The sequence below is a fragment of the Pseudomonas sp. WT-JTC genome (genome assembly GCF_056711565.1).
Genome location: NZ_CM160042.1, coordinates 6,367,500 through 6,480,670, shown reverse-complemented (window position 1 = coordinate 6,480,670; position 113,171 = coordinate 6,367,500). Strand labels below are relative to the sequence as shown.

105 protein-coding genes, 1 other RNA gene and 1 pseudogene (2 of these 107 cut by a window edge) are annotated in these 113,171 nt (G+C 60.6%); 56 read left to right on the top strand and 51 right to left on the bottom strand.

Features of this window, described 5'->3' with window-relative positions:
* Positions 1-840, top strand: partial view of an acetyl-CoA hydrolase/transferase C-terminal domain-containing protein gene (locus tag AC06G5_RS29525; RefSeq protein WP_413703815.1) — the 3' end only. It extends 1,083 nt beyond the left edge of the window; 840 of the gene's 1,923 nt are visible here — the last part of the coding sequence; its start codon lies off the left edge, out of view; it ends in the stop codon at positions 838-840.
* A gap of 130 nt (positions 841-970) precedes the next feature.
* Here AC06G5_RS29525 and AC06G5_RS29520 read toward each other — a convergent pair whose 3' ends face one another.
* Together AC06G5_RS29520 and rep are read right to left on the bottom strand one after the other, a co-directional pair.
* Complete coding sequence (locus AC06G5_RS29520) at positions 971-1,543, bottom strand: xanthine phosphoribosyltransferase (RefSeq protein WP_413427676.1); 573 nt, start codon at positions 1,541-1,543, stop codon at positions 971-973.
* A 70-nt stretch (positions 1,544-1,613) separates the two neighbouring features.
* Positions 1,614-3,623: a DNA helicase Rep gene (gene rep, locus AC06G5_RS29515; RefSeq protein ID WP_413427675.1), complete on the bottom strand. Its 2,010-nt coding sequence runs from the start codon at positions 3,621-3,623 to the stop codon at positions 1,614-1,616.
* Between the two features lie 264 nt (positions 3,624-3,887).
* On the opposite strand from rep, the gene AC06G5_RS29510 reads away from it, so the two are divergent.
* Positions 3,888-5,561: a putative bifunctional diguanylate cyclase/phosphodiesterase gene (locus AC06G5_RS29510; RefSeq protein WP_413427674.1), complete on the top strand. Its 1,674-nt coding sequence runs from the start codon at positions 3,888-3,890 to the stop codon at positions 5,559-5,561.
* Positions 5,562-5,683: 122 nt separating this feature from the next.
* On the opposite strand, the gene AC06G5_RS29505 is transcribed toward AC06G5_RS29510, so the two are convergent.
* Entirely contained in the window at positions 5,684-7,081 is a 1,398-nt protein-coding gene (locus tag AC06G5_RS29505) for a NorM family multidrug efflux MATE transporter (protein WP_413427673.1), read from the bottom strand.
* A 158-nt stretch (positions 7,082-7,239) separates the two neighbouring features.
* Here AC06G5_RS29505 and AC06G5_RS29500 point away from each other — a divergent pair, with 158 nt between their 5' ends.
* Positions 7,240-8,160 carry a LysR substrate-binding domain-containing protein gene (locus tag AC06G5_RS29500; RefSeq protein WP_413427672.1) on the top strand — a complete coding sequence of 307 codons (921 nt, stop codon included), beginning with the start codon at positions 7,240-7,242 and terminating at the stop codon, positions 8,158-8,160.
* 32 nt (positions 8,161-8,192) lie between these two features.
* Here AC06G5_RS29500 and AC06G5_RS29495 read toward each other — a convergent pair whose 3' ends face one another.
* Genes AC06G5_RS29495 through AC06G5_RS29445 form a run of 11 tightly spaced genes read right to left on the bottom strand, consistent with a single transcriptional unit; the run spans position 8,193 to position 24,624 of the window.
* A complete protein-coding gene (locus tag AC06G5_RS29495) occupies positions 8,193-9,656 on the bottom strand; it encodes a vWA domain-containing protein (protein WP_480458699.1) in 1,464 nt (487 codons plus the stop codon).
* A 56-nt stretch (positions 9,657-9,712) separates the two neighbouring features.
* Positions 9,713-10,219, bottom strand: coding sequence for a hypothetical protein (locus AC06G5_RS29490; RefSeq protein WP_096513978.1), 507 nt, complete (start codon positions 10,217-10,219; stop codon positions 9,713-9,715).
* A 4-nt stretch (positions 10,220-10,223) separates the two neighbouring features.
* A complete protein-coding gene (locus AC06G5_RS29485) occupies positions 10,224-10,961 on the bottom strand; it encodes a hypothetical protein (RefSeq protein ID WP_413427669.1) in 738 nt (245 codons plus the stop codon).
* 34 nt (positions 10,962-10,995) lie between these two features.
* Positions 10,996-12,540, bottom strand: coding sequence for an SUMF1/EgtB/PvdO family nonheme iron enzyme (locus AC06G5_RS29480; protein ID WP_413427668.1), 1,545 nt, complete (start codon positions 12,538-12,540; stop codon positions 10,996-10,998).
* Positions 12,530-13,753 carry an ABC transporter permease gene (locus AC06G5_RS29475; protein WP_413427667.1) on the bottom strand — a complete coding sequence of 408 codons (1,224 nt, stop codon included), beginning with the start codon at positions 13,751-13,753 and terminating at the stop codon, positions 12,530-12,532. Before AC06G5_RS29475 ends, AC06G5_RS29480 begins: the two co-directional genes overlap by 11 nt.
* Positions 13,737-14,438, bottom strand: a complete 702-nt coding sequence (locus AC06G5_RS29470; protein ID WP_413427666.1) for an ABC transporter ATP-binding protein — start codon at positions 14,436-14,438, stop codon at positions 13,737-13,739. Before AC06G5_RS29470 ends, AC06G5_RS29475 begins: the two co-directional genes overlap by 17 nt.
* Before the next feature lie 10 nt (positions 14,439-14,448).
* Positions 14,449-16,440 carry a vWA domain-containing protein gene (locus tag AC06G5_RS29465; protein ID WP_413427665.1) on the bottom strand — a complete coding sequence of 664 codons (1,992 nt, stop codon included), beginning with the start codon at positions 16,438-16,440 and terminating at the stop codon, positions 14,449-14,451.
* Entirely contained in the window at positions 16,440-17,462 is a 1,023-nt protein-coding gene (locus AC06G5_RS29460; protein WP_413427664.1) for a hypothetical protein, read from the bottom strand. The genes AC06G5_RS29465 and AC06G5_RS29460 overlap by 1 nt, the downstream gene beginning before the upstream one ends.
* Before the next feature lie 3 nt (positions 17,463-17,465).
* Positions 17,466-20,177, bottom strand: coding sequence for a putative virulence factor (locus AC06G5_RS29455; protein ID WP_413427663.1), 2,712 nt, complete (start codon positions 20,175-20,177; stop codon positions 17,466-17,468).
* Complete coding sequence (locus AC06G5_RS29450; RefSeq protein ID WP_413427662.1) at positions 20,174-23,239, bottom strand: virulence factor SrfB; 3,066 nt, start codon at positions 23,237-23,239, stop codon at positions 20,174-20,176. The genes AC06G5_RS29455 and AC06G5_RS29450 overlap by 4 nt, the downstream gene beginning before the upstream one ends.
* Before the next feature lie 17 nt (positions 23,240-23,256).
* The gene (locus tag AC06G5_RS29445; protein ID WP_413703818.1) at positions 23,257-24,624 is read right to left on the bottom strand and encodes an SrfA family protein; all 1,368 of its coding nucleotides are present in this window, start codon (positions 24,622-24,624) and stop codon (positions 23,257-23,259) included.
* Between the two features lie 266 nt (positions 24,625-24,890).
* On the opposite strand from AC06G5_RS29445, the gene AC06G5_RS29440 reads away from it, so the two are divergent.
* Positions 24,891-26,102 carry an aldose 1-epimerase family protein gene (locus tag AC06G5_RS29440; protein ID WP_413427660.1) on the top strand — a complete coding sequence of 404 codons (1,212 nt, stop codon included), beginning with the start codon at positions 24,891-24,893 and terminating at the stop codon, positions 26,100-26,102.
* Positions 26,103-26,108: 6 nt separating this feature from the next.
* Here AC06G5_RS29440 and AC06G5_RS29435 read toward each other — a convergent pair whose 3' ends face one another.
* Complete coding sequence (locus tag AC06G5_RS29435; RefSeq protein ID WP_413427659.1) at positions 26,109-27,602, bottom strand: YifB family Mg chelatase-like AAA ATPase; 1,494 nt, start codon at positions 27,600-27,602, stop codon at positions 26,109-26,111.
* A gap of 378 nt (positions 27,603-27,980) precedes the next feature.
* On the opposite strand from AC06G5_RS29435, the gene AC06G5_RS29430 reads away from it, so the two are divergent.
* Together AC06G5_RS29430 and AC06G5_RS29425 are read left to right on the top strand one after the other, a co-directional pair.
* Positions 27,981-28,259 carry a type II toxin-antitoxin system RelE/ParE family toxin gene (locus AC06G5_RS29430; protein WP_480458694.1) on the top strand — a complete coding sequence of 93 codons (279 nt, stop codon included), beginning with the start codon at positions 27,981-27,983 and terminating at the stop codon, positions 28,257-28,259.
* An 8-nt stretch (positions 28,260-28,267) separates the two neighbouring features.
* On the top strand, positions 28,268-28,573 hold the full coding sequence (locus AC06G5_RS29425) for a HigA family addiction module antitoxin (RefSeq protein ID WP_102669368.1): 306 nt from the start codon (positions 28,268-28,270) through the stop codon (positions 28,571-28,573).
* Positions 28,574-28,628: 55 nt separating this feature from the next.
* Here AC06G5_RS29425 and AC06G5_RS29420 read toward each other — a convergent pair whose 3' ends face one another.
* Complete coding sequence (locus AC06G5_RS29420; protein WP_480458692.1) at positions 28,629-29,150, bottom strand: BRO-N domain-containing protein; 522 nt, start codon at positions 29,148-29,150, stop codon at positions 28,629-28,631.
* A 418-nt stretch (positions 29,151-29,568) separates the two neighbouring features.
* Positions 29,569-29,829, bottom strand: a complete 261-nt coding sequence (locus AC06G5_RS29415) for an accessory factor UbiK family protein (protein WP_102669366.1) — start codon at positions 29,827-29,829, stop codon at positions 29,569-29,571.
* Between the two features lie 419 nt (positions 29,830-30,248).
* Between AC06G5_RS29415 and glnK the strand changes: the two genes are divergently transcribed.
* The 4 genes from glnK (at position 30,249) to sutA (ending at position 33,025) form a co-directional block, all read left to right on the top strand.
* Positions 30,249-30,587 carry a P-II family nitrogen regulator gene (gene glnK / locus AC06G5_RS29410; protein WP_002555808.1) on the top strand — a complete coding sequence of 113 codons (339 nt, stop codon included), beginning with the start codon at positions 30,249-30,251 and terminating at the stop codon, positions 30,585-30,587.
* Between the two features lie 35 nt (positions 30,588-30,622).
* The gene (locus AC06G5_RS29405; RefSeq protein WP_085716232.1) at positions 30,623-31,960 is read left to right on the top strand and encodes an ammonium transporter; all 1,338 of its coding nucleotides are present in this window, start codon (positions 30,623-30,625) and stop codon (positions 31,958-31,960) included.
* A 214-nt stretch (positions 31,961-32,174) separates the two neighbouring features.
* Positions 32,175-32,600: a secondary thiamine-phosphate synthase enzyme YjbQ gene (locus AC06G5_RS29400; protein WP_008015517.1), complete on the top strand. Its 426-nt coding sequence runs from the start codon at positions 32,175-32,177 to the stop codon at positions 32,598-32,600.
* Between the two features lie 101 nt (positions 32,601-32,701).
* Positions 32,702-33,025: a transcriptional regulator SutA gene (gene sutA / locus AC06G5_RS29395; protein WP_007980816.1), complete on the top strand. Its 324-nt coding sequence runs from the start codon at positions 32,702-32,704 to the stop codon at positions 33,023-33,025.
* A 199-nt stretch (positions 33,026-33,224) separates the two neighbouring features.
* Here the strand turns inward: sutA and AC06G5_RS29390 are convergent, their stop codons facing one another.
* Genes AC06G5_RS29390 through lptM form a run of 6 tightly spaced genes read right to left on the bottom strand, consistent with a single transcriptional unit; the run spans position 33,225 to position 37,835 of the window.
* Positions 33,225-33,929 (bottom strand): HAD family hydrolase, encoded by a 705-nt coding sequence (locus tag AC06G5_RS29390; RefSeq protein WP_413703821.1) that lies wholly within the window; start codon positions 33,927-33,929, stop codon positions 33,225-33,227.
* Positions 33,926-34,825 (bottom strand): tyrosine recombinase XerC, encoded by a 900-nt coding sequence (gene xerC, locus AC06G5_RS29385; RefSeq protein WP_480458690.1) that lies wholly within the window; start codon positions 34,823-34,825, stop codon positions 33,926-33,928. The genes AC06G5_RS29390 and xerC overlap by 4 nt, the downstream gene beginning before the upstream one ends.
* 2 nt (positions 34,826-34,827) lie before the next feature.
* Positions 34,828-35,553, bottom strand: a complete 726-nt coding sequence (locus tag AC06G5_RS29380; protein ID WP_085716236.1) for a DUF484 family protein — start codon at positions 35,551-35,553, stop codon at positions 34,828-34,830.
* A gap of 13 nt (positions 35,554-35,566) precedes the next feature.
* Positions 35,567-36,397 carry a diaminopimelate epimerase gene (dapF, locus tag AC06G5_RS29375; protein WP_008015513.1) on the bottom strand — a complete coding sequence of 277 codons (831 nt, stop codon included), beginning with the start codon at positions 36,395-36,397 and terminating at the stop codon, positions 35,567-35,569.
* A 4-nt stretch (positions 36,398-36,401) separates the two neighbouring features.
* The gene (lysA, locus tag AC06G5_RS29370; protein ID WP_413427682.1) at positions 36,402-37,649 is read right to left on the bottom strand and encodes a diaminopimelate decarboxylase; all 1,248 of its coding nucleotides are present in this window, start codon (positions 37,647-37,649) and stop codon (positions 36,402-36,404) included.
* Between the two features lie 9 nt (positions 37,650-37,658).
* Complete coding sequence (gene lptM / locus AC06G5_RS29365) at positions 37,659-37,835, bottom strand: LPS translocon maturation chaperone LptM (RefSeq protein ID WP_007980804.1); 177 nt, start codon at positions 37,833-37,835, stop codon at positions 37,659-37,661.
* Between the two features lie 296 nt (positions 37,836-38,131).
* Between lptM and cyaY the strand changes: the two genes are divergently transcribed.
* From cyaY to rnk, 3 genes are all read left to right on the top strand, one after another.
* Positions 38,132-38,464: an iron donor protein CyaY gene (gene cyaY, locus AC06G5_RS29360; RefSeq protein WP_413427683.1), complete on the top strand. Its 333-nt coding sequence runs from the start codon at positions 38,132-38,134 to the stop codon at positions 38,462-38,464.
* Between the two features lie 4 nt (positions 38,465-38,468).
* Complete coding sequence (locus tag AC06G5_RS29355) at positions 38,469-38,693, top strand: DUF1289 domain-containing protein (protein ID WP_413427684.1); 225 nt, start codon at positions 38,469-38,471, stop codon at positions 38,691-38,693.
* A gap of 127 nt (positions 38,694-38,820) precedes the next feature.
* A complete protein-coding gene (rnk, locus tag AC06G5_RS29350) occupies positions 38,821-39,231 on the top strand; it encodes a nucleoside diphosphate kinase regulator (protein WP_274073692.1) in 411 nt (136 codons plus the stop codon).
* Positions 39,232-39,238: 7 nt separating this feature from the next.
* Here rnk and AC06G5_RS29345 read toward each other — a convergent pair whose 3' ends face one another.
* The 3 genes from AC06G5_RS29345 to AC06G5_RS29335 all read right to left on the bottom strand — a co-directional run bounded on the left by AC06G5_RS29345 (position 39,239) and on the right by AC06G5_RS29335 (position 43,029).
* A complete protein-coding gene (locus AC06G5_RS29345) occupies positions 39,239-42,082 on the bottom strand; it encodes a class I adenylate cyclase (RefSeq protein ID WP_413703822.1) in 2,844 nt (947 codons plus the stop codon).
* Between the two features lie 193 nt (positions 42,083-42,275).
* Positions 42,276-42,521: a TIGR02647 family protein gene (locus tag AC06G5_RS29340; RefSeq protein ID WP_057398707.1), complete on the bottom strand. Its 246-nt coding sequence runs from the start codon at positions 42,519-42,521 to the stop codon at positions 42,276-42,278.
* A 211-nt stretch (positions 42,522-42,732) separates the two neighbouring features.
* Complete coding sequence (locus AC06G5_RS29335) at positions 42,733-43,029, bottom strand: hypothetical protein (protein WP_008015502.1); 297 nt, start codon at positions 43,027-43,029, stop codon at positions 42,733-42,735.
* Between the two features lie 124 nt (positions 43,030-43,153).
* On the opposite strand from AC06G5_RS29335, the gene AC06G5_RS29330 reads away from it, so the two are divergent.
* On the top strand, positions 43,154-43,813 hold the full coding sequence (locus AC06G5_RS29330; protein ID WP_413703823.1) for a glutathione S-transferase family protein: 660 nt from the start codon (positions 43,154-43,156) through the stop codon (positions 43,811-43,813).
* Between the two features lie 115 nt (positions 43,814-43,928).
* Here AC06G5_RS29330 and argH read toward each other — a convergent pair whose 3' ends face one another.
* On the bottom strand, positions 43,929-45,323 hold the full coding sequence (gene argH, locus AC06G5_RS29325) for an argininosuccinate lyase (RefSeq protein WP_413427687.1): 1,395 nt from the start codon (positions 45,321-45,323) through the stop codon (positions 43,929-43,931).
* A 529-nt stretch (positions 45,324-45,852) separates the two neighbouring features.
* On the opposite strand from argH, the gene AC06G5_RS29320 reads away from it, so the two are divergent.
* The 7 genes from AC06G5_RS29320 (at position 45,853) to rsd (ending at position 52,305) form a co-directional block, all read left to right on the top strand.
* Complete coding sequence (locus AC06G5_RS29320) at positions 45,853-46,599, top strand: LytR/AlgR family response regulator transcription factor (protein WP_008015500.1); 747 nt, start codon at positions 45,853-45,855, stop codon at positions 46,597-46,599.
* A gap of 138 nt (positions 46,600-46,737) precedes the next feature.
* A complete protein-coding gene (hemC, locus tag AC06G5_RS29315; RefSeq protein ID WP_413427688.1) occupies positions 46,738-47,679 on the top strand; it encodes a hydroxymethylbilane synthase in 942 nt (313 codons plus the stop codon).
* The gene (locus AC06G5_RS29310) at positions 47,676-48,443 is read left to right on the top strand and encodes a uroporphyrinogen-III synthase (RefSeq protein WP_413427689.1); all 768 of its coding nucleotides are present in this window, start codon (positions 47,676-47,678) and stop codon (positions 48,441-48,443) included. The genes hemC and AC06G5_RS29310 overlap by 4 nt, the downstream gene beginning before the upstream one ends.
* A 16-nt stretch (positions 48,444-48,459) precedes the next feature.
* Positions 48,460-49,620 (top strand): uroporphyrinogen-III C-methyltransferase, encoded by a 1,161-nt coding sequence (locus AC06G5_RS29305; RefSeq protein WP_413427690.1) that lies wholly within the window; start codon positions 48,460-48,462, stop codon positions 49,618-49,620.
* Positions 49,617-50,855 carry a heme biosynthesis protein HemY gene (locus AC06G5_RS29300; protein WP_413427691.1) on the top strand — a complete coding sequence of 413 codons (1,239 nt, stop codon included), beginning with the start codon at positions 49,617-49,619 and terminating at the stop codon, positions 50,853-50,855. The genes AC06G5_RS29305 and AC06G5_RS29300 overlap by 4 nt, the downstream gene beginning before the upstream one ends.
* Positions 50,856-51,117: 262 nt before the next feature.
* Positions 51,118-51,669, top strand: coding sequence for a disulfide bond formation protein B (locus AC06G5_RS29295; RefSeq protein ID WP_413427692.1), 552 nt, complete (start codon positions 51,118-51,120; stop codon positions 51,667-51,669).
* Positions 51,670-51,846: 177 nt separating this feature from the next.
* Positions 51,847-52,305 carry a sigma D regulator gene (rsd, locus tag AC06G5_RS29290; RefSeq protein ID WP_413427693.1) on the top strand — a complete coding sequence of 153 codons (459 nt, stop codon included), beginning with the start codon at positions 51,847-51,849 and terminating at the stop codon, positions 52,303-52,305.
* A 59-nt stretch (positions 52,306-52,364) separates the two neighbouring features.
* Here the strand turns inward: rsd and AC06G5_RS29285 are convergent, their stop codons facing one another.
* Positions 52,365-53,030 (bottom strand): FKBP-type peptidyl-prolyl cis-trans isomerase, encoded by a 666-nt coding sequence (locus AC06G5_RS29285; protein ID WP_480458685.1) that lies wholly within the window; start codon positions 53,028-53,030, stop codon positions 52,365-52,367.
* A 192-nt stretch (positions 53,031-53,222) separates the two neighbouring features.
* Here AC06G5_RS29285 and AC06G5_RS29280 point away from each other — a divergent pair, with 192 nt between their 5' ends.
* Entirely contained in the window at positions 53,223-54,362 is a 1,140-nt protein-coding gene (locus AC06G5_RS29280) for an AlgP family protein (RefSeq protein WP_480458684.1), read from the top strand.
* Here AC06G5_RS29280 and AC06G5_RS29275 read toward each other — a convergent pair.
* Positions 54,359-54,823: a TIGR02444 family protein gene (locus AC06G5_RS29275; protein ID WP_413703825.1), complete on the bottom strand. Its 465-nt coding sequence runs from the start codon at positions 54,821-54,823 to the stop codon at positions 54,359-54,361. The genes AC06G5_RS29280 and AC06G5_RS29275 overlap by 4 nt on opposite strands.
* A 50-nt stretch (positions 54,824-54,873) precedes the next feature.
* Between AC06G5_RS29275 and AC06G5_RS29270 the strand changes: the two genes are divergently transcribed.
* From AC06G5_RS29270 to AC06G5_RS29250, 5 genes are all read left to right on the top strand, one after another.
* On the top strand, positions 54,874-56,784 hold the full coding sequence (locus AC06G5_RS29270) for an ATP-binding cassette domain-containing protein (RefSeq protein WP_413426457.1): 1,911 nt from the start codon (positions 54,874-54,876) through the stop codon (positions 56,782-56,784).
* Complete coding sequence (locus tag AC06G5_RS29265) at positions 56,784-57,365, top strand: mechanosensitive ion channel domain-containing protein (RefSeq protein WP_413426459.1); 582 nt, start codon at positions 56,784-56,786, stop codon at positions 57,363-57,365. The genes AC06G5_RS29270 and AC06G5_RS29265 overlap by 1 nt, the downstream gene beginning before the upstream one ends.
* A gap of 238 nt (positions 57,366-57,603) precedes the next feature.
* Positions 57,604-58,236, top strand: a complete 633-nt coding sequence (locus tag AC06G5_RS29260) for a LysE family transporter (RefSeq protein ID WP_413426461.1) — start codon at positions 57,604-57,606, stop codon at positions 58,234-58,236.
* A gap of 162 nt (positions 58,237-58,398) precedes the next feature.
* A complete protein-coding gene (locus tag AC06G5_RS29255) occupies positions 58,399-60,297 on the top strand; it encodes an FTR1 family protein (protein WP_413426463.1) in 1,899 nt (632 codons plus the stop codon).
* 107 nt (positions 60,298-60,404) lie between these two features.
* The gene (locus AC06G5_RS29250) at positions 60,405-60,860 is read left to right on the top strand and encodes a YaiI/YqxD family protein (RefSeq protein ID WP_413426465.1); all 456 of its coding nucleotides are present in this window, start codon (positions 60,405-60,407) and stop codon (positions 60,858-60,860) included.
* Between the two features lie 100 nt (positions 60,861-60,960).
* On the opposite strand, the gene elbB is transcribed toward AC06G5_RS29250, so the two are convergent.
* Positions 60,961-61,629, bottom strand: coding sequence for an isoprenoid biosynthesis glyoxalase ElbB (gene elbB, locus AC06G5_RS29245; protein ID WP_413426467.1), 669 nt, complete (start codon positions 61,627-61,629; stop codon positions 60,961-60,963).
* A 115-nt stretch (positions 61,630-61,744) separates the two neighbouring features.
* Between elbB and AC06G5_RS29240 the strand changes: the two genes are divergently transcribed.
* Positions 61,745-62,980: a sterol desaturase family protein gene (locus tag AC06G5_RS29240; protein WP_413426469.1), complete on the top strand. Its 1,236-nt coding sequence runs from the start codon at positions 61,745-61,747 to the stop codon at positions 62,978-62,980.
* Here AC06G5_RS29240 and AC06G5_RS29235 read toward each other — a convergent pair.
* Positions 62,961-63,593, bottom strand: coding sequence for a DedA family protein (locus tag AC06G5_RS29235; RefSeq protein WP_413426471.1), 633 nt, complete (start codon positions 63,591-63,593; stop codon positions 62,961-62,963). The genes AC06G5_RS29240 and AC06G5_RS29235 overlap by 20 nt on opposite strands.
* 207 nt (positions 63,594-63,800) lie before the next feature.
* On the opposite strand from AC06G5_RS29235, the gene hemB reads away from it, so the two are divergent.
* Positions 63,801-64,814 carry a porphobilinogen synthase gene (hemB, locus tag AC06G5_RS29230; RefSeq protein ID WP_007982864.1) on the top strand — a complete coding sequence of 338 codons (1,014 nt, stop codon included), beginning with the start codon at positions 63,801-63,803 and terminating at the stop codon, positions 64,812-64,814.
* An 18-nt stretch (positions 64,815-64,832) separates the two neighbouring features.
* On the top strand, positions 64,833-67,055 hold the full coding sequence (ppk1, locus tag AC06G5_RS29225; protein WP_413426475.1) for a polyphosphate kinase 1: 2,223 nt from the start codon (positions 64,833-64,835) through the stop codon (positions 67,053-67,055).
* Between the two features lie 178 nt (positions 67,056-67,233).
* Here the strand turns inward: ppk1 and ppx are convergent, their stop codons facing one another.
* From ppx to AC06G5_RS29200, 5 genes are all read right to left on the bottom strand, one after another.
* On the bottom strand, positions 67,234-68,736 hold the full coding sequence (ppx, locus tag AC06G5_RS29220; RefSeq protein ID WP_413426477.1) for an exopolyphosphatase: 1,503 nt from the start codon (positions 68,734-68,736) through the stop codon (positions 67,234-67,236).
* Between the two features lie 232 nt (positions 68,737-68,968).
* Positions 68,969-69,706 carry an amino acid ABC transporter ATP-binding protein gene (locus AC06G5_RS29215; protein WP_480458679.1) on the bottom strand — a complete coding sequence of 246 codons (738 nt, stop codon included), beginning with the start codon at positions 69,704-69,706 and terminating at the stop codon, positions 68,969-68,971.
* Positions 69,693-70,343, bottom strand: a complete 651-nt coding sequence (locus tag AC06G5_RS29210) for an amino acid ABC transporter permease (protein WP_413703828.1) — start codon at positions 70,341-70,343, stop codon at positions 69,693-69,695. Before AC06G5_RS29210 ends, AC06G5_RS29215 begins: the two co-directional genes overlap by 14 nt.
* Positions 70,340-71,008, bottom strand: coding sequence for an amino acid ABC transporter permease (locus AC06G5_RS29205; RefSeq protein WP_480458675.1), 669 nt, complete (start codon positions 71,006-71,008; stop codon positions 70,340-70,342). Before AC06G5_RS29205 ends, AC06G5_RS29210 begins: the two co-directional genes overlap by 4 nt.
* Before the next feature lie 22 nt (positions 71,009-71,030).
* Positions 71,031-71,816: a transporter substrate-binding domain-containing protein gene (locus tag AC06G5_RS29200; RefSeq protein WP_413426483.1), complete on the bottom strand. Its 786-nt coding sequence runs from the start codon at positions 71,814-71,816 to the stop codon at positions 71,031-71,033.
* A gap of 256 nt (positions 71,817-72,072) precedes the next feature.
* On the opposite strand from AC06G5_RS29200, the gene AC06G5_RS29195 reads away from it, so the two are divergent.
* From AC06G5_RS29195 to AC06G5_RS29170, 6 genes are all read left to right on the top strand, one after another.
* Positions 72,073-72,780 carry a FadR/GntR family transcriptional regulator gene (locus tag AC06G5_RS29195; protein WP_480458674.1) on the top strand — a complete coding sequence of 236 codons (708 nt, stop codon included), beginning with the start codon at positions 72,073-72,075 and terminating at the stop codon, positions 72,778-72,780.
* A 121-nt stretch (positions 72,781-72,901) separates the two neighbouring features.
* Entirely contained in the window at positions 72,902-73,231 is a 330-nt protein-coding gene (gene trxA / locus AC06G5_RS29190) for a thioredoxin TrxA (RefSeq protein ID WP_003206727.1), read from the top strand.
* A 248-nt stretch (positions 73,232-73,479) separates the two neighbouring features.
* On the top strand, positions 73,480-74,739 hold the full coding sequence (rho, locus tag AC06G5_RS29185) for a transcription termination factor Rho (RefSeq protein ID WP_003206716.1): 1,260 nt from the start codon (positions 73,480-73,482) through the stop codon (positions 74,737-74,739).
* Between the two features lie 141 nt (positions 74,740-74,880).
* A complete protein-coding gene (ubiD, locus tag AC06G5_RS29180; protein ID WP_008015451.1) occupies positions 74,881-76,347 on the top strand; it encodes a 4-hydroxy-3-polyprenylbenzoate decarboxylase in 1,467 nt (488 codons plus the stop codon).
* Positions 76,347-77,315, top strand: coding sequence for a CDP-6-deoxy-delta-3,4-glucoseen reductase (locus AC06G5_RS29175; RefSeq protein WP_413426488.1), 969 nt, complete (start codon positions 76,347-76,349; stop codon positions 77,313-77,315). Before ubiD ends, AC06G5_RS29175 begins: the two co-directional genes overlap by 1 nt.
* 311 nt (positions 77,316-77,626) lie before the next feature.
* Positions 77,627-78,295: a gamma-glutamylcyclotransferase gene (locus AC06G5_RS29170; protein ID WP_057398738.1), complete on the top strand. Its 669-nt coding sequence runs from the start codon at positions 77,627-77,629 to the stop codon at positions 78,293-78,295.
* Here the strand turns inward: AC06G5_RS29170 and glpT are convergent.
* Entirely contained in the window at positions 78,271-79,620 is a 1,350-nt protein-coding gene (gene glpT, locus AC06G5_RS29165; RefSeq protein ID WP_413426490.1) for a glycerol-3-phosphate transporter, read from the bottom strand. The genes AC06G5_RS29170 and glpT overlap by 25 nt on opposite strands.
* Before the next feature lie 326 nt (positions 79,621-79,946).
* Here glpT and AC06G5_RS29160 point away from each other — a divergent pair, with 326 nt between their 5' ends.
* Positions 79,947-80,561, top strand: coding sequence for an energy transducer TonB (locus tag AC06G5_RS29160; RefSeq protein WP_413426492.1), 615 nt, complete (start codon positions 79,947-79,949; stop codon positions 80,559-80,561).
* Between the two features lie 45 nt (positions 80,562-80,606).
* Here the strand turns inward: AC06G5_RS29160 and AC06G5_RS29155 are convergent, their stop codons facing one another.
* Complete coding sequence (locus AC06G5_RS29155; protein ID WP_413426494.1) at positions 80,607-81,584, bottom strand: NADPH:quinone oxidoreductase family protein; 978 nt, start codon at positions 81,582-81,584, stop codon at positions 80,607-80,609.
* 150 nt (positions 81,585-81,734) lie between these two features.
* On the opposite strand from AC06G5_RS29155, the gene AC06G5_RS29150 reads away from it, so the two are divergent.
* Entirely contained in the window at positions 81,735-82,142 is a 408-nt protein-coding gene (locus AC06G5_RS29150) for a flagellar basal body-associated protein FliL (protein WP_413426496.1), read from the top strand.
* 143 nt (positions 82,143-82,285) lie between these two features.
* On the opposite strand, the gene AC06G5_RS29145 is transcribed toward AC06G5_RS29150, so the two are convergent.
* On the bottom strand, positions 82,286-82,738 hold the full coding sequence (locus AC06G5_RS29145) for an EVE domain-containing protein (protein WP_413703829.1): 453 nt from the start codon (positions 82,736-82,738) through the stop codon (positions 82,286-82,288).
* Between the two features lie 195 nt (positions 82,739-82,933).
* On the opposite strand from AC06G5_RS29145, the gene AC06G5_RS29140 reads away from it, so the two are divergent.
* The gene (locus AC06G5_RS29140; protein WP_196373703.1) at positions 82,934-83,089 is read left to right on the top strand and encodes a hypothetical protein; all 156 of its coding nucleotides are present in this window, start codon (positions 82,934-82,936) and stop codon (positions 83,087-83,089) included.
* Between the two features lie 35 nt (positions 83,090-83,124).
* On the opposite strand, the gene AC06G5_RS29135 is transcribed toward AC06G5_RS29140, so the two are convergent.
* The 4 genes from AC06G5_RS29135 to AC06G5_RS29120 form a co-directional block, all read right to left on the bottom strand.
* Positions 83,125-83,730 (bottom strand): 5-formyltetrahydrofolate cyclo-ligase, encoded by a 606-nt coding sequence (locus AC06G5_RS29135; RefSeq protein ID WP_008015434.1) that lies wholly within the window; start codon positions 83,728-83,730, stop codon positions 83,125-83,127.
* 86 nt (positions 83,731-83,816) lie between these two features.
* Positions 83,817-83,995: non-coding RNA, 6S RNA (gene ssrS / locus AC06G5_RS29130), on the bottom strand.
* A 30-nt stretch (positions 83,996-84,025) separates the two neighbouring features.
* A complete protein-coding gene (locus AC06G5_RS29125; protein ID WP_015097304.1) occupies positions 84,026-84,343 on the bottom strand; it encodes a cell division protein ZapA in 318 nt (105 codons plus the stop codon).
* Positions 84,340-84,549: a TIGR02449 family protein gene (locus AC06G5_RS29120; RefSeq protein WP_007982902.1), complete on the bottom strand. Its 210-nt coding sequence runs from the start codon at positions 84,547-84,549 to the stop codon at positions 84,340-84,342. The genes AC06G5_RS29125 and AC06G5_RS29120 overlap by 4 nt, the downstream gene beginning before the upstream one ends.
* 194 nt (positions 84,550-84,743) lie before the next feature.
* Here AC06G5_RS29120 and AC06G5_RS29115 point away from each other — a divergent pair, with 194 nt between their 5' ends.
* From AC06G5_RS29115 to gcvH, 9 genes and pseudogenes are all read left to right on the top strand, one after another.
* Positions 84,744-85,298, top strand: coding sequence for a YecA/YgfB family protein (locus tag AC06G5_RS29115; RefSeq protein ID WP_111282885.1), 555 nt, complete (start codon positions 84,744-84,746; stop codon positions 85,296-85,298).
* Positions 85,299-85,325: 27 nt separating this feature from the next.
* Positions 85,326-86,660 (top strand): Xaa-Pro aminopeptidase, encoded by a 1,335-nt coding sequence (pepP, locus tag AC06G5_RS29110; RefSeq protein WP_480458669.1) that lies wholly within the window; start codon positions 85,326-85,328, stop codon positions 86,658-86,660.
* The gene (gene ubiH / locus AC06G5_RS29105; RefSeq protein WP_413703830.1) at positions 86,657-87,844 is read left to right on the top strand and encodes a 2-octaprenyl-6-methoxyphenyl hydroxylase; all 1,188 of its coding nucleotides are present in this window, start codon (positions 86,657-86,659) and stop codon (positions 87,842-87,844) included. Before pepP ends, ubiH begins: the two co-directional genes overlap by 4 nt.
* 38 nt (positions 87,845-87,882) lie before the next feature.
* Positions 87,883-87,993 (top strand): annotated as a pseudogene (locus AC06G5_RS29100) (tetrameric acyl-CoA thioesterase); the annotation flags it as partial.
* Between the two features lie 9 nt (positions 87,994-88,002).
* Positions 88,003-89,220 carry a 2-octaprenyl-3-methyl-6-methoxy-1,4-benzoquinol hydroxylase gene (locus tag AC06G5_RS29095; RefSeq protein WP_413705517.1) on the top strand — a complete coding sequence of 406 codons (1,218 nt, stop codon included), beginning with the start codon at positions 88,003-88,005 and terminating at the stop codon, positions 89,218-89,220.
* Between the two features lie 220 nt (positions 89,221-89,440).
* Positions 89,441-90,445: an extracellular solute-binding protein gene (locus tag AC06G5_RS29090; RefSeq protein ID WP_413426506.1), complete on the top strand. Its 1,005-nt coding sequence runs from the start codon at positions 89,441-89,443 to the stop codon at positions 90,443-90,445.
* Positions 90,446-90,648: 203 nt separating this feature from the next.
* The gene (locus tag AC06G5_RS29085; protein ID WP_413426508.1) at positions 90,649-92,265 is read left to right on the top strand and encodes an ABC transporter permease; all 1,617 of its coding nucleotides are present in this window, start codon (positions 90,649-90,651) and stop codon (positions 92,263-92,265) included.
* A 156-nt stretch (positions 92,266-92,421) separates the two neighbouring features.
* Complete coding sequence (gcvT, locus tag AC06G5_RS29080; protein ID WP_413426510.1) at positions 92,422-93,504, top strand: glycine cleavage system aminomethyltransferase GcvT; 1,083 nt, start codon at positions 92,422-92,424, stop codon at positions 93,502-93,504.
* Positions 93,505-93,553: 49 nt separating this feature from the next.
* Positions 93,554-93,937 (top strand): glycine cleavage system protein GcvH, encoded by a 384-nt coding sequence (gene gcvH, locus AC06G5_RS29075; protein ID WP_413426512.1) that lies wholly within the window; start codon positions 93,554-93,556, stop codon positions 93,935-93,937.
* A 46-nt stretch (positions 93,938-93,983) separates the two neighbouring features.
* Here the strand turns inward: gcvH and AC06G5_RS29070 are convergent, their stop codons facing one another.
* Positions 93,984-95,123, bottom strand: coding sequence for a DegT/DnrJ/EryC1/StrS family aminotransferase (locus AC06G5_RS29070; protein WP_413426514.1), 1,140 nt, complete (start codon positions 95,121-95,123; stop codon positions 93,984-93,986).
* A 154-nt stretch (positions 95,124-95,277) separates the two neighbouring features.
* Between AC06G5_RS29070 and gcvP the strand changes: the two genes are divergently transcribed.
* Entirely contained in the window at positions 95,278-98,151 is a 2,874-nt protein-coding gene (gene gcvP, locus AC06G5_RS29065; protein ID WP_413703831.1) for an aminomethyl-transferring glycine dehydrogenase, read from the top strand.
* A 205-nt stretch (positions 98,152-98,356) separates the two neighbouring features.
* On the opposite strand, the gene AC06G5_RS29060 is transcribed toward gcvP, so the two are convergent.
* The 5 genes from AC06G5_RS29060 to AC06G5_RS29040 form a co-directional block, all read right to left on the bottom strand.
* Positions 98,357-98,674 (bottom strand): DUF2388 domain-containing protein, encoded by a 318-nt coding sequence (locus tag AC06G5_RS29060; protein WP_085716288.1) that lies wholly within the window; start codon positions 98,672-98,674, stop codon positions 98,357-98,359.
* Between the two features lie 68 nt (positions 98,675-98,742).
* On the bottom strand, positions 98,743-99,192 hold the full coding sequence (locus AC06G5_RS29055) for an NfeD family protein (protein ID WP_111282872.1): 450 nt from the start codon (positions 99,190-99,192) through the stop codon (positions 98,743-98,745).
* 8 nt (positions 99,193-99,200) lie between these two features.
* Positions 99,201-100,121: an SPFH domain-containing protein gene (locus tag AC06G5_RS29050; RefSeq protein WP_413426519.1), complete on the bottom strand. Its 921-nt coding sequence runs from the start codon at positions 100,119-100,121 to the stop codon at positions 99,201-99,203.
* A gap of 83 nt (positions 100,122-100,204) precedes the next feature.
* Entirely contained in the window at positions 100,205-101,989 is a 1,785-nt protein-coding gene (gene tfpB, locus AC06G5_RS29045) for a type IV pilus assembly ATPase TfpB (RefSeq protein WP_480458666.1), read from the bottom strand.
* 90 nt (positions 101,990-102,079) lie between these two features.
* Positions 102,080-102,418 (bottom strand): hypothetical protein, encoded by a 339-nt coding sequence (locus tag AC06G5_RS29040; RefSeq protein WP_413426523.1) that lies wholly within the window; start codon positions 102,416-102,418, stop codon positions 102,080-102,082.
* Between the two features lie 126 nt (positions 102,419-102,544).
* Between AC06G5_RS29040 and AC06G5_RS29035 the strand changes: the two genes are divergently transcribed.
* A complete protein-coding gene (locus tag AC06G5_RS29035; RefSeq protein WP_413426525.1) occupies positions 102,545-103,015 on the top strand; it encodes an Lrp/AsnC family transcriptional regulator in 471 nt (156 codons plus the stop codon).
* A 50-nt stretch (positions 103,016-103,065) separates the two neighbouring features.
* On the opposite strand, the gene AC06G5_RS29030 is transcribed toward AC06G5_RS29035, so the two are convergent.
* Positions 103,066-104,433: a CYTH domain-containing protein gene (locus AC06G5_RS29030; protein WP_413421931.1), complete on the bottom strand. Its 1,368-nt coding sequence runs from the start codon at positions 104,431-104,433 to the stop codon at positions 103,066-103,068.
* A 157-nt stretch (positions 104,434-104,590) separates the two neighbouring features.
* Between AC06G5_RS29030 and argE the strand changes: the two genes are divergently transcribed.
* A complete protein-coding gene (gene argE / locus AC06G5_RS29025) occupies positions 104,591-105,739 on the top strand; it encodes an acetylornithine deacetylase (RefSeq protein ID WP_413421929.1) in 1,149 nt (382 codons plus the stop codon).
* A 245-nt stretch (positions 105,740-105,984) separates the two neighbouring features.
* Complete coding sequence (gene argA / locus AC06G5_RS29020; protein WP_413421927.1) at positions 105,985-107,283, top strand: amino-acid N-acetyltransferase; 1,299 nt, start codon at positions 105,985-105,987, stop codon at positions 107,281-107,283.
* Between the two features lie 128 nt (positions 107,284-107,411).
* On the opposite strand, the gene tauA is transcribed toward argA, so the two are convergent.
* Positions 107,412-108,401: a taurine ABC transporter substrate-binding protein gene (gene tauA, locus AC06G5_RS29015; RefSeq protein ID WP_413421925.1), complete on the bottom strand. Its 990-nt coding sequence runs from the start codon at positions 108,399-108,401 to the stop codon at positions 107,412-107,414.
* 364 nt (positions 108,402-108,765) lie between these two features.
* On the opposite strand from tauA, the gene AC06G5_RS29010 reads away from it, so the two are divergent.
* The 4 genes from AC06G5_RS29010 to ssuE form a co-directional block, all read left to right on the top strand.
* Positions 108,766-110,106, top strand: coding sequence for an OprD family outer membrane porin (locus AC06G5_RS29010; RefSeq protein ID WP_413421923.1), 1,341 nt, complete (start codon positions 108,766-108,768; stop codon positions 110,104-110,106).
* Between the two features lie 410 nt (positions 110,107-110,516).
* Positions 110,517-111,860, top strand: a complete 1,344-nt coding sequence (locus tag AC06G5_RS29005; RefSeq protein WP_413421921.1) for an OprD family porin — start codon at positions 110,517-110,519, stop codon at positions 111,858-111,860.
* Between the two features lie 291 nt (positions 111,861-112,151).
* Entirely contained in the window at positions 112,152-112,790 is a 639-nt protein-coding gene (locus AC06G5_RS29000; protein WP_480458662.1) for a peroxiredoxin, read from the top strand.
* Positions 112,791-113,124: 334 nt separating this feature from the next.
* Positions 113,125-113,171, top strand: the start of a protein-coding gene (gene ssuE, locus AC06G5_RS28995) for an NADPH-dependent FMN reductase (protein WP_480458660.1). The gene runs 547 nt beyond the window's last position; only the first 47 of its 594 coding nucleotides appear in the window; the start codon lies at positions 113,125-113,127; its stop codon lies beyond the right edge, outside the window.

Genomic DNA, 113,171 nt, shown 5'->3' with positions numbered 1-113,171 from the left:
CCGCGCACCTACTACGAACGCTTGCGCGAATTGCCGCAAAGCAAGCGGCTCGAATTCAACATGACCCGCATCAGCTACATCAACGAGCTCTACGGCCAGGAAGAACTCAAGCGTTTGCAGCGCCTGGATGCGCGGTTCATCAACACCGCGTTCACCGTGACCTTGCTCGGTGCCGCGGTGGCGGACCAGCTCGAAGATGGACGTGTGCTCAGCGGCGTAGGCGGGCAATACAACTTCGTGGTTCAGGGCCATGCACTGCAAGGCGCGCGCTCGGTGTTGCTGCTGCGCAGCTGGCGTGAGTCTGGCGGCGACGTCAGTTCGAACATCGTCTGGGAGTACGGGCACTGCACGATCCCGCGACACTTGCGCGACATCGTGGTCACCGAATACGGCATCGCCGATCTTCGCGGCAAAACCGATGCGGCAGTGATCGAAGCGCTGCTCAACATCAGCGACTCGCGTTTTCAGCCGGGATTGATCGAGCAGGCGCAGAAAATCGGCAAATTGCCCAAGGACTTCCGTCTCGATCCGCGCTTTGCCGATAATAGTCCGTGGCGTTTGCAGGAGATTCAGGCGCGGCATCCGCAGCTGTTTCCGGAGTATCCGCTGGGTTGCGACTTCACCGGGGTCGAACGCGATCTATTGCGGGCACTGAACTGGCTCAAGAGCAAGTTCAAGCTGAGTGAGGTGCTGGAATTGGGCAAGGCAGCGCTGGATGCGCCGCAGGCTTCGGAGTTTCCAGAGCATATGGAGCGGATGCAGCTGACCGATCCGCAAGGCCTGAAAGAAGACCTGTTTCAGCGGTTACTGCTCACTGGCCTGAAAGCCACCGCGCAATAACAGCCAATACAAAACAAATGTGGGAGCGGGCTTGCTCGCGAAAGCGGTGTGTCAGTCAAAGTTGATGTCGACTGACACACCGCTTTCGCGAGCAAGCCCGCTCCCACACTGGTTTATGCGGTGTGGCGGATCAGTCGATAAAGGTCACGACACCACCGGCCAGCGACTTCACGCGAGCCAGCGACTCAACGCGATAACCCTGCGCATCCAGCTCCGCACGACCGCCCTGGAACGACTTCTCGATCACGATGCCCAGGCCCGCCACGGTGGCGCCGGCCTGTTTGATGATCGAAATCAGTGCCTGGGACGCCTTACCGTTGGCCAGGAAGTCATCGATGATCAGCACGCGGTCGCTGCTGGTCAGGTGGCGCGGGGAGATGGCCACGGTGCTTTCGGTCTGCTTGGTGAACGAGTACACGGTCGCCGACAGCAGGTTTTCGGTCAGGGTCAGGGACTGATGCTTGCGGGCGAAAATCACCGGCACGCCGAGGTTCAAGCCGGTCATGATCGCCGGGGCGATGCCCGAGGCTTCGATGGTGACGATCTTGGTGATGCCCGAATCCTTGAACAGCGTGGCGAATTCGTCGCCGATCAGCTTCATCAGGGCCGGGTCGATCTGGTGGTTCAGAAAGGCGTCGACCTTCAGGACCTGATCGGAAAGCACGATGCCTTGTTCGCGAATTTTCTGGTGCAGTGCTTCCATGAAGCTTTCCTCTACTGGCACGGTATGCGCCTAGCTTGTCTAAAAGTGTTCGATTAAAAAGTGGTCAATTCTAGCGCTTTAACATCGCGCGTATATCCGCCAATGCGTTGTTGCCGCGCACGGCTTTGACTTCGGTCGGTGTGTCGTCGTTGCCTTCCCAGGCCAGATCGTCCGGCGGCAACTCATCGAGGAAGCGGCTCGGTGCGCAATCGATGATCTCGCCGTACTGCTTGCGCTTGGCGGCGAAGGTGAAGGCCAGGGTCTGGCGCGCGCGGGTAATGCCCACGTAGGCCAGGCGACGTTCCTCCTCGATGGTGTCGGCTTCGATGCTGGAACGGTGCGGGAGGATTTCCTCTTCCATGCCCATGATGAACACGTAGGGGAATTCCAGGCCCTTGGATGCATGCAAGGTCATCATCTGCACGCCTTCGGCGCCGTCTTCCTCTTCCTGCTGACGTTCCAGCATGTCGCGCAGGACGAGTTTGCCGATGGCGTCCTCGACGGTCATTTCGCCGTCTTCGTCTTTTTCCAGGGTGTTCTTCAGCGCTTCGATCAGGAACCAGACGTTACCCATGCGGTAGTCGGCGGCTTTGTCACTGGAACTGTTGGTGCGCAGCCAGTTCTCGTAGTCGATGTCCATGACCATGCTGCGCAGGGCCGAGATCGGGTCTTCGCCGGCGCACTGCTCGCGCACCCTGTCCATGAAGCGCTTGAAGCGCGACAGGCGATCGGTGAAGCGTGAGTCCAGATGCTCGCCCAGGCCGATCTCGTCGGTGGCGGCGTACATCGAGATCTTGCGCTCGGTGGCGTAGTTGCCCAGCTTCTCCAGCGTGGTCGAACCGATCTCGCGGCGCGGCACGTTGATCACCCGCAGGAAGGCGTTATCGTCGTCCGGGTTCACGATCAGGCGGAAGTAGGCCATCAGGTCTTTGACTTCCTGACGTCCGAAAAAGCTGTTGCCGCCGGACAGGCGATACGGCACCTGGTGATGCTGCAACTTCAGCTCGATCAGCTTGGCCTGGTAGTTGCCGCGATAGAGGATCGCGAAATCGCTGTAAGGCCGGTCGGTGCGCAAGTGCAGGCTGAGGATTTCCATGGCCACGCGCTCGGCTTCGGCATCTTCGTTACGGCAGCGGATCACGCGGATCTCGTCGCCGTGGCCCATTTCACTCCACAGCTGCTTTTCGAATTCGTGGGGGTTGTTCGAGATCAGCACGTTGGCGCAACGCAGGATGCGGCTGGTGGAGCGGTAGTTCTGCTCCAGCATCACCACTTTCAGGGACGGATAGTCGTCCTTGAGCAACATCAGGTTTTCCGGGCGGGCACCGCGCCAGGCGTAGATCGACTGGTCGTCGTCGCCTACCACGGTGAACTGGTTGCGTTTGCCGATGAGCATTTTCACCAGCAGGTACTGGCTGGCGTTGGTGTCCTGGTATTCGTCGACCAGCAGGTAACGCACCTTGTTCTGCCACTTTTCCAGGATGTCGGTGTGCTCTTCGAACAGCTTCACCGGCAGCAGGATCAGGTCGTCGAAGTCCACTGCGTTGAACGCCTTGAGCGTGCGTTGATAGTGGGTGTAGACGATGGCGGCGGTCTGTTCCTTGGGGTTGCGCGCGTTTTCCAGGGCCAGGGCCGGCAGGATCAGGTCGTTTTTCCAGGCGCCGATCATGTTCTTGATCTCGTCGACGCCGTCGTCGCCCGAGTATTCCTTCTGCATGATGTCGGTCATCAGGGCCTTGACGTCGGTCTCGTCGAAAATCGAGAAGCCCGGTTTGTAGCCCAGCCGCACGTGCTCCTTGCGGATGATGTTCAGGCCCAGGTTGTGGAACGTGCAGACCGTCAGCCCGCGACCTTCACCGGCGCGCAACAGGGTGCCGACCCGTTCCTTCATCTCGCGGGCGGCCTTGTTGGTAAAGGTCATGGCGACGATGTACTGGGCGCGGATACCGCAGTTCTGGATCAGGTGCGCGATTTTGCGCGTGATCACGCTGGTCTTGCCGGAGCCAGCGCCGGCGAGCACCAAAAGAGGGCCGCCGACGTAGCTCACGGCTTCTTGCTGCCGGGGATTGAGTCGGGACATAGGTAAATTCAGGAGTCAGTCACAAAATGGGCCGGCATTTTAACAGGCTCAGCGAATTGTGCTGCTCTGTCCGACTTGTGACGTACCACGCTATCTGTAATTGCCGGTTTTGTTACTTTCACGCAGGATGCGCAACGAATTTGCGGCTAATGTTCGTAATTCCAGATACAAAGGGCTCGTTTGGATAACTCATGTCGTTGTCATTGGTTATCGGAACGGCATAATGCCCGTCGCCTACATCTTTGCAGAGTCTAGGGAGCTAGCTTGTCTACGCCTGTCGAACCCTTGCGTTTGCTGCTACTGGCCGAAGAGCCAGCGTGGGCAGCGTTGTTGCGCGAGTGTCTGGTTCCTATGGGGAGCTCGGCCGTGCTCATCAGCGCGCCGAGTTGGGAGTCGGTCAGCAGCCTGTTCGATGACAACCGCAGCGCGGTGTTATTGACCATCCCGCAACTTCAACCGGCGCCGGGCCGTTGCAGCCTGCCGACGGTGTTGCTGCTCGACCATGAGCCGCTGATTCCGCCCGACGGTGTGAGCGACTGGCTGGTGCGCGATCTGCTCGATCCCGGCATGTTGCGCCGCTGCCTGCGCCATGTGCGCGAACGTGGCGTGCTGGAAAACACCCTGCAACGCCTGGCCGAGCAAGATCCGCTGACTGGCATCGCCAATCGCCAGGGCTTCCAGACGCTGCTGACAGCGCGGCTGGCCGAAAGTGACGGTCGTGGCCTGGCCCTCGGTCATCTCGACCTCGACAACTTCCGTTACGCCAACGACGCCCTCGGCCATCAGGCCGGTGACCGCCTGATCCTGCAAGTGGTGTCGCGGCTCAAGAGCCAGCTCGAGGCTGGCGATCAACTGGCACGCCTGGGCAGCGATGAATTCGCCCTGCTGATCGACACCCGTCGCGCTCCCCAGCGTGCCGAGTGGATGGCCGAGCGCATCAGCGAAGCGCTGGCCGAACCTTATTGGATCGACGGTGAAAGCCTGTTGATCGGTTCCAGTCTGGGTATCGCCCACGCTCGTGCCCAGGCCGGTGCGGACCCGCTGATGTGGCATGCACATATCGCCATGCAGCAGGCCAAAAGCACCCAGGGCTGCACCTTTCACATTTTCAACGAACGCATCAACCGCAATGCCCGCAGCATCGCCGACCTCGAAACCGAGCTGCGCCGGGCGCTGCGCCGCGATGAGCTGGAATTGCATTACCAGCCACGGCTGAACCTTGAGGACGGGCAAATCGTCGGCCTCGAAGCCCTGGTGCGCTGGCGTCATGCCGAACGCGGCTTGTTGCCGCCGAGCGAGTTCGTGCCACTGGCTGAGCAAAGCGGTCTGATCGTGCCGCTGGGGTACTGGGTGATTTCCCGGGCCTTGCGCGACATGCAGGCGCTGCTTGAGCTGGGTTTGCCGCCGTTGCACATGGCGATCAACCTGTCGTTCCGGCAGTTCCAGGACAGTCAGTTGCTGTCGACCCTGAGTCGCCTGATTGCCGAGCGCGGCGTCGAGGCGCAGTGGCTGGAGTTCGAACTGACCGAAACCGCCGTGATGCGCCGCAGCGATCTGGTCAAGCAGACCATGGACGCCCTCGGGCGTCTCGGTGTGCGCTTCTCCCTCGACGACTTCGGTACCGGGTTTTCATCCTTCGTGCACCTCAACAGCCTGCCGATCACCTTGCTGAAGATCGACAAGAGCTTTGTCGGTGGCATGGAGCAGCGGGAGGAAAACCGCAAACTGGTCCACGCGATGATCAATCTGGCGCACAACCTCAACCTTGAAGTGGTCGCCGAAGGTGTGGAGTCGCTGGAGCAACTGGAGCTGTTGCGCGGGTTTGCCTGTGATCAGGTGCAGGGGTATCTGATCAGCAAGCCTTTGCCGCTGGCCGAGCTGGTGGACTATTTGACGTTTGGCTCCAGTCAGCAGCCGGTGCTGGACATCGTGAGCTGAGGTTGCCACGCAACCCTGTAGGAGCGAGCTTATTCGCGATAAACCTGAGAACGCCGCGGGGCACCTGCCAACCAGCGTTATCGTTGACGACCATCGCGAGCGAGCTCGCTCCTACAGGGGGCTCAGTCAGGCTGAGCGACTTCGAAGCGCTGCTCTGACCCCGGCTCGCGCTTGATCATCCGCTTCATCTTCCACTCAAACCCCAGTGTCAGGCTCACCGCCGCACACGCCAGGCCCAGCGCCAGGCCCCACCAGACGCCCGTTGGCCCCCAATGCAAGTGGAACGCCATCCACCACGCGGCCGGAGCGCCAATCAACCAATAGCATCCCAGGCCGACGAGGAACGTGGTCTTGGCATCCTTGAGCCCGCGAATGCAGCCCATGGCAATGGTTTGCACGCCGTCGAACAACTCGAACCAGGCCGCCACCGCCAGCAGGCTCACGGCGAGGTTGATGACATCGGCAAACGCCGGGTCGTTGTGGTCGAGGAACAGGCCGACCAACTGGTTTGGCAACAGCCAGAAGACCATGGCGAAACACAGCATCGCCGCCGCCCCGAAGGCAATGCCAACCCGCCCGGCCAGCCGCGCATCCAGCAGTTGTCCGGCGCCGTAGTGCTGGCCGATGCGCATGGTGATGGCATAAGAAATACCCGCCGGGACCATGAACGCCACCGAAACGATTTGCAGGGCAATCTGGTGTGCACCCAGCTGCGTGCTGCCCATGGTGCCCATGCACAGCGCGGCGAAGGCAAACAGCCCGACCTCCACCGCGTAGGTGCCACCAATCGGCAGGCCCAGACGCCACAGTTCCTTCAGGTACTGCCGGTTCAGCCGTGACAGACCCTGGCGCAACGGATACGCCTTATATGCCGGATGCCGGCGAATGTGCCACGCCAGCGCAAGCGCCATGAGGTTGGCGACAATCGCCGTGACCAGCCCGATGCCCATCAGTCCCGGTTTCGGCAGGCCGAACATCCCGGTAATCAGTGCATAGTTGAGCAGGAAGTTGGCCACGGTTCCGCCCAGGCTGATGACCATCACTGGCGTCGCACGGCCGATGGCGCTGGTGAACCCGCGCAGGGCCATGAAGCTCAGGTAGCCGGGCAGGGCGAACGGCAGGAAGATCAAGAACTGCCCGGCCATCTGCACGTTGCTTTCGGTCTGGCCGAACAGCAGCAGCACCGGTTTGAGGTTCCACAGCAGCAGCCCGGCGACCAACGCCATCAGCCATGCCAGCCACAACCCTGCCTGCGTCAGCCGGGTGGCCCCGACAATATCGCCGGCACCCTGACGGATCGCCACCAGTGTGCCGACTGCCGCGATCACGCCGATGCAGAAAATCGACACGAACGAATAGGTCGCCGCGCCGAGCCCGCCACCGGCCAGCGCCTCGGGACTCAGACGCGCCATCATCAGGGTGTCGGTGAGGACCATCAGCATGTGTGCCAACTGCGAGGCAATCAGCGGCCCCGCCAGCCGCAGGATGGCCCGGAGTTCAGTACGTGCTGGATGCTGCATGGTCATCACGCTCGATTATCAAAGGAAACAGGAAAGGGTTGATTCTCGGCGCTCTGCGAGGTTTGCACAAAGGGATAAAAAGGATGGGTAGCATGAGTCAGACTCATGCTTGGGAGTTTCTGGTACGGTAGCCGGATTACGCTATAGGAGCTTTCCTCATGTCTCGTCGTCTTCCTCCCTTATATGCCTTGCGCGCATTTGAAGCGGCGGCGCGGCACAGCTCGTTCACCCGCGCCGCCGAAGAACTGTCGATTACCCAAAGTGCGGTCAGCCGGCACATTCGCACGCTCGAAGAGCATTTTGCCTGTCGGTTGTTTCACCGCAGCGGGCGCAACTTGCAACTCACTGAGTCGGCGCGGTTGATCCTGCCGGGCATTCGTGACGGTTTCACCGCCCTGGAGCGCGCCTGCAATACCTTGCGCGCCGAAGACGACATCCTGCGCATGAAAGCCCCGTCGACCTTGACCATGCGCTGGTTGCTGGCGCGGCTCAGCCGTTTTCGGCACCTTCAACCGGGCAATGAAGTGCAGCTGACCAGCGCCTGGATGGACATCGACTCGGTGGACTTCAATCAGGAACCGTTCGATTGCGCCGTGATCCTCAGCAACGGGCATTTCCCGCCGGACTGGGAGGCTACTTTGTTATTTCCAGAGGAACTGATTCCGGTGGGCGCGCCGAATCTTCTGAACGATCAGCCTTGGGACGTCGCACGCCTGGCCAGCACCGAACTGCTACACCCAACGCCCGACCGTCGCGACTGGCGCAGTTGGCTGGAGCGCATGGGCCTGACCGATCAAGTCTCACTCAAGGGCGGCCAGGTGTTCGACACGCTGGAGCTGGGAATGATCGCCGCCGCCCGAGGCTATGGCGTGTCCATGGGCGATTTGTTGATGGTGGCTGAGGATGTTGCGCAGGGACGTCTGAGTTTGCCGTGGCCGACGGCGGTCGCCAGCGGTGAGAATTATTACCTGGTCTGGCCGAAAACCCGCCCCGGAGGTGAGCGTTTGCGCCGCCTCAGCGTTTTTCTCTTGGGCGAGGTTCGGGCCATGGAGTTACCGGCGGTCGAGCACTTGAGCTGAATCATCGCGGGCAAGCCGGATCAGTCCCCAAGCTAGTCGCACTTGGCATTGCTGGATACTTCCTTGCTCGCCTGTTTCAACAGGTTACCCAACTCAGCCGCATTGGTGCTGTTGTAAACCCGACCTCCGGTGTTTTCAGCAATACAGCGTGACGGGCCGCCAGCACCGATTTTCACCACGTTGACCCGCAGGCGCGGTTGTTCCCTGGCGATTTGACGGGATACCGCGCAAACGTCCTGCCCGCAACCGTCTTCACCGTCGACGAACATCACGATAACCGCATCGTTATTGCGCCCGTCGACCGTGCTCGCCGCGTGGGCCAGGCTGTCGGCCAGCGGTGTGCCGTCATCGGGAACCAGGCCTCGAATCCCGTTGATCAGCCGCGGGCGGTCGCCGAACTTGAACAGACCCTGGTCCGGTGTTCTTTCGCAGCCGGCGAAGGTGATCAGGCGTGTGTCGATCTTCGGGTCCAGCCCGTTGATCATGCCGGCCAGCGAGTCCTTGGCGATGTCCATGCGGCTGGGTTTGGCGGTAAGCCGCATGGTGCGGTTCGGGTCCAGGAGCTTGTTGATGTCAGGACCGTAGAACCAGTCCTCGTCGGCTTTCACTGACTTGATGTTCAAATCCATGGAGCCCGAAGTGTCGAGCACCACCACGAACTGCGGAACCTCTGACTTCGGCGCTGTTTTGCGACATGCGAAGTTGTCCAGCGTCGGGGCTGGTGGCGGGGCAGCCACTACCGGTTTTGGTGGTGGAACCGGTTTGGGTGGCGGAGTCGGCTTGGGTTCAGGTGCCGGTGCCGGTTTTGGTGGCGGGACCGGCTTGGGCTCCGGTACCGGTTCTGGCGTGGGCTCTGGAGCCGGAACAGGTTTCGGTTCCGGCTCCACGACAGGCGCGGGGACAGGCTCAACCGGTTTCTCAACCGGCGTCACTACCGGTGCCACAGGCGCTACAGGCGGAACCACGACAACCGGCTCACGGTGCAGGAACCACCAGAGCCAGAGCGCCAGAAGCAGCAACAGCAGCGCGAGCAAGGCCGCCGCGATCCACCAGCCACGACGCGACGGCGGTAGGACGGGCACGACCGGCGGCATGATCGGTTTGGGCGGACGCTGGTTCCAGCGCACCACCAAAGGCTCACCGTTGAGGCTGTAGAGTTTGTCCAGCTCAGGCGTGCCGAGCAGGCTGCGCAGGTCATCCGCTTCCGTCGGTTGACCGCGTTTTTGCAGTTCATCCGCCAGCTGTCCGAGGGACGTCTGACGCACCTCATAGGTTTGCAGCAAACGTCGTTGCGCGTCCTCGTTGAGTTCGGCATAGGGCGTGGGTTGGCCGCCCAGTTCGGTCCACCATTCCAGTACGTCGCCGCTGCCCATCCGCGGGATGGCAAACAGGCTGGCGACGGTCGGCGGAAAGTGTTTCTGGATGAGGGCGACTTTGGCTTGCAGCGCACTCATCCCCTCCGATGTGGCTTGCGCATCCCTGATGACCCGCTGCATGACGACGATTCCTGAAAAAGTGCAGGCATCCATCGGGATGCTTGCAGGGTGAAAAGTTACTCTTCGTAGCCGAGGCTGAATTGCAGCTGGTTGACCTTCTTCTGCAACGTTTTCAGCTCTTGCTGCTTGGCCGCCAGCGTCGCGGGCGTTGATTTGGTCGTTGGCGCCGCTTGCGAAGCCTTGAGCTGCTTCTCGAGGTCGGCAATCTGCTTCTGCACCTGGGCTTCATTGCCACGCCGGGCCTTGAGCGAGGTCAGCAGTTGCGCCAGCGACTGATTCAACGCCGCCTGGGCTTTCTGCTGGCTGGCCAGATCGGTCTTGGTGCTGAGCTGCTGGGCCTGAATGTTCTCGTACACCTGGCGGAACATTGCGTTTTGTTGCCGGGACTCGCTCAGTGCCAGTTCCTTCTGCTTGACCTGATCGCTGTAACCACCGGAGTAGTCGCAGTTCATCTTGGTCAGCATGCTGCTGTCGCGATTGGTCGCATCGCATTCGCCGGGCTGGCTCGCGCAACCGCTCAGGGCCAGGACGGCAGTGATGAGCATCAGTTGTCTTGGCGTCATAGGCTTAACCCAGGGTGATTGCGGAGCGTTGGCTGTACAGAGCGTCGACTTCCTTCTGCAGGCTGACGACTTTCTGGTTCATTCTTTGAATGTTCATCTCCACTTGCCTGATCTCGGCGCTGGAGCCTTGTGAACGCTCGGCGTCTGCCACTTTGCTGTACTCGGTGACTTTGGTACGCATGTTGGCCAGGTCTTTACGCAGGCGCGCGATGTCCGAATCGATCCCGGCGATTTGCGCCTGGGCCCTGCTCTTGTCGACTTTCTTGTTGGCAATGTCCTTTTTGATCTGGGCAATTTGCGCATGGTCATCATTGATCACTTGCTGAGCGGTCGCAGTCCGGGCGATCACGTTCTGCGTGTCTTGCTGGACGTCGCTGTTCATCTTCGCCAGGCGGGTGGAGGTGTCGGCGTATTCGGCGCGACGTTGATCCAGGTAATAGTTCGCGCCCATGGCCACGCCACACGCGGTAATACCGGCGGCGATGACGCACACGGTTTTGTTGTTGCTGTTGGACAGCGCGCAAGCGAGGATGCCGACACCGGCGCCGACGGCGCAGGCCTGGTATCCGGACTTGCTGAAGAACTCTGCGTCATTGCCCTGGGTCAGGCGCGGGTCGGCACCGCCGCCTTCGCCGTCGTCCAGCATGGAGCTGCCGGTGTTGGCGCAACCGGTCATTAGCAGGCTGCCGGCGACTACGAAAGCGATCTGTAGCTTGAAGCGAGTCCAAAGGCTGCGCGACATGGTGAAACTCCTACGTAACGGTGTTGACGCATTGTTATTGAGTGACGGTTTTGCAGCTGGTCAGCCAGGCTTCAGTGTCGATTTTCTGCTTTTGCAGGAACGCCTTCTGATTGGCCCAGTGGGTGCGCAAGTAAGGTTTGAGGTCTTGCAGCTGTTTGTTGCGGGTGATGATTTCTTCCATCACCGGGACTTGCGTTTCAAGCAGTGGCTGGCCGTACAAGGTAGCCGATTCCACCAGGCTGCTGGCGTAGTAACGGCTGAGTTTGTGCAGGCGATCCTTTTGCTCCTCGAGCTTGCCTTTACGCATGTCGCAACTGGCGTCTTTGTCCGCGCCTTCGCAATTGAGCTTGTAGTTCTTTTGCAGGAAGTCCACGTACTGGCCGTCGTCGAGCATCTTGGTGCACAGGAACGCACCCAGGTTGAGGCTGGCGCGGATCGCCTGATCGCGGGTTTCTTCCTGCTGCTGATTGCTGGCGCGCAGCTGGTTCTCCAGGGCCTGGAGCTTTTCCTTGAGCGCTTTGTCTTCGACGCCCGAGGCGAGGCTGTTCAGCGATTGTACGGTGCCTTTGTCGGCGGATTCGGTTTCCTTGCTGCCGGTGCCGAGTTTCTTCCAGCTGCTTTCGATGCTGGCGACCCGTTCGCGAGAGGTGAGGGTCGGGGAGACCAGCACCAGTCGCAGGCCGGTGGTCTTGTTTTTCACCTGGCCTTCGGCATTGTAATACGGCTCTTCCTTACGCAATGCAGTACGCAGGTCGGCCTGCGCGGTCAGGTAGTTTCCGCCACGGACGACGTAGCCACCGGCCTGACCGTGTTGGCGGTCGAGTTTGTTCAGGCGAAACGGCTCGAACATCATTTCGTCGACGTTACCGAGCATGTCATGCAGGCCCAGCGGGTTGGGCTTTTGCAGACCGGTCAATTGCACTTTGCCGTTGGACGATTGCGCCCCGGCGAACCACTCGTAGGCGTTGATGCCTTCTGGCATCGGGTAGTGCGTGTCGCGGAATTCAGCGGCACCGACTTCCAGCCCGCCGCGGGCGGCGAACTCCCATTCGACTTCGGTTGGCAGGCGCAGGAAACCCTGGGCGCCGTCTTCCTTGGGCAGCTTGCCGGCGGCGTTTTTGCGCAGCCACAGGTTGTATTTGTCGGCGGCCTCAATGGCTTGCACCCAGCTCACTGCCGTTTGCGGCAAGCGCATCTTGGTGGCGGCGGCGGGGCAGGTTGCTTCGGTCAGCGCGGCGTATTGCAGTTGACTCATCTCGTACTTGGCCATCAGGTAGTAGCGGGACTTGTCGTTCTTGGCCCCGGTAAAACTGCCGGCGATAAAGGTCGGGCGGGTCTGCTCGACATAGCCGTATTCCGCGCCGTCCTGACCGATGCTGATCGGGTAGTCATCCAAGGGACCTGCGACCGGAATGAACACCTTGCGAAACACCATCGAGCCTTCGCAGGGCATCGGCAGCACGACGTCGCCAGCCTCGGGCATTGGGTTGTAATACTTCTCTTCCCAGCCCGCCGCCGAGGCATCGAGCAAGTAGCCGAGGCTCAGGGGTAACAGCAAGCCAAAACGTTTATAGCTCACGCAGACTCTCCGCAGGTTGGATGTTGATGGCTCGCAGGGCGCCGATCATAGCCACCAATGCAGCGACCAGGAAGGTCAGGAGCAGGGCGGCAACGCCGTGCCAGACAGTGATGTGGCAAACGAAGGTACCGGTGGTCTGGCTGCTGCCGAGCAGGTAGTCGAACAAATGACTGCCCACGGCATAAAACCCCAGCCCGCCCACGTAGCCGGCCAGACTCAGCACCAGCGCTTGCAGGACTACGAAACCGCCGACAGCCCTGCGTTTGAAACCCAGCAGGCGCAGGACCGCCAGGCTTTTGCGTTTACGATCGATGTTGGCCAGGAACGCGCCGACCATCGACGCTACGCAGCCGATCAGCGCCGCCATGGCGATCACACCGAAGATCAGCCCCAGCACATGGTTGATGGCCTTGACGTTGTCGATGTCGGCCAGTCGGCTCGACGTTTCGATGTGTTGTTCGTTGAGCCAGTGTTCCAGCGGCGCGACCTGATCGATGTCGCGCGCATACACGCGGGCGCGGGCATACAGCGGTTGTAGATTACCCTGAGGCTTGCCGGTGGTAACGCCGAACTCACTGACCTGATAACCGTCGCGAAAGCGCTCCAGATCCAGCAGCAGCGGCGGGGCGACAAACCCGGCAGCGCGACCGAAGCGGGCGCCGTCGAGCACGGCCAGTACCGTCAGCGCCATCTCGCCGCGTTCATTGACACCTTCCAGGCGGCGCAAGGCCCGCAGTTGCACGCTGTCGCCGGCCTTGGCCTGCAAGCGTTGCGCTGCGCTGGCGCTGAGGATCACTTGATTGCCGACGGGGTTGAGTGACGCCAGGTTCAGTTGTGGGTCGCCCGGCTCGGTGGCGATGATTTCCGCACCTTCGACAAACCGTTGCATGCCGATCAGCAGGTCAGCCTGGGTATTGAGCGAGCGAGTCTGGCCGAGGGCAAAACCGGTCTCGGGGCGCAGGCGCAAACGCTCGATCCAGGCCGTGTCGTAGTTGCCGTTGCTGAGCATCTTCACTTCAAGGTTGCGCGGGTCGCGTAGCAGTTCGTCCTGCAGTTGGCTGACCACCCCGTGTTTGAGCCCGAACAGCAACAACAACGGCGCGATCACCGCCACCAGGGAGGCGGCGATGCACAGCGAGACCTTGCGGTCGTGCCAGAGGTCTTGCAGTGCCAGTGAGCCCAGCAGGTGCAAGCGATCAGTCCATCGGTTCAAACAGAGTCTCTCCCTGATGGCTGATAGCGCCGAGTCGCGGCAAGCCGAAATTTTTCAGCAAGGTCCAGTCATGGGATACAACGAGTGCACTCAGGCCCATGCCCGACACCAGGCTCAGGAGCAACTCGAACAAACGCCGGGCGCTGTGAGGGTCGAGCGCGGCGGTCGGCTCGTCGGCCAACAGCAGCAGCGGTTCATGGGCAATTGCCCGAACGCAGGCAACGCGCTGGCGTTCGCCGATCGACAAGGCCTGAGGTTGTTTATCCAGCAACCCTTGCAGGCGCAACACGTCAACGGCGTGGTCGATGTGATCGCTTTTTGCGGGCATCCCGAGCAAACGGCGCGGCAGGCTGATGTTGTCCCGCACGCTCAGGAACGGCAGCAAACCGCCGCTCTGCAAAATGAATCCCAAATGCCGTGAACGCACCGCTGCAAGAGCAGGCTGGTCGTCAGTGGCCAGCAGTTGGGCGATATCCTGAGCGTGCGTCGGGCCCAGCCGGAAGCGCTCGAGTTCCACCGGCGCGAGCAACAGGCCGATGGCTTCGAGCAACGTGCTTTTGCCACTGCCGCTCTCGCCGGTGATGGCGAGGATTTCCCCGGCACCGATCCGCAAGTGCGGCAGTCGCACGTGATGGGCCTGTGCGCCTTCACCACGGCGCACCAGCAGGTTCTTGATATCGAGCATGGGCGTCTCGTTAAGGCATCATTTCCAGAGGCACGGGGTAGACGTTGTCCCGCGCATCGCTGTCTTTGGCTAAAGCTACCCAACGGTCGACATCGGCGTTGTAACGCTGGTAATGCCGCAGTTTGGTGTTCAGCGTGCGGATGAATTTCTCTTGTGCCAGACCATCCCAGCTCTTCCAGGTCTCTTCATCCAGGTTCAGCACTTCACTCTGATAAGGCAGGTCTTCGAGGTATTCACCGAGGACGCCCATGTCCGCCAGTTTGGCGTTGCTGTTCTGTTTGAGCTGATTGGGATCGGCGCCCATGGTCGCCGCCACCGAACGCAGGCGATCGAACATTTCCGTCGGCGAAATCAGGCCTTCGTTGGCGGCATCGAGAATCTGCTTCATCACGTCGCTCAAGTCGCTGAGCTGTGACTTGGTCAACAGCACCCGCACGTCGGTGGTCGGGATGTTCTGCTTGATCAGGTCGCGGTCGGTGATCCATGCCTTGAACACTGGCGGGGCTTTGCTGTTGGTCTTCTCGCCGAGATAGGCGAGTTGCATGGCGTGGCCGATCAGCGCTGCGTCTTCGAGCATTTTTTTCTCGGCCGGGTCCTGCTTGGCGTTCGCCGCACTGCCGATGGCGTCTTCGCCCATGTAGGCGGCTTTGACTTGTGTAGTGATCGCCCCGGCCAGTGCGTCGACCTTGCGCCCGAATTCCTGCACATCGCCAGCGTTCACCGGGTAATACAGCGAGGTGTTGGTGCCCGGGTAGGTCGACAGGTTCTGGTACTGCGCCTCGGCCTTGGCGTGGTCCTTGGCTCCGGCCGGGGTTTTCAGGTGCAGGGTGTAAATCGCCACGCCCGGGTTGGCGGCTTCGATACGCACCTGTGTAGCGCTCAAGCCGGTCTTCGACAGCTTGTCTTCGCCTTCGATGGCGCCCGCATCGGTGATCAGCACCACATAGCGTGCGCCGAACTGGCTCCAGTCGACTTTGTCGATGCTCTCCATGACGCCGGCAAACGAGTCTTCATCGAAGCTGCTGCTCGACACGGTGGCCTGCTTGAGGTCTTTGATCCTGGCGAAAAAGTCGGCGCTGTCTTTCACCTGCGTCGGGTCGGCGTACATCTTGGTGGTGTATTCCAGCCCCGGCACCGCCTGGGTGTTTGAGCGGAAAGCCACCAGGCCGAACTTGACCTGTTTGCCGAGATTCTGCGCTTCGATCTTCTGGTAAACCTTGCGGATCGCTTCGCGGGTGCGGTCGATGTAGGGGTCCATCGAGATCGTCGAGTCGATGACAAATACCACGGCCGCGCTGAATTCCTTCAGCTGGTTGGCCTTTTTCTCTTCGGCTTCCTTGCTGCCGGCAGCGCTGTTTGCAGCACCGCCCTTGGCGTTCTTGTCATCCGGCTTGCTGACGGAGGCGACGTTGAGCAGGCGCGTGCGGAAACCGCTTTCGGTCATGACTTCTTCGCCACTGAGCACCGGCAGCAGGTAGAACTGCTTTTGCAGGTCGACGAAGTATTCAGGTTCTTCAGCCAGTACGCCCGGTGCTTGCTGGCCCTTTTTCAGCGTGGCCCGCAGCGGCGCGACTTTGCTGACCGGGTCCGGTGCATCAAGAATGCCTTCGACGGTGGCGCGGTCCTTGAAGAACAGCAGCCGGTCGCGGTTGGCCGGATTGGTGAAGGCCAGCGTCAGCTGCATCTTCCAGTCGGTGGTGCAGCTGGCAGGCAGCCAGCCAATGGTTTTGCCGTAGCTGTCGGGGCCGACTTTCAGCCACTCGGCGTTGTTCGCTTGGGCGCGCTCGTACACATAAAAGCGGCTGAAGACCGGTTGTGCGTCGCCTGCCGCACCGCCCGCCGTCGGGCTGACTTTGCAGCCCGGCGTGGTCAGCACGCGTTGGAACAGGGTCTTTTTACCGGCCTGGATCAGCGGTTTGTCATCGGCCTGGGACAGCGGGCTGATGCACAGCGCCAGTAATGCGGCACCGCTCAGCAGGAATCGACTCAGGGGCGAACGCATCACTTCTGCAACTCCTCGAAGCGCTGCTTGGCTTCGGCGTTGTTCGGGTCCTGGGTGAGGATGGTTTCATACCAGTAGGCGGCGGTGGCGTTGTCCGCGGCCGGGAAACACTCACTGGCCTTCAGGTATTTAGGGTCGTATTCGCGGGCATAGGCGTTGGCGATCAGCGCGTCACCGGCCTGGGCACGGTTGGCGTACAAGCGCTGGGCGACGCCGCAGTGCTTGCCGGCCTTGGCCTGGTTGATGATCTCCAGCAACCTGGCACTGTCGGGTGCCGCCTTGATGCAGGTCTGGACGAAGGTCAACTCGGGCAGGCTGTTCATGCTGTCGAGGGTGCAGGCTTGAGCGTCGGCGCTGGCGGGTACGGCGGCAGTGGCTGCAACCGCAGGGGCCGGGGGACGTTTGTAGAACCAGAACCCTGCGCCCGCCGCCAGCAGCAACACCACAATCAACAGGCCGATCAGGCCTTTGTTGCTTTTCTTCACCGGTGCGGGAGGCGGCGCGTAGGCGGGCTCGGTGAGCACTGACTCCAACTCCACTTCTGGCTCGGCGGTGGACAGGGTCAGTTCAGGCAGCTCCGGGATCTCAGGGCTCTCCGGTGCCGGTGCGCTCGGCGCCGTCAGTTCGGCACCGCCGTAAGTCGAGCGTGTCTGGCCGCCGGCCGTGGACGGCAGCAAGCCGACGCCTGGCCGAACCACGCCTTTGTCGGCGTGGCCTTGGCTCTGTTCGCGCAGTTCGATCTGGAATTGCGAGTTGGCGCCGCCTTCCAGCAGCGGGTCGACCACGCGCGGGCCGACCTGCGTTTCCAAAGCTTCGCCGTTGGCCGTGAGGTTGAAACGCGAGACCTTGAACCAGAATGGATTGTTGCTCCAGACCTTGTGGTCCTGAAGGTAAAAACCGTCCTGGTTGCGCTGAATGGAAAACTCCAGCTGTTCCTCGCCACCCTGCCATTTCTTCACGGTGAGGCGGGCCTGGCCAGGCACATTGGGCTCTAACGCGAGCAGGTCGACACGAATTGGCATTGCTTATCTCGCTGCGAAGGCTGTGAGCACTTGGCCCAGCCGTTCGTTCTGTTCAGGGGTTATTTCACGTCCGGCACCATGGCCGGCATTGTCCTGCGTGATGTAGGCCAGGCCCGAAAGCCAGTCGCCTAGATACCGTTGCGCCTGATTGGACGGTTGCGCCGGCAGTACGGGCACTTGTCCGGGGCCAATGTCGGTGTAGAACGAAAACAAAGGCGCCTTGGCACCGGCGCGGCTGTTCGGACGCTCGCTCACCGGCTTCTGGAGGTAGCCGAACCAGGACACGAAATCGCGCAGCACGCGCTGCACTTCCAGTACCTGGCGTTCGACCAGTTGATCGCGCCGCGCGCCACTTTGTGCACGCTTGAGGACGGCGCGGCTCAGTTGCCCCGGCAAGTCCTGGCGATAGCCGGCGGTGATCAGTTCATCGACCACCGCTTCCAGCAAGGCCTTTTCCAGCCCCAGCAGGTTGAGCAGGCTTTGCCGGGTGGTCAGTTCACGCAGGTGCGCGATCCAGGCCTTGAAGGCCGCTTTGGCAAAACGGTGCTCGTTGCTTTGCAGTTCCGGCGCCGGGGTGGCGGTTTTGCTGCTGACCGGCACGTCTTGGCTCAGGTCGTCACTGAAGTCGAAATCGAAACCGGCGTCGTTGCCGTACAAGCTCTGGCTCGGTGTCGGGGTGGCCGGTTCGTCGTTCACGGCCGGCTCGTCATCGGTTTCGTACACGCCGCTGAGGTACAGGTCGCGCACCTCTTCGCTCGGCATGTCGAGTTGATCGATCAATTCGCCAAGCACCGCCGGGCGACGGCCCAGGCCCGTCAGAATCATTTGCGCCTTGGCTTTCTTGGCGGCTGCGGCGCCGTCGTCGTCAGCGTGGTACCAGGTGCTCAGGCCGTGAGTGGTCAGGCCTTCGAGGCATTCGCTCAATTGCTCGCGGATACGCTGCAATTTGAATTCGATATTGGCCACGCCTTTGAAACTGCCGCTGAAGTGGCTGATGCCACCGTCATCGTTGCGCAGCATTTCTGTCCAGGCGTTGACCGGGTTCTTGATGTGTTTGCACACCAGAGCGTTGCTGGCGAAGCTGGTGCCCAGCGCACTGACACGTTCCTGATAGATGGCATTGAGGCCGGTTTCCGCACCGGTCGCGTCTTGCCCGATGAATGCCGCGTCCATACGCGGTTTGCGCACCAGGTAGGTGTTCTGGAACGGTGTGCCAGCCCAGTCGTTCATCCAGCTCAGGCTGCCGAAGCGCTCCAGCATGGTCAGCTTGACCATGCCGTTCCAGCTCTCGTCGTACTGATCAGGCGTCAGGCTCAGGGAGTTGGTGATGCGCAGGTCGAGCATGGTCAGCGCCCAGATCAGGCCGGTATCGCGCTTGCTGCGAGCGGCCGAGTCGGCGCCCTGGGTTTTTTCGATCCAGCGGGTCAGCACCGGGCCCACGTCGTTGACGTCGCTCTGCTTGGTCGAACTGGTGCAGACCACCAGTGCGTTCATTTCCTGGTTGTCGGTGTAGCGTTCGAACAGGTAGGCGACCTTGCCGCGCAGGATCAGCTGGGAAACGGAGTTGTCCTTGGCGGTCGATTGCGGGTCGTTGGAATCGGCGATCTCGTGCAGTTTCTGGCGCCCGCGATAACCGGGGAAATCCAGCAGGTCGACCTGATTGACGATGTCATCCACTGGCGCTTCGATCAGGCGGAAGGTCATTTCGGCAGTCAGTGCCGCCAGTTGCGCGACCGCGATCGCCTGACTGTTTTGCAGGCGATCGCCAACCAGCGGTCGAACATCGATCGGCAAGTCCAGCGGGCTGCCGAAGCGTTCGAGGATGTCGACGTTCATGATGCTGTCGCGCTGGCTGTAGGTGTCGTTGTCGAAACTCACCAAGGCCTTCAACGGTGCGAACACGGTCTCGGGCAGACCCAGCTTGTGCAGCGCGCCGGCCAGTTGCTGGTACACGCGCGTCAACTCGCTTTGCTCACCCCAGAGGATCGAAAACAGCTCGGCCCGTTCCTGGAAATTCAGGCGTGGCGCCAGTTGCAATGCTTTGGGCCAGTACAGGTGCTCAAGCTTCTTCACCGAGTTGCGGAAGTTGTCGCGCAGGTAATCCCACAGCGACACCAGATCGTCGGCGTTGACGCCCGTTTGCAGCGGGCCGGTTTCGCGGCCTTCGAACGGTTTGAGCACGCGCTGGATGCGTTCTTCATCGATCTCGTAGGAAATCCGCTCAAGGTCGAAATCCTTGAACCAGGCGTTGGCGAGAATCTTCGCCAGTTCGATTTCCTTGAACAGCGTGAGTTCTACCGGGAAGTCATTGTCCTGACTTACCGTCGCCCGACGGCTGAAGCGAGTTACCAGGCCGGTGGCTTCCTTGCCGCCACCCACCGGGTTGATGTGCTTGATGAAGTCCAGGCGATGGCTGCCGAACTCGGTTTCCAGCTTGCCGTTCTGACCGGCGGCGAGGGCCGAAATCAGGTAGGACTTGCCGGCCTGGGACAAGCCGAAAAAGCCAATGGTCATCGGCGTGCAGGCCACGCGACCGAGGCTTTGGGCCAGGTTGCGGGCGCGGTGCAGGCGGATGTTCAGGTTGTCGGCTTCGCTGTCCAGGCGCGGCGCATTGCCACGCGTCTGGCCAATCCAGTCCAGCGCCTGACCGGCGCCTTCATAAACAGCGGCCCAATTGGCAGAGAGCTGAGTTTGATCGGGGGTCAGGTCATTCATTTGCGTTTCACACTTCCACTGTCGAGCCAGTACTTGGTCTCGCTCAGGCCGGCGTCGAGCATGGTGTTGAGTTCCAGCTCGAGGTCGCTGCGCGGGTTGAAGTTGACGTTGTTACTGTTGGATTCGATATCGCGAACCGAGAGGCGGTCGCTGACCAGATCTTGCTTGCGCGTGTATTTGTCCGCCGGTTTGACCTCGAACCGCACCTTGAGCAGCGGCGCGCTGCCGTCTTCACCGATTGCCCGGGAAAACTTCTCCCGACCCGCCTTGGTGAACCGCAAGGTATACAACGGCGAAGCGGCCCAGCGGTCAGCGGCCAACTGGCGGAAACCGAGGCGCAGATCGCCGCGCATTTCCAGCTGTGGCGTGTCCGCGGCGTCGCCAACGCCAATTTCCGGCAGCTTGATTTTGTAGTCTTCGGACTGGATGTCGCGGTACAGCACGTCGGCATCCTTGATCACGTTGTTCAGGTCGATGACGCCGATGTGCTTGACCGTCGAATACGGCTTGAGCGCCGATGCCCGGAAGTAGAAATTCGGCACGCTGTGGTTGGCGCACAACAGGCAGAGCATGGCGCCGACCGAGGCGGTGCTTTTCGGGTCGTCGATCCGGCCGTTCCTGTGAAACGGATACCAGCCGCCGGTGCGGTAGTTTTGCAGCGCCAGAATACGCCCCGGTGGCAGTGGCAACACCTTGCGAATGAACGCCTGGATGCCGGGAAGGCGCGAAGGGCGGCCGGTCAGCAGCAAGACATCACACGGGTAATGCGCGACCACTTCACACAGCGCACCAAGGATCTTGGTGATGTTGATCTGGTCGTTGAGGAACGCGGCATGCAGCTTTTGCAGGTCGAAGCTGATCGGCGCGGCATACAGGTCGAAACCGCTCTGAGCGCCGACATCGCGACGCACGGCGACATTGACGTAGTCGAGCACGGTCTGGCTGATTGCGTTGTCACCGAGCAGTTGGCGGTAGCTTTGCGGGATGACTTCTTGCGGAACCTGCGGATCGTAATGCTCGTACGCCTTGAGTAGCGCCAGGCCCAGCGGGGCGAACACCTGGAGGTTCAATTGCTGACGCAGGATCATGTCCTGGGCACTGACCGATTCATCGCCACACAGCCGTGACATCAGTGAGTTCGGGGCTTTCACGCCGGCGTTCTGCAAGGCTTTTTCGAAACTCGGCAGGATGAAGTCCTGAATCACGTCCAGCAGGATGTCGTCGCCGGCCACCTTGAAACCATCGCGAAAACGCTGTTCGGGCACGATGTGCACGTTGCTGCCGCTGCCGGTATTGCCCGCGCGGTCGAGGCGATAGTCGGTGATCACCAGGTCGGTGGTGCCACCGCCAATGTCGATGGTCGCGAGGGTGATGCGTTGGCGGTCGGCTTTGTCCGGCCGGGCGATGGTGTCAAAAAACTCTTCCGGGTGACCGGCGAAGTTCTCGTTGACCTCGGTGTACAGGTACACCAACTGGCCGCAGGACGCTTCGTCCCATTCCACACGGATACTCGGGATCGGCGTGCGCGGGCTGACGGCCTGTTCCTGATGTGGATCTTCCTCGCCGGCATGCCAGCCGAGGCTTTTCCACACCAGGCCGATGGCTTGCAGCATGCGTTCGTTGAGGATGCTGCGCTCGGCCTGCGGCATGCCCGGCGGCACGGTCAGGGTAATGCTGTTGAGCTGGCGCGGCACGCGGGTGTGACCCTGGCGGGAGCGCTGGGCCGGGCTGTTGATTTGCGACAGCGCCTGGGCCAGCACTTCGGCGAGCATGAAGGTCATTAGCGAGCTGCGTGAATAACGCGGCATGAACACCGGCAGACGATCGTCTTCTTCGAGGCTGTATAGCGCCTCGCCGGTTTCGTTGATCAGGTGCGAGAACGGCGCGGCGGTGGCATACGGCTCGTTATCAGTCTTGATGTACGAGCAGTTGAAACGCCAGCCGTGGCCATAGGCGTTTTCGTCCCACAGATAGCGTTTCGGGCTGGACAGGCCAGTGGAGCCTTCGGTGCCGCGACGACGACTGGCCAGACGACTGGCCTCATTGCCGACGCGGGCAATCGTCGCCCACTGGAACGCATCGTGACGACCGCTCTTGACCGAGCAGTGGTCCTTGCCGAAGTACGCCTGGGAGAACTCCACGCGGCTTTCAAACGGCAGGTTATAGGTGTGTTCGGGGGTGATCAGGTCGCGCAGTTCCAGCACGTAGTTCTGCTTCAGCCCGGAGCCGGCCTGACCGTGGTTTTCGATCAGGATGCCGCAAGTGCGCGAGTTGCCGACGTCCAGCACCAGGTCCACCGGAATCGGTTTGACCAGGCCATTGCTGTCGTTGGCGACCACTTTCAGCTCGGGAATTTCAACTTTCGCCCGGGCTTTCGACTGCTGGGCGGCTGACGGTTTGCTCAACAGGCTGAGCAAGTTGAGGTAGTGCGCCAGGTGATGGTTGGCGCGGATGTCGATGTCCAGCTCTGCGCGCGAACGGTGGGCATTGCCCTCATTGAACACTTCCAGCAACCACTCGTTGACCCACGGCTGCGCCAGAAACCAGCGGGTTTCGCTAGCCTTGGTCGCCAGTTTGAAAGACACGCCGGAGCTGATGTCTTCTTCGTTTGGCGCCAGATATGCAGTGCCGTCACGCTTGGGCATCACACGGCTGTCGAACGCCATCGTCAGGCGGTGGGTGTTACCGTCGATGTCGGGAGTCGCCAGTTTCACCAGGCGCATGCGCGACCAGTTGGTCGGACCCTCGTCGAAGCGATGCGGCGGCATGAAGCGGAAAAACGGGGTCGGCAGCCAGATGCCGTCGAGCAAATCGAGGCTGCTTTTCATGTCGACGCTGAACGCAGGTTTGGCTTTTTCGACCTTTTCCGGTTCGGGCTCGTAGAAAAAGAAGTCTTTCTCTTCGTTGTACGCCAAGCGGCAGATCAGCCCGCTGATCATCGGTGCGAACTCGCCCGCCGGCTCCTTGCGGGGATCCAGGCGCAGGGCGAAATCCATGAACTGGATGCCGGTGTCGCTGACCAGCGTGACGGTGTCTTCGAATTGAGTGACTTCAGGCAACATGTCGGGTTATTCCGTTTTTATTCGGCCACTTGCCGCATGGACATGGGGAATTGTTCTTTTCCGTAACCGCCGGTGCAGTCCGCGACGGTGGTCGCCCCTTTGCGGCAGTTGACCTTGGGCATGTCGTAAGTGCTGCCATCGCCGCAAACGGCCTGGCCCTGGCTGTCGATGGCCAGGCTGCCACCCTTCATAGTAGCGCTCACCGGCCCGCTACATTTCGAGCCGTCGGCCTGGTGCACGGTGACTTGGCCCTTACCGTCCTTGAGCTGGTATTCCAGACGCAGCGGCTTGCCGGTCCGGCGGTCCTGTATCCCGGCGCCTGCGCTGTACTGACCATCGAGAAACCTGGCGGCACCGTCGGCGGCGTCTGGCGGGATGCTCAGGGGAGGGCCGGGTTTTGTGGCGGCGGATTTTTCTGCTTCGGGCGATGTGACATCCGGCGGCGCGGTTTTGTTTTCGGGGGGCGTGGTTTTGTTTTCGGCTGCCGGGTCTTTGGCCGGGTCTTTGGTCAAGTCGGCGGGTGCTGCGTCAGCCTCGTTGCCTTCGACTGCCGGCGCCTCCACGTCATGGGTTCCGGTCACGGCGGTACCGGTGCCGGTTGCAGTGCTGGAGCCTACAACGGTGCCTGTCACCGGGACGCCATTCAGCGTCGTGACATTGCCGGTCACTGGCGGCTCTTCCAGCTGTTTTTCCACCGGCACGAGGCCCTCGGGCAGCAGGTCTACCGCCACCAATGGAATCGGGACGCAACCGCGCAGGCCAAGCAACAGCCACAAAAGCAGCAGCAGGAGCGGCAGCAGCAACAGCCACCACCAGCGACGCCACCACGGACGAGCCACCACGGGCACGGCGGGCGCAACAACAGGCGCTTCGACCACGGGTGGCAGCGGCGCAACCTGATAGAGGCAGTGCAGGGGATCGCGATTGAGGTCGGTACCTGCGTGCTCGAAACCCCAAAAGGTCAGCACCGGTTTGCCTTGCACCAGGTACACGAAGTTTTCGTCAGGGATATGAATGACGCGCTTGAGCAACTTACCGAACACGGCTTTGTCGCCTTGCTGCTGTTCGCCGGAATCAGTACCCAGGAAACGCTGGCTCAATTCTTCGAGCGCGGTCTTCAGGGCTTCAAGCTGGCGGCGGGCAGGGGCGCGTTCTTCTTCGGTCGCGCTGCTCCACGGAATCACATCGCCGTCGAGGGCGCTGTACCAATCGATCTGGTTGCCGAGTTCATCGCTCTGAGGGATGGCCAGATGATCGACCAAATCGGGGTTCTTGCGGCGAATGGCTTCGCGCAATTGCAGGGCTGCCCGGTAGACCGGTTGACCTGTTTCGCCGAGTGCAGTGAATGACCCGCTCTTACCGCTGCGTAATAGTGCCCCGCGCATTCAAACTCCATACGATCCGTTGCGCAAAAATGACAGACAAATGTGTCTGTACTTGCTCCTGCATTTAGCGGGCGACCTTAATATCATCATGATATCACCGCCAAACTGCCGGAGGTTCAAACCTTATGAGACTAACGTAAGCATGCGGAGGTTGCATAAGGTCAATTTTAATTGGCTTGGGAAGGCTGGGGCGTAAGCTTTTTAAGCTTGCTGAATCGTTTCATCAGCGCTATAAAAAATGCACAACTCCAAGAAAGGCTTCCCCCATGACCTCGCTCAAACTCCTCGTTGTCCTTGGCGCGCTGTCCGCCTCCCACGCCATGGCCTGGGATTACGTCCTGCTCGACAGCGACAAAGCCGCGCAAAACTGGCAGATCACCAGCCAGCAACTCGGCATAAAAACCGACCAACCCTTCAGCGTCACCCTGCGCACCTTGCACGGCGGTCGGCAGGAGGGCGTCAGCATCGTCGACATCGATAACGGCACGATGAAACTCTCGGTAGTGCCGACTCGCGGCATGAACGTCTTGCAGGCCTCGGTCGGCAATGTGCGCATGGGCTGGGATTCGCCGGTCAAGGAAGTGGTCAATCCGTCCTTCATCGAACTCAATGGCCGCGGTGGTCTGGGCTGGCTGGAAGGTTTCAATGAGCTGGTCACCCGCTGCGGCTACGAATGGGTCGGCCACCCGGGCGTCGACAACGGTGAACTGCTGACTCTGCATGGCCGCGCCGCCAACATCCCCGCCAGCAAAGTCACCCTGCACATCGATGAAAAACCACCGTACGCCATCACCCTGCGCGGCGAACTGAAAGAGCAGGCGTTCAAGAAGGTCGACTTCTCCGTTGCGACCGAACTGGTCACCGAACCCGGCAGCGTAGTGTTCGCCCTCAACGACACCCTGACCAACAACGGCGACTATCCGAAGGAATACCAGGCGCTGTATCACAGTAACTTCAGCACCCCGTTCCTGGAGCAGGGCGCCCGTTTCGCCGCGCCGGTGAAACAGGTGTCGCCGTTCAACGACAAGGCCAAGGGCGATCTGCCCGACTGGCAAACCTACCGCGCACCGACCAAGGACTACGACGAGACGGTTTACAACGTGGTGCCGTATGCCGATGCCAAGGGCGATACATTGACCGTTCTGCATAACAAGGCCGGCAGCCTGGGTGTCTCGGTCGGCTTCAACACTCAGACACTGCCCGTGTTCTCCCTGTGGAAAAACACCGATACCCGAGGCCAGGGCTATGTCACGGGGCTGGAACCGGGAACAAGTTTTTCCTACAACCGCCGTTATCAGCGGCCACTGAGCCTGGTACCGACAATTGGGCCGAAGGAACACAAGCAGTTCCGCATCAGCTACAGCTTGTTGGCGGATAAGGCGGCTGTGGATAAGGCCTTGAAGCAGGTGAGCGAGATTCAGGGTGGGCGGGAGACTGAGGTGCGGCAGACGCCGTTGGTTGACCTCACCAAGGGGTGACGCTGACTAGAGTGTTGTCGGCCGATATTGCAGTGCCTCGGCCAAATGTTCGCGTCTGATCCCGTCGGCTTGTTCAAGGTCCGCCAGCGTGCGTGCGACCTTGAGCAGTCGATGGGCTGCTCGCAACGACAGAGTTAAACGCTCGCAGGCGGATTCCAGCCAGTTTTCATCGGCTGTGGATAACTTACAGTGCCGGCGTAGGCCTGGCAGGTCGAGGAAGGCATTCGCGCAACCTTGGCGTTTGTGTTGCCGCTCTCTTGCATCGGCAACCAGCTCGGCGGCGGTGGCTGTATCGTCGCCGGGCTTTAACGCAGGATTCAGCGCCGTGGCTTCGCGTGCAACCGTCAGGTGCAGATCGATGCGGTCCAGCAGCGGCCCCGACAGCTTGTTGCGATAGCGTTGAACCATGTCTGGCGTACAGGAGCAGCGGCCGCTCGGTTCGCCGAGATATCCACAGGGGCAAGGATTCATCGCTGCGACCAGTTGAAAGCGCGCCGGGAAGCGTACGCGGTCCTTGGCGCGGGAAATCACGATGTGGCCGGATTCCAGTGGCTCTCTCAACACCTCCAATACCTTGCGATCAAATTCCGGGAGCTCATCGAGGAACAGTACACCGTGGTGGGCGAGGGTGATTTCGCCCGGTTGTGGTTTCGAGCCGCCACCCACCAGTGCCGGGCCGGAGGCAGAGTGATGTGGCTGGCGAAACGGCCGCTGCGGCCAGTGGCTCAACGGCGAACAACTGACGACCGACTGAATCGCCGCCACTTCCAGCGCTTCGTTTTCGGCCAGCGGCGGCAGCAATCCCGGCAAGCGGCTCGCCAACAGGGTTTTCCCCGTTCCCGGCGGCCCGCTGAACAACAGGTTGTGAGCGCCAGCGGCAGCGATCAGCAGCGCACGCTTGGCCGCGAGTTGCCCCTGCACTTCATTCAAGTCGGGGTAGGGTTTACTGGCGTAGAGCAGGCCATTGGAGACATAAGGCTCAATCGGCGTATGCCCATTGAAATGCGCGACGGCCTCAAGCAGATGGTCCACGGCAATCACTTTCAGTCCAGAGGCAAGGCACGCTTCCTCGGCGTTCGCTCGCGGCACCATCAACCAGCGCCCGGCCTTGCGCGCCGCCAGCGCCGCTGGCAAAACCCCTCGAACCGCCCGCACGGCACCTGATAGCGCCAACTCCCCAAGGCATTCCGCATCATCGAGCGTCAACGTCGGCACCTGCACACTGGCTGAGAGAATTCCCAGGGCAATCGCCAGATCGAACCGCCCGCCATCCTTGGGTAAATCCGCCGGCGCCAGATTCAACGTGATCCGCCGCGCCGGAAATTGCAGCCCCGAATTGATGATCGCACTGCGCACCCGATCCTTGCTTTCCTTCACCGCCGCTTCAGGCAGCCCGACCATGGTCAGCGATGGCAAACCATTGGCCAGGTGGACCTCGACGGTAACAGCAGGCGCATCCACGCCAATCTGGGCGCGGCTGTGGACGATGGAGAGGGACATGGTCGTTCCTTGAGATGACGGGGGCCGCTTCCTGCGGGTTTTTGAAGGGTAGTCGGGGGAGGAGAATCTGGTGGGGTGGGTGAGGGGGCAAACTTTCGCTGGATGTTGCGGGTATGAAACAGGGAAGTTGTGAGGCGCCAAAAAAACACTATTCAGGCGTTTTTTGCAGGATTGGTTCCGGTTCTTCAGGCTTTTAATACAATGAGAATTGCCGCTTGTTTTTGTAGGACGGGACTGGATTTCGAAGGCTTTCTGAAGGGCGCAGGTAGTCCGATTCCTAAAGCTTTGAAAGGGAGGCCAATACTCAGAATGGTGCGTTTGCATTTGTGAACTCAGCTAATACACTCAAGTTTAATGCATAACGTTAAGCTTTAAATTATGATCGTTAGCTTTAAGTGTTCTGAAACCGAGTACCTGTTTCGCAACGGTAAGACCCGTATGTGGTCAGCCATTCTGGGTGTTGTGGAACGAAAGCTGACGATGCTGGATGGGGCTGCCGTATTGATGGACCTTCGATCACCACCGGGCATTCGACTGGAGGCGCTGGAAGGTAATCGAAAAGGTCAGCACAGCATTCGCATCAACGCTCAATGGCGAATTTGCTTTGCTTGGGGTCTTAACGGACCAGAGAATGTCGAAATCGTCGATTATCACTGAGGTGAGTAATGACTAAGAATGGTATGCGCCCGGTACATCCTGGCGAGATCCTCAAAGAGGAGTACCTGGAACCTCTGAGCCTGACGGCCACCGCTCTGGCCAGAGCGTTGAACGTGTCGACACCTACGGTGAACGATATTGTGCTCCAGCGTCGGGGGGTCAGTGCTGATATGGCGCTAAGGCTATCCATCTGTCTGGATACGACCCCGGAGTTTTGGCTGAATCTGCAATCGACTTATGATTTGCGCAAAGCTGAAATAGAACGAGGCGCAGCGATCCGGGATCAGGTTGAGCGGCTTGCGCACTGCGCCTGATTGTTTCTTCAGATTGATTGAACCCCACGCCAAGCACGTGGGTTTTTTTTGCTCTTCAGAATGTCTGGAGCATCCTTGAAGCTCTTTTCCACCAAGGCTGATTTACCGCATTTTGTGGCTGCTCGCCGCTTGGCAACAGCTGCGGCACATCCTGCAACCGTATCCACGGCTGATTATTCCAGTGCAACAAACTCAACGACATTTCCGGCCAGTTGAGCAGGCTCAGTTGTGGACGTTCGGTTGTGCTGGGGTGGTGGGCGTCTCGCAGGGCGGGGACGACTTCGTGGGTGAGCCATTCACGCAAGGCTCGGTATTCGGGGCAGTAGTGGTAGACCAGTAATGCGTAGACGCCGGATTCGCTGATCAGCAGGGTGTTTTCGATGTTGCCGTGGATGAGGGTTTTGGCGATTTGGTATTGGTCGGGATCGAGTTTTCGGAGTTGGCGGTCGTTGAGGTAGATGCGTAGTAGGCGGCCCAAGTCCCGGGCGCAGAACCAGGGTTGGTTTTGCAGGAGCAGGGCGTGGAGGTGGAGTTTGTGGCGGGTGAAGACGTGGGGGATTAGATAGTTTTCGTCCATGCGCAGTTCTCGGGATCAAATGAAGAAAACTGCCTCTGATCGTCGCCAAACAAAAAGGGTGGCAGCTATACGCGGGTTGGCGAACCGGTGCATCCCGAAACCGGCAGACCCGAAGGTCTCCCGCGCACAGCCGCCATAACTCGAGATTGGGATAATTCCCTCGTTCGAATGTGGTCGCGGTGTGTCGGGATTTTCCAGGTCGCCAAACCCAGTGCTGAACATTCAGCTGGGGATGAGCTTAGAGATTGGATACTCGACGACACAATCGGACGGCGGTGTGATTTTTGTAGGACGTTGCCGGGATTTTTGCGGGGCTTGGGATCTAAAGATCGCAGCCTGCGGCAGCTCCTACAAGTGAAGCTGAAGGTCGTGCCGACCTTCATTCGCGGGCAAGCCCGCTCCCACAGGGGCCGTGGTGTTATTCGGCTGGTGGGTTCAGTTTCGCTTCCAGCTCGGCGACTTTCGCTTCGAGGCTTTCGAGGCGGGCGCGGGTGCGTGCGAGTACGACCATCTGACTGTCGAATTCTTCGCGACTCACCAGGTCCAGTTTGCTGAAGGCGCTTTGCAGCAACATCTTGAACTGGCTTTCGATTTCAGCTTTCGGCAGAGGCGTGTCACCGCTGAAGAGGCGGGAGGCGGTGCCGGTCAGGGCGTCGAGGAAGTCTTTTGGCGCGAGCATGGTCAATGTCCTGGAAACAATGACGGGCAGTGTATCACGCAGTGTCTATAGTCATTTGCGCGGGCAAGGGGTGCACGCTTTTCGCGCATTGGGACAGACGGCGTTGCACCGTTGTTGTGCGTAACGTGCCGGGTGTTGTCGCGAAGTATCCACCATCCGCCGGTAATGGCTTGAAAACAGTCAGTTTTGTGGAGATGGCAAGCTTTCTGCTTAGATGCTGGTGACCCATGCACTGATGCAGTCGCTGTGACGAATGCAGTGCGCCAAACGGAACGCGGGGAGTGTTTCGCGAGGAGCGGTTAGCTGGCGTCGGACGGGCAGGTAAGGCCGACGATGCGTTACAAAGCCAGGCACTGCGCTTAGACTTGAGACGGGTTTGTTTTCCTGGGGCAAGTCCACCAATTCGGGAGAGAGTTTTCATGAAGCTAGTCACTGCCATCATCAAGCCGTTCAAGCTGGACGACGTACGCGAGTCGCTGTCCGAGATCGGCGTGCAGGGCATTACCGTCACTGAAGTCAAAGGCTTTGGTCGGCAGAAGGGTCACACCGAGCTGTATCGCGGCGCGGAATACGTGGTCGATTTCCTGCCCAAGGTGAAGATCGACGTCGCCATCGACGACAAGGATCTGGACCGGGTAATCGAGGCCATCACCAAGGCTGCCAACACCGGCAAGATCGGTGACGGCAAGATCTTCGTGGTCAATCTGGAACAGGCGATTCGCATCCGTACCGGCGAAACCGATACCGACGCAATTTAAGCCGCCACAAACCCAACGCCCCAGGAGAAAACAATATGACTCTGCGTAAATTCGCAGGGCTAGGAGCCCTGTTGTCCATCGTAATGCCCAGCCTTGCTTTGGCGGCAGACGAAGTGGCGGCCCCGGTCCTCAACTCCGGCGACACCGCCTGGATGATGACCTCTACAGCCCTGGTGCTGTTCATGACCATTCCCGGCCTTGCGCTGTTCTACGGCGGCATGGTTCGGTCGAAAAACATTCTTTCCGTGATGATGCAGTGCTTCGCCATTACCGGTCTGATCAGTGTCCTGTGGGTCATTTATGGCTACAGCATTGCGTTCGACACGACGGGCATGGAGCAGGGCGTCGTCAACTTCAACTCGTTCATCGGCGGCATGGGCAAGGCATTCCTCGCCGGCATCACGCCAGCCAGCCTGACCGGGCCTGCGGCGCTGTTTCCTGAGGCGGTGTTCGTCACCTTCCAGATGACTTTCGCCATCATCACCCCGGCGTTGATCGTCGGCGCCTTCGCCGAGCGGATGAAGTTCTCCGCAATGCTGGTGTTCATGGGCGTGTGGTTCACCCTGGTTTACGCGCCGATTGCGCACATGGTCTGGTCCGGTAACGGCGGCCTGTTGTGGGACTGGGGCGTTCTGGACTTCGCCGGCGGCACCGTGGTGCACATCAACGCCGGTGTGGCCGGTCTGGTTGCCTGCCTGGTGCTGGGCAAGCGCAAAGGCTTCCCGACTACGCCGATGGCGCCGCACAACCTCGGTTACACCTTGATGGGCGCGGCCATGCTGTGGGTCGGCTGGTTCGGTTTCAACGCCGGCTCCGCCGCTGCGGCCAACGGCACCGCCGGTATGGCCATGCTGGTGACGCAAATCGCTACCGCCGCTGCGGCACTGGGCTGGATGTTTGCCGAGTGGATCACCCACGGCAAACCTAGCGCACTGGGTATCGCTTCGGGCGTGGTTGCCGGTCTGGTGGCAATCACCCCGGCTGCCGGCACCGTTGGCCCGATGGGCGCGCTGGTAATCGGTCTGGCGGCAGGCGTGGTGTGCTTCTTCTGCGCCACCACCCTGAAGCGCAAGCTCGGCTATGACGACTCCCTGGACGCCTTCGGCGTGCACGGTATCGGCGGTATCCTCGGCGCAATCCTGACCGGTGTGTTCGCCGCACCGTCCCTGGGTGGCTTCGGCACCGTGACCGATATCGCCGCTCAAGTGTGGATTCAGTGCAAAGGCGTGGGCTTCACGGTGATCTACACCGCGATCGCCACATTCATCATCCTCAAGGTGCTGGATGCGGTCATGGGCCTGCGCATCAACGAAGAAGAAGAAGCGGTCGGCATCGATCTGGCGCTTCACAACGAACGCGGCTACAACTTGTAAGTACGCGTGTAAAAAACTTGCCCGGCTTGCCGGGCATTTTTTTGTCTGAAATTTGTCATTGAAGAGCGCGCTGAAAGGTTTTTTCCTACAGGTTTTGCGATGTTTGCGTCGGGTGTTTTTGTGCAGCCGAAGTCTTACAGGAATGAAGGAATATTAGGGCCTTTGTTTTTTCCCAGAGCGCGCTAGAATGCGCCCCGAACGTGCGGAGAACTGTATGTGGCAACAGACTCTGATTACCTTGCGGGCGAGGCCCCGGGGCTTTCATCTGGTAACGGACGAGTTACTCGCCGGCCTGCCTGAACTCAAGGCGTGTCGGGTCGGTCTGTTGCATTTGTGGCTGCAGCATACCTCGGCGTCGTTGACCATCAACGAGAACGCCGATCCGGCGGTACGTCGCGACTTCGAACGGTTTTTCAATCGTCTGATCCCACAAGGAACAGACGGCTATGAGCACAACGACGAAGGCCTGGACGACCTCCCGGCGCACTTCAAGGCCAGTGTACTTGGCTGTCAGCTCAGTTTGCCGATTTCGGCAGGCCGGCTGGCGTTGGGGACCTGGCAAGGCGTTTACCTGGGCGAGCACCGTGATCATGGCGGTGCCCGTAAAGTCCTCGCCACCGTGCACGGTGAAGAGGCATAACCGCTGGTCAGCGGCGGCTATTGATTTTTTTCCGGCAGCCTTCGACAGAGGGCAAAGCTGGGCTATAACTAATCTGCTTTTCGCAAGTCATGAGGTAGAACATGAGCGACGATGATCTGGAAAACGACGACCTCGAAGTAGGCGACGACGACGAAACCGAAGAAGGTCTGGAAGCAGCGGCGGAAGACGTCGCTGAAGACGACGGTGGTGATGCGCCGGTTCCGACCGCCAAAGGCAAGGCCAAGGCAGCGGTATCGGTCGATGAGCTGCCGAGTGTCGAAGCCAAGAACAAGGAACGCGACGCCCTGGCCAAGGCCATGGAAGAGTTCCTGGCCCGTGGTGGCAAGGTGCAGGAAGTGGAGGCCAATGTGGTCGCAGATCCTCCCAAGAAGCCTGACAACAAGTATGGCAGCCGGCCTATCTGAGCCTGCTACCCGCTTGCTGAAAAAGCCCGCCGTCGCTGCGGGCTTTTTCATGCCTGAAACAAAACTCTTGAGTTCGACACAACCCCATGTGGGAGCGGGCTTGCTCGCGAAGGGGTCGTATCAGTCAGCATGGATGTCGATTGGCGCACCGCTTTCGCGAGCAAGCCCGCTCCCACAGGGTATGTGCAGGATCTCAGGATCAGCGTTGGGTGTTCCACCGCGCCAACAACGCTGGCAACTCGGTCAGGCTGCGAATCTCGGCATCCGGCAGGCGTTCGGCTTCCCAGGTCTTGCCCGAGGGGTTGAACCAGATCGCACGCAATCCCGCTTGCTGCGCCCCGGCAATGTCATCACCTGGATGATCGCCGATGTGCACCGCGGTTTCAGCGGTTGCACCACCGCGTTGCAAGGCCTCATGAAACAGTCGCGCATCGGGTTTGGCGATGCCGATGTCTTCGGCGCACAACGCAAACTTGAAGTAGTCCGCCAGCCCCAGCCGACGCACATCGGCATTGCCGTTGGTGACTACGCCGAGGGCGTAATGGTTGGCGAGGATTTCCAGGGTCGGTTCAACCTCCGGAAACACATCGATCTGATGGCGAGCGTGCAGAAACACCTCAAAACTCTTGTCCGCCAGGTCCGACGCCTCGTCATGCCCGTAACCGGACTCTTCCAGCGCATGGAACAGCACCCGCCGACGCAGCGCGCTGATGCGGTGCTTGAGGCTTGGCTCGTTGCTCAATACTCGCTCGCGAATAGCCCAAAGATGCTCCACCGGCACTGCCCCCAGGTTGGGTGCGTGCTCGGTCAGCCATTCACGCAAAACGGCTTCGGCGCTGACGATGACCGGGGCGGTGTCCCACAGGGTGTCGTCGAGGTCGAAGGTGATCAACTGAATACTCATGAATCGTCGCCTTTCATGCGTTTGGCCCGTGGGTGGGCGCTGTCGTATACCGCTGCCAGATGCTGGAAGTCCAGGTGGGTGTAGATCTGCGTGGTCTTGATGTCCGAGTGGCCGAGCAGCTCCTGCACCGCGCGCAGGTCCTGGGAGGACTCCAGCAAGTGGCTGGCGAAGGAGTGCCGCAGCATGTGCGGGTGCAGGTTTTGCCCCAGTTCGCGCTCGCCGGCCGCCTTGACCCGCACCTGGATCGCCCGTGGACCGAGGCGCCGGCCTTGCTGGCTGACAAACACCGCATCGTCCGCCGGGTTGGCCATGGCTCGCAGGGGCAGCCACTGTTCCAGTGCCTCGCGGGCCTTTTTGCCTACCGGCAGCAGGCGGGTCTTGCTGCCTTTGCCGAGCACCTGGACCATGCCGTCTGCCAGGTCGAGTTGATCGAGATTGAGCCCCGTCAGCTCCGAAAGCCGCAGCCCGGAGGAGTAGAACAACTCCAGGATCGCTTGGTCCCGACGCGCCAGAAAGTCATCTTCAACCCCGCCTTCAAGCAGTTGCAGGGCGCGGTCGGTGTCGAGGGTTTTCGGCAGGCGGCGTTCGCCTTTGGGCGGTGCCAGGCCATTGGCCGGATCGTGGTCGCACAGGCCTTCGCGGTTCAGGTAGTGATAAAGCCCGCGAACGGCCGACAGCAATCGCGCCAGGCTGCGCGATGATTGACCCTGGGCGTGCAGGCGGGCAATCAGGCTGCGCAGGCGCTGGATGTCCAGCGCTGCCCAGCTGCCGATGTTCTGTTTGATGCACCAGCCCAGCACTTTATCGAGGTCGCGGCGATAGGCCGACAGCGTGTGCGGCGACACCTGCCGCTCACTGCGCAGGTGTTCGCAGTAAGCGTCCAGTTGCCGTTCCATGTTCAGCGTACCGAGCGCAGGGAGTTGTTGACCCGTGGCAGCACGCGACCCATGACTTCAGCGATGTAGCTCAGGAACAGGGTGCCCACCGAACTTTTGTAGTGCTGCGGATCGCGGCTGGCGATGGCCAGGATGCCGTGGATGCCCTGGTGGCTGATGGCAACGACCGCGGTGGAGCCGATCTGCTTGCGTTGTTCTTCGCCGAACAGGAAGTCCAGCTCATGTTCGCGCAGGCTGCCGCTGACGCTTTTTTCTTCCGAGAGCAAGCCGCCGATGGCCACTTGTGCTTCGGCGTGAGTGGCCCAGCGGCCGACTGGCATGGCGTTGTCACCAAGCAGGATGAGACTGACGAAGGGCACCTGGAATTCCTGGCGCAGGCTGTCTTCGACGCACATCACCACGTCTTCCAGGCTGGCGGCATCCATCAGCGCCAGGATCAGTCGACGGGTCTTGTCGAAGAGACGATCGTTGTCGCGGGCCACGTCCATCAGGTGCGAGAGGCGATGACGTAGTTCGATGTTGCGGTCGCGCAGGATGGTCATCTGACGCTCCACCAGCGACACGGTATCGCCGCGCCGATGGGGGATGCGCAGGGACGGGAGCAGTTCTTCGTGCTCGACGAAGAAGTCCGGATGAGCCTCCAGGTACGCGGCTACAGCCGCCGCCTCCAGGCTTTCGGACGGTGATTCGTCAGCTTGTCGTGCGGGTACCTGGGGCTTGTCGGTCATGGGTTTCGCTCACTCAAAGACGCACTTGTCCTTCATATACGCGCACTGCCGGGCCGGTCATCATCACCGGTTGGCCAGGGCCTGCCCATTCGATGGACAGGCGCCCGCCAGGCAGGTCGATCAATAGCGGCGAATCCATCCACCCCTGGCTGATCGCAGCCACTGCGGCAGCACAGGCGCCGGTTCCGCAAGCCTGGGTTTCCCCGGCACCGCGTTCCCAGACGCGCAACTGCGCGCGGCTCCGGTCGATGACCTGGAGAAAGCCGACATTGACCCGTGCCGGGAAGCGCGGGTGATGTTCGATTTTCGGGCCCAGTTCATGCACCGGTGCGTTGTTGATGTCGCTGACCCGTACCACCGCATGGGGATTGCCCATGGACACGGCAGCCAGATCGACCGGGGTGCCGTCGACGTCGACCTGATAACTCTTGGCCTGCTCCGGCGCCTGGAACGGAATATCCGCTGGCACCAGGCGCGGGGCTCCCATGTTGACGCTGATCTGGCCGTCGTTACGCACGTCCAGCTCAATGATGCCGCTTTTGGTTTCGACGCGAATCACACGTTTTGCGGTCAGGCGCTTGTCGAGCACAAAACGGGCGAAGCAGCGCGCACCGTTGCCGCATTGTTCCACTTCGGAACCGTCGGAGTTGAAGATCCGATAGCGGAAGTCCACGTCCGGGTTGCTCGGCGCCTCGACGATCAGCAACTGGTCGAAACCGATGCCGGTGTGCCGGTCGCCCCATTGCTTGGCATGCTTGGGCAGAATGTGCGCGTGCTGGCTGACCAGGTCGAGGACCATGAAGTCGTTGCCCAGGCCGTGCATCTTGGTAAAACGCAGCAGCATGGTTTTACTCCGGCAGCAGGCTTTCGCCAGCAAACAACTCGGCTACCGTCTCACGGCGACGCACTTCGAATGCCTGATCACCGTCCACCAGCACTTCAGCGGTACGACCGCGGGTGTTGTAGTTGGAGCTCATGACAAACCCGTAGGCACCGGCCGAATGCACGGCCAGCAGGTCGCCTTCTTCCAGGGCCAGCTGACGATCCTTGGCCAGGAAGTCGCCGGTCTCGCAGATCGGGCCGACGATGTCGTAGGCGCGGGCAGCGGTAGTGCGTGGGCGCACGGCTGTGACGTCCATCCAGGCCTGGTACAGCGCCGGGCGGATCAGGTCGTTCATGGCTGCATCGACGATGGCGAAGTCTTTGTGCTCGGTGTGCTTGAGGTACTCGACCTGAGTCAGCAGCACGCCGGCATTGGCCACGATGAAGCGGCCCGGCTCGAACACCAGCGCCAGGTCACGACCGTCGAGGCGTTCACGCACGGCCTTGATGTAGTCGGCGGCCAATGGCGGCTCTTCGTCGCGATAACGCACACCCAGGCCGCCACCGAGATCGATGTGGCGCAGGTAGATGCCGCAATCGCCGAGGCGGTCGACCAGGCCCAGCAGGCGGTCGAGGGCGTCGATGAACGGCGGCAGGGTGGTCAGTTGCGAGCCGATGTGGCAATCGACGCCGACCACTTCCAGGTTCGGCAGCTGCGCGGCACGCACGTACACGTCTTCGGCGTCGGCGATGGCGATGCCGAACTTGTTCTCTTTGAGACCGGTGGAAATGTACGGGTGGGTGCCAGCATCGACGTCCGGGTTGACGCGCAGCGAAATCGGCGCGCGAACGCCCAGTTCGGCGGCGACCACCTGCAGGCGTTCCAGCTCGTCGGTGGATTCGACGTTGAAGCAGTGCACGCCGACTTCCAGGGCGCGACGCATGTCGCCACGAGTCTTGCCGACGCCGGAGAACACGATCTTGTCGGCGCTGCCACCAGCGGCCAGTACACGCTCCAGCTCACCACGGGAGACGATGTCGAAACCGGCGCCCAGACGCGCCAGGACATTCAGGACACCCAGGTTGGAGTTGGCCTTGACCGCATAGCACACCAGGTGCGGCGTGCCGACCAGCGCATCGGCGTAAGCCAGGTATTGGGCTTCGATGTGCGCACGGGAGTAAACGTAGGTGGGTGTACCAAAGCGCTCGGCGATGGCAGACAGGGCAACACCTTCCGCGAACAGTTCACCGTCACGGTAGTTAAAAGCGTCCATGAGGTTCCCTTATTGGTAGACGTCGTGCTTGTGTGCTTTGGAGGCAGGCTGCTGTTGCGACGACTTGGCCTGTTCGACAGGGTCCTGGTCTTCGTCAGGCAGGTAGAGCGGGCCTTTTTGACCGCAGGCCGACACAAGGCAGGCGACCGCGAGGAGCGCAGCAAGGGAAGAGATCAGGCGCTTCATGGCGAAATCCTTGAAAATGCATTAATTGCGCCGGAGTATACCGGCCACCCGGCGGCTTGCCTATGCAACGGACCGCCCGTCCGGCGGGCCTTGGCCCGATGCCGGTCGGTATCATGCAATCCGTGTGGGAGCGGGCTTGCTCGCGAAGGTGTCGTGTCAGTCGACATCAATGTTGAATGTCAGTCCGTATTCGCGAGCAAGCCCGCTCCCACAGGTCGTTATCCTTTGCAATCGACGGAGCTCGGTCGTATCTTGCGGCGCTTGAGCCTGATCAGACACTTTTTGAGGTTGCCGTAATGAGTTTGTCCGAAGCGCGTTTCCATGACCTGGTCGATGCCACCCAGCAATCCCTGGAGGACATCTTTGACGAGAGCGACCTGGATATCGATCTGGAGAGCTCGGCCGGTGTGCTGACCGTCAAGTTCGAAAACGGCACTCAGTTGATCTTCAGTCGTCAGGAACCACTGCGCCAGCTGTGGCTGGCGGCGGTATCCGGTGGTTTCCACTTCGACTACGACGAAGAGAGCGAGCGTTGGATGTGCGACAAGAGCGAAGAGCAGTTGGGTGAAATGCTCGAGCGTATCGTCAAGCAACAGGCTGACGTCGATCTCGATTTCGAAGGCCTGTGAGATCGTGACCCAGCCTGCGCCTGTCCGTGCGCCCAAGCCGCTCTACAGCAATGTCAGCCCGGCGGTGCCGTCGCCGTGCAGCGGTGTGTGTCGGCTGGACGAGCAGAAAGTCTGCCTGGGCTGCTTCCGCCATGTCGAAGATATCCGCGAATGGCGCTCGGCCGATGACGAGCGCCGGCGGGTGATTTGTGCGCAGGCCTCGCAGCGCAAACAGGGCTCCGGGCCATGACTTGTATATTTTTTGAGCTGTGATAGTGTCCAGATATGCCTCAACCCATCGAGGCTTGTGAAAACCCCGCCTTTTTCTGGCGGGGTTTTGCTTTTTTTCGTGCAGAAGAAAGGAGTCTGCCCAGATCATGACCGCACCTTCCATCACCCTTACCCGTCTGGACGTACAGCGTCTGGAGCGTCTGATCGACAGCCTGGACGAGACGCTGCCGGGTGTTATCGCGCTGCAGACAGAACTGGACCGCGCCGATACCCTGGTCGGTCACGATGAAGTGCCGGCGGATGTCGTGACCATGAACTCCCGTGTGCATTGCCGCGAAGAAGGCAGTGGCAAGGACTACCACCTGACCCTGGTGTACCCCAAGGATGCGAATGCCGACGAAGGCAAGATCTCGATCCTGGCGCCGGTGGGCAGCGCGCTGCTCGGCCTGAAGGTTGGCCAGCACATCGACTGGCCGGCTCCGGGCGGCAAGACCCTGAAACTGACCTTGCTGGAAGTCGAGTCGCAGCCTGCCAATGGCGGCGCGTTCCCGGAGTGACATCCCCTCAGACCTGCCCGAGTGCCTCGTTCAATGCGCGCTCCAGGTCAGCCTTGTAACGCAGGTACAGATGGGTGGAACTCTGCCCTTCGCCGAGCAGGCCTGACAGGTCGAGGTCGGTGATGTAGCAGCGGTAGCGTTCGGTTTCCTGGCGCTGCCCGACGATTTCCCGGGCGACCACGCTGAACAGCTGGTCGCCATGCTCCAGTTCGGAAAACTCCCGTTGATTGCAATACAGCGTCACCTGCACTTGGCCCGGTGCGGCTTTGCCGACGATCGCCTGCACGTCGTAGAACGGTTTGTTCATCGGCGTCTGTGGTATCGGCCGGGTTTCGATGCGGCGCGCGCGGCCAGGGCCTGACGGCAGCAACTGGCAATACAGGGTGTCGAGGTTCAGCGGGTGGGCGGCGTCCATCGGCAACAAGGCATCGCGACGGTACTGGATCGATTGCAGGAAGCGCTGCAGCGGTACCAGCAGGCTTTGCTCGTCGTGCCAGGGCAGGCGTTGCTGCCACAGGGCATTGAACTCATCGAGTACGTACACATCAGCCTGATCTTCGTTGACCCGGTAGAACACTTGAATGCAGTCCGGCTGGCCCGTGGGCAGGAACAGCGCAAGGTCGTGCTCTTCCAGTGCCTTTGGGTCCAGGTGAAGCGGGCTGTAGCTCACCATTTCTTCGCCCAGGTAATCGATCAGCGCCGGCAGAGTGGTCAGCGCGATGTGTTGGACCTGGCCCGGCACCAACTCCAGAACGTGGTAGTGCTGCTGGACCTGGATCAGGTAGCGATGATTGAGCCGGCTCAGCAGCAGGTTCTGCGCGGTATCGAGAATTTCTTCCACCCGTTGGGCGATGAACTGCGCACGGTTATGGCAGAAGCAACGCACCCGCAACTTCGGCTGCTGCGGCCCGGCCGGCAGGTTGTTGAGGTAGTCGCGGATGCAGTCGAGCAGGGCGTGGGGGCCGTCGTAGCGGCCGACCAGCACTTCGTTCCAGCTATTGAGCGTGACCTGGTCCAGGGTCAGGACCAGATTTTCCCGGACGCCAGCGTAGCTCAGGGAGTCGGTGCGCTCGGTGGTCATCAGGATATTCAGGTCGCGATGGTGCTTGAGCGGATCGATGCCGACGTTGACCAGAATCAGCACTTCACTCGGTACGCTGGCACGCAACAGAGGTTCTTCGGCGACGGTGGGCAAGGGCAGGGCGATGGTCTGTTGCAGGCTACCGAGCAGGTTGAACAGTTCGAATTCGCTCAAGTCGCTGGTGCCGGGATGCAAGGCCAGGCGGGTGCTGCTGTCGATCACGCCATTGCGGTGGCACCAGGTCAGCAGTTCCAGCAAGTGACGGCTGCGCTTGATCGGTGCGAAATGTTCCCATTCCAGCGCCGTCAGGCTGCCGTTGTACAAACCCCACAGGCTTTGTCCCGGTTCTTTCTTGTTCGCTGCGTGCACCAGCGTCAGGGTGTCTTCGGCCAGGTCCGGGGCGATGCCGGGGTTGATGAACTCGACTTTGCCGGCCTTGCGCTCGAAAGCGGCATGCAGTCGGCGTCCGAGGACGCTCAGGTCGCGCTTGTTGATGCGACTGACCGTCTGTTCGTGACGGGCAAACTGGGTGAGGAAGCGATAGCTGTAGTTCAGCTCGTTGACCAGCGCCCGTCGCTCGGCGCTGACCTGGCGGACTTTCCACTGACTGCGGCTGTCGAGCAGAGCCAGTTGCCGCTGGTCCCAGTGCCATTCGCGGGCGAGGCGCTCAAGCAATGAACGTTGCCAGCTCTGGGTGCGGCTGCTGCCGGTCAGCTTGCGATTGACCTTCAGGTACAGCGCACGACGCACCAGTTCCAGCCGTTCCGGTTCGTTGCGGGCGAGCAGGTATTCTTCGATGCGCCGGTACACCACGACGTACGGATCCAGCTCGTCGAGGTCGAGGCGGTTGGCGAACACTGCTTGCTTGAAGCGCAGGCTCAGGCAATGGACCCTGGGGTGTTCGCTGGCGTAAACCTCGGTCAGCAACAGCTTGAGCACCGACTTGTACGGCGACTCGATGCCCTTGAACAACTGCCAGAGCCCGGCACCGATGAATTCGCCGGGCGGGATGAAGGCCAGGTTGCCGAGGTCGAGGGTTTCATCGGCGCGGATAAAGCGTTTGGAAATCAGGGTATGGGTGTAGCGGTCGTAGCTCGACTCTTCATAGACCGGCACCAGCCACCAGATCGGTGTACGCCCGGCCAGCCAGATCGCGGTGCGGTAAAACTCGTCCAGCAACAGGTAGTGCTGGGTGGTGCCGCAATCCTCCGAACTGAGCTGGGTATCGCGCTCGCCGCGGACGAAACGGCTCGGGTCGACCAGGAAAAAGTGCGCTTCGGCGCCCTGGCTGGCGGCCCAGGCTTCCAGCAGCTGGCACTTTTTGCGCAGTTCGGCGAGTTCACTCTCGGTCAGGTCCGGCCCATGGCAGACCCACACATCCATGTCGCTCTGGTCGGCTTGTGCCAGGGTGCCGAGGCTGCCCATCAGGAACAGTCCGTGAATCGGCCGGGGCGGGTTGCTGCCGTGGCGCGGCTTGTAGGAAAACGAGCGGGTCAGGCGCTGGGCTTCAGCGAGGACATTGGCATCCGGCTCGAAATTCGACAGCCCGGCCGGCGTACTGCCGGAAACGTAGCCGGGCAGCAGCGGATGATTGACGTGGAAAAACAGCGGCAGCAAGGTCAGGACCCCTTGCTGGCGGGTCGACAACCCTTCCATGGCACGAGCCATGCGTCCTTCGTTGAGTTTCAGAAAGCGTGCGCGCAGCTGGCTGAGAACCTTGCGGTCGATTCCCTCGTCCAGATCAGGGCGGATTTCATGGGTGCGGGTCATGTCAGCTCAAACCGGCTCGCAGGGCTCGGACGTGGGAGTCTCAGGTGAGGGGCAGTTTAGCGCCTCGGCCACGGGACTTTTAAGCTGATTTTGTATTTCTGGCGTCAGACTTCTATCGCGTCGCGACAGCGGGCAACAAAATGCGCCCGCGGAAATCCTTCAGCAGGGGTTTCCGTGGGCGATGCGGGGGAATTCAGGCTGTTTCTTCGGCTCTCAGAATGGTGAGCACGGTTTGCACACTTTGCGCGGCGTCACGACCCAGGCTGGTGAGATAGCCGCCATCAGGCTGGTCGATCAGATCTTTTTCAAACAGGCGTTTGGCAGCGGCAATGGCTTTCGGGGCAGCGGTCTGATGAATTTTCAAACCTTCCTGGGAACTGTCCAGGTTGAAGAGTGCGAGGATTTCCAGTTCGGCAACCAACTCAGGGGTAAGCGACATAGGGACTCCAGACTTTCTAGGAATTGGGCGACAGCGCCCCTAAGGTGAACCCGCTTGTGCGGCATGTCCAGTGCTTGCGGCAGGGTTTTTTCGCTTCTGTAGGAGCGAGCCTGCTCGCGATGGTCGTCAACGATGACGCGTAAAACCAGATGTCCCGTGGCGCTCTCGGGTTTTTCGCGAGCAAGCTCGCTCCTACAGGGGGGGCGTGGGCTTATTGCTTTTCCGGTGGCAATTCGGGCAACGCGCGCAGTGCAGCTTCGTACCATTCGGTGTTGAACGCGCGGTCTTCTTCGAGGATCGCGTCGATTTCTACCGCCAGAACGTGGGCCATCAAGTTGAGGATCTCTTCCCGCTCGTAACCCACCAGCGTCAGCTTGTTGAACGTCGCCTTGGCGGCTGGCGGGTTGTCGCTTTCGATTTGATTCTCAATGGCTTCGATCAGCGTGTTCTCGGCGAACTCTTCTTCGTCGATGTCGTCTTGGTTGGTATCGGGGGTCGGCTCGCTCATGGCAGGCTCCTCAGGGAAAGGTGGCCAGTTTACCCGCATTCAGCCGCGTGATGCTGCTGGCAAGAATCCCGGCAGCGTTCTATAAACAGGCACTGCCCACCCCGCATGGCCTGGAGGCTTTGTGATGATCAAGCTTTATGGATTCTCCGTCAGTAACTACTACAACATGGTCAAACTGGCGCTGCTGGAAAAAGGACTGCCCTTCGAAGAGGTGCCGTTTTACGCTGGCCAGACACCTGAAGCGCTGGCCATCAGTCCACGCGGCAAGGTACCGGTGTTGGGTGTTGAACAGGGCTTCATCAATGAAACCAGCGTGATCCTCGAATACATCGAGCAAACTCAGAAAGGCAAACCACTGCTGCCGAGCGATCCGTTCGAGCGCGCTCAGGTGCTGGCACTGGCCAGGGAAATCGAGCTGTACATCGAATTGCCGGGGCGAGCCTGCTTCGCCGAAGCGTTTTTCGGCACGAGCGTGCCGGAAGCGATCAAGGAAAAAACCAGGGCCGAACTGTTGCTGGGGATGGCAGCGCTGGGCCGGCATGGCAAATTCAGCCCTTACGTGGCTGGCGACAGTTTGAGCGTGGCGGATCTGTATTTCCTGTTCAGCGTGCCGCTGGCGTGTGGGGTCGCCAAGAAGTTGTTTGGCATCGATCTATTGGCCGAGATGCCGAAGGCCAAGGCGTTGCTGGAGTTTTTGGGGGGTAATCCGAATGTGCAGCGTGTGGCGGCTGATCGGGAAGCGGCGATGCCGGCGTTCATGGCGATGATTGCTGCCAAAAAGTAGTTCTGTGGCGTTTTGAAGTCAGTCATCGCGGGCAGGCCCGCTCCCACACTGGATTGTGTTTGCACATCAAACCTGTGGGGACGGGCTTGCTCCGGGCGGCGAGCCGACGAAGCTTTTAGCGGCTGGCGAGCAGCGTCTGACCGCGCGCTACAGCAGCTTTCACCTGTGCCGGCGCAGTACCGCCGATGTGGTTACGGGCATTGACCGAGCCTTCGAGGGTCAGCACGGCGAACACGTCCTGATCGATCTGGTCGCTGAACTTGCGCAGCTCTTCCAGGCTCATTTCCGCCAGGTCCTTGCCGCTGTCCACGCCGTACTTCACGGCATGCCCCACAATTTCGTGGCAATCGCGGAATGGCAGGCCGCGACGCACCAGGTAGTCGGCCAGGTCGGTAGCGGTAGAGAAGCCGCGCAGGGCCGCTTCGCGCATCATCGCGTGCTTGGGCTTGATCGCCGGAACCATGTCGGCGAAGGCCCGCAGCGAATCGCGCAGGGTGTCGGCGGCGTCGAATAGCGGTTCCTTGTCTTCCTGGTTGTCCTTGTTGTAGGCCAGAGGCTGGCCTTTCATCAGGGTCAGCAGGCCCATCAGTGCGCCGAACACGCGACCGGTCTTGCCGCGCACGAGCTCCGGCACGTCCGGGTTTTTCTTTTGCGGCATGATCGAGCTGCCGGTGCAGAAACGGTCGGGCAGATCGATGAACTGGAACTGCGCGCTGGTCCACAGCACCAGCTCTTCGGAGAAGCGCGAAAGGTGCATCATCGCGATGCTGGCGGCCGAGCAGAACTCGATGGCGAAATCGCGATCGGAAACATTATCCAGCGAATTGCCGCCAACCGCGTCGAAACCCAGCAATTGTGCGGTGTATTCACGATCGATCGGGTAGGTGGTGCCAGCCAGTGCCGCGCTGCCCAGCGGCATGCGGTTGGTACGTTTGCGGCAGTCGACCAGGCGTTCGTAGTCGCGGCTGAGCATTTCGAACCAGGCCAGCATGTGGTGCCCGAACGTCACCGGCTGTGCAGTCTGCAGGTGGGTGAACCCCGGCATGATGCTGGCGGCTTCACGCTCGGCCTGCTCCAGCAGGCCTTTTTGCAGGCGGGTGATTTCGGCCAGGATCAGGTCGATCTCGTCACGCAGCCAAAGACGGATGTCGGTGGCGACCTGGTCGTTACGACTGCGGCCGGTGTGCAGCTTTTTACCGGTCACGCCGATGCGGTCGGTCAGTCGCGCCTCGATGTTCATGTGGACGTCTTCGAGGTCGATGCGCCAGTCGAACTGGCCGGCCTCGATTTCACCCTGGATGGTCTTCAGGCCATCGATGATGCTGTCGCGCTCGGCATCGGTCAGCACGCCGACCTTGGCCAGCATGGTGGCGTGGGCGATCGAGCCCATGATGTCGTGGCGATACAGGCGCTGGTCGAAGGTGACGGAGGCGGTGAAGCGGGCGACGAAGGCGTCGACGGGTTCACTGAAGCGGCCGCCCCAGGACTGATTGGTCTTGTCAGTGCTCATGAATTCGCTCGTATCGGCTTGATGAAAGAAGGCGTGGAACGCTGGCGCGGATAATAACAGGGTTGCCAATCCTGTCGCTGACACTGGTCGACACGTTTTCACTGGACCTGTAGGAGCGAGCAGGCTCGCGATGATCCTGAGCGCGACGCGTGTATCCAGGATACCCGCGTTTTCGTTAACGCCCATCGCGAGCAAGCTCGCTCCTGCATTAGCGCAACGATATTTTTCAATTGAGCTGTATCGTCCCGGCAACCGTCTACAGTTGGACAATAGGATCAGCGCACTTCTCGGTGCAGCCGCTGACCATAAAAAAGAGTGGGGTGTTCATATTGCGTATCAGCAAACCCTGTGGCGATGTGTCGCCAATGCGGGCCTGGGCCGCCAGTTGCCTGGCAGATGAAAATTTAGCCGCCCGACCAGCGGCACTTTTTGACGCTCGGGCTAGTCTTAGCGTGGATCGCGGTGACAGACGTCACTTCACCTGTCTACGCTATCCTTGTGCGAGACTCACGCAGGAATCCAGCGCAATATGAATGTCCTGATCGTTGATGACGAACCCTTGGCCCGCGAGCGCCTGAGCCGAATGGTTGGCGAACTCGAGGGATACAGTGTCCTGGAGCCTAGTGCCACGAATGGCGAAGAGGCGTTGGCACTGATCGACAGCCACAAGCCGGATATCGTGCTGCTTGATATCCGCATGCCCGGCCTCGATGGCCTGCAAGTGGCTGCGCGGTTATGCGAACGCGAAACTCCGCCCGCCGTGGTGTTCTGCGCCGGGCCCGATGAATTTGCCGTGGAAGCCTTACAGGCCAGCGCCGTAGGCTATCTGGTGAAACCTGTGAGAACTGAACAGTTACATGACGCATTAAAGAGAGCCGAGCGCCCCAGCCGTGCCCAGCTCGCCGCCCTGACCCGCCCTGCTGCCGAAAGCGGCAACGGCCCGCGCAGCCATATCAGCGCCCGAACCCGTAAAGGGATCGAGCTGATTCCGCTGGATCAGGTGGTGTACTTCATTGCCGACCACAAATACGTGACCTTGCGCCACGAGGGCGGTGAGGTGCTGCTCGATGAGCCGCTCAAGGCCCTCGAGGACGAATTCGGTGACCGTTTCGTGCGTATCCATCGCAATGCACTGGTCGCCCGCGAGCGTATCGAGCGATTGCAACGCACACCCCTGGGGCATTTTCAGCTGTTCCTCAAAGGCCTCAACGGTGATGCGCTGATCGTCAGCCGGCGCCATGTGGCTGGTGTGCGCAAGATGATGCAGCAGCTTTAATCAGCTGTCCGCAGGTGAATTTCACACCCGATTGCCGGACATCCGGGGCCAGGGAGGCCGAGTAGTATCTGATACAAGTCAAAGTGGATTTGGCTGAGCTGTTATTATCTGCCGTATCTATTCAGTACGGATTGATCCATGTCCTCTCGCCAGATCCGCATCGCCACCCGCAAAAGCGCACTCGCCCTGTGGCAGGCCGAATACGTCAAAGCCCGCCTTGAGGCGGCTCATCCGGGCTTGCTGGTGACCCTCGTCCCGATGGTCAGTCGTGGCGACAAGCTGCTCGACTCACCGCTGTCGAAAATCGGCGGCAAGGGCCTGTTCGTCAAGGAACTCGAAACCGCGCTGTTGGAAAATGAAGCCGACATCGCCGTGCACTCCATGAAGGACGTGCCGATGGACTTCCCCGAAGGCCTCGGCCTGTTCTGCATTTGCGAACGGGAAGACCCGCGCGATGCCTTCGTTTCCAACACCTACACCAACCTGGATGAGTTGCCCCAGGGCAGCATCGTCGGCACCTCCAGCCTGCGCCGCCAGGCTCAATTGCTGACCCGTCGTCCGGACCTGGAAATCCGCTTCCTGCGCGGCAACGTCAACACCCGCCTGGCCAAGCTCGATGCCGGCGAATACGACGCCATCATCCTCGCCGCGGCCGGCCTGATCCGTCTGGGTTTTGAGGATCGCATCACATCGGCCATCAGTGTCGACGACAGTCTTCCAGCCGGTGGCCAGGGTGCGGTGGGGATCGAATGCCGCAGCGCCGACAGCGAAATTCATGCGCTGCTGGCACCCCTGCATCACCAGGACACCGCCACTCGCGTGACCGCCGAACGTGCCCTCAACAAGCACCTCAATGGCGGTTGCCAGGTGCCGATTGCCTGTTACGCCGTGCTGGAAGGTGAACAGGTCTGGTTACGTGGGCTGGTCGGTGATCCGAGTGGTGGCCGGCTGCTCAGTGCCCAGGCTCGTGCGCCGCGTGGCGATGCCGAGGCTCTTGGTGTGCAAGTGGCCGAAGACCTTTTGAGCCAGGGCGCCGACGAGATTCTCAAAGCGGTCTATGGCGAGGCTGGTCACGAGTGACCGGCTGGCGCTTGCTGCTGACGCGTCCCGCCGATGAGTCGGCGGCGCTGAGCAGTTTTTTGGCCGAGCAGGGGATATTCAGTAACAGTCTGCCGCTTTTGGACATCGTGCCGGTTGCGACCACTGACACAATGCACCAGGTGATTCAGGCGCTGGATCAGTTCTGCGCCGTCATCGTGGTCAGCAAGCCGGCCGCCCGGATCGGTGTCGAGCTGCTTGAGCGGTTCTGGCCAACGCCGCCCGCTGTGAAGTGGTTCAGCGTCGGTGCGGCGACTGCGCAGATCCTCGAGGATCACGGATTGGACGTGAGCTTCCCGGCAGAAGGCGATGACAGTGAAGCCTTGCTCGAACTTTCCCGACTGCGCGAGGCTATCGCACAACCCGATGCGCGAGCGCTGATCCTGCGCGGGGAGGGTGGGCGCGAGTTGCTGGCTGAGCGTTTGCGTGAGCTTGGTGCTAGTGTCGAGTACCTGGAGTTGTACCGCCGGGCATTGCCGGTTTACCCGCCGAAAGCGCTGCCGGAACGGATCCAGGCGGAACGCCTGAACGGGCTGGTGGTCAGCAGTGGACAAGGTTTTGAGCACCTGCATCAGTTGGCCGGCGATGCCTGGCCGCAATTGGCGCGGTTGCCGTTGTTTGTACCAAGCCCCAGGGTTGCCGAGCTGGCGTATGCCGCCGGGGCCAAAACAGTTGTGGATTGTCGCGGTGCCAGTGCCGCGGCCTTGCTGACGGCGTTACGGGAGCATCCCGTGCCCGTTTTCTAATGCAAAGGATGGATACGTGAGCGAAACAGCCTTGCCGAAAGATGACTCGCGACCGGTGCTTGATACACCTGTTGATGCTCCTGTTGATGAAATGCCGCCGCCACCTGCTGCCGTGCAGCGTCGAGGCAATGGTCTGGCTATCGTCGCGCTGCTGCTGGGCGCGGCCGGTGTTGCGGTTGGCGGTTGGGGTGTCTGGCAGGTGCGTCACCTGCAGGCCAATAACCAGCAGCAACTGAGCCAGGTTCAAGCGTTGAATGACCAGGCGCAGAACCTCAAGCTCAATGAGGAACGCTTGAGCGCACGCCTGGCGCAATTGCCTGCCGCCGATGAGCTGGAAGCGCGCAGTCGCCTGGTGATCCAGCTGCAAGGTGATCAGCAGCGTTTGAACCAGCGTCTGGAAACCATACTCGGTGCCAGTCGCAAGGACTGGCGCTTGGCCGAAGCCGAGCATTTGCTGCGTCTTGCCAGCCTGCGACTGTCCGCCTTGCAGGACATCAGCAGCGCCCAGGCACTGGTCCAGGGTGCCGACGAGATACTGCGCGAGCAGAACGACCCAGGCGCCTTTGCCGCTCGCGAGCAGGTGGCCAAGACCCTGGTTGCCCTGCGCAGTACCGGGCAACCGGATCGTACCGGGCTGTTTCTGCGTCTGGGCGCGTTGCGCGATCAAGTGGCCAGCCTTACCGAGCTGGCGCCGGAGTACAAGGACCGTGGCGATTCGTTGCTGGGCCTGACTGCCGATGGCGACGGTGCCAGTCGCTGGGCGCAATGGTGGGATCAGATTTCGCGCTACATCCGTATCGATTTCAATGCCGATAAAAACGTTCGCCCATTGCTGGCCGGCCAGAGCCTGAGTCAGGTGCGCCTGGCCCTGAGCCTGGCGCTGGAGCAAGCACAGTGGGCCGCGCTCAATGGTCAGGCGGCGGTTTACTCCCAAGTGCTGGACGAAGCGCGGGACATTCTCAAAGGCAACTTCAACCCGGACAACGCGCAAAGCAAAGTCATGCTTGAGCAGGTGGCCGAGTTGAGCGAGCAGCCCGTCACCGTTGTCACGCCGGATATGACCGGCACCCTGAGCGCGGTGCAGGGGTATCTGGAGCGGCGCAACGTCAACGCCGAAGATTCGGTCAAGCCACTGGCCAAGCCTGCCGCGAACACCGCGCCGGAGGCCATGCCATGAAACGCCTCTATGTGATCGTGTTCCTCGTGATCGCCGCTGCCGCTGCGCTGGGGCTGGCGATTGCAGAACATTCCGGCTACGTGCTGATTGCCTACAAGACCTTCCGCTATGAGTCGAGCCTGTGGGCTACTTTGGCGCTGGTGGCTGTGCTCTGGCTGGTGATCTGGGGCATCAAGTCGCTGGTCGAACTGCTGATGGCTTCCAGTGGCGTGGTCAATCCGTGGTCGCGACGTAACCGTAGCCGTCGGGTGCAGGTGGCGATCGAGCACGGTCAACTCGACCTGGCCGAGGGGCGCTGGGCCAGCGCGCAGCGTCACTTGCATCGGGCTGCCGAAGCCGAGCGCCAACCGCTGCTTTACTACCTCGGTGCGGCCCGTGCCGCAAACGAACAAGGCAATTACGAAGAAAGCGACAACTTGCTGGAGCGTGCCCTGGAGCGTCAGCCTCAGGCCGAGTTGGCGATCGCTTTGAGCCACGCCCAGTTGCAGACCGACCGCGGTGATACCGAAGGCGCCCTCGCCACCCTGCAAGCCATGCGTGAACGCCACCCGCATAACGCACAGACCCTGCGTCAGTTGCAACGCCTGCTTCAGCAGCGTGGTGACTGGTCGACAATGATTCGCCTGCTGCCGGAGCTGCGCAAGGACAAAATCCTGCCGGCGGCCGAGCTTGCCGAACTGGAGCGCCGGGCCTGGGGGGCGAACCTGTCCCTGGCGGCGCAACGGGAAGAAGACGGGACGGTGGGGCAGCAATCGCTCGAACGTGCCTGGCAACAACTGACCTCGGCACAGCGTCAGGAGCCGCAACTGGTGCTCGCGTATGCCGAACAACTGCGTCAGTTGGGGGCTCAGGTCGAAGCCGAAGAAGTGCTGCGCACTGCTCTCAAGCGCAGCTACGACAGTCACCTGGCACGGCTCTACGGGCTGGTTCGCGGCAAAGATCCGGCCCGTCAGTTGCAGGCTGCCGAAGGTTGGCTCAAGGAGCATCCGGCCGATCCTGGTCTGCTGTTGACGCTGGGCCGTCTATGCCTGCAAAACAGTTTGTGGGGCAAGGCCCGGGACTATCTGGAAAGCAGCCTGCGTGTACAACGCAATCCGGAAGCCTGTGCGGAACTGGCGAGGTTGTTGGCGCAAATGGGCGATACCGAGCGCAGCAACCAGCTGTTTCAGGAAGGCCTGGGGTTGTTGGATGAGCGCTTGCTCGCCGCCCCTCTGCCGGTGCCGGCCCGCGCTTGACCCATACGCTGGCGCCAGGCTCCGGCGTCTGAGCGATGACCTGCGGCGAGGCAGAAATCTTCCTCGCCGCAGTAGATGATCGGTTGAAATTCAGTTGCCAGATTTCGTCGCAGGCAAAGTCCTACAGGGGACTACATCTTATCCTCTCGCCTGCGTCGGGATTTCCCTACACCTGTGCTGAAGTCTCCGTGGGCACTTGCCTTGAAAGGCCTTCGCGCTTTCCTCTACCGTAATGGTCTGTCACTACTTTTACGGAAAAGCCATGTCTTTGGCCTGCTCACGCTCCTTGTTTTTCATGGCTTTCGTTGCGGGTGCCCTGGCAATGGGCGTTTCCTACTACCTGGAATATGCAGTGGGCCTGCGGCCTTGCGGCTTGTGTCTTGTGCAACGGTTTTGTCTGGCGCTCTTTACCGGTGTCTGCCTGATGGCTTCGGTCCATGGCCCCGGTCGCATCGGAAACGTTCTGTATTGGCTGCTCGGTCTTGGTTGCAGCCTGGCCGGCACTGTCACGGCGTGGCGACAGGTCCTGCTGCAAAGCCTACCGGCGGAACAGGCAACGGCGTGCTCGACCCATCTGACAGATCTGTTGGTCAGTTCGCCCTGGCTATCCGTCGTACAGCAAATGTTCAAGGGCGCTGCCGATTGTGTGGAAATTTCCTGGACACTGTTTGATCTGAGTCTCACAGAGTGGAGCCTGCTGTTCTTCGTCGCTATGTTGATTCTGGCCGTTTACCAGTCGTTGCGACTGGTCTGGATCAGCTATCAGCGACCACTCAGCGGCGAGTCGTCGCACCGGGCCTTTGCGGGCGATTAAACACTTGTATGAACTTTATCTCGTGCGTACCTTGAAGCTGGTGTCGCGCGGGCATAATCTGGCCCGCACGTGTCATTGGAATTATGTTGCTCGATGACGCTCTGCCTGACCGCCCACTGACGTAACAAGAGGCGAACGGGCATAGAGCAGCTGACCCACAAGGGAAGAGAGATCACCATGCTCGAAAGTTGTCAGAATGCTCAGGAACGCTGGGGTGGAGTGCACCTGCTTATTGATCGCTGGTTGCAGGAGCGCAAAGAGCTGATCGATGCCTACGACAAGCTTGGCGCAAAACCTGAGGCGCTCGGTGAGGATCGTAAACCCTTGCAGGAATTCTGCGGCGTGCTGGTCGATTATGTATCGGCCGGGCACTTTGAGATCTACGAGCAACTGACGGGGGAGGCCAAGGCCTTCAACGACAAGCGTGGCCTGGAGCTCGCCGAGACGATCTACCCGCGGATCGACGTCATCACCGAAAAGCTGCTCGCGTTCAATGACCTGTGCGATGCAGGAAAGTGTGTCGCCGAAGAGTTCAAGACACTCGGCGGCCTGTTGCACGAACGCTTTGAGCTGGAGGACTGCCTGATCGAAGTGCTGCACACAGCCCACAAGGAAACCGATTCGGTTCAGGCCTGAAGCGCTTCCTGCAAGATCCCGAAACGGCGTGCCAAGGCACGCCGTTTTCGTTTGTGTCGTCAGCCGGTAGCACCGCGCAGTTCGACTTCGAACACCAGTGGAGTGAACGGCGCGATCACGTCGCCGGCACCGTCGGCACCATAGGCCTGGGCCGATGGAATCACCAGTCGCCATTTCGCCCCGACCGGCATGTTTTGCAATGCGCTGCGCCATCCGGCGATCACGCTGTCGAGACTGAACCACTGTGGCTGACTGTTCTGATCGAACACCGTGCCGTCGGGCAAGCGACCGATGTACAGCACCTGCACCTTGCCGTTCGGTCCGGCCTTGGCGCCAGTGCCCGGCGTCAACTCGGTCAGCAACACGCCATCAGCCAGTTCTCGCACGTCGGGTCTGGCTTTCTCGGCGGCGAGAAAGCGCTGTTCTTTTTCCAGTGCCATTTCGCTTTGCGGCTCGGCTGACTGCATGGCAATCCGGGCTTCATGCTCGGTCAATATCTGCTGGATCTGCTCGTCCTTCAGCGCCAGCGGCTTGCCCTGATAGGCCTGCTGCAATCCTTCGATCAGTGCCTGGAGTTGCAGGTCGGGTGCCTCCTGGCGCAAGCGTTCGCCAAGGCTCGCGCCCAGGCTGTAAGCAAGATCGTGGGCTTCATTTTCCTGTGTTGTTGCGGCGGCCTGGGCCGCCGAAAAAAACACGCACAGCGATAAAAAAAGGTAGCGCGACATGGGCACTCTCCGACCTGAATTGCGGGCGATTATGCCAGCGAGAATGCGCGCAACGGTGAACTGCTTTTGCTTCGACGCAGAAGTTTTTCGGTCCTTTGCAACGCAACGCTTTCGATAGTGTCAACATGCCCTAGCGGCGGTTGCAGCAGAGGTCTAGTATGAGCCGCACTCACTTCAGCCAGGAGGTAAACCATGTCGGCCACCAAGAAGCCAGTAAACACTCCATTGCACCTGCTCCAACAACTCTCGAGCAGCCTGCTCGAGCACCTGGAAACCGCTTGTTCCGAAGCCTTGGCTGATGCTGAAAAACTGCTCGCCAAACTGGAAAAGCAGCGCGGAAAAGCGCAAGAAAAACTGCACAAGTCCCGCACCAAATTGCAGGACGCTGCGGCGGCCGGAAAAGCCAAGGCGCAAGCCAAGGCCAAGGACGCAGTGGCCGATCTTGAGAAGCTGCTCGATGCCCTCAAAGATCGTCAATCGGAAACCCGCGGCTACATTCTGCAACTCAAGCGCGATGCTCAGGAAAGCCTGAAACTGGCCCAGGGCGTCGGTCGTGTACAAGAGGCTGTCGGCAAGGCGTTGTCCCTGCGCGCAGCCAAGCCTGCTGCGGCACCTGCGAAGAAAGCCGCCGCCAGACCGGCTGCCGCAAAAGCACCGGCCAAGCCTGCTGCTGCAAAACCGGCAGCTGCCAAACCAGCAGCGAAAACTGCCGCCGCCAAACCGGCTGCGAGAAAACCGGCTGCTGCCAGCGCCGCGAAACCTGCAGCTAAAACCACGGCTGCCAAGCCAGCCGCTGCTCGACCTGCCGCTGCAAAAGCTGTCGCTGCCAAACCAGCAGCGAAAACCGCCGCCGCTAAACCGGCTGCAAAACCAGCAGCAAAACCAGCAGCAAAACCGGCCGCTAAACCAGCCACCCGGACCGCCGCGGCGAAACCTGCTGCCAAGCCGGCTGCCAAACCTGTCGCTGCCAAACCAGCGGCAAAACCAGCAGCCAAGCCAGCGGCAAAACCTGCTGTAAAAGCGACTGCCAAGCCAGCTGCAAAACCAGCCGCAAAACCGGCAGCAGCGAAACCTGCCGCTGCCGCCAAGCCAGCCGCTGCAAAACCAGCTGCCGCGAAACCGGCCACTGCAAAACCCGCTGCAAAACCAGCAGCCAAACCTGCAGTGAAAAAGCCGGTTGCCGCCAAGCCAGCCACCGCACCGGTTGCCAAGCCAGTCGTACCGGCTGCGCCAGCAGCACCTGCTCCGGCAGCAACTACCTCGACAGTCGCGCCAGCACCTACGCCTGCCGCAACGTCGAGCGCTGTAACCACCCCAACCAGCGCTTCCTAAGTGCCGGTTACCGCGACGCGCAGCTGATGCAGCGCGTCGCGGTGCAGGTGGGCGGCCTCAGCCGTCACACCTTCCAGCCAGGCTGATAGATCGGTCTCGGCACCTTGCGGCCAACTCTGCGCCGTTCTCTGCAGCCGCAACAACAGATGCCGCTCGGCTTCCAGTTCGAGTGCCTTCACTTGTTCGCGCAGGGTCCGCAGGTCGGCGTCCTCCGTGGCCTCGGCCTTCCATTGTGTGCGCAACGCGCGTAGCGGTCGCACGACATCGGTGTCCCACGAGACGGCCACGCTACGTAGTTGCTGCAAGCGTTGCTCATCGCAGGCCACGCACCGTTGTCCCAACCACGCACCACACAGCAACAGACACACATTGACCCCCGCCGACTGCAATTGCAGGCATGCCTGCTCAACGCCCGGACGGGCGTAGGTGGTCAGGGAAAAGCTCCACAGGTCAGAGGACATAGTGCTACTCGCGCCAGTTGCGAGCGAAGCTGGTAGACTCCGCCGCCATTATGATTCGACTTCAGAACCTGACTTTACAGCGTGGCCCGCAACGTCTGCTAGAAGACGCCGAGCTGACCCTGCACGCCGGCCAGAAAGCCGGCCTCATCGGTGCCAACGGCGCCGGCAAATCGAGCCTGTTCGCCTTGCTTCGGGGCGAGCTGCACCCTGACTCGGGTGATTGCTTCCTGCCGGCCGACTGGCGTATCGCCCACATGCGCCAGGAGGTCGACACCCTCGAACGCCTGGCGGTCGACTACGTGCTCGATGGCGACCTGCGCCTGCGCCAGGTGCAACGCGACCTGGCGGCAGCCGAAGCGGCCCATGACGGTGCCGCACAGGCCCGCCTGCACTCGGAACTCGACAGCGCCGACGGTTATACCGCCGACGCCCGGGCGCGCAAGTTGCTGGCGGGTCTCGGGTTCACCAACGAGCAGATGGATCGTCAGGTCGGGGATTTCTCCGGTGGCTGGCGGATGCGCCTGAACCTGGCGCAGGCCTTGATGTGCCCTTCGGACCTGCTGCTGCTCGACGAACCGACCAACCACCTGGACCTCGACGCCATCATCTGGCTCGAAGAATGGCTCAAGAGCTATCCCGGCACCCTGATGCTGATTTCCCACGACCGGGACTTCCTCGATGCCGTGGTCGACCACGTGGCCCACGTCGATCAGCGCAAGATCACCCTGTACCGCGGTGGCTACAGCGCCTTCGAACGCGCCCGTGCCGAACGCCTGGCCCAGCAACAGCAGGCCTACGAGAAGCAGCAGGCGCAACGTGCGCACATGGAAAGCTACATCGCCCGCTTCAAGGCCCAGGCCACCAAGGCCCGTCAGGCCCAGAGCCGGATCAAGGCGCTGGAGCGGATGGAAGAGCTGACCGCCGCCCACGTCGATTCGCCGTTCGACTTTGTCTTCCGTGAATCGCAGAAAATTTCCAGCCCGCTGATCGACCTGTCCGATGCCCGCCTGGGCTATGGCGACAAAGCCGTACTGGAGAAGGTCAAGCTGCAACTGACGCCAGGGGCGCGAATCGGTCTGCTCGGACCTAACGGCGCCGGTAAATCGACCCTGATCAAGAACCTTGCCGGTGAGCTCTCGCCATTGGCTGGCCGCTTGACCCGTGGCGAGAACACCGTGGTCGGTTACTTCGCCCAGCATCAACTCGATTCTCTGGACTCCAAGGCCAGCCCGTTGTTGCACTTGCAGCGCCTGGCACCGACCGAGCGCGAACAGACCCTGCGCGACTTCCTCGGCGGTTTCGACTTCCGTGGTGCGCGAATCGACGAGCCGGTGCTGAATTTTTCCGGTGGCGAAAAGGCGCGCCTGGCATTGGCCTTGATCGCCTGGGACCGACCGAACCTGTTGCTGCTCGACGAACCGACCAACCATCTGGACCTGGAAATGCGCCTGGCGCTGACCATGGCCCTGCAGGAATTCAGTGGGGCGGTACTGGTGGTCTCCCACGACCGTCACTTGCTCAAAAGCACCACCGATAACTTTTACCTGGTGGCGGACGGCAAGGTCGAGGAGTTCGACGGCGACCTGGAGGACTACACTCGCTGGCTGGTGGATTATCGCCAGCGCAATGCCCCGGTCAGCAACACACCGGTCAACCCGGACAAGACCGACAAGAAAGCCCAGCGTCAGGCCGCCGCTGCGTTGCGCCAGCAACTGGCGCCGCACAAGCGCGAAGCCGACAAGCTTGAAGCCGAGCTGGGCAAGCTGCACGAAAAGCTTGCGAAAATCGATGCCAGCCTCGGCGACAGCGATATCTACGAGCCGACGCGCAAGAACGAATTGCGTGATCTGCTGGCCGAACAGGCCAGGTTGAAGGTGCGTGAGGCGGAGCTGGAAGAGGCGTGGATGGAAGCCTTGGAATTGCTGGAAAGCATGCAGGCGGAGCTGGAGGCACTGTCCTGATGGACGCCTTCAAGCTGCCGCTGCCGGCGATGTGGGTCGAGCCGATCTGGCTTGGCGTGCAGATCCTGCTGATTCTGCTGGCCGGTTACGTCGCCCAGCGCTTTGTCGCCAAGTGCCTGACCCGCCTTGGTGAGCGCTATCCGTTCCCGCCGCAACTGCTGATGCCGCTGCGGGGCGGTTTGCGCTGGCTGATCATGGGTAGCGCGCTGATTTTCGTCCTGGAACGACTCGGTGTGTCGGCCACGGTGCTCTGGACCGCATTGTCGGGTTTCGTCGCGGTCGCGGCAGTGGCGTTTTTCGCCATGTGGAGCGTGCTATCGAACCTGCTGTGCGCGATCCTGATCTTCACCGTCGGCCCGTTCCGCCTGGGTGATGTGGTCGAGTTGGTGGACACCACCGACAAACCCGGCGTCAAAGGCCGGGTGGTGGCGATCAATCTGCTGTACACCACGCTGGTCGAGGCCGAAGAACTCGGCACTGGCAGCGCCATGGTGCAAGTGCCCAACAGTTTGTTCTTCCAGCGTTCGGTGCGGCGCTGGCGCGGGACGGATGTGCTTCCTTCCAACGGGTTTGAAAAGTAAGCCTTCTGCTGTCCGATAGATTGCCTTCGCGAGCAAGCCCGCTCCCACATTTGCTCTTCGGTAGACACAAACTTTTTGAGCACCGCAGATCCAGTGTGGGAGCGGGCTCGCTCGCGAAGGGGCCCTCAAGTCGTAAGCGCTGGTCGGCAACCGCAACATCCCGCAAAAAAATCGGTAGTCATCCACCCAAAGCCGCATTAGCTTAGACGTCTGTCACGAGTCTGAGTCGAGGTGTGCAATGGAGCTTCAAACATGGCTGGCGTTTTTTGCCGCCTGCTGGGTGATCAGCCTGTCCCCCGGTGCCGGCGCCATTGCGTCGATGTCCAGCGGTCTGCAGTACGGTTTCTGGCGCGGTTACTGGAACGCCCTGGGCCTGCAACTGGGCCTGGCTTTGCAGATCGCCATCGTCGGTGCCGGTGTCGGCGCCATTCTCACGGCTTCGGCCACGGCCTTCTACGCCATCAAATGGTTTGGCGTGGCGTATCTGGTTTACCTCGCGATCAAGCAATGGCGTGCGCTGCCCAGCGATATGAGCGATGACGCGGCAGTGCGCCAGATCGGCAAGCCGATGGCCCTGGTGTTCCGCGGTTTTCTGGTGAACATCAGTAACCCCAAGGCGCTGGTGTTCATGCTGGCGGTGTTGCCGCAGTTCATCGACCCCCATGCTCCACTGCTGATCCAGTATCTGGTGATCGGCGTGACGATGGTCTGCGTCGATCTGATCGTCATGGCCGGTTACACCGGTCTGGCGTCCAGGGTGCTGCGTATGCTGCGCACACCAATACAGCAAAAACGCATGAACCGGACCTTTGCCGGGCTGTTCATCGGTGCGGCAGCGTTCATGGCGACGCTGCGCAGAGCCGCGGCGTAAATCGACCGAAACCCGAAAAGGCGACCCATGCGGTCGCCTTTTTTATTGGCGTATCAGTTCCTTGGAGAACCCTCGAAGTCGCAGGAAGTCCCGACAAAGCTTGAGCGAAACCCGTTGGGCGTTAACAATATGTAACTTCGTTTTTCCAATTGAGACTCATTCATGATTTCCCCCTCCCGTTTCCTGGCCTGGCTGTTGCTGCCGCTGCTCGCGGCGAGCAGCGTTCAGCTGCTGGCCGCCCCCGCCGAAGGTGCGCCGCAGGCGCTGCACTTGCTCGATTACATCGGCGCGGATTACCCGGACACGGTGCAGGCGGGCAGCATCATGGATGAGGCCGGGTTTCGCGCGCAGCAAGAGTCGGTCAAGACGCTGGGAAGTCTGCTGGCGGCCATGCCGGCCAAACCGGAAAAAATTGCCCTGGAGCAAAGCCTGGTCGCGCTTGGAAGCTCCATCAGCGCCCGTCAGGACGGTGCCGACGTCGCGCGCCAGGCCCGCCAACTGGGGGCAAAGCTGGCCGTGGCCTATGAAGTCAGCCAGGCTCCGGTCATTACGCCGGACCCGGCGCGTGGTGCGCCACTGTACGCTCAGCATTGCTCGGTCTGCCATGGCGATACAGGGGCCGGCGATGGCCCGGCAGGTGTCGGCATGACGCCACCGCCATCCAATCTGCGTGATAGCACACGACTGGATCGACTTAGCCTCTACGCGATCTACAGCACCTTGGGCCTGGGTGTTGAAGGGACCGACATGCCAGCCTTTGCCGATCAGCTGGATGATCGTCAGCGTTGGGATCTGGCTACCTATATCGCCAGCTTCAGTGTCGACCTGGCTACAGCCAATGCTGACAGAACCTACAACATCGCCGACCTGGCTCGTCAGACCCCGGCCGAAGTGCAGGCCGTCGAAGGCCCGCAGGCCGCCGCGACATTCCGTGTCCAGCGAGCGCAACCGCCGCAGGTCAAGCGTGGCCCGGCACAATTGCTCGACTACACCGCAGCCACTCTGGACAAGAGCATCGTGGCGTATCGTGCCGGTGAGCATGATCAGGCTTATGACTTATCGGTAGCGGCGTATCTGGAAGGCTTCGAGCTGGTTGAAAGCTCGCTGGACAACATTGACGCCAACGTGCGTAAAGACACTGAAAAATCCCTGATGGCCTACCGTCAGTCGTTGCAGGACGGTTTGCCGGTGAGCGACGTCGAACAGCGCCTGGAGGCGGCCAAGGCCAGGTTGAAGGCATCGGCCAGCCTGCTGGGCAACGACGGTTTGAGCTGGTCGCTGAGTTACATTTCCGGCTTGCTGATTCTGTTGCGCGAAGGCCTTGAAGCGATTCTGGTGCTGGCGGCGATCCTTGCTTTCCTGCGTAACACGGGTCAACAGGCGGCGGTGCGCAGCGTCAACGTCGGTTGGGGCCTGGCGTTTCTGGCGGGGCTGGGCACCTGGGCGCTGGCAGCCTATGTGATTGATGTCAGCGGTTCGCAGCGCGAATTGCTGGAAGGCGCGACAGCGTTATTTGCCAGCGTCATGGTGCTGTGGCTGGGAGTGTGGATGCATGACCGTCGTCACGCGGCGGCCTGGCAGGATTACATCAAGACCAGCATGGTAGGTGGCGGTGGGCGTTTCGGCTTTGCGACCCTGGCGTTTTTCTCGGTGTATCGCGAACTGTTCGAAGTGATTCTGTTCTACGAAACCCTGTGGTTGCAGGCAGGTCCCGCGGGGCACAACGCGGTGTTGGCAGGTGGAGCCACGGCGGTGGTGCTGCTGGTCGGCCTGGCCTGGGTGATTTTGCGCGGTTCGGCGAAATTGCCGCTGGCGCTGTTCTTCAGCATCAATGCTGGTCTTTTGTGCGCCTTGTCGGTGGTGTTCGCCGGACATGGCGTGAAGGCGCTGCAGGAAGCGGGAATATTCGGTACGCGGCCGGTGCCGTTCTTTGAGTTCGACTGGTTGGGGATTCATGCCGATGCGTATTCGTTGAGTGCGCAGGCGGTGGCGATCATCGCGATTGTCGTGTTGTATGGCCGTAGCCGGGTGGTTGCGAAGCAGCGGGTACAGATTTCTTAAACAGCATTCGCTGCGCTCACATTCGCGGGCAAGCCCGCTCCTACAGGATTGCGTATAACCTGTAGGAGCGGGCTTGCCCGCGATGTTTTTTCAGAAAGGATCAAAACATGCGTGTCTGGATCGATGCCGACGCCTGCCCTCGGGCAGCGAAGGATCTGGTGGTGAAGTTCGCCCTCAAGCGTCAGTTCGAAGTGGTGCTGGTAGCCGGGCAGCCGCAGATCAAGCCCGGTCTGGCGCTGGTCAAGCTGATCGTGGTGCCGAGCGGCCCGGATGCGGCCGATGATTACCTGGTGGAGCACGCAGTTCCCGGTGAATTGGTGATTTGCAGCGATGTACCGTTGGCCGACCGTCTGGTGAAGAAGGGCGTGGCCGCGCTCGATCCGCGCGGGAAGGAATTCGATGCGCAGAACATGGGGGATCGGCTGGCCGTACGCAACCTGTTCACCGATTTACGCGAACAGGGGCAAATGGGCGGAGGGCCAGCGCCGTTTGGCGACCGTGAGAAGCAGGCATTTGCCAATGCGCTGGACCGGATACTCACACGGCTGGCCCGTAAACTGTAGGAGCGAGCCTGCTCGCGATGGACGTCAACGATGACGAGTGCTGGCTGGATGAACGCGGTGCTCTCACGTCCATCGCGAGCAAGCTCGCTCCTACAGTGTGTCAGGCGTCGTTTTCGTGGGTCAGTTCGAGCACGCGGTCGACCAGTTTGTTGATGCCGGAAGCCGCCTCGCTGATGCTCTGCGCCAGCATGTAGGCCGGGGTGCTCACCAGTTTGCGTGCCTTGTCCTCGACGATGTCGCTGACCGCGCAATCGGTATGGGTCGCGCCCATCTTGTTCATCGCGGCGGCGGTGTCGGTGTCGTTGCCAATGGTGCAAGTGACGCCGGGGCCGTAGATCTTGGCCGCCAGGGCCGGGGAAATGCACATCAACCCCACCGGTTTGCCGGCCTCGGCAAAGGCTTCGGTCAGTGCCAGGACATCCGGTTGAACTGTGCAGCCGGCGCCTTGAATGGCGAAGTTGGACAGGTTCTTGGCCGAGCCGAAGCCGCCGGGCACGATCAGCGCATCGAAGTCATCGACGTTCGCGTCACGGATATCCTTGATGTTGCCCCGGGCAATCCGCGCCGACTCCACCAGCACGTTGCGCGATTCGGGCATTTCTTCGCCGGTCAGGTGATTGATGACATGCAACTGCGCGATGTCCGGAGCGAAACACTGCACCTGCGCCCCGCGCTGATCCAGGCGCAGCAGGGTGATGACGCTCTCGTGGAGCTCGGCGCCGTCGTACACGCCACAACCGGAAAGGATCACTGCAACTTTTTTGCTCATGGGCTTTTCTCCAGATTCATGGCGTTAAATGTCCACTAATTTGGCACTCGTTGCCATAGGGTTAATTGACGGTTACACATAGCATCTGTCCTCTGGACTCCGGTCAGGGCGCGTCATGGACTTCATTCTGTATGCGGTGCCGTTTTTCTTTGTGCTGATCGCCGTCGAGCTGCTGGCCGACCGTTGGCGCGGGGTGCGCAATTATCGGTTGGCGGACGCGATCAACAGCATCAGCACCGGCGTGCTGTCGACCACCACGGGGCTGCTGACCAAAGGCGTGGGGTTGGTGACCTACGCGTTTGCCCTCAAGCATCTGGCGCTGTTCGAGTTGTCGGCCGACAGCGTCTGGACTTGGGTGTTTGCTTTTGTCTTCTATGACTTCTGTTACTACTGGCTGCACCGCATGGGCCACGAACGCAACATCCTCTGGGCCGCGCATTCGGTGCATCACCAGAGCGAGGACTACAACCTGTCCACGGCATTGCGCCAGACCAGCACCGGATTCCTGCTGAGCTGGATCTTCTATCTGCCGCTGGCGGTGTTCGGCGTACCGCTGCTGGTGTTTGTGAGCGTCGCCGCGCTGAACCTGCTGTACCAGTTCTGGGTGCATACCCGGCACATTCCCAAGCTTGGCTGGTTCGAATGGTTTTTCGTCACGCCATCCAATCATCGGGCTCACCATGCACAAAACGCTCTCTACATGGATCGCAACTACGGCGGCGTGTTCATTATCTGGGACCGTCTGTTCGGCTCGTTCCAGGAAGAAGACGACAGCGAGCCGGTGATCTTTGGCGTGACCACGCCGCTGGCGAGCTGGAATCCCGTGTGGGCGAACGTGCAGTTCTATGCACAGTTGTGGGCAGATGCGCGGCGTGCCGAAAGTACCTTGGACAAATTGCGGATCTGGTTCATGCGTACCGGCTGGCGCCCGGCGGACGTGGCGGCCAAATACCCGATGAACAAGCCGGACCTGACCCGGTTCCGCAAATTCGAGGTGCCGCTGGACGGGCGTCAGCAGCTCTACATCTTGTTGCAGTTCTGCGTGTACATCGCGCTGGGCAGCTACTTGATGAGCCTTGAACCGAAGCTGTCAGTCGCCGCCCTGGTGTTGGGCTGGGGAGCGGTGGCGTTTGGTCTGTTTGTGCTGGGCGTGGCCCTTGAGGATCGCCCATGGGCGTTGAAGCTGGAGCTGGTGCGACTGACGTCGAATCTGCCTTTGGTGTGGCTGGCACCAATGGTGGGGCTGTGGCCGGCCAGCATGGTGGGCTGGGTCGGCCTGCTCAGTTACAGCCTGTTGAGCGGCATCGGTCTCTACTGTTGCAGAAACCGCATCACTCGACTGGCGTCGTAGGGCCTTCGGTTTTGATGCTTTCGGCTTTCAGCGCTTGTTCGTCGGCGTAGACCTGCTTGGCCAGGCGGGCATTCTTGAAGCGCCGACGCAGCCATAGCACGAAGCCCAGGACCAGCAGGGCGCCGAGCACCCAAAGCTCGTACTTCTTCACACTGCCGAGCATGCCTTCGAGCACTGCGCCGAAATGGTACGCGGCCGCCGCCAAGGCTGCGGCCCAGATCGCCGCGCCAATGCCGTTGAGCAGCAGGTAACGACCCGGCGGGTAGCCTGACAACCCGATGGCCACCGGCATGACCGTACGCAAACCGTAAACGAAGCGGAAGCTCAATACCCAGATGTCCGGATGCTTGCGAATGTGTTCCAGCGCCCGGTCACCCATCATCTGCCAGCGCGGCTTGCGCGCCAGCAGTTTGCGGCCGTGCTTGCGCCCAAGGAAGTACCACAGTTGGTCGCCGGCATAGCTGCCAAAGAAGGCCACGACCACCACCAGGTTGATGTCCATGTATCCACGGAACGCGAGGAAGCCCGCGAGTACCAGAATGGTTTCGCCTTCGAAGAACGTGCCTAGAAAAAGGGCAAAGTAGCCGAAGTCATGCAGAAATTGTTGGAGCATTGTCTGGGTGCTGGCGAAATGAACGCGCAGCCTAACCCTTCGGACACATTCAGGAAAGTGTCCAAATGTGTCTCGACGTGAACATTTCCTACAACGACAATGGAATGCGGCTACGTGTCGCGGGATGCACACAACTGTCATCTGTTCGTCATAATGGCCGCTTATAACTGTCACGCTCGCCCGTAAGCGCGGGCTCAGGAGTCTGCCGTGAGCTTTACCCCCGCCAACCGTTTGTTCCCTGCAACCCGCCTGCGCCGCAACCGTCGTGACGACTTCTCGCGTCGTCTGGTCCGTGAAAACGTCCTGACCGTCGATGACCTGATCCTGCCGGTGTTCGTACTGGACGGTGAAAACCGTCGCGAAGCGGTGGCTTCGATGCCGGGTGTCGAACGCCTGACCATCGACCTGTTGCTGGAAGAGGCGGCCAAGTGGGTCGAGCTGGGGATTCCGGCGCTGGCACTGTTCCCGGTGACGCCAGCGGAGCTCAAGTCCCTGGACGCCGCCGAAGCGTGGAACCCGCAAGGCATCGCCCAACGCGCGACCCGTGCGCTGCGTGCGCAATTCCCGGAGCTGGGCGTGATCACCGACGTCGCCCTGGACCCGTTCACCACCCACGGCCAGGACGGCATTCTTGATGAAGAAGGCTACGTGCAGAACGACATCACCGTCGACGCACTGGTCAGGCAAGCCCTGTCCCACGCCGAAGCCGGCGCTCAGGTCGTGGCGCCATCGGACATGATGGACGGTCGCATCCAGGCGATCCGCGAAGCCCTGGAAGTGGCCGGTCACGTCAATGTACGGATCATGGCCTACTCGGCCAAGTACGCCAGCGCCTATTACGGCCCGTTCCGCGATGCGGTCGGTTCGGCGCTGAACCTGGGCAAGGCCAACAAGGCCTCCTATCAGATGGACCCGGCCAACAGCAACGAAGCGCTGCACGAAGTGGCGGCGGACTTGTCAGAAGGTGCAGACATGGTCATGGTCAAGCCAGGCATGCCGTACCTGGACATCCTGTGCCGGGTAAAAGAAGAATTCAAAGTGCCGACGTTTGTGTATCAAGTCAGCGGCGAATACGCCATGCACATGGCGGCGATCCAGAATGGCTGGTTGAGCGAAGGGGTTATCCTCGAGTCCCTCACCGCTTTCAAACGTGCAGGGGCTGATGGCATCCTGACGTACTTTGCCGTTCGTGCTGCCCAATTGTTGCGAGAGCAAAAATAGCCCTCCCAGGAACATTCGATGAATACCGAAGTACTCACTGAAGTTGCCGTAAAAGACGCTCAACCTGTGGTGGAGCAAGTCGACGAGACCCCGCCGGAGCTGGAGCCAGCTCCGCCCGCGGCGGTCGTCGAAACCGCTGCGACAGTGCCAGCGGTGGCCATTCCCGGCCTGGATGACAGCAGCCTGTACATCCATCGCGAGCTCTCGCAACTGCAGTTCAACATCCGCGTGCTGGAACAGGCGCTGGACGAGTCCTACCCTTTGCTGGAGCGGCTGAAGTTTCTGTTGATCTTCTCCAGCAACCTGGACGAGTTCTTCGAAATTCGTGTCGCCGGCCTCAAGAAGCAGATCACTTTCGCCCGTGAACAGGCCGGCGCCGATGGTCTGCAACCGCATCAGGCCCTGGCCCGCATCAGCGAGCTGGTCCACGGTCACGTCGATCGCCAGTACGCGATCCTCAACGACATTCTCTTGCCGGAGCTGGAAAAACATCAGGTCCGCTTCATTCGTCGCCGCTACTGGACCACCAAGCTCAAAACCTGGGTCCGCCGCTATTTCCGCGACGAGATCGCGCCGATCATCACTCCGATCGGCCTCGACCCGACGCACCCGTTCCCGTTGCTGGTGAACAAGAGCCTGAACTTCATCGTCGAGCTCGAAGGCATCGACGCCTTTGGCCGCGATTCCGGTCTGGCGATCATCCCGGCGCCACGTCTGCTGCCGCGCATCATCAAGGTGCCGGAAGAAGTCGGTGGCCCTGGCGACAACTATGTATTCCTGTCGTCGATGATTCACGCTCACGCCGACGACCTGTTCCAGGGCATGAAGGTCAAGGGCTGCTACCAGTTCCGCCTGACCCGTAACGCCGACCTGGCGCTGGACTCCGAGGACGTCGAAGACCTGGCCCGCGCCTTGCGCGGCGAACTGTTCTCCCGTCGCTATGGCGATGCGGTGCGACTGGAAGTGGCCGACACGTGCCCCAAACACCTGTCTGACTACCTGCTCAAGCAGTTCAACCTGGGCGAGACCGAGTTGTATCAGGTCAACGGTCCGGTGAACCTGACGCGGCTGTTCAGCATCACCGGCCTGGACAGCCAGCGCGAGCTGCAATATCTGCCGTTCACCCCGCAGATCCCGAAACTGCTGCAGAACAGCGAAAACATTTTCAGCGTGATCAGCAAGCAGGACATCCTGCTGCTGCACCCGTTCGAGTCGTTCACCCCGGTGGTCGACCTGTTGCGCCAGGCTGCCAAGGACCCGCACGTGCTGGCGGTGCGCCAGACCCTGTACCGGTCCGGCGCCAACTCGGAAATCGTCGATGCGCTGGTGGATGCGGCGCGTAACGGCAAGGAAGTCACCGCGGTGATCGAACTGCGGGCGCGGTTCGACGAAGAGTCCAACCTGCAACTGGCCAGCCGCCTGCAAGCGGCCGGTGCGGTAGTGATCTACGGTGTGGTCGGCTTCAAGACCCACGCCAAGATGATGCTGATCCTGCGTCGCGAGGCCGGTGAAATCGTGCGTTATGCGCACCTCGGTACGGGTAACTACCACGCCGGCAACGCCCGCCTGTACACCGACTACAGCTTGCTGACCTCAGACGATGCCTTGTGCGAAGACGTCGGCAAACTGTTCAGCCAGTTGATCGGCATGGGTAAGACGCTGCGCATGAAGAAATTGCTGCATGCGCCGTTCACCCTGAAAAAGGGCATGCTCGACATGATTGCCCGCGAAACCCAATTTGCCCTCGACGGCAAACCGGCGCACATCATCGCCAAGTTCAACTCGCTGACCGATCCGAAGATCATCCGCGCGTTGTACAAGGCCAGCCAGTCGGGCGTGCGCATCGATCTGGTGGTGCGTGGCATGTGCTGCCTGCGACCGGGCATCGCCGGGGTTTCCCACAACATCCACGTGCGCTCGATCATCGGTCGCTTCCTGGAACACACCCGGGTCTTCTACTTCCTCAATGGCGGCGAAGAACAGATGTTCCTCTCCAGCGCCGACTGGATGGAGCGCAACCTCGACAAGCGCGTCGAGACTTGCTTCCCGGTGGAAGGCAAGAAGCTGATCATGCGGGTCAAGAAAGAGCTGGAGCTGTATCTCACCGATAACACCCACAGCTGGAGCCTGCAGTCAGACGGTCGTTACATCCGTAACACGCCGACCGGCAACCAGAACCCGCGTAGCGCCCAGGCGACACTGCTGGAGCGTTTGGGCAGCCCGATCCTGGCTGTTCGGTAACGCGGGCGAGGTATAAAAAATGGCGATCCCTGCGGATCGCCATTTTTGTTTACACCGCCACCCCCTGTTGTAGGAGCGAGTTCGCTCGCGATGGGCGTGAACGATAACGCGTGCTGCCTGGAGAAACGCGGCGCCTGTTGGTTTTTCGCGAGCAAGCTCGCTCCTACAGGGGCTGGGGTCAGCGAGCGTTCAGCACGATATCTACGCGTGTCAGCCATTCCGCTTCAATGGCGAAGTCGGCTTGGGTCAGCTGGTTTTCATCCAGCCAGTTTTCCGGGAAAACCACTTCCAGGTGGTTGTCATAGGCGTTCAGTTCCACCTGGGGCATTTGCTGGGTGCCACGTATGTGGTGGAACAGAATCGCAAAGCGCAGCAACACGCACAGGCGAATCAGCTTGGTGCCGTCATCGCCGAACTCGGCGAACTTGTCCTTGGGAATGTTGCGTCGGTGGCCGCGTACCAGCAGCGCGAGCATCAACTGGTCTTCGCGGGAAAATCCGGCGAGGTCCGAGTGCTCGATCAGGTAGGCGCCGTGCTTGTGGTACTGGTAGTGGGCGATGTCCAGGCCCACTTCATGGACCTTGGCCGCCCAGCCGAGCAGTTCGCGCCAGACGCCGTCTTCCAGATCCCAGTCCGCGGCCACCTGGTCGAACGCATGCAGTGCCTTGCGCTCGACTCGTACCGCTTGTTCCTGATCGACGTGGTAGCGCTCCATCAGCGAAGTGAGGGTGCGTTCGCGCACGTCTTCGTGATGATGGCGGCCCAGCAGGTCATAGAGCACGCCTTCGCGCAAGGCGCCTTCACAGTGATCCATGCGTTGCAGTTCGAGGGAGTCGAAGATCGCTTCGAGGATCGCCAGGCCGGCCGGGAAAATCGCCCGGCGATCCGGTTTGATGCCTTCGAAATCGATTTTCTCGACGTCGCCCAGCTTGATCAGTTTGCGCTTGAGCCAGGCCAGACCTTCGGCGTTGACCTCGCCGGTGCTGTGGCCGCCAGCCTTCAGCGCCAGACCGATGGCGCGGATGGTGCCCGAGGAGCCAATGGCTTCATCCCAGGTCAGGCGATGCAGGGCGTGCTCGATGCTCATGATCTCCAGTCGCGCCGCGGTGTACGCCTGGGCGTAACGGGCCGGGGTGATCTTGCCGTCCTTGAAATAGCGTTGGGTGTAGCTGACGCAACCCATCTGCAGGCTTTCGCGCAGCAGCGGTTCGAAGCGCTGGCCAATGATGAACTCGGTACTGCCGCCGCCGATGTCGGCCACCAGGCGCTTGCCCGGGGTGTCGGCGAGGGTGTGGGACACGCCGAGATAGATCAGGCGCGCTTCTTCACGGCCGGAAATGACTTCCACCGGGTGGCCGAGAATTTCTTCGGCGCGACGGATGAATTCGGCGCGGTTGCGCGCTTCACGCAAGGCGTTGGTGCCGACGATGCGAACGGCACCGGTAGGCATACCGCTGATCAGTTGGGCGAAGCGCTTGAGGCAGTCGAGCCCGCGCTGCATCGATTCTTCGTTGAGATGGCGCTCTTCGTCGATGCCTGCGGCCAGCTGAACCTTCTCCCCGAGACGCTCGAGAATGCGGATTTCAGCGTTCTGGGCCTTGGCCACGACCATGTGAAAACTGTTGGAGCCCAGGTCGATTGCGGCGATCAGGGACAGATTCTTGGCTTGAGATTGCGGCATGGTCTGGGGTCTCGGTCGATAACCTCGACATCGTGCCACGATCAAAGGCTGCCGCCAACGCGCAGTGTTCAAAGCCTTGATCCAGCACAGCAAAGCAAGCGGCCGCTATGCGGCCAATCGCGGGCAAGCCCGCTCCCTCAGGATCTCGGTTGAAGCACTATTGTGTGCTCGACGCAAAACCTGTGGGAGCGGGCTTGCCCGCGAAGGCGGCCTCCAAGGCACTGAAGATCTGTCAGCCCGCCGCTTCAACCGTCCCGATGAAGTTCGCCAGCTCAGCCGTCTGCGGATTGGCGAACAACACCTTCGGGTCGCCCGTTTCATGCACCTTGCCCAGGTGCATGAACACCAACTTGTCCCCAACCTCCCGGGCGAAGCGCATTTCGTGGGTGACCATGATCAGCGTCATGCCTTCCCTGGCCAGTTGCCGGACCACGCTCAGCACTTCGTTGACCAGCTCCGGGTCCAGGGCCGAGGTGATTTCGTCGCACAGCAGCACCTTCGGCGACATCGCCAGGGCGCGGGCAATCGCCACCCGCTGTTGCTGGCCGCCGGACAGTCGATCCGGAAAGGCATCGAACTTTTCGCCCAGCCCGACCCGTTCCAGCATCTGCCGCGCCAGTTCGGCGGCCTTGGCCTTGGGCACTTTCTGCACCACTTGCGGCGCGAGCATCACGTTTTCGCCAACCGTCAGGTGTGGGAACAGGTTGAACTGCTGGAACACCATGCCGACTTTCTGCCGCAGGCTGCGCAGGTCGGCGCGAGCGGCGTCGAGGTACTCGCCGTCGACTTCGATCACGCCGTCGTTGATCGACTCCAGGCCGTTGAGGGTGCGCAGCAGGGTGGACTTGCCCGAGCCGCTGCGGCCGATGATCGCCACCACCTGGCCTTCCTTGACGCTCAGGTCGATGCCTTTGAGCACATGGTGATCGCCGTAGTATTTATGCAGGGCGGAAATTCTAAGCAGAGGCATGCAGTCTCCTTTCCAGGTAGCGCGCACTGAGGGACAGGGGGTAGCAGAGCAGGAAGTAGCCGAGGGCGACGAGGCCGTAGACCATGAAGGGTTCGAAGGTCGCATTGGCGAGCATGCCGCCGGTCTTGGTCAGCTCGGTGAAACCGATGATCGAGGTCACGGCGGTGCCTTTGACCACTTGCACCGAGAAGCCCACGGTCGGCGCGACGGCAATGCGCAAGGCCTGCGGCAGGATCACATGGCGCAGTTGTTCCAGCGGATTGAGCGCCAGGCTCGATGAGGCTTCCCACTGGCCATTGGGGATCGACTCGACGCAACCGCGCCAGATCTCCGCCAGATAAGCGCTGGTGAACAGCGTCAACGCGATCGCCGCCGCCATCCACGGTGAAATCTCCAACCCGGCCAGCGCCACACCAAAAAACACCAGAAACAGCTGCATCAACAGCGGCGTGCCCTGAAACAGCTCGATGTAGGTGCGCGCAAAGCTGCGTGGCAGGGATTGATCCGAGATGCGCATGACCATGATCAGCAAGCCGATCAGCCCGCCGCCAATGAAAGCCACCAACGACAGCGCCAGCGTCCATTGCAGGCCGGTGAGCAGGTTGCGCACGATGTCCCAGAAGGTGAAATCACTCATCGGCCGCTCCTTGCGATGAACCGCTGGCCGATCCAGTTCAGGAACTGGCGGATCAGTAGCGCCATGCACAGGTACAGCAGCGTGGTCAGGGCGTAGGTTTCAAAAGCGCGGAAGTTGCGCGATTGAATGAAGTTGGCCGCGAAACTCAGCTCTTCGGTGGCGATCTGTGAACACACCGCCGAGCCGAGCATGACGATGATGATCTGGCTGCTCAGGGCCGGCCAGACTTTGCCCAGTGCCGGCAGCAGCACGACATGGCGGAATGCCTCGAAGCGCGTCATCGCCAGTGCCGCCGCGGCTTCCAGCTGACCCCGGGGGATCGCCTGGATACCGGCACGGATGATCTCGGTCGAATAGGCGCCGAGGTTGATCACCATCGCCAGCACCGCTGCCTGCCATTCGGAGATCTGCACGCCCAGTGACGGCAAGCCGAAGAAGATGAAAAACAGCTGCACCAGAAATGGCGTGTTGCGGATCAACTCGACGTAGACCGCAAAAAAACCCGCGAAAGGCCGAATGTTCCACGCCCGCACCAGCGCCCCGACGATGCCAAGGCCCACACCGAGCACGGCGCCGATGGCTGTCAGCTCAAGGGTGAACAACGCACCGCGCAGCAACAGATCGGTGTTGTGCACCACCGGCAGGAAATCGAACTGATAAGCCATAAAACGTCTCCAGCGCGCCGAATCAGAGATCAGCCGGCAGCGGTTCTTTCAGCCAGGTCAGGGAGTTCTTTTCCAGCGCGCCGTCGCTCCTGGCGGTCACGAGAATCTGGTTGACCTTATCCAGCAGCTGCGGCTCGTTCTTGTTCACGCCCACGTAGACAGGCGAATCCTTGAGCTTCACTTTCAGCGCCGGCACACGTTTCGGGTTCTTCTCGCTGATCGCGACCATCACTACGTTGCCGCTGGCGATCAGGTCGACTTGCCCGGCCAGGTACGCGGCGATGGTCGAGTTGTTGTCTTCGAAGCGCTTTATGGTCACGCCTTCGGGAGCGACCTTGGTCAGCTCGATGTCTTCAATCGCGCCACGGGTGACGCTGATGGTTTTGCCCTTGAGATCGTCCAGACTCTTGATGTCAGCGTCTGGCGGACCGAACACCGCGAGGTAGAACGGCGCATAGGCACGGGAGAAGTCGATGACCTTCTCGCGCTCCGGGTTTTTGCCGAGGCTGGAAATCACCAGGTCGACCTTGCCGGTGGTGAGGAACGGGATGCGGTTGGTGCTGTTGACCGGCGTCAGTTCGAGTTTGACCTTGAGCTGCTCGGCCAGCAGTTTCGCGGTGTCGATATCGAGGCCGCGGGGTTTCATGTCCGGGCCGACCGAGCCAAAGGGCGGGAAGTCCTGGGGCACGGCAACCTTGAGGACGCCGCGCTTGACCACGTCTTCCAGGCCGTCGGCGTGGGCGGGTGCCTGGCTCAGCATCAGGCTGGCAAACAGGGCTGCGAGGAGGGCGCTGTAACGCTGGGTCATGGCAAATCTCCGAATCGGCAAGAAGTGATTTCTGCGGATCGACAGAGCATGGGGCATGCCAACTTGGGGTTTTGGGGGCGCCAGAGTGCGGTTTTACTGGCGTCGGATGGTCTTACTGGTCTGAACAGTCAAGTTGCGTTTCGCACCCCGATAGCGCAGCCGGGAATATCGCCGAACCCCCATGGGGCACGACTTGCCGGGGACCGTGAATAGCTTTACAACTGAGCGCACTTTGGCCTGGTTCGTCTGGAAAACCATGAATTCGATCTCCCGCGCCGTACCCGAAGTGGCGCTACAAGCCATTCGCAAACTGATTACCGAGCAGGGCTTCGGACCGGGTGACGCCTTGCCCTCGCAACGGGACCTGGCGCTGCAACTGGGCGTAAGCCGGGCTTCCTTGCGCGAGGCGTTGTCGTCCCTGAGTGCGTTGGGCGTCGTCAGCATTCAGCCGGGTAAAGGTGTATTCGTTCAGGCGCCGGTGGAGCTGCCGCGAGGCGAAGCGGTGCCGGGCTGGCCGTTCGCGGCGCAGGCTTCGCCGCTGGATATCTTCCAGTTGCGTTATGCGCTGGAGGGGTTTGCCGCGGGGCTGGCGGCCGTGACCTTGAGCACCGAAGAACTGGATGCGCTGGAGGACAATGTCGCCGCCATGCGCAACGAACTGAAAGCCGCTGATTTCGAAGCGGCGGCGCGCCTGGACTTCGAATTCCACCGGCGCATCCTGCTGGCCAGCGGCAATCAGGCAATGTTGAGTATCCTCACCGCCAGCGCCGATATCTTCCTGGAAAGCCAGAAACTACCGTTCATCCGGGCCGAACGAGCCATGGAAACCTGGCAGGAGCACCGCAAGATCCTTCGCGCACTGGCTCGCCGAGCCTCTGGCGCCGCGCAAAAGGCCATGCAAGAGCATGTGCGCAACGCGGCGTTGCGCACCGGAATCGCCTTCGTCGCTCCCGCCCCGGCGTAACCCGCGCTATATCCAAACTCATGGAACACCATAGCGAGACTCAATCAACTGCACCTTCCTGAACGAGGGAAGGGCAGCTATGATGGGCCACGTTTTTTTGCTTACAACCCTGGAGAATTCCATGAGCAGCGATCTTATCAAACACGTTAGCGACGCTAGCTTCGAGGCCGACGTACTCAAGGCTGAAGGCGCTGTACTGGTCGATTACTGGGCTGAATGGTGCGGCCCTTGCAAAATGATCGCTCCTGTCCTGGACGAAATTGCCGAGACCTACAAAGGCAAGCTGACCGTTGCCAAGCTGAACATCGACGAAAACCAGGAAACCCCGGCCAAGCATGGTGTGCGCGGTATCCCGACCCTGATGCTGTTCAAGAACGGCAACGTTGAAGCGACCAAGGTCGGCGCACTGTCGAAGTCGCAACTGGCTGCTTTCCTCGACGCCAACATTTAAGCGTCGTTGCAAGTGTCTTGAAAAAAGCCCCGCAAATAGCGGGGCTTTTTGCGTATACAGGGCTAGACGCTCCTGATACTCAGGTGGTACATTCGGCCCCGCATTGGTTTCTCCATTGCCCCCTGCTAGCCGTCGCCGACGCACTCCTTTTCGAATAAGTACGCGATCCTGTCGCCTTCTCCGCGGCGCGGCCTCATTAAGCCAAAAGCTTAATTTCCCCCCTCCATAAATGATTACGTCATTCCTATATGAATCTGACTGAACTCAAGCAAAAGCCGATTACCGAACTGCTCGAATTGGCCGAACAGATGGGCATAGAAAATATGGCCCGTTCGCGCAAGCAGGACGTGATTTTCTCCCTGCTCAAGAAGCACGCGAAAAGCGGTGAGGAAATCTCCGGTGATGGCGTGCTGGAGATTCTCCAGGACGGCTTCGGCTTCCTGCGCTCCGCTGACGCTTCCTATCTCGCAGGTCCGGACGATATCTACGTCTCGCCGAGCCAGATCCGTCGTTTCAACTTGCGCACCGGTGACACCATCGTTGGCAAGATCCGCCCTCCAAAGGAAGGCGAGCGTTATTTCGCGCTGCTCAAGGTCGACACGATCAACTTCGACCGTCCGGAAAACGCGAAAAACAAGATTCTCTTCGAGAACCTGACCCCGCTGTTCCCGACCGTGCGCATGAAGATGGAAGCCGGTAACGGTTCCACCGAAGACCTGACCGGTCGTGTTATCGACCTGTGTGCCCCGATCGGTAAAGGCCAGCGCGGTCTGATCGTTGCTCCGCCGAAAGCCGGCAAGACGATCATGCTGCAGAACATTGCCGCGAACATCGCGCGTAACAATCCTGAAGTTCACCTGATCGTGCTGCTGATCGACGAACGTCCGGAAGAAGTAACCGAAATGCAGCGCACCGTGCGCGGCGAAGTGGTTGCCTCGACGTTCGACGAGCCGCCGACCCGCCACGTGCAGGTTGCCGAAATGGTGATCGAGAAGGCCAAGCGCCTGGTCGAGCACAAGAAGGACGTGGTGATCCTGCTCGACTCCATCACCCGTCTGGCGCGTGCCTACAACACCGTGATCCCGAGCTCCGGCAAGGTACTGACCGGTGGTGTCGATGCCCACGCCCTGGAGAAGCCGAAGCGTTTCTTCGGCGCCGCGCGGAACATCGAAGAAGGCGGCTCGCTGACCATCATCGCCACCGCGCTGGTTGAAACCGGCTCGAAGATGGACGAAGTGATCTACGAGGAATTCAAGGGCACGGGCAACATGGAACTGCCGCTGGATCGCCGTATCGCTGAAAAACGCGTCTTCCCGGCCATCAACATCAACCGTTCCGGTACCCGCCGCGAAGAGTTGCTGACCGCCGACGACGAGCTGCAGCGCATGTGGATCCTGCGCAAGCTGCTGCACCCGATGGATGAAGTCGCTGCCATCGAGTTCCTGGTCGACAAGCTGAAAACGACCAAGACCAACGATGAGTTCTTCCTGTCGATGAAACGCAAGTAAGTCGAACAGGCACGAAAAGCCGGGGAAACCCGGCTTTTTGCTATCTGATTTTTGATCAAATGCCAGTTCGTGGTTCTGAATAGAGGGCTTCGGCGCTAAACTGCCTGCCCCCGAACGCCACGGCCAACACGAGGCTCACGCATGCAGTATCGCGACTTGCGCGACTTTATCAGCGGGCTGGAAAAGCGCGGTGAACTCAAGCGCATTCAGGTTCCGGTGTCCCCAGTGCTCGAAATGACCGAGGTCTGCGACCGCACCTTGCGCGCCAAGGGCCCGGCCCTGCTTTTCGAAAACCCTACCGGTTATGACATTCCCGTGCTCGGCAACCTGTTCGGCACACCCGAGCGCGTCGCGCTGGGCATGGGTGCCGAAGCGGTCAGCGAGCTGCGCGAGATCGGCAAGCTGCTGGCGTTCCTCAAGGAACCCGAGCCGCCGAAAGGCCTGAAGGATGCCTGGTCCAAGCTGCCGATCTTCCGCAAGATCATTTCGATGGCGCCGAAAGTCGTCAAGGATGCGGTGTGCCAGGAAGTGGTCATCGAAGGCGACGACGTCGACCTGGCCATGTTGCCGGTGCAGACCTGCTGGCCGGGCGATGTCGGTCCGCTGATCACCTGGGGCCTGACCGTCACCAAAGGCCCGAACAAGGATCGCCAGAACCTCGGCATCTATCGTCAGCAAGTGATCGGCCGCAACAAGGTCATCATGCGCTGGCTGAGCCACCGTGGCGGCGCGCTGGATTTTCGCGAGTGGTGCGAGAAGCATCCCGGCCAGCCGTTCCCGGTATCGGTCGCGCTGGGCGCCGACCCGGCGACCATCCTCGGTGCCGTGACCCCGGTGCCCGACAGCCTCTCCGAATACGCCTTTGCCGGCCTGTTGCGCGGTAACCGCACCGAGCTGGTGAAGTGCCGCGGTAACGACCTGCAGGTACCGGCCACCGCCGAAATCATCCTCGAAGGTGTGATCCATCCGGGCGAGATGGCCGATGAAGGCCCGTACGGCGACCACACCGGTTACTACAACGAAGTCGACAGCTTCCCGGTGTTCACCGTCGAGCGCATCACCCACCGGATCAAACCGATCTACCACAGCACCTACACCGGTCGTCCACCGGATGAGCCGGCGATCCTCGGCGTGGCGTTGAACGAAGTGTTCGTGCCGATCCTGCAGAAGCAGTTCCCGGAAATCACCGATTTCTACCTGCCGCCCGAAGGTTGCTCGTACCGCATGGCCGTGGTGACCATGAAAAAGTCGTATCCCGGCCATGCCAAGCGGGTAATGCTCGGTGTCTGGTCGTTTTTGCGACAGTTCATGTACACCAAGTTCGTTATCGTCACCGACGACGATATCAACGCCCGGGACTGGAACGACGTGATCTGGGCCATCACCACGCGCATGGACCCCAAGCGCGACACGGTGATGATCGACAACACGCCGATCGACTACCTGGACTTCGCTTCGCCGGTGTCCGGCCTGGGTTCGAAAATGGGCCTCGATGCCACGCATAAATGGCCGGGCGAAACCACCCGTGAATGGGGTCGGGTCATCGTCAAGGACGATGCCGTGACCCAGCGGATCGATGCCATCTGGAATCAGTTAGGAATAGATTGATGCGTGTAACCTTGCAGCCTTCCGGAGCAGTGCTTGAGATATTGCCCGGCGAGCGGATTCTCGATGGTGCGCGACGATTGGGCTACGAATGCCCGCAAAGTTGCCGTAACGGCAATTGCCACGTGTGCGCGGCGCTGCTGGTGGAAGGGCGGGTCGAGCAGGCTGGCGATGTGCGCGACCATGGTGAGTTCTACACTTGCATAGCGGAGCCGCTGGAAGACTGCATCGTGCTGTGGGATGGCGTGCTCGCGCTGGGAGAACTGCCGGTGCGCAGCTTGTCGTGTCAGGTCATTGAGTGCAGGGACGTGGGCGGCGACACCTGGCGCGTGCGTCTGCGGGCTCCGGCCGGCAAACCGCCGCGCTACCACGCCGGTCAGTACCTGATGATCGAACGCGAGAACGGCGAAAAGTCGGCTTTCTCCCTCGCCTCGGCACCGCATGCGGGGCGTGACCTGGAAATCCATGTACTGGCGCGTGAATCCAGTGCGCTGAGCCTGATCGAACAGCTTCAGCGCAACAGCATGGTGCGGGTCGAGTTGCCGTTTGGCGATACCCACCTGGCAGAGTTGCCGGACGGTCCTCTCGTGCTGATCGCCGCCGGCACCGGCATGGGCCAGATCCACGGCCTGATCGAACATTGCCGGGCCTCGGGTTTCAAGCATCCGGTGCACTTGTATTGGGGCGTGCGTCGTCCTGAAGACTTTTATCAAGTCGAACATTGGGATGAGTGGCTGAAATTGTCCAACCTGTTCCTGCACAAGGTCGTCAGCGATCAATGCGGCTGGAAGGGGCGTTGTGGCATGTTGCATGAAGCGGTGTGTGAGGATTTCCCTGATCTCAAGCCGCTGCATGTGTACGCCAGTGGTTCTCCGGCCATGGTCTACGGCACGCTGGATGCGCTGGTCGAGGCAGGGATGGACGCCCACCAGATGCGCGCCGACGTATTTGCCTACGCCCCTAGATCCTGATCTGCCCCCCCGTACTTGTAGGAGCGAGCATGCTCGCGATGGACTCAAGAACGCTGCGGGCAGCCTGACTTCCCGCATAATCGTTAACGACCATCGCGAGCGAGCTCGCTCCTACAGGTATATAACCCGCTATATAGCCCATCGGTATTTATAAAAATGTATAAATGTCGGTAGGTTATATCTCGTTCAAGTGATTAATTAAGAACTGCGCCAAGGCACTTAAATTACTTGAAAACATATGTGCCTTATTGTTTCGGCGGTGCGTTCTATTTAGTAACTGTTTACTCGCGGGGAGCTGAACGCTATTCGCCATGAGCGCCATCGAATCTGCTTTTTTGAATCTGGCTTACCCTCCACGGCTCGATCTGGGGCCGCAGCTCACTCACGAACAATTGCTCAGCTCGATGCAATCGACCATGGCCCGCCACAAGGGTGGGCCGGTGTGGCTGTTTGCCTACGGGTCGCTGATCTGGCGGCCTGAATGCACGGCGGTTGAACGGGTTCGTGGCCGGGTGCATGGCTATCATCGCGGGTTGTACCTGTGGTCCCACGAACATCGCGGCACGCCGGAAATGCCCGGTCTGGTGTTTGGCCTGGATCGCGGCGGTTCTTGCAGCGGTTTCGCCTATCGCTTGCCCGAAGAACAACTCGAGGCGTCGCTATACGCACTTTGGCAGCGCGAGATGCCGTTTCCTTCCTACCGCCCGCACTGGCTTAACTGCCGTCTCGAAGACGGCAGCCAGGTACAGGCCTTGGGTTTTGTGCTGGAGCGACATCTGCCCAGCTATGCCGGCAACCTGCCGGATCATGTGCTGAGCCATGTGTTTGAAAACGCTTGCGGGCGCTATGGCACCACCCGCGATTATGTCGAGCAAACGGCTCACGCCCTGCGCAGCCACGCCATGCCAGACCGGAATCTGGAGGCGCGGCTCAAGCGCTGTAAATCAAAGGCCGATCATGCGAGCGCTTCGCGCCCCTGACTGGCGATTTGTTTGTGCCGTAGCGTCGGGGCCAGGAAGGCCATCGCCAGCAGGCAGGCGCCGACCAGCAGCACGAAGCCGCCGTCCCAACCGAAATGGTCCACGGTGTAGCCCATGGCTGCACTGGCCGCGACCGAGCCGCCCAGATAACCGAACAGACCGGTAAAGCCCGCCGCCGTACCCGCAGCTTTCTTCGGTGCCAGTTCCAGCGCCTGCAGGCCGATCAGCATTACCGGGCCGTAGATCAGGAAGCCGATGGAAAGCAACGCGATCATGTCGACCATCGGATTACCGGCCGGGTTGAGCCAGTAAACCAGCGTCGCGACAGTCACCAGCGCCATGAACACCATGCCGGTCAGACCGCGGTTGCCACGGAAGATCTTGTCCGACATCCAGCCGCACAGCAGCGTGCCCGGGATACCTGCCCACTCGTAGAAGAAATACGCCCACGAAGTTTTGTCTACGGTGAAACCCTTGGCTTCCTTGAGATAGGTTGGCGCCCAGTCCAGCACGCCGTAGCGCAGCAGATAGACAAACACGTTGGCCAAGGCGATGTACCAGAGCATTTTGTTGCGCAGCACATATTTGACGAAGATTTCCTTGGCGCTGAATTCCTCTTCGTGGCTGGCGTCGTAGCCTTCCGGGTAGTCGTTCTTGTACTGCTCGATCGGCGGCAGGCCAACCGATTGCGGGGTGTCGCGCATGGTCACAAAGGCAAACACCGCTACCGCCAGTGCCACTGCTGCCGGCACGTAGAACGCGGCGTGCCAGTCATTGAACAGGCCCATGCCGATCAGGAACAGCGGGCCGATCAGGCCGCCGCCGACGTTGTGTGCCACGTTCCACACGGAAACCACGCCGCCACGCTCCTTCTGCGACCACCAGTGCACCATGGTCCGGCCACTCGGTGGCCAACCCATGCCCTGTGCCCAGCCGTTGATGAACAGCAGAATGAACATCATGGTCACGCTGGACGTCGCCCAAGGCGCGAAACCGAAAATGAACATCACCCCGGCCGAAACCAGCAGGCCGAACGGCAGGAAGAAGCGCGGATTGGAGCGGTCGGACACCAGGCCCATCAGGAACTTCGACAGGCCGTAGGCAATCGCGATGGCGGACATCGCCAGACCCAACTGACCACGGGAGTAGCCCTCATCGATCAGGTACGGCATGGCCAGGGAGAAGTTCTTGCGCAGCAGGTAGTAACCCGCGTAGCCAAAGAAGATACCGGCGAAGATCTGCCAGCGCAGGCGTCGGTAGGTGCTGTCTATTTTTTCTTCAGGCAATGGAGCCTGATGTGCGGCAGGACGAAAGAAAGCAAACATTCAAGAGCTCCAGATTTCTTGTTTTGACTGCGGATGCGAATATTACAGTTTCGTTACCGAAAATAGCACCGCTTCTCATTGGCAAAACAGGGGAGATGTTGGATATCGCGCGTTCCTTTATGAACATGTCGCTCAGATGTAAGTGAGGGGCGTTGTAGGAAGCGTTACCCGTTTTCGTATTGAGGACTTGGTGTACCGAAAATTGGGCAGTTTTTTGGGAAAGGTCCTTCGTTCAATGCGGAAGTCATGGCGTTATGCCGGACGACTGCGCCCCGTAACCTTTGCGCTGTTGCCAGGTCTGGCATTACAGACGAAGGGAGAGGGATATGCGGTGGTGGTTGTGTGGGGTTTTGTTGCTGGTCTGCGCGGATGTCAGGGCCGGGGAGGTGTTCCTGATACCCGAGAATAATCCGAAGCCGGTGTACCCGGTGGAGCTTTACCGCGCCGGTGTCATCGGCATGGTGCGTGTCAGCCTGACCGTGCAGGCCGATGGTTCTGTCAGCAAGGTTGTGATTGCCGAAGATACGCATCCCGGACTCGGTGAGGCTTCATTGGCCGCAGTCAGCCAATGGCGGTTCAAGCCATGGAGGATCACCGACGATCAGCCGGCGAAAGTCGTCGTAATCGCACCAATGGATTACAGACTGGACCGGGATCAACCCATCCACATCAACAAGACGCTGGAACGGCTGAAATGTGGTGATATCGGACGGGCAGCGCTGAACATCGCTGACACTTCGTGGGTAGACCTGCCGGTATTCAGATGGACCCGCAGTTACCTGGCGCACTCCCTTTCGCCGACGCAATTGCCGGAGGAGAAACGACTGGCGCTGATTGCCAGGCTCAATAAAAGCATCCCTTTGATAGTCAGGCGTTGTAATACTTATCCCGCGAGCCGATACGTGCGGTTTCTTCCGGAAGAGATAGCGACTCTGTTTTGACGAAAAAGCGCGGCAGCGTGGCCGCGCTTTTTTGCAGATAGGGACTCAGCGAACCTGCACCACCACTTTCCCGACCGCTTTACGCTGGCCAAGATCATTGATCGCTTGCGCCGCATTGCCCAGCGGATAGACCTGCGACACCAGTGGCTTCAACTTGCCTTCGGCAAACCAGCCGAACAGCTGCTGGAAGTTTGCTGCGTTGTCCTGTGGCTGGCGCTGGGCGAAGGAGCCCCAGAACACGCCGAGCACTGCGGCACCCTTGAGCAGCGCGAGGTTCACCGGCAGTTCGGGAATGCGCCCGCTGGCGAAGCCGACCACCAGCAGGCGGCCGTTCCAGGCGATGGCACGGATGGCCTGGTCGAACAGGTCGCCGCCCACCGGGTCGTAGATTACGTCGGCACCCTGGCCGTCGGTCAGGCGCTTGATTTCGTCCTTGAGGCTGGTTTCGCTGTAGTTGATCAGTTCATCGGCGCCGGCGGCCTTGGCCACGGCGAGTTTTTCCGCGCTGCTGGCCGCGGCAATCACCCGGGCGCCCATGGCTTTGCCGATTTCCACTGCGGCCAGGCCGACACCGCCGGAGGCGCCAAGCACCAGCAGGGTTTCGCCCGGTTGCAGGTTGCCGCGCTGCTTGAGGGCGTGCATCGAGGTGCCGTAGGTCATGCTGAAGGCGGCGGCGGTGTTGAAGTCCATGGACGGCGGGATCGGCAGCACGTTGTAGCCCGGCACGGCGACCTGTTCGGCAAAGCTGCCCCAGCCGGTCAGGGCCATGACCCGGTCACCGACTTTCAAGTGGCTGACTTTTTCACCCACGACGCTGACCACGCCTGACGCTTCGCCACCCGGAGAGAACGGGAAGGGCGGCTTGAACTGGTATTTGCCCTCGATGATCAACGTGTCGGGGAAATTGACCCCGGCGGCGTGCACGTCCAGCAGGATTTCATTCTTCTTCGCGACAGGACTGGCGACGTCTTCCAGCACCAGCGATTCGGCAGGGCCGAAGGCTTTGCACAGCACGGCTTTCATCAGGGCTATTCCTTTGGGAGTGATGGCCGATAAGTGTAGGTGTGTGGGTCGATGGGTCAACGAGCATGCCCGGCCCTGATAGTCAGCCATAAGCTTGTGCTTGTGCGACGGGTCGTTATGCTAGGCCGCAAACCGGATAAGGAGCGAATTGTGAAAGCGTGGATCATGTTGTTGCTGGCCCTGTCTCTGCCTGTGGCAGCGGTGGCCGAAGAAGCCAAAGAAGATGCAGCTCCGAAGGTCAGCTACATCACCCTGAGTCCGCCGTTCGTGGGTAACTACGGGCTGGACGGCACGCCGAAACTGAAGGTCTACAAGGCCGATGTGGCGTTGCGGGTGACCGGTGACGAGGCCGCCAAGGCAGTGAAGGCCAATGAACCTTTGATCCGCAATCAATTGGTCGCGCTGTTCGCCCAGCAGACCACCGAGACGATGAACAACGTCGAGGCCAAGGAGAAGCTGCGTCAAGAGGCCCTGAAACAGGCCCAGCAGGTGATGAACGATGAAACCGGGAAACCTGTGGTTGAGGATCTGTTGTTCAACAACCTGATCATTCAGTAAGTTTTCCGCCGCCTGTACCGGCCTCTTCGCGGGCAAGCCCGCTCCCACAGTGGATTTGTGTTGGAACATGATCATATGTCCACAACAGGAACCCTGTGGGAGCGGGCTTGCCCGCGAATGCATTCTGACAGACGTCGAAAATCTCAGGGTTTGAGTGCAATCACCGCCGCCCACTGCTGCGCGGTTACCGGCATCACCGAAAGCCGCGAACCTTTCTGCACCAATGGCAACTCGGCCAGCGCCGTCTGTTGCTTCAGATAATCCAGTTTCAGCACTCGGGCAAACGTCTCGACATGCGCGACATCGATCGCGCTCCAGGCGTTTTTCTCCGGGGTGGCCTTATGGTCAAAATAATGGCTCTCCGGCTCCAGTGCCGTCGGGTCCGGATAGGCGGCTTCGACAATCCTGCCGATCCCGGCGATACCCGGCTCGGGGCAGCTGGAATGATAGAAAAAGAACTCGTCCCCCACCGCCATGGCCCGCAGGAAATTGCGTGCCTGATAGTTACGAACCCCGTCCCAGCGCGCTTTGCCGAGTTTTTCCAGCCCTTTGATCGAGAGTTCGTCAGGCTCGGATTTCATCAGCCAATAGGCCATGTCTTTTGCTCCTTGCGTGGTGATTGAGCAGCTTGTCGGCAATTTTATGACAAACCGACAGTCGGTTGACGTCAGCATTTGCGCAGCGGTTCACGTTGTCGCAAAATGCCGGCCTTTAAAGCTTGACGCTGCTGCACGGCCTGTAAACGGAAACCGCTGCTGTCATCGTGTTGATATGCCTTTGGGGGGCAATCGATGAAACGCAAACCGGATTTACTATGGATTTTGGTCATTTTGTTTGGCCTTGGCGTCGTGACCACTGGCTATGCCCAAAGCCTGTGGGCCAACAAGACCGATGCACCGGTCGAGCTCGGCCAATTGCAGCAACAGTCGACAGCCTTCAAGCGCTGATCCTGTTGCCGTGGCGCCACTGATCGAAGTGGTGCCTAGCCTGCGTAATACCAGGCCTTGTCTGTCACCGTTCCTTGCAACGGCACATCCCAGCTCGCCTGAGCCAATCGCTCCACCTTCTGACATTCGTGGGCAAGCCCCAACAGCGTAGGCTTGCGCCAGTCCTGTCGGCGCGCCAGGTAGGCCAGGCTCCGGTCGTAGAAGCCACCCCCCATCCCCAGGCGTCCGCCGACATCGTCAAAACCCACCAATGGCAACAACACCAGGTCCAGCGCCCAGATCCTGCGCTGCCGGGCGAGGTTGGCCCGTGGTTCGAGGATGCGAAAGCGGTTGGGTTTGAGTTTCTCCCCGGGCCGGATGCGCTGGAACACCATTTTGGTTCGCGGCCAGGCACTCAGCACCGGCAGGTAGGTGGCCTTGCCCCGGCGCTGTGCGGCACGCAGCAGCAGGCGCGGATCAATTTCACCGTCGGTCGGCAGATAGAGCGAGATGTGTCTGGCGCGGCGGAACAGCGGTTGCTGGGCCAGTTGCTTGTATAGCCCGCGAGCGGCCTGGCGCTGTTGACTCGGTGTCAGTGCGCGGCGGGCGTTGCGCAGCATGCGTCGAAGTTGCGGGCGGGGTAGCAGCGCAGGTTCGGTCATGGATTCGGGCTTCGGCAGGACGGATACGCAAAGCGTACCTGTAAAAACGCCGATGCCGGTATTTAAACCGGCATCGGACTGGAATCAGGCTCCCCGAATGTGTCGCTGTCGACTTAGCCCTTGAACCCGAAAGTTCAAGGTGGAAGATGCAGTAGGCTTTAAGGCTTTCCGTCTAGCGGACATGCACACCAGCCCAACGTGCAACCTCCAGGGTATAGCAAATCGGCTCAGGGACATCGCCAACTGGCAAGCACCCCAGGGAGTGATTCGAGTATACCTCAAGCGATCGCGCGAATCAGCCTTTGGTGACGTCCGGATCGGTGGCGAGCACCAGATCGACGCGATCGAGCAGGTCGCGCACCTGCTCACGGGTCGAGCCGCTGACCTGTACATCCGGGCGATCTTCCTTGTGCAGCAGATCGTGGGTGATGTTCAGCGCGGCCATCACGGCGATACGGTCGGCGCCGATGACTTTGCCGCTGCTGCGGATCTCGCGCATCTTGCCGTCCAGATAACGGGCGGCGCTGATCAGGTTGCTGCGCTCTTCCTGAGGGCAGATGATCGAATACTCTTTGTCGAGGATCTGCACGGTGACGCTATTGCTTGAACTCATGAGTCTTGCTCCAGGGCCTTGAGGCGCGAAATCATCGATTCGACCTTACGTCGGGCGATTTCGTTTTTTTCAATGAGGTGCGCGCGTTCCTCGCGCCAGGTCTTTTCCTGAGCTAGTAAGAGTCCGTTTTGACTCTTAAGTTGCTCGACTCGGGTAATCAGCAGTTCGAGTCTGGCCATCAGCGCTTGCAGGTCGGTGTCTTCCATTGTCTTCACTGTCTGATGGGTGTCGGACTGTAGGAGCGAGCTTGCTCGCGATGAGCCCGAGAACGTCGCGGGGTGTCAGGTACCCAGCGTTATCGTTGGCGACCATCGCGAGCGTGCTCGCTCCTACAGGGGTAGTCGATGTAGGATACAAGGCCTTCATTCTAGACATAGCGCCGTCTGGCGCCTAGCTGCCCATGACCATTCAGAATTCCCCGTACCAAGCCTTCGCCACCTTGCTGACTTCCAGCGGTCACAACGTCTCGCCTGCCGAACTGCACGGCCTGCTGCTCGGCCGCAGCTGCGCCGGCGCCGGTTTCGACGCCGAAGGCTGGCTGATCGACGCCGCCGAACTGCTCGAAAACGAGCCTCAGGACAACGTTCGCAGCGCCCTGATCGGCCTGCAGGAAATGGTCAAGGGCGAACTCACCGGCGATGACGTGACCGTCGTACTGCTGCTACCGACCGACGATGCTCCGCTCACCGAGCGTGCCGCCGCACTGGGCCAATGGTGCCAGGGCTTCCTCAGCGGTTTCGGCCTGAACTGCCGTGACAGCAGCATGCTGAGCACCGAGGCCACAGAAGTTTTGCAGGACCTGGCAGCCATTTCCCAGGTGCAAGACGCGCTGGAAGAGTCCGAGGACGGCGAAACCGACTATATGGAAGTCATGGAGTACCTGCGCGTTGCACCGCTGCTGCTGTTCTCCGAGACCAAAAAAGACGTGCCAGCCGCCAAACCGTCGCTGCACTAATCGTTTGCCAGGGAACGCCATCTGCCCATGATCCACATCCCGAAATCGGAATACAGCCGTCGCCGCAAGGCCCTGATGGCGCAGATGGAACCCAACAGCATCGCCATCCTGCCCGCCGCCGCGGTGGCCATTCGTAACCGCGACGTCGAGCACGTTTACCGCCAGGACAGCGACTTCCAGTACCTCAGCGGTTTTCCCGAGCCCCAGGCCGTACTGGTGTTGATGCCGGGGCGGGTGCATGGCGAATACATCCTGTTCTGCCGCGAGCGCAACGCCGAGCGCGAGCTGTGGGATGGCCTGCGTGCCGGGCAGGAAGGTGCGATTCGCGATTTCGGCGCCGACGACGCCTTTCCGATCACTGATATCGACGACATCCTGCCGGGCCTGATCGAAGGCCGTGACCGGGTGTATTCGGCCATGGGCAGCAACCCTGAATTCGACCGCCACCTGATGGAGTGGATCAACGTGATCCGTTCCAAGGCCAACCTCGGTGCCCAGCCACCGAACGAATTCGTTGCCCTGGATCATCTGCTGCACGACATGCGCCTGTATAAATCGGCGGCGGAAGTGAAAGTGATGCGTGAGGCGGCGCGGATTTCCGCCCAGGCGCACGTGCGGGCGATGCAGGCCTGTCGCGCCGGGTTGCACGAATTCAGCCTGGAAGCCGAGCTCGATTACGAGTTCCGCAAGGGCGGGGCGAAGATGCCGGCCTACGGCTCGATCGTCGCGGCGGGGCGCAACAGCTGCATCCTGCATTACCAGCAGAATGACGCGGTACTCAAGGACGGTGATCTGGTGCTGATCGATGCCGGTTGCGAGATCGACTGTTACGCCAGCGACATCACCCGGACCTTTCCGGTCAGTGGCAAGTATTCAGCGGAACAGAAAGCGATTTACGAATTGGTGCTGGCCTCCCAGGAGGCCGCCTTTGCCGAAATCGCCCCGAACAAACACTGGAATCAGGCGCACGAGGCTACGGTCCGGGTCATCACGGCCGGGCTGGTCAAGCTGGGGCTGCTGCGGGGCGACGTCGACGAACTGATCGCCAGCGAAGCCTACAAGGCGTTCTACATGCACCGCGCCGGGCATTGGCTTGGCATGGATGTGCATGATGTCGGCGAATACAAGGTCGGCGGCGAGTGGCGCGTGCTGGAGGTCGGCATGGCGCTGACCGTGGAGCCGGGGATCTATATCGCCCCGGACAACCAGAGCGTGGCGAAGAAATGGCGCGGCATTGGCGTGCGCATCGAGGACGACGTAGTGGTCACCAAAACCGGCTGTGAAATATTGACGGGCGGCGTGCCGAAAACCGTCACCGAGATCGAGGCCCTGATGGCCGCCGCGCGGACACAAGCGGCATGAGTCGAGTCAACCTGGCAATCATCGGTGGCGGGCTGGTCGGTGCAAGCCTGGCGCTTGCACTGCAGGCCGGCGCCAAAGCCCGGGGCTGGAAGATCGTGCTGATCGAGCCGTTCGCCCCTGGCGACACCTGGCAACCGAGTTACGACGCCCGTTCTTCGGCGTTGTCCTTCGGCTCGCGGCAAATCTATCAACGGTTGGGCATCTGGCAGGAAGTCACCCGCCGCGCCGAGCCGATCAAGCAGATTCATGTGTCCGACCGTGGACGTTTCTCCACCGCCCGGTTGTCGGCGATGGAAGAGGGCGTTCCAGCGCTGGGTTATGTCGTTGAAAACGCCTGGCTCGGCCAATGCCTGTGGCAAGGCCTGGACAAGGATGTGATCAGTTGGCGTTGTCCGGCGGAGGTCACTCGCATGGAGCCGCTGACCGATGGCTATCGCCTGACCCTCAACGATGAAACCATCCTGGAATGCGACCTCGCGGTGCTCGCCGATGGTGGCCGTTCCGGCCTGCGCGAGCAATTGGGGATCGGCATCCGCAAGCGTCCGTACAACCAGAGCGCGCTGATCGCCAACATCACCCCGAGTGAAGCCCACAACGGCATGGCCTTTGAGCGTTTCACCGACGAAGGCCCGATGGCATTGCTGCCGCTGCCGGAAAACCGCTGCGCACTGGTCTGGACCCGCCTGGGCATGGACGCGCAACGCCTGGCGGCACTCGATGAGCGCAGCTTCCTCAGCGAGTTGCAGGGTGTGTTCGGTTATCGCCTTGGCGCATTGAAACAGGTCGGTGCGCGGCATCTGTATCCGCTGACACTGGTCGAGGCCGAAGAACAGGTGCGTCCGCATCTGGCGGTGCTCGGCAACGCGGCGCACAGCCTGCATCCGATTGCCGGCCAGGGGTTCAACCTGTCCCTGCGCGATGCCCAGGCCCTGGCCGATGCCTTGCTCGCCAGCGAAAAACCATTGGGTGACTTCGCCACGTTGCAAGCCTATCGCGAACGCCAGCGTCTCGATCAGGACCTCACCGTGGGCTTCTCTGATCAGGTCACGCGCCTGTTCGGCAGCACCCAGCCGCTGGTGTCCCTGGGGCGCAACATCGGCCTGCTCGGCCTCGATCTGCTGCCACCGGCCAAGCGCTGGTTTGCCCGACAGGCGATGGGGCTGGGTACCCGTCCAGATGCGTGACGGGCTGATCCGCCGTTTTGGCAAGGCACGACTGATAAAAATACCTGGCGCAATTGCAGGTCGACATTCATGACGGCGCCGGCCACCTGGTGGCGCGGGTCGGGAAAACCCTTTACGTGCGGCTCAAGCCGCAAGAGAGACAGGCTTAAAGCATGGAAATGCGTGCAGATCTGCTGATTGTCGGGGCCGGAATGGTCGGCAGCGCCCTGGCGCTGGCGTTGCAGGACAGCGGGCTGGAAGTCCTGCTGCTGGACGGCAGCCCCATGAGTGTCAAACCCTTCAACACTCAGGCCGCGTTTGAACCGCGGGTGAGCGCCTTGTCGGCCGCCAGCCAGCGGATTCTCGAACGCCTTGGCGTCTGGGATGGCATTGCCGGGCGGCGCAGCAGCCCCTACACCGACATGCAGGTCTGGGATGGCAGCGGCACCGGGCAAATCCACTTCTCGGCGGCCAGTGTGCATGCCGAAGTGTTGGGGCATATCGTCGAGAACCGCGTGGTCCAGGATGCCTTGCTTGACCGCCTGCACGACTGCGACCTGGGGTTGCTGGCCAATGCACGGCTGGAACAGATGCGCCGCTCCGGCGATGACTGGCTGTTGACCCTGGCCGATGGCCGCACGTTGCGCGCACCGCTGGTGATCGCAGCGGACGGCGCCAACTCGGCGGTGCGGCGCCTGACCGGGGTCGCGACCCGCGAATGGGATTATCTGCACCATGCCATCGTCACCAGCGTGCGTTGCGCCAAACCGCATCAGATGACGGCCTGGCAGCGCTTCACCGACACCGGTCCGCTGGCGTTTCTGCCCCTTGAGCGCGACGGCCAACAGGATTGGTGTTCGATCGTCTGGTCGACCACACCAGGCGAGGCCGAACGTCTGATGGCGATGGATGAACAAGGCTTCTGCAAGGCGCTGGAGCGGGCCTTTGAAGGTCGGCTCGGCGATGTACTGAGCACCGACCCGCGCCTGTGCGTGCCCCTGCGTCAGCGGCATGCCAAGCGTTATGTGGCTGAAGGCCTGGCGTTGATCGGCGATGCGGCCCACACCATTCACCCATTGGCCGGGCAAGGTGTGAATCTCGGATTTCTCGATGCCGCCGTGCTGGCCGAAGTGTTGCTGCAAGCGGCAAACCGTGGCGAACGCCTGGCGGATGTGAAAGTCCTCAGCCGTTACGAGCGTCGGCGCATGCCTCACAACCTGGCGCTGATGGCGGCGATGGAAGGCTTCGAGCGCTTGTTCCAGGCCGATCCGTTGCCGGTGCGCTGGTTGCGCAATACCGGGTTGAAAATGGTTGAGAAAATGCCGGAAGCCAAGGCCTTGTTCGTGCGTGAAGCGCTGGGGCTGACCGGGGATTTGCCGGCGTTGGCCAAGCCCTGAGGTTTGCGTTGAGCCTACTGGCCCCTTCGCGGGCAAGCCCGCTCCTACAGGGATTGCGCTGTACCTGTGGGAGCGGGCTTGCCCGCGAAGGCGTCAGCACAAGCACCACAACTTCCAAGCAGCGCAACATCTGGTAACTCCTCCGCAAGCGGGTTCGATTGAGAAGCTAAATGTGAGTCCTTATCATTTGGCCTCATTTCTCAATCGAGGGACCGCTCCCATGTTGGCACCGAAGCGTCTACTGACTGCACTGGCCTTGACCCTGATCGGTAGCACCGCCGCCCAGGCCGCTGACGAGGTGGTGGTCTACTCCTCGCGAATCGACGAGCTGATCAAGCCGGTATTCGATGCCTACACCGCCAAGACCGGTGTGAAGGTGAAGTTCATCACCGACAAGGAAGCGCCACTGATGCAGCGGCTCAAGGCCGAGGGCGCGAATACGCCGGCCGACCTGCTGCTCACCGTTGATGCCGGCAACCTCTGGCAAGCCGAGCAGATGGGCATCCTCCAGCCGTTCACCTCGAAAACCATCGACGCCAACATTCCGCTGCAATACCGGGCAGCCTCCCACGCCTGGACCGGCCTGAGCCTGCGGGCGCGGACCATTGCCTACTCAACCGATCGGGTGAAGCCGGGTGAATTGACCACCTACGAAGCGCTGGCCGACAAGCAATGGGAAGGCCGCCTGTGCCTGCGCACGGCGAAGAAGGTCTATAACCAGTCCCTGACCGCGACCATGATCGAAGTGCACGGTGCCGGGAAGACCGAGGAAATCCTCAAGGGCTGGGTCAAGAACCTGTCCACTGACGTGTTCTCCGACGACACCGCCGTGCTGGAAGCGATCAATGCCGGCCAGTGCGACGTCGGTATCGTCAACACCTACTACTACGGCCGCCTGCACAAGCAGAAGCCAGACCTGCCGGTGAAGCTGTTCTGGCCGAACCAGGCTGATCGTGGCGTACACGTGAACCTGTCGGGTATCGGCCTGACACAACACGCGCCGCACCCGGAAGCGGCCAAGGCCCTGGTGGAGTGGATGACTACGCCTGAAGCGCAGAAAATCTTTGCCGACGTGAACCAGGAATTCCCGGCGAACCCTGCCGTTCATCCATCCGAAGAAGTGGCGGCCTGGGGCAAGTTCATTGCAGATACCTTGCCGGTGGAAATTGCCGGCAAGCGCCAGGCTGAAGCGATTCGCATGATGGACAAGGCTGGCTGGAACTGAGTCAGCCGTTATGCTGCGCCCCGCCTATGCGGGGCGTTTGTTTTTGCGCTACGCGCCTCTGACGCTGTAGGAGCGAGCTTGCTCGCGATGAACGTCAACGATAACGCGGGGGGCTGATGGTCCGCGGTGCCCTGACGCTCATCGCGAGCGAGCTCGCTCCTACAGTGTCGATCTCATCCATCAGATAGTAGAGAACCAAGCCTGTGGCCCACCCCGCCCAACGCCGCTGGTATCCAGTCGTCTTCGCCATCGCTGCGCTGGTCCTTTTGCCCCTGAGCGTCCTGCTGCTTTCCTGGCAAACCATTGACGTTCAAATCTGGTCCCACCTGTGGGACACACAGATGCCACGCCTGCTGGGCAACACGCTGACGCTGGTGCTCGGTGTCGGTGCGGGTGTCACCTTGCTGGGCGTCAGCCTCGCCTGGCTGACCAGCCTCTGTGAATTCCCCGGCAGGCGCTGGCTGGACTGGGCATTGATGCTGCCCTTTGCGATTCCAGCCTATGTGCTCGCGTTCGTGTTTGTCGGCCTGCTGGATTTCGCCGGCCCTGTGCAAACCCTGCTGCGCGAGTGGTTCGGCAGTGGTCTGCGGCTGCCGCGCGTGCGCTCCACGGGCGGTGTGATTGTGGTGCTGGTGCTGGTTTTCTATCCCTATGTATATCTGCTGGCCCGCACGGCTTTCCTCGCCCAGGGCAAAGGCCTGATGGAAGCGGCACGGGTCCTTGGCCAATCGCCCTGGCACGCGTTCTGGCGGGTGGCACTGCCCATGGCGCGGCCGGCCATCGGTGCGGGAGTGGCATTGGCGCTGATGGAAACCCTGGCGGATTTCGGCGCGGTGTCGGTGTTCAACTTCGATACCTTCACCACGGCCATCTACAAGACCTGGTACGGTTTTTTCAGCCTGTCTTCCGCCGCGCAACTGGCCAGCCTGTTGCTGCTGGTGGTGATGCTCGTGCTGTACGGCGAACGGCGTGCTCGCGGGGCCAACCGGGCGAGCAACGAGCGACCACGGGTCAAGGCGCTGTATCACCTGCGAGGCGTCAAGGCGCTGGCAGCCATGACATGGTGCGGGCTGGTATTTGCCTGCGCCTTTGTCATTCCAATGCTGCAACTGATGGTGTGGTTCTGGCAGCGTGGGCGTTTCGATCTCGATGAGCGCTACGCCGGGTTGATCGTCCATACCTTGTACCTGGGGGCGATGGCGGCGTTGATCACCGTCAGCGTCGCCTTGTTACTGGCGTTTGCCCGACGACTGGCGCCCACCCGGGTCATTCGCTCCGGGATCAGTCTGGCCAACCTGGGTTATGCCTTGCCGGGTTCGGTGCTGGCGGTGTCGATCATGCTGGCGTTCAGTTACCTCGATCGCGAGCTGGTGATCCCGCTCTCGAGCTGGCTCGGTGGCGCGGGCAAGCCGCTGCTGCTGGGCAGTCTGTCAGCGTTGTTGCTGGCCTATCTGGTGCGCTTCATTGCGGTGGCCTATGGGCCACTGGAAAGCAGCCTGGCGCGTATACGGCCATCTTTGCCCGAAGCGGCACGTAGCCTTGGCGTCAGTGGACCACGACTGTTTTTCAAAGTGTATCTACCATTGTTGTTGCCCGGCACCTTGAGCGCTGGGCTGCTGGTGTTCGTCGACGTGCTCAAGGAAATGCCCGCGACCCTGCTGATGCGCCCGTTTGGCTGGGACACGCTGGCGGTGCGGATCTTTGAAATGACCAGTGAAGGAGAGTGGGCGAGGGCATCTTTGCCAGCGTTGACACTGGTGCTGGTCGGCCTGTTACCGGTCATCGGATTGATCCGGCGCTCAGCACATCGAAACAGCTAGGTGTCAGTCCTACACCTTGCGGCTACAATGCGCGGCATTCGGTGCGGTCCGTCTGACAGACCAGGTAGCTGAAATCGGCTAAAGGCCCTTTGTTTCAAGGCATTCAGTCCGTGCAGCACTTGCCCGCACCTTCGCCACGCCCGGAAGGAGAAACCCATGGGACAGCGTACGCCTCTGTATGACCTTCATCTCGCATTCGGCGCGAAGATGGTCGATTTTGGCGGTTGGGACATGCCTCTGCATTATGGATCGCAGGTCGAGGAACACCATCAGGTGCGCCGCGATTGCGGTGTCTTCGATGTATCCCACATGACCGTAATCGACGTCGGCGGTCCCCAGGCCAAAGCCTGGCTCCGGCATTTGCTGGCCAATGATGTCGAGCGCCTGCACAGCCCCGGCCGTGCGTTGTACAGCACCATGCTCAACGAGCAGGGCGGCATCGTCGACGACATGATCGTCTATCGTCTCGATGAGGGTTATCGCCTGGTGGTCAATGCCTCCACCCGCGATCAGGACATGGCCTGGATGCAAGCGCATCTCGACGGTTTCGACGTGCAACTTCGCGAACGTTCCGAGTTGGCGATGCTGGCCATTCAGGGCCCCCACGCCCGGCAAAAAATTGCCGAGCTGGTCAGCCAGTCCCGCGGCAACCTGATCCAGCTCCTCAAGCCCTTCGAAGGCCTGTCCGATGGTGACTGGTTCATCGCGCGCACCGGTTATACCGGCGAAGACGGCCTGGAAATCATTCTGCCGGCCGATCAGACGCCAGGATTTTTCAACGATCTGGTCGGCGCCGGGATTTCTCCCATCGGCCTTGGCGCACGGGATACCTTGCGGGTCGAAGCCGGCATGAACCTTTACGGTCAGGACATCCAGCAGGACATTTCACCGTTGGCCTCCAATATGGCCTGGACCATTGCCTGGGAACCTGCCACCCGGCAGTTCATCGGGCGCAAGGCGCTGGAAGCGGAGCAGGCTGCCGGTGTACAGCAAAAACTGGTCGGTCTGGTCCTTGAGGAGCGAGGTGTTTTGCGCGCTCATCAGGTGGTCCGCATCGCCGATGTTGGCGAAGGGGAGATCACCAGTGGTAGTTTCTCTCCTACGCTTAGCAAGTCGATTGCACTGGCGCGCGTGCCGATGGCAACTGCCGACCGCGCTGAAGTGGAAATCCGTGGCAAGTGGTACCCGGTACGAGTGGTCAAACCGACCTTCGTCCGTCACGGCAAAACCTTGATCTAACCTATTCCGGCGGGCACGACCGCTGACCTATTTCCTGAGGACACAGAACATGAGCAATATCCCCGCCGACCTGCGTTTTGCCGAAAGTCACGAATGGGCACGTCTGGAAGCCGATGGCACCGTCACCGTGGGCATCAGCGATCACGCGCAGGAAGCGCTGGGTGATGTGGTGTTCGTTGAATTGACCGAAGTCGGCAACGTGTTTGCCGCTGAAGATCAGGCCGGTGTCGTTGAGTCGGTCAAGGCCGCTTCCGACATCTACTCCCCGATTGCCGGCGAAGTGATCGCGGTCAACGAAGCGCTGAGTGGTGAGCCTGAACTGCTCAACTCCGATCCGTACGGTGCCTGGATCTTCAAGCTCAAGCCAAACAACGCTGCAGACCTGGAAAAACTGCTGGATGCTGCCGGCTACAAGGCTGCCATCGGCGAGTAATGCTCGCCCCTGCAGGAGCCGGCAAGCCGGCTCCTGCAGGGGTTGTTCAAGGTTTCAGTACCGCTTTCACGGCCGCCACCGAACGCTCGACATCCGCTTTGCTCATCGCCGTGAACATCGGCAACGAGACAATCAATCGACCGACCCGCTCGGCGACCGGGAACATGCCTTCCTTGAATCCGCGCTCGCGGTAAAGGCTCAACAGGTGAATCGGCGGGTAGTGATAGCCGATCCCGACACCCAATGCCTGCATCTGCTCCATGAACATCGCCCGCGCCGGTTTGCCATCCGTACGCTCCGGCAGTACCAGTTGGAACAAATGCCAGTTGCTGTGGGTGAAATCCGCTGGCGGCAGTTGCGCTCCGTACTGCGCTTCGAAATCCTCGCCAAAGCAGGCGAAATAGTGTCGGGCCAGGTCACGGCGATGCGCGGTGATCGCTTCGATATGGGCAAACTGCCCCAGGCCAATGGCTGCGGCGACGTCGGTCATGTTGAACTTGCCACCCAGCACATCGACGTCCAGGCCATCGAAACCATTGCGGGTAACGCCCTGCAGCCGGTATTTCTCTGCCAGTCGCACTTCTTCGGCCGTATTCAACACCAGGCAACCGCCCTCGGAGGAGGTGACGTTTTTGTTCGCCTGGAAACTGAAGGACACGAAATCACCGGTCGAGCCAATGCGCTGGCCGTTCCAGCTGGAGCCCAATGCCTGGGCCGCATCTTCGACGATCCGCAGACCGTGCTTTTTCGCCAGGGCGTACAACCGCGTCATGTCCACGGGCAGCCCGGCGAGATACACCGGGATGATGGCCTTGGTGCGGGGGGTAATTGCCGCTTCCAGTTGATCCAGATCGATATTGCGGGTCACCGGGTCGATGTCGGCAAACACCGGGGTGGCGCCGACTTCCAGGATGACGTTGGCAGTGGCTACCCAGGAAATCGGCGTGGTAATCACTTCATCGCCCGGCCCGACCCCGGCAATACGCAAAGCGATTTCCATGGTGCAGGTGCCGGAATTGAAGGTGCGCACCGGGCGCCCGCCAAAATACTCCGAGAGTTGCGCTTCGAAGGCCTGGACCTTGGGGCCGCTGGTGATCCAGCCCGAGCGCAATACGTCGCCGACAGCGGCAATCGTGGTTTCATCGATGGTGGGTTTGGAAAACGGCAGGAACGGCAGTTGGCTCATGAATACAGTCACCCGATCAGCGGACATTAGGTAGGCGCCGCACATGATGATCCGGATTGGATCGCCGCGCTACGTCATCCACGCGGATATCGACTGCTATGCTGGTTTGACCGTGTTGCATCGACGCTGAGCGCCAGTCAAGAGAGAGCCCGTCATGTCCCAGTTGCCGTCCCTGAGCCAGTTACACGACCCCAATGCCTTTCTGCGCCGCCACCTCGGCCCCGATGCCGTCGAGCAACAGGCGATGCTCGACAGTCTCGGCCTGGGCAGCCGGGTCGAATTGATCGAGCAAACCGTGCCGCCGGGCATCCGCCTCAACCGGGCGCTGGACCTGCCGCCGGCGCTCGATGAAGAGGCCGCGCTGGCCAAACTTCGCGGTTATGCCGAACAGAACCAGGTCTGGACCAGCCTGATCGGCATGGGCTACCACGGCACCCTCACACCGGCCGTCATTTTGCGTAACGTGCTGGAAAATCCCGGCTGGTACACCGCGTACACACCCTATCAGCCGGAGATCGCCCAAGGGCGGCTCGAAGCGCTGCTGAACTTCCAGCAATTGACCATCGACTTGACCGGTCTTGAGCTAGCCAACGCCTCGCTGCTTGATGAGGCCACTGCCGCGGCGGAAGCCATGGCCCTGGCCAAGCGGGTCGCCAAGTCCAAAAGCAACCTGTTCTTTGTCGATGAAAACTGTCACCCACAAACCGTTTCCGTGGTGCAGACCCGCGCTGAAGGCTTCGGCTTCGAGCTGATCGTCGACACTGTGGATAACTTGAAGCAGCACCAGGTGTTCGGCGCGCTGCTGCAGTACCCTGACACCCACGGCGAGATCCACGATCTGCGGCCGCTGGTTGATTACCTGCACGCGCAGCAGGCCCTGGCCTGTGTCGCCACTGATTTGCTGAGCCTGTTGTTGTTGACTCCGCCGGGTGAACTGGGCGCCGATGTGGTGTTCGGCTCGTCCCAGCGATTTGGCGTGCCCATGGGCTACGGTGGGCCCCATGCGGCATTTTTTGCCAGCCGCGATGAATACAAGCGAGCGATTCCCGGGCGGATCATCGGTGTTTCGAAAGATGCGCGGGGCAACACCGCCCTGCGCATGGCCCTGCAAACCCGCGAGCAACACATCCGCCGGGAGAAGGCCAACTCCAACATCTGCACGGCTCAGGTGCTGCTGGCCAATATCGCCAGTTTTTATGCGGTCTACCACGGCCCGGAAGGGCTCAAGCGGATCGCACAGCGGGTTCATCGGCTGACCTGCATCCTTGCCGCCGGGCTTGAGCGCAACGGTGTTACCCGGGTCAACCGGCACTTCTTCGACACCCTGACGCTGGAGGTGGGAGGAACCCAGACCGCCATCATCGAAAGTGCCCGGGCCGCGCAGATCAACCTGCGCATTCTCGGGCGCGGCCAACTGGGCTTGAGCCTCGACGAGACCTGCGACGAAGGCACCGTGGCGAAGCTGTTCGACGTGTTTCTGGGAGCCGATCACGGGCTCAGCATCGAGGACCTGGATGCCGAAGTCTTGCCTGGCGGAATTCCCGACGGGTTGGCGCGTACTTCACCTTATCTGCGCCACCCCGTGTTCAGCACCCATCACAGCGAAACCGAGATGCTGCGTTACCTCAAGCAACTGGAAAACAAGGACCTGGCACTCAATCAATCGATGATCCCGCTGGGCTCCTGCACCATGAAGCTGAACGCCACCAGCGAGATGATCCCGATCACCTGGCCCCAGTTCGCCAACCTGCATCCGTTCGTGCCGAAAGAGCAGGCTACCGGGTATGGGTTGATGATCGAAGAGCTGGAGCGCTGGCTGTGCGCGATCACCGGTTTCGATGCGATCTGCATGCAGCCCAATTCCGGTGCCCAAGGCGAATACGCCGGGCTGCTGGCGATCCGCAAATACCATGAGAGCCGTCATCAGGGCGGCCGCGATATTTGCCTGATTCCTTCGTCGGCCCACGGCACCAATCCCGCGTCGGCGCAAATGGCCGGGATGCGCGTGGTGATCGTCGAGTGTGACGAGGCGGGCAACGTCGACCTGGATGACCTCAAGGAAAAAGCCGCGCAGGCCGCAGACAAACTCGCCTGCCTGATGGCGACCTATCCTTCGACCCATGGCGTGTATGAGGAAGGCATCAGCGAAATCTGTGAAGTGATCCACCAGCACGGCGGTCAGGTGTACATGGATGGCGCCAACCTCAACGCGCAGGTCGGGCTGGCGCGGCCGGCCGATATTGGCGCCGATGTCTCGCACATGAACCTGCACAAGACTTTCTGCATTCCCCATGGTGGCGGTGGGCCGGGCATGGGGCCGATTGGCGTTCGGGCGCATCTGGCACCGTTCGTGGCCAACCATCCGGTGGTGCCGATCGAAGGGCCGCACCCGCAAAATGGTGCCGTCAGCGCAGCGCCCTGGGGCAGCGCAAGCATTTTGCCGATCAGCTGGATGTACATCGCCATGATGGGGCCGCAATTGGCGGACGCCAGCGAAGTGGCGATCCTCGCCGCGAATTACCTGGCGCGGCATTTGTCGGGCGCGTTCCCGGTGCTGTACACCGGGCGCAACGAACGAGTAGCTCACGAATGCATCCTCGACCTGCGACCGCTCAAGGCATTGACCGGTATCACCGAGGAGGACGTGGCCAAGCGCCTGATGGATTACGGCTTCCATGCCCCGACCATGTCATTTCCGGTGCCCGGGACGCTGATGGTCGAACCGACCGAAAGTGAATCGAAGGCGGAGCTGGACCGGTTTATCGGAGCAATGTTGAGCATTCGCGCGGAAATCAACGAGGTGCAAAATGGCAACTGGCCGGCTGAAGAAAACCCGTTGAAAGGTGCGCCGCACACGTTGGCCGACATCACCGGAGTGTGGGAACGGCCATACAGCATCGAGCAAGCGGTCACGCCGGACGAGCACACCAAGGCTCACAAATACTGGCCGGTGGTGAACCGGGTGGACAACGTGTATGGGGACCGGAACCTGTTTTGTGCGTGTGTGCCGGTGGATGATTACCGCTGACCTCCCAGGCAACACATGTCCCCTGTAGGAGCGAGCTTGCTCGCGATGGACTCAAGAGCGCTGCGTTTAGTCAGTAAACACGCGGCATCGTTAACGACCATCGCGAGCAAGCTCGCTCCTACAGGGGTATCAGTGAACATGAGACAGGTGTAGGCAGGGCAAAAAAATGCCGCTCATGTGAGCGGCATTTTTATGCGGGTATTACTTATTCCGAAGCCACGGCATTCTTCGCCAGGATCGCGTTCGCCAGTTCCATGTCCGTGGCTTGCAGGCCCGGGTTGGCTGCGCGGACTTTCTGTATGGCCGATTCCAGGTACGGGCCGCGGATACCGCCGTCGCTGGCGACGAAGCTGCTGGCGTCGTCCTGTGCCGCGACGATCAGCTTGTTATCCCTGGACGTCAGATAGCTCGAACCGGTGGTTGCGCCGGATGTAAGAACGTTACGCCAAAAAGTATCGGCCATCGCCGAGCCGACAGGCAGGGACAACAGGGCGACGGTAGCGACAGCAAGCTTGAAACGCATGAAAGGGTGACTCCACTGGGTTAACTACGCCCTTGGATTGCCAACCCTCAATCGAGTTCCATGGTCACTTATTCCGCCGCTTCGACCAGCAGGACTGCGCCTTGCTGGCCGACCACCCGCACGCGGCTGCCAATGGCAGTGTCCGGCCCGCGGGCCATCCACACGCCGTCGGCCACCTTGATTTTGCCGCGACCGTCGACAATCGCTTCATGCACCACAAAGGTTTTGCCGATCAGTTCCTGGCCACGCAGATTCAGGTGCGGCTGATCGCTCGGACGCGTCGCCGTGCGTTGACGCCGCCACCAGTACAACGCGGTGGCGATCGACAGCAGGCCGAACAACAGAAACTGCCATTCCCAGGACAGGCCCGGCAGGAGGAAGGTCAAGACGCCCACGGCGGCCGCCGCCATGCCGATCCACAACAGGTAGCCGCCAGCGCCGAAGACTTCAAGAATCAACAGCACCGTGCCCAGCGCCAACCAGTCCCAGAACGAAAGGTGCTGCAAAAATGCCCACATGGTGCGCCTCAGGCTTTCTTGTTATCGAAAGTGGCCTTGACGATTTCGCCAATGCCGCCCACCGCACCGATCATCGAACTGGCCTCCAGCGGCATCAGGATCACTTTGCTGTTGTTGGCCGAAGACAATTTGCCCAGCGCATCGATGTACTTCTGCGCCACGAAGTAATTGACCGCTTGCACGTTGCCGCTGGCGATGGCCTCGGACACCACTTTGGTGGCCTGGGCTTCTGCCTGGGCTTGTCGTTCGCGGGCTTCGGCCTCCAGGAAGGCGGCTTGCCGGCTGCCTTCGGCTTCGAGGATCTGTGCCTGCTTCTTGCCTTCGGCGGTCAGGATCGCTGCTGCACGCAGGCCTTCGGCTTCCAGAATTTGTGCACGCTTGATTCGTTCGGCTTTCATCTGTCCCGACATTGCCGCCATCAGGTCGGCGGGCGGGCTGATGTCCTTGATTTCGATCCGGGTGATCTTGATGCCCCACGGCGCGGTTGCTTCATCGACGGTGCGCAGCAGTTTTTCGTTAATGGCGTCACGCTGGCTGAGCATGGCGTCGAGTTCCATCGAGCCGAGCACCGTACGGATGTTGGTTTGCAGCAGGTTGCGGATGGCGTGCTCGAGGTTGTTGACCTCGTAGGCGGCCTGGGCCGAGTTGACCACCTGGAAGAAACACACGGCGTCGATCTGCACCGTGGCGTTGTCGGCGGTGATGACTTCCTGCGGCGGAATATCCAGCACGCTTTCCATCACGTTCATCTTGCGACCGATGCGGTCCATGACCGGAACGATGACGTTCAGCCCCGGCTTGAGCGTGTTGGTGTAGCGCCCGAAACGCTCGACGGTCCATTCAAAGCCCTGGGGCACGACCTTGAAGCCCATGAGCAGAATGGCGACCACCAGGCCGATAAAAAGCAAAAGCACACTACCGATCTGCATAACGATTCCTTGTTGATGTGTGGATCTGTGGAGTTGCACTCGCTGGAGTGTAGCGGGGCCCTGCCGGATAAGAGCAGCCGGGCTCAGTTTTGCTCGCTCTGGGGTGTCACTCGCAAAACCTCCTCGATTGTCGTCAATCCGGCGGCCACCTTTTGTGCCCCTGACAACCGCAGGCTGCGCATGCCTTCCTTGAATGCCTGCCGCCGCACGGCCAGCAGATCGGTATCGGGGCTTATCAGCGCTTTGATGCCATCGCTCAGTTGCATGATTTCGTAGACACCGGCGCGCCCGTGATAACCGGTGTCGCGGCATTCCAGGCAACCGACGGCACGCTGGGCATTGCCCGGCAATGGTGCCTGCCAGGGACGGGTCAGGGTTTGCCAGTCGTCTTCGCCCAGCGTCAGCGGCGCCTTGCAGTGCGGGCACAGGGTTCGCACCAGCCGCTGGGCCATGACGCCAAGCACTGTGGCCTTGATCAGGTAGTGCGGCACGCCGAGTTCCAGCAGGCGACTGATGGCACCGGGTGCATCGTTGGTGTGCAGGGTCGACAGCACCAGGTGCCCGGTGAGCGCAGCCTGGATCGCCATCTCCGCGGTTTCGAGGTCGCGGATCTCGCCGATCATGATGATGTCCGGGTCTTGCCGCATCAGCGCGCGCACGCCGGCGGCGAAGGTCAGGTCGATATTGTGCTGGACCTGCATCTGGTTGAACGCCGGCTCGACCATTTCAATCGGGTCTTCGATGGTGCAGAGGTTGACCTGCGGCGTCGCCAGTTTTTTCAGGGTGGTGTAGAGGGTAGTGGTCTTGCCCGAACCCGTCGGCCCGGTGACGAGGATGATGCCGTGGGGCTGGCGGGTCATGTCCAGCCAGCGGCGCAGGTCGTCGACAGAAAACCCGAGCTGGTCGAAGTCCTTGAGCAGGACTTCCGGGTCGAAGATCCGCATGACCATTTTTTCGCCGAAGGCTGTAGGCAGTGTCGACAGGCGCAGTTCGACTTCGCCCCCGTCCGGGGTCTTGGTTTTCACCCGGCCGTCCTGGGGTTTGCGCTTTTCCGCGACGTTCATGCGCCCCAGGGTTTTCAGGCGACTGACGATGGCCATGGTGACCTGGGGCGGGAATTGATAGACGTTGTGCAGCACGCCGTCGATGCGAAAGCGCACCGTGCCTTGCTCGCGCCGGGGTTCGATGTGGATGTCGCTGGCGCGTTGCTGGAACGCGTACTGGAACAGCCAGTCGACGATATTGACGATGTGTGCGTCGTTGGCGTCCGGCTCCTGGTCGCTGGCGCCGAGGTTGAGCAACTGTTCGAAATTGCCGAGGGTACTGACTTGCGGGTCGGCGCTGTTCGCCCCGGTGACCGATTTGGCCAGGCGGAAGAATTCGACGCTCAAGCGCTGGATCTCCACCGGGTTGGCCACCACGCGCTTGATCGGCAATTTGAGCACGTGGGTCAGGTCAGCCTCCCAGCCGCTGACATAAGGCTGGGCGCTGGCCACGGTCACCGCATCACGGTCGATCGCTACCGCGAGGATCTTGTGGCGCTGGGCAAAGGCATAGGACATCAGCGGAGTCACGACCGCGACGTTGATTTTCAATGGATCGATGCGCAGGTAAGGCTGGCCGGCCTGCCGGGACAGCCACAGGGTCAGGCTTTCGAGGTCCAGCGGTTTGCCGGGACGGCTGAGGTCGTCCAGCTGTTGGCTGGCGATGAACTCCAGCGGATGCATCTGGCCATGGGTGGCGTTGCGGCGGCGGGCATTGAGTGCGTGTTCGGCCGAATCCTGGCTGATAAAGCCCTGGGCGACCAGTTCGCGCAGCACATCATTGAGATCCAGCCAGCGGTCCTGAAGGGCGATTTGTACGGACATGCGGGCTCCTTTTGAACGACAGTCCGCAAAGGATAGCCGTGGCCCGACTGACCGCTGGGCCACTACCCGACAAAGCCGTTTCGGAGTTTTTCAGCCCGCCGCTTGAACCGCCTCGGCCCATGCGCAATCAGCTTCTTGCAGCTCCACCGAGCAGACGCTGATCAGGTTGCGAAGTTTTTCCGCAATCACTTGCGCACGGTGCCAGCTCAAACCGTCGATGACGATCTCGATGGCCAGCCAGTCGTCCTGGCGCTGCACGTTGACCTGCTCCGGCGTGAGCAATTGCAAGGCGAACAGGTTGAGGGCGCGACACAGCAGGTCGGGTTCTGCCTCGGCCAGCATTTGATAGCGAACACGGCAATGGGCGTTGCTGACGTTCCAGACATCGGCACGGGCAGGCGGGGTGTTCACGGCTTCGAGATACGGCATGGTCAGGCTCCAGAATTACTGGAGAAATGTTTACATCCTGTGCCGGGTATTTCTTCTCTATGATTGGCAACATTGTAGAAATTTAGAATCAATCAATTCACTTATTGACCAACAAAGGGTTTTTTTATGCAAAGCGAGCTGGATGGCTATGACCGCAAGATCCTCGCCTTGCTGCAAGAGGATGCTTCGCTTTCCAGCGCGCAGATCGCCGAGCAGGTGGGGCTCTCGCAATCGCCGTGCTGGCGGCGGATTCAGCGGATGAAAGAGGAGGGCATCATTCGCGGCCAGGTGACCTTGCTCGACCGCAAGAAAATCGGCCTGAACACACAGATCTTCGCCGAGGTGAAACTCAATGCCCACGGGCGTTCGAACTTCACCGAATTCACCGAGGCGATTCGCGGCTTTCCGGAAGTGCTGGAGTGCTACGTGTTGATGGGGGCGGTGGACTTCCTGCTGCGGATTGTCACGGCGGACATCGAGGCGTATGAGCGCTTCTTCTTTGAGAAGCTGTCGATGGTACCGGGGATTCAGGAGGTCAATTCGATCGTGGCGTTGTCGGAGATCAAGTCGACCACCAGTTTGCCGGTGTTGCGCTGATGATGCTTGAGGGAGCTTGTGGCGAGGGGGCAAGCCCTCGCCACAAGGTATTACAGACGCAACAGCATTTTCCAGGCGCGGTTCTGATACACCGCAATCGCCTGCTGCTTGCGCGCATCCAGGACTTCGTCGGTGATCGATTCGTTGGCCAGTTGTGCCAGCTTGTTCAGCTCACCGTACAGTCGATCCATTTCCGGGATCTCCAGCACGCTACGCGCATGGTGCAGCCAGACCTGGATGCGTTCGATGCGCGGCAGTTGCTCGGCCAGGTCTTCTGGCTGTTGCTGGTAGCGCTGCAATTGCAGCGAGTTGGCTTCTTCGCCCAGCAGGCGCGGCAACCAGCTGCCCAGTTGCGCAGCGCCCTGGCGATTGCCACGGGTGTTGCGATCGGCGGCCCAGGTGCGGGCCAGCAACCAGCGCGAGGTGGTCAGGGAGAACAGGCCCCAGCGCGGGTCTTCGAGTTCTTCGAGGAACTGCTCGGGTGCGGCCTTGCGCACGTCTTCATCGTCCAGGCCGGCCTGGACCAGCGGGCGCCAGTCCTCCAGCAAGGCATCGAGCGCGATTCGCAGATCGTGGGTCGACTGACGCGGAGCGGCCTGGCCCAGGCTGCTGATCAGCGCGCGCATTTCCGCGAGGTTTTCGACCCAGTCCTGCAGCAGGCGCCAGTGACCGTTGAAGCGATACTGCTCGGCCAGACGCTGGCTGCTGCCCAGCAAATGCCAGCTCAGTGCGGCGAACGCGTCGTCCAGCGGCGTTTCGGCGCTGATCTGCGGTGCCGGCAGGCTCAACGAATAACTGTGGGCGTCGTACAGACGATAACCGCGCTCGGCCTTGCTGATGTCGCATGGCATCAGGGCCAGTTTCTCGGCCAGTTCGGCGGCCAGTTCCAGCAACGCGGCCGGCTCGCCTTCGCGCAGTTCCAGCTCTAGCTCGCAGATTTCTTCTTTCTGCTTGCCAACCACGACGTGACCCAGGTCCAGTGCGGCTTCGATGACCACTTTGGTCTTGCCGCGGCCCCAGGCGATTTCCGCGCGTTCGCGGACGAAGTCGGTGGTGAAGATCGGCTTCAGGGTTTTCTTGTCCAGTTCAGCCAGTTCCTCGGGCCAGCATTCGCCGTCGAGTTTCTTCAGGTCGAGCTTGGCTTTGGGCAGGTTCCAGTCGTACTCGTTACGTACCGACAGACCGGCGACGCTCTGGCCGCGGGTCTTGAGGGTCTGGATCACTTCGTCGCCATCCTTGCGCAGACGCAGGGCGACCTTGGCCTGGGCCAGGTCACGCTCGGGCGTGTCGAAGTACTGGTTCATCAACTCACGGCGTTCCCAGCCACTTTTGTTGCGTTTTTTCAGTAACGGGTGCTCGCGCAGGGCGGCGAGGGTTTCGCGGCTGACGCGGAGTTTGATTTCGGTTTCTTTCTGCATGGCCGGAAAATCCAGGATCGGGAGCGCAGCCGGGGGAATGTGTGGCTGCCAAGGTCGTGCAGTGTACAGGACTCAAGGTTAGTACGCGCCGCGACGGTTTATTCCTGTCATCGGTTGGCTCTATGATGGACTTCAATTCGGGAGCCGGGAGTCAGCGATGCCATTGCCGTCGATGAAAGAACAATTCGCTGCGCTGATTGCTGCACCGTCCGTCAGTTGCACCCAACCCAGTCTCGATCAGACCAACCGCCCGGTCATCGATCTGCTGGCGACGTGGCTCGGTGAGCTGGGTTTTACCTGTGAGATCCAGCAGGTCAGCCCCGGCAAGTTCAACCTGCTGGCCAGTTTCGGTTCCGGTCCCGGCGGCCTGGTGCTGGCCGGGCACAGCGACACCGTGCCGTTCGACGCTGCGCTGTGGCAAACCGACCCGTTGAAGCTGACTGAAGTCGACGGTCGCTGGATCGGTCTGGGCAGTTGCGACATGAAGGGCTTTTTTGCCCTGGCGATCGAGGCGGTCATACCGCTGCTCGATCAGCCGTTCAAACAGCCGTTGCTGATTCTCGCCACCTGTGATGAAGAAAGCTCGATGTCCGGCGCTCGCGCGCTGGCCGAAGCGGGGCGACCGCTGGGGCGGGCGGCGGTGATCGGCGAACCGACCGGGCTCAAGCCGATCCGCATGCACAAAGGCATCATGATGGAGCGCATCGACATCCTCGGTCAGAGCGGTCATTCCTCCGACCCGCGCCTGGGCCACAGCGCCCTGGAAGCCATGCACGATGCCATCGGTGAACTGCGTGGCCTGCGCTTGTTATGGCAGCGCGAATTCCGCAATCCACAGTTTGGCGTGCCGACGCCCACGATGAATTTCGGCTGCATCCATGGCGGCGACAACCCCAACCGCATCTGCGGCCAGTGTTCGCTGGAATTCGATCTGCGGCCGCTGCCCGGCATGGACCCCAAGGTCCTGCGCGCCGAGATCCTGCAGAAGCTCAAGCCGGTTGCCGAGCGGCATCAGGTCAAGATCGATTACGCGCCGTTGTTCCCCGAAGTGCCGCCCTTCGAGCAGGCCGAGGACGCCGAGTTGGTGCGCCTTGCCGAAAAGCTCACCGGCCACAGCGCCGAAGCAGTGGCGTTCGGCACCGAAGCACCTTATCTTCAGCGCCTTGGCTGTGAAACGCTGGTGCTTGGCCCGGGTGATATCGCCTGCGCCCACCAGCCGGGGGAATACCTCGAAATGTCACGTTTGCAGCCTACGGTGCATCTACTACGACAGTTGATTGAGCATTACTGCCTAACCCCTCTGTAGGAGCGAGCTTGCTCGCGATGGATGTTAACGATGACGAGTATTGCCTGAATGAACGTGGCGACCTCAAATTCATCGCGAGCAAGCTCGCTCCTACAAGGTTTCGCGGTTAAATTGCCGGTACCCAAACCCGTATTCATGAGGAGAGCGCGCGTGTCGCCAAGCCTGTTCCGACGATAACCATCAGCCCGCTGTGCGTTTTCAGTTTCGCCCTTTTTTCGGCTGCTATTTATTACAGGCCCAGGTTCATGCCCGAATACGTCAATTGGCTTCGTCACGCTTCGCCTTACATCAACGCCCACCGCGATTGCACCTTTGTCGTCATGCTGCCCGGCGACGGCGTTGAACACCCGAACTTCGGCAATATCGTCCACGACCTGGTGCTGTTGCACAGCCTGGGTGTGCGTCTGGTGCTGGTTCACGGCTCCCGGCCGCAAATCGAAGCGCGCCTCGCCGCCCGTGGCCTGACCCCGCATTACCACCACGGCATGCGCATCACCGATGCCGCGACCCTGGAGTGCGTGATCGATGCGGTTGGCCAGTTGCGCATCGCCATCGAGGCTCGCCTGTCGATGGACATGGCTTCGTCGCCGATGCAGGGCTCGCGCCTGCGGGTGGCCAGCGGCAACCTGGTGACGGCACGGCCGATCGGTGTGCTTGAGGGCGTCGACTATCACCACACCGGCGAAGTGCGCCGGGTCGACCGCAAGGGCATCAACCGTCTGCTGGACGAGCGCTCCATCGTCCTGCTGTCGCCGCTGGGCTATTCGCCCACCGGGGAGATTTTCAACCTCGCCTGCGAAGACGTCGCCACCCGCGCGGCCATCGACCTGGGCGCGGACAAGCTGCTGCTGTTCGGCGCCGACCTGGGCCTGATCGACGAGCACGGGCGCCTGGTGCGCGAACTGCGTCCACAGCAAGTGCCGGCGCATCTGCAGCGGCTGGGCAGCAACTATCAGGCGGAATTGCTGGACGCCGCTGCCGAAGCTTGCCGTGGCGGCGTGGCCCGCAGCCATATCGTCAGTTACGCCGAGGACGGTGCACTGTTGACCGAACTGTTCACCCGTGACGGTGGCGGTACGCTGGTGGCCCAGGAGCAGTTCGAAGTGGTGCGCGAAGCGGCCATTGAAGACGTCGGTGGTTTGCTGGACTTGATCAGTCCGCTGGAAGAGCAGGGCATCCTGGTGCGCCGTTCCCGTGAGGTGCTCGAGCGCGAGATCGAACAATTCAGTGTGGTTGAACGCGAAGGTATGATCATCGCCTGTGCGGCGTTGTACCAGATCGCCGACTCGGACGCGGGTGAACTGGCCTGCCTGGCGGTGAATCCGGAATACCGCCATGGCGGTCGCGGCGATGAGTTGCTGGAGCGTATCGAAGCCCGTGCACGGGCGCAGGGGTTGAAAACCTTGTTCGTCCTGACCACCCGCACCGCGCACTGGTTCCGCGAACGTGGTTTCGAACCGAGCAGCGTCGACCGACTGCCGTCGGCGCGGGCATCGCTGTACAACTATCAGCGTAATTCGAAGATCTTCGAAAAAGCCCTTTGATCAGGATGCAGTCCCTGTAGGAGCGAGCTCGCTCGCGATGGACTCAAGAGCGCTGCGTTTAGTCAGTAAACACGCGGCATCGTTAACGACCATCGCGAGCGAGCTCGCTCCTACAGAGGTCGGTGGTGTTACTGGGTGACAAACTTCGCACTGACATACGGCGAATAATCTGGCAGCACCGTTTCAACCTTCCCTTGTTCCTTCAAGAATTTCGCCGTCTCGCCAATGGCTTTGGCCGTGCCGCCGTCCAGCAGCGCGGTGCTCTGTTGCGCCTTGGCATCCGGGAAGGCGGAACCGGCCAATAGCTCCGGTACATCGGCGGCGTTGGCACCGGTCAGTTTGGCGATTTTCTGGACGGGCACCGAATCAACGGTCCATTGGTCCTTGTGGGCGGCATAGTCGGCGAACGAATCCAGGGTGACCCTGGCGAACTTGGCCACGACCTCCGGATGTTTTTCGGCGTAATCCTTGCGCGCCACCCAGACCTCAAAGGTTGGTGCGCCCCATTGGCCTACCTGCGCAGCGTCGGTCAATGTCTTGCCAGTCTTGCGGATTTCCCCCAGGGCGGGCGACCAGACAAATGCGCCATCAATATCGCCTCGTTTCCAGGCTGCCGCGATTTCCGCCGGCTGCAGGTTCACCACTTTGACTTTCGAGCCGTCCAGGCCCCAGTGCTTCAGCGCACCGAGCAGGCTGTAGTGGGAGGTTGAAACGAAAGGCGTGGCGATGGTCTTTCCGATTAGATCTTGTGGTTTTTCGATGCCGCTGCCGTTGCGTACCACCAGCGCTTCGGCGGCATTGATCTGGGCCGAGACGATGAACGCGACAATCGGCAGGTTGCGCGAGGCGGCAGCGGCCAGCGGACTGGAGCCGAGATTGCCGATTTGCACATCGCCCGAGGCAATCGCCGTGACCACTTCCGGACCGCTGTTGAAGCGCCGCCAGTCGATGGGCTGGCCGATGGTTTTTTCATAAAGGCCATCGGCCTGGGGGACTTTGCTGGGGTCGATTCCGGTTTGATAGCCGACGGTGAGGTTCGCCGCCTGCGCCGTGAAAGAGAATGCCAGCGATACACAAACTGTAACAATTGATCCGGATAGTGCGCGTTTGGTCGTCATGGGATCGCCTTTCGGTAAAGGATTTGTTTCCGATTTATGGCGGAAACTAATCGATCTAAAAAAGCGAATATAAATACCGTTTAGTAATTAGCTTATGAGCAGAACCGTCTATTCTGGGGTAATCGTGCAGTGGGGAGCTAAATTCCTAAACGGTATTAGAAAAGAATCGAGTAATTCTTTTCAGGTTCATGACGAAATCATGACCCTGCAGGGACCAAAAAATCGGGGATTAGACTATGGTCGTAGACACATATGGTTACGATTGACTTATGGGTCACGGTCTGGCGCTAATCGCGCATCTTAGGATTTCGGGCGTCGACCCGAGACCAGGAATACAAGAATTAGAATCGAGAGGAGCTACACAATGAACAAGTCCAACTTGGCTTTGGCCGTGGCCATAGGGGTTTTGGCGCAGCAGGCAGGCGCCGCAGGTTTCCTGGAAGACAGCAAGGCTTCCATCAGCTCGCGCACCATGTATTACGACGCCGATATGCGTGAAGGTGCGAGTACTCCTGCCAACCGTCAGCGAGAAACCGCTGAGGGTCTGAAGTTCGATTACCTGTCCGGTTTCACCCAGGGTACCGTAGGTTTTGGTATCGACGCCCAGGCTCTGGTGGGTATCCATCTGGATGGCGGCAAGGGGCATCACCCGACCGGTAACGCCAACTCGTTCTTCCCTAGCGATGGCAATGAGGCGGCCGACGAGTGGAGCCGTCTGGATGGCAACGTCAAGGCGCGCTTCTCGAAAACCGAAGCCCACCTGGGCGGCGCTCTGGCACCTAACCTGCCGATCCTGATCGCGAACGACAGCCGTTTGCTGCCGCAAACCTTTGACGGTGGCACCATCACCTCCAAAGAAATCGACAACGTGACCTTCAACTTTGGTCAGCTGGAGCACGCGTCGGGTCGCGCCTCCTCGAACTCCACTGGCCTGTCTGTGGCTGGCGCGACTCAGGACAGCAACAAGTTCCTCTACGGCGGTGCTGACTGGAAGGTCACCAAAGACCTTTTGCTGCAGTACTACTATGCGAACCTGGAAGACTTCTACAAGCAGAACTTCCTCGGCCTGGTGCACGTCTACCCGATCGCGGCCAATCAGTCGTTCAAGACCGATATCCGTTATTTCGATAGCAGCTCCGACGGCAAGAACGGCGATCCGGGCTTCCGTTTCAACAACAACAACGGTTTCGCCAAGACCCCGGGCGAGGTCGATAACAAGACCTGGAGCGCCATGTTCACCTATACCCTGGGTGGCAACGCGTTCCTGATCGGGCATCAGCGTGTCAACGATGACGGCGGCTTTGTATTCCTGAACCAGGGCAGCCTTGTCGATGACAAAGGTCGTCAAGAAGGTGCCGGCGGCTCCAGCTTCTACTCGTTTACCGATGCCACGGTCGGCAGCTTTATCCGTGCCGGTGAAAACACCACGTTCGGTCAGTACTCCTATGACTTCGCCTCACTGGGCGTACCAGGCTTGAAAGCTTCGATTGCTTACTTGAATGGCCAGGACATCAAGGCAACCAGCGGTGTGGGTAAAGACCTGAGTGAGCACGAGACTGACGCGCGTATCGATTACGTGATTCAAACGGGCGCACTGAAAGGGTTTGGTACGACTCTGCGTCACGGTACCTACCGTGGCAACACCAGCACCCTTGATCAAGACCAGACCCGTCTGATCTTCAACTACACCTACAGCTTCATGTAATAGCCACAAGAAAAAGCCCCGTCGCTTGGCGGGGTTTTTTTTGCATCGGGTTTTATATTCCAAAAACAAAGATGCTATTTCTTTTTTATTCTTTTTGGTTTTTTAATTCAAGCACTAAAGTGCGTCCTCCGACACTCATCCCTGAGCTCGGATTTGGCAATTTCGTCCCTCGACAATTGATCAGGTTCAGGAATCGGCCTCGCCGCCGATACCTCGGTTCTGCCGTGGGAAGTCATATTCCATAGCGATATTAAAAAGATTCAATAAATTCTTTTTGGCTTTAATGCCATGTATCCTGCGGCCCGCCAAACGACCGGCTCAGACGGTTTGCCGCGAAATTATGCATTCAGGATCCCGGGCAATCGATTCGGGACCAGGAACATCAGAATTAGAAACGAGAGGAGCGAAACATGAACAAGTCCACCCTGGCCATGGCTGTGGCCGTCGGGGTATTGGCCCAGCAGGCAAACGCCGCGGGTTTTATCGAAGACAGCAAGGCAACATTGGGGCTGCGTAACTTCTACATCAACACTGACAACCGTGACGGTGCCGGTGCCAACAAAAACGAAGAATGGGGCCAGGGCTTCGATCTGCGTTTCATCTCCGGCTATACCCAGGGCACCGTCGGCTTCGGTATCGATGCGATCGGCCTGCTGGGCGTCAAGCTGGATTCGGGCGGCGGCACCAACGGCGCCACGGCGACCTCTTACGGCGGCACGGTTTTCCCGAGCAAATCCAACGGCGAGGCGGTAGATAATTTCTCCAGCCTGGGCCTGACCGCCAAAGCCAAGATTTCCCAGACCGAACTGAAACTGGGCACCCTGCAGCCGAAAAACCCGGTAATCGTGACCAACGATGGTCGCCTGCTGCCGCAAACCTGGCAGGGTGGCCAGATCACGTCCGGCGACATCAAGGATCTGACGCTGGTCGGTGGCCAGATCGAAGCCGTCAAAGGCCGTAACTCCAGCAACAATGAGCAGATGTCGATTTCGGGCGCGAACACTCGCGGCACCAAATTCCGCGACAGCAACAAGTTCATCTATGCCGGTGGCGACTACAAGATCACCAAGGACCTGACTGCCCAGTACTACTACGGCAACCTGGAAGAGTTCTACAAGCAACACTTCCTGGGTCTGGTTCACAACTGGGCTATCGGCCCTGGCGTGTTGAAGTCGGACTTCCGTTACTTCAACAGCTCCGACGACGGTGCCAACGGTCACGACCCTCTGTTCTTCACCACTGGCAACTACAGCGGTGCAGCCAACGGTAAAGGCAAGGTCGACAACAACCTGTACAGCGGTCTGTTCCTGTACAGCGTTGCCGGTCACACCTTCGGTGGCGGATACCAGGTCAGCAATGGCAGCAGCGACTTCCCTTGGCTTAACCAGGGCGACGGTTCGTCGAACTACACCATCACCGACTCGCAAATCCAGAAGTTCGGCCGTGCCGGCGAGAAAACCTGGCAAGCACGCTACTCGTTCGACTTCGCCAAGGTCGGCGTACCGGGCCTGACCGCGGGTCTGGTGTACCTGCACGGCGACGATATCGATACCGTCAACGCCAAGGGTGGCGAGGCGGCCAATGGTGCTTCCGAGTGGGAGCGCGATCTGAGCGTGGCTTACGTCGTTCAGGAAGGTCCGCTGAAGAACCTGGGTCTGACGTGGAAAAACGCTACCTGGCGCACCGACCTGCCGAACACCCGTTCGCAGGACGAAAACCGCCTGATTGTCAGCTACTCGATCCCGCTGTTGTAATAGCGCTCGCGTAACCGAGACAAAAAAGCCCCGCCCGGTATTGCACCGGGCGGGGCTTTTACATTTTCAAGACGGGTTCACCCCCGTAATCCCGCCTTGAAGTTCCCTTTTTGCAGCAACTCAAGGCCTTCTCGAACCTTGTGGCCGATGTTCGGCGGGTTGTGCGTGTACGTCCAGTGAACAGATCTTTAATATTTCTTTATGATCTAAATAAATCGATATTTATTCTTTTTAATAGATAAAAAACACAGGCACAGTTGAACCCATCAAGCACTCACAAGGAGCAGCACCATGGGTCTCAGACTTGGCGATATCGCCCCCGATTTCGAACAGAATTCCAGCGCCGGCATCATCCGTTTCCACCAGTGGCTGGGCGATAGCTGGGGCGTGCTGTTTTCCCATCCGGCGGATTTCACGCCAGTGTGCACCACTGAACTGGGCTTCACCGCCAGGCTCAAGGATGAATTCGCGGCGCGCGGCGTCAAGGCTATCGCGCTGTCCGTGGACCCCGTCGAGTCGCACCACAAGTGGATCGAGGACATCAACGAAACCCAGGGCACCGTGGTCAACTTTCCGATCCTCGATGACGCCGACCGCAAGGTCTCGGACCTCTACGATCTGATCCATCCCAATGCCAACGACACCCTGACCGTACGTTCTCTGTTCGTGATCGATCCGAACAAGAAGGTCCGGCTGACGATTACCTACCCGGCGAGCACCGGCCGCAACTTCAATGAAATCCTGCGGGTGATCGACTCGCTGCAACTCACCGACAACTTCAAGGTGGCCACACCGGCCAACTGGCAGGACGGTGACGAGGTGGTGATCGTGCCGTCGCTCAAGGATGAGGGTGAAATCAAACAGCGCTTTCCCAAGGGGTATCGTGCCGTTAAGCCTTACTTGCGCCTGACGCCGCAGCCTGATCGGTGAGTCATCAATATTTACGGTGAGGCTGATGCCGCCTTCGCGAGCAAGCCCGCTCCCACAGTTGACCGCGTAAGCCCTTGTGGGAGCGGGCTTGCTCGCGAAGGCGGCAGATCAGACTCCACAGGTTTCACAGTTAACAGCATCCACAAAGCAGGGGATTTCAGGCCGTTTCGACGGCCTGTTTTTTTGCCCGGAAGAAGTGAAATTTAATATCTCTTAAAGGCATAACCAAATGAATAAATATGATTTATGGATATATTAATCAGCTGTTAAGGTCACTCCATCGAAGCGAGATCGCAAACCGCGAATCGCCAGCACCGCACAAGGAATCGTCTGAATGTTGGTTGTTTCACTCGGTGGCAGTCCCAGTCAGCGCTCTCGTTC

Bases quoted from the DNA above. Each gene is read 5' to 3' on its own strand.
- AC06G5_RS29520 (WP_413427676.1), bottom strand. From the start codon at position 1,543: ATGGAAGCACTGCACCAGAAAATTCGCGAACAAGGCATCGTGCTTTCC.
- rep (WP_413427675.1), bottom strand. From the start codon at position 3,623: ATGTCCCGACTCAATCCCCGGCAGCAAGAAGCCGTGAGCTACGTCGGC.
- AC06G5_RS29505 (WP_413427673.1), bottom strand. From the start codon at position 7,081: ATGCAGCATCCAGCACGTACTGAACTCCGGGCCATCCTGCGGCTGGCG.
- AC06G5_RS29500 (WP_413427672.1), top strand. From the start codon at position 7,240: ATGTCTCGTCGTCTTCCTCCCTTATATGCCTTGCGCGCATTTGAAGCG.
- AC06G5_RS29495 (WP_480458699.1), bottom strand. From the start codon at position 9,656: ATGCAGCGGGTCATCAGGGATGCGCAAGCCACATCGGAGGGGATGAGT.
- AC06G5_RS29490 (WP_096513978.1), bottom strand. From the start codon at position 10,219: ATGACGCCAAGACAACTGATGCTCATCACTGCCGTCCTGGCCCTGAGC.
- AC06G5_RS29485 (WP_413427669.1), bottom strand. From the start codon at position 10,961: ATGTCGCGCAGCCTTTGGACTCGCTTCAAGCTACAGATCGCTTTCGTA.
- AC06G5_RS29470 (WP_413427666.1), bottom strand. From the start codon at position 14,438: ATGCTCGATATCAAGAACCTGCTGGTGCGCCGTGGTGAAGGCGCACAG.
- AC06G5_RS29465 (WP_413427665.1), bottom strand. From the start codon at position 16,440: ATGCGTTCGCCCCTGAGTCGATTCCTGCTGAGCGGTGCCGCATTACTG.
- AC06G5_RS29460 (WP_413427664.1), bottom strand. From the start codon at position 17,462: ATGCCAATTCGTGTCGACCTGCTCGCGTTAGAGCCCAATGTGCCTGGC.
- AC06G5_RS29455 (WP_413427663.1), bottom strand. From the start codon at position 20,177: ATGAATGACCTGACCCCCGATCAAACTCAGCTCTCTGCCAATTGGGCC.
- AC06G5_RS29450 (WP_413427662.1), bottom strand. From the start codon at position 23,239: ATGTTGCCTGAAGTCACTCAATTCGAAGACACCGTCACGCTGGTCAGC.
- AC06G5_RS29445 (WP_413703818.1), bottom strand. From the start codon at position 24,624: ATGCGCGGGGCACTATTACGCAGCGGTAAGAGCGGGTCATTCACTGCA.
- AC06G5_RS29440 (WP_413427660.1), top strand. From the start codon at position 24,891: ATGACCTCGCTCAAACTCCTCGTTGTCCTTGGCGCGCTGTCCGCCTCC.
- AC06G5_RS29435 (WP_413427659.1), bottom strand. From the start codon at position 27,602: ATGTCCCTCTCCATCGTCCACAGCCGCGCCCAGATTGGCGTGGATGCG.
- AC06G5_RS29430 (WP_480458694.1), top strand. From the start codon at position 27,981: ATGATCGTTAGCTTTAAGTGTTCTGAAACCGAGTACCTGTTTCGCAAC.
- AC06G5_RS29425 (WP_102669368.1), top strand. From the start codon at position 28,268: ATGACTAAGAATGGTATGCGCCCGGTACATCCTGGCGAGATCCTCAAA.
- AC06G5_RS29420 (WP_480458692.1), bottom strand. From the start codon at position 29,150: ATGGACGAAAACTATCTAATCCCCCACGTCTTCACCCGCCACAAACTC.
- AC06G5_RS29415 (WP_102669366.1), bottom strand. From the start codon at position 29,829: ATGCTCGCGCCAAAAGACTTCCTCGACGCCCTGACCGGCACCGCCTCC.
- glnK (WP_002555808.1), top strand. From the start codon at position 30,249: ATGAAGCTAGTCACTGCCATCATCAAGCCGTTCAAGCTGGACGACGTA.
- AC06G5_RS29405 (WP_085716232.1), top strand. From the start codon at position 30,623: ATGACTCTGCGTAAATTCGCAGGGCTAGGAGCCCTGTTGTCCATCGTA.
- AC06G5_RS29400 (WP_008015517.1), top strand. From the start codon at position 32,175: ATGTGGCAACAGACTCTGATTACCTTGCGGGCGAGGCCCCGGGGCTTT.
- sutA (WP_007980816.1), top strand. From the start codon at position 32,702: ATGAGCGACGATGATCTGGAAAACGACGACCTCGAAGTAGGCGACGAC.
- AC06G5_RS29390 (WP_413703821.1), bottom strand. From the start codon at position 33,929: ATGAGTATTCAGTTGATCACCTTCGACCTCGACGACACCCTGTGGGAC.
- xerC (WP_480458690.1), bottom strand. From the start codon at position 34,825: ATGGAACGGCAACTGGACGCTTACTGCGAACACCTGCGCAGTGAGCGG.
- AC06G5_RS29380 (WP_085716236.1), bottom strand. From the start codon at position 35,553: ATGACCGACAAGCCCCAGGTACCCGCACGACAAGCTGACGAATCACCG.
- dapF (WP_008015513.1), bottom strand. From the start codon at position 36,397: ATGCTGCTGCGTTTTACCAAGATGCACGGCCTGGGCAACGACTTCATG.
- lysA (WP_413427682.1), bottom strand. From the start codon at position 37,649: ATGGACGCTTTTAACTACCGTGACGGTGAACTGTTCGCGGAAGGTGTT.
- lptM (WP_007980804.1), bottom strand. From the start codon at position 37,835: ATGAAGCGCCTGATCTCTTCCCTTGCTGCGCTCCTCGCGGTCGCCTGC.
- cyaY (WP_413427683.1), top strand. From the start codon at position 38,132: ATGAGTTTGTCCGAAGCGCGTTTCCATGACCTGGTCGATGCCACCCAG.
- rnk (WP_274073692.1), top strand. From the start codon at position 38,821: ATGACCGCACCTTCCATCACCCTTACCCGTCTGGACGTACAGCGTCTG.
- AC06G5_RS29345 (WP_413703822.1), bottom strand. From the start codon at position 42,082: ATGACCCGCACCCATGAAATCCGCCCTGATCTGGACGAGGGAATCGAC.
- AC06G5_RS29340 (WP_057398707.1), bottom strand. From the start codon at position 42,521: ATGTCGCTTACCCCTGAGTTGGTTGCCGAACTGGAAATCCTCGCACTC.
- AC06G5_RS29335 (WP_008015502.1), bottom strand. From the start codon at position 43,029: ATGAGCGAGCCGACCCCCGATACCAACCAAGACGACATCGACGAAGAA.
- AC06G5_RS29330 (WP_413703823.1), top strand. From the start codon at position 43,154: ATGATCAAGCTTTATGGATTCTCCGTCAGTAACTACTACAACATGGTC.
- argH (WP_413427687.1), bottom strand. From the start codon at position 45,323: ATGAGCACTGACAAGACCAATCAGTCCTGGGGCGGCCGCTTCAGTGAA.
- AC06G5_RS29320 (WP_008015500.1), top strand. From the start codon at position 45,853: ATGAATGTCCTGATCGTTGATGACGAACCCTTGGCCCGCGAGCGCCTG.
- hemC (WP_413427688.1), top strand. From the start codon at position 46,738: ATGTCCTCTCGCCAGATCCGCATCGCCACCCGCAAAAGCGCACTCGCC.
- AC06G5_RS29300 (WP_413427691.1), top strand. From the start codon at position 49,617: ATGAAACGCCTCTATGTGATCGTGTTCCTCGTGATCGCCGCTGCCGCT.
- AC06G5_RS29295 (WP_413427692.1), top strand. From the start codon at position 51,118: ATGTCTTTGGCCTGCTCACGCTCCTTGTTTTTCATGGCTTTCGTTGCG.
- rsd (WP_413427693.1), top strand. From the start codon at position 51,847: ATGCTCGAAAGTTGTCAGAATGCTCAGGAACGCTGGGGTGGAGTGCAC.
- AC06G5_RS29285 (WP_480458685.1), bottom strand. From the start codon at position 53,030: ATGTCGCGCTACCTTTTTTTATCGCTGTGCGTGTTTTTTTCGGCGGCC.
- AC06G5_RS29280 (WP_480458684.1), top strand. From the start codon at position 53,223: ATGTCGGCCACCAAGAAGCCAGTAAACACTCCATTGCACCTGCTCCAA.
- AC06G5_RS29275 (WP_413703825.1), bottom strand. From the start codon at position 54,823: ATGTCCTCTGACCTGTGGAGCTTTTCCCTGACCACCTACGCCCGTCCG.
- AC06G5_RS29270 (WP_413426457.1), top strand. From the start codon at position 54,874: ATGATTCGACTTCAGAACCTGACTTTACAGCGTGGCCCGCAACGTCTG.
- AC06G5_RS29265 (WP_413426459.1), top strand. From the start codon at position 56,784: ATGGACGCCTTCAAGCTGCCGCTGCCGGCGATGTGGGTCGAGCCGATC.
- AC06G5_RS29260 (WP_413426461.1), top strand. From the start codon at position 57,604: ATGGAGCTTCAAACATGGCTGGCGTTTTTTGCCGCCTGCTGGGTGATC.
- AC06G5_RS29255 (WP_413426463.1), top strand. From the start codon at position 58,399: ATGATTTCCCCCTCCCGTTTCCTGGCCTGGCTGTTGCTGCCGCTGCTC.
- AC06G5_RS29250 (WP_413426465.1), top strand. From the start codon at position 60,405: ATGCGTGTCTGGATCGATGCCGACGCCTGCCCTCGGGCAGCGAAGGAT.
- elbB (WP_413426467.1), bottom strand. From the start codon at position 61,629: ATGAGCAAAAAAGTTGCAGTGATCCTTTCCGGTTGTGGCGTGTACGAC.
- AC06G5_RS29240 (WP_413426469.1), top strand. From the start codon at position 61,745: ATGGACTTCATTCTGTATGCGGTGCCGTTTTTCTTTGTGCTGATCGCC.
- AC06G5_RS29235 (WP_413426471.1), bottom strand. From the start codon at position 63,593: ATGCTCCAACAATTTCTGCATGACTTCGGCTACTTTGCCCTTTTTCTA.
- ppk1 (WP_413426475.1), top strand. From the start codon at position 64,833: ATGAATACCGAAGTACTCACTGAAGTTGCCGTAAAAGACGCTCAACCT.
- ppx (WP_413426477.1), bottom strand. From the start codon at position 68,736: ATGCCGCAATCTCAAGCCAAGAATCTGTCCCTGATCGCCGCAATCGAC.
- AC06G5_RS29215 (WP_480458679.1), bottom strand. From the start codon at position 69,706: ATGCCTCTGCTTAGAATTTCCGCCCTGCATAAATACTACGGCGATCAC.
- AC06G5_RS29210 (WP_413703828.1), bottom strand. From the start codon at position 70,343: ATGAGTGATTTCACCTTCTGGGACATCGTGCGCAACCTGCTCACCGGC.
- AC06G5_RS29205 (WP_480458675.1), bottom strand. From the start codon at position 71,008: ATGGCTTATCAGTTCGATTTCCTGCCGGTGGTGCACAACACCGATCTG.
- AC06G5_RS29200 (WP_413426483.1), bottom strand. From the start codon at position 71,816: ATGACCCAGCGTTACAGCGCCCTCCTCGCAGCCCTGTTTGCCAGCCTG.
- AC06G5_RS29195 (WP_480458674.1), top strand. From the start codon at position 72,073: ATGAATTCGATCTCCCGCGCCGTACCCGAAGTGGCGCTACAAGCCATT.
- trxA (WP_003206727.1), top strand. From the start codon at position 72,902: ATGAGCAGCGATCTTATCAAACACGTTAGCGACGCTAGCTTCGAGGCC.
- rho (WP_003206716.1), top strand. From the start codon at position 73,480: ATGAATCTGACTGAACTCAAGCAAAAGCCGATTACCGAACTGCTCGAA.
- ubiD (WP_008015451.1), top strand. From the start codon at position 74,881: ATGCAGTATCGCGACTTGCGCGACTTTATCAGCGGGCTGGAAAAGCGC.
- AC06G5_RS29175 (WP_413426488.1), top strand. From the start codon at position 76,347: ATGCGTGTAACCTTGCAGCCTTCCGGAGCAGTGCTTGAGATATTGCCC.
- AC06G5_RS29170 (WP_057398738.1), top strand. From the start codon at position 77,627: ATGAGCGCCATCGAATCTGCTTTTTTGAATCTGGCTTACCCTCCACGG.
- glpT (WP_413426490.1), bottom strand. From the start codon at position 79,620: ATGTTTGCTTTCTTTCGTCCTGCCGCACATCAGGCTCCATTGCCTGAA.
- AC06G5_RS29160 (WP_413426492.1), top strand. From the start codon at position 79,947: ATGCGGTGGTGGTTGTGTGGGGTTTTGTTGCTGGTCTGCGCGGATGTC.
- AC06G5_RS29155 (WP_413426494.1), bottom strand. From the start codon at position 81,584: ATGAAAGCCGTGCTGTGCAAAGCCTTCGGCCCTGCCGAATCGCTGGTG.
- AC06G5_RS29145 (WP_413703829.1), bottom strand. From the start codon at position 82,738: ATGGCCTATTGGCTGATGAAATCCGAGCCTGACGAACTCTCGATCAAA.
- AC06G5_RS29140 (WP_196373703.1), top strand. From the start codon at position 82,934: ATGAAACGCAAACCGGATTTACTATGGATTTTGGTCATTTTGTTTGGC.
- AC06G5_RS29135 (WP_008015434.1), bottom strand. From the start codon at position 83,730: ATGACCGAACCTGCGCTGCTACCCCGCCCGCAACTTCGACGCATGCTG.
- AC06G5_RS29125 (WP_015097304.1), bottom strand. From the start codon at position 84,343: ATGAGTTCAAGCAATAGCGTCACCGTGCAGATCCTCGACAAAGAGTAT.
- AC06G5_RS29120 (WP_007982902.1), bottom strand. From the start codon at position 84,549: ATGGAAGACACCGACCTGCAAGCGCTGATGGCCAGACTCGAACTGCTG.
- AC06G5_RS29115 (WP_111282885.1), top strand. From the start codon at position 84,744: ATGACCATTCAGAATTCCCCGTACCAAGCCTTCGCCACCTTGCTGACT.
- pepP (WP_480458669.1), top strand. From the start codon at position 85,326: ATGATCCACATCCCGAAATCGGAATACAGCCGTCGCCGCAAGGCCCTG.
- ubiH (WP_413703830.1), top strand. From the start codon at position 86,657: ATGAGTCGAGTCAACCTGGCAATCATCGGTGGCGGGCTGGTCGGTGCA.
- AC06G5_RS29095 (WP_413705517.1), top strand. From the start codon at position 88,003: ATGCGTGCAGATCTGCTGATTGTCGGGGCCGGAATGGTCGGCAGCGCC.
- AC06G5_RS29090 (WP_413426506.1), top strand. From the start codon at position 89,441: ATGTTGGCACCGAAGCGTCTACTGACTGCACTGGCCTTGACCCTGATC.
- gcvT (WP_413426510.1), top strand. From the start codon at position 92,422: ATGGGACAGCGTACGCCTCTGTATGACCTTCATCTCGCATTCGGCGCG.
- gcvH (WP_413426512.1), top strand. From the start codon at position 93,554: ATGAGCAATATCCCCGCCGACCTGCGTTTTGCCGAAAGTCACGAATGG.
- AC06G5_RS29070 (WP_413426514.1), bottom strand. From the start codon at position 95,123: ATGAGCCAACTGCCGTTCCTGCCGTTTTCCAAACCCACCATCGATGAA.
- gcvP (WP_413703831.1), top strand. From the start codon at position 95,278: ATGTCCCAGTTGCCGTCCCTGAGCCAGTTACACGACCCCAATGCCTTT.
- AC06G5_RS29060 (WP_085716288.1), bottom strand. From the start codon at position 98,674: ATGCGTTTCAAGCTTGCTGTCGCTACCGTCGCCCTGTTGTCCCTGCCT.
- AC06G5_RS29055 (WP_111282872.1), bottom strand. From the start codon at position 99,192: ATGTGGGCATTTTTGCAGCACCTTTCGTTCTGGGACTGGTTGGCGCTG.
- AC06G5_RS29050 (WP_413426519.1), bottom strand. From the start codon at position 100,121: ATGCAGATCGGTAGTGTGCTTTTGCTTTTTATCGGCCTGGTGGTCGCC.
- tfpB (WP_480458666.1), bottom strand. From the start codon at position 101,989: ATGTCCGTACAAATCGCCCTTCAGGACCGCTGGCTGGATCTCAATGAT.
- AC06G5_RS29040 (WP_413426523.1), bottom strand. From the start codon at position 102,418: ATGCCGTATCTCGAAGCCGTGAACACCCCGCCTGCCCGTGCCGATGTC.
- AC06G5_RS29035 (WP_413426525.1), top strand. From the start codon at position 102,545: ATGCAAAGCGAGCTGGATGGCTATGACCGCAAGATCCTCGCCTTGCTG.
- AC06G5_RS29030 (WP_413421931.1), bottom strand. From the start codon at position 104,433: ATGCAGAAAGAAACCGAAATCAAACTCCGCGTCAGCCGCGAAACCCTC.
- argE (WP_413421929.1), top strand. From the start codon at position 104,591: ATGCCATTGCCGTCGATGAAAGAACAATTCGCTGCGCTGATTGCTGCA.
- argA (WP_413421927.1), top strand. From the start codon at position 105,985: ATGCCCGAATACGTCAATTGGCTTCGTCACGCTTCGCCTTACATCAAC.
- tauA (WP_413421925.1), bottom strand. From the start codon at position 108,401: ATGACGACCAAACGCGCACTATCCGGATCAATTGTTACAGTTTGTGTA.
- AC06G5_RS29010 (WP_413421923.1), top strand. From the start codon at position 108,766: ATGAACAAGTCCAACTTGGCTTTGGCCGTGGCCATAGGGGTTTTGGCG.
- AC06G5_RS29005 (WP_413421921.1), top strand. From the start codon at position 110,517: ATGAACAAGTCCACCCTGGCCATGGCTGTGGCCGTCGGGGTATTGGCC.
- AC06G5_RS29000 (WP_480458662.1), top strand. From the start codon at position 112,152: ATGGGTCTCAGACTTGGCGATATCGCCCCCGATTTCGAACAGAATTCC.